We start from the raw sequence: 113,483 nt of genomic DNA on the forward strand, positions 1-113,483 counted from the left end.
TGGGCTGGTGCTATTTCGACCACGAGGTCGAGGGCCTGTGCAATCTTCCGATGGTGGTCGACACATACGGAATGCAGGCGGTCATCAGCCCTGCGGACCCTGCCTGGGATCTCCCCAAGTTCCTGCACACCCTTCACAACCAGAACTGGATCGACAGCGTCTGCACCCCGCTGGAGGCGGAGCGTCGAGTGGGCGAGATCGCCGAGTTCCTGGGTGTCGAGCCCGAGCGATGGAGCGCGAACGGCTTCGGTGAGGGCGGGGACTACGGATTCACCGGTATCCGCCCCGACTTCCGCATCTGACACCCCTCGGCAACTGATCTCGCTGGCCACGTAACGGCCTGTCGCCCGGTCGCCGGGCAACCTGACCGACCCCTGAACGCCGGAGCCTTACGAGGGCCTCCCTGGGCTCCGGCGTTCGAACTGATGTACGAGAGGAACTCCATGACCAGGGACAAGACCTTCTGCAAGGTGCCGAACTGGGCGCAATATGCACTGCTGAAGTCGATGGGCAACCCGTTCTTGCGGAACGGCATAGCCGGTGCACAGGCGGACGGCGGGGTGTTGCTGATTCAGATGGTCTGGCGAGAGCAGCGCCAGAAGGCGGTTGTCGTGCAGCGCCCGTTCCGGGATGTCCAGGAGGCGTACGACTCGGCCGCCGGAGACCTGCCGCCCCGGGAGCACATCTGCTACTTCGTGCTGGCCACGGCTGCGGCCTTGTCGCGGGCTGAGGACGCGGGGGTCTGCTACATGCGCTGCTGGTCCATCGGCGACGACACCGCTGGCGCCATCCTCCGCGTGCCCGTCTCGCTCTGGACGGAGACGGCCGATGCCTGACGCGAACCTGGTGCACGAGGTGGAGGATCCGCCCGAGACGGGCGGCATCGCACGGATCGTGGAGATCGACGGCGAGCCCTGGTGGCTGCTGCGGGACATCGTGAAGCTCCGTGGCTTCCCCACCAGGATCACCAACGACGTCGACCTGTTGAGCCGCATCCCCGAGAGCGAGATTGAGCGGGTCTGGGTCGTCCGGTGGGGGAGCAATCAGCGGCCGAGCCGAGCGTGGGTTGTGTCGGCTGCTGGTGCCTCCACCGCGCATGACGTTCTGGCCGCCCGCAAGGTCATCACCCGTCGCCGTCGCACCGGAACGCCGTCCCCGGCGTGGCGAGCGGCTGGCTCGCCCCCGATCACCAACACCCCTGAGACAGATGAGGAGTCGACCGATGTCTAGGACTGCACGACCGCTCGGACCGATCCTTGAGAAGGACATGACCCGCTTCTGGGCCAAGGTGCTGCTGCCCGACGTGAATGGCTGCCTGCTGTGGGATGGGACCACCACAGACGGCTACGGTCGCTTCTCCCTCAACAGGTCGATGGTCTATGCGCACCGCGTGGCCTGGGAGTACCTGATCGGGCCGGTGCCTCTCGGCCTCGAACTGGACCATGTGTTCGCTCGTGGTTGCAGGTCGAAGCTCTGCGTGAACATCGAGCACCTGGAAGCCATCACGCACGCTGAGAACAACCGACGCGGATACACCGCGCGTCGCTGGCGAGCCGGGATCTGGGTCCGGACCGTGCTGGACGACGACATGTCCGATTCGAGTGCATGAGCCCTACCTGCAACTTTCAACCAATTTTGCCAAAGTTGTTGTCTTTTCAACCATCTTGGAGGTTGAATTGATCTTGCAACCGAACGCCGAACCGAAGGAGCCCCACCATGAGCAACGCCGCGAAGAGCCTGGCCGAGCGCGCCGCCTCCGAGCCGACCGAGCTGCACAAGGCGTTCGCCGCCTGGATCGAGGAGAAGACAGGCATCAAGCCTGACCTCAAGACCGTGCAGATCGCCTGCTCGATGCGGATGGACTTCCAGCGGTCCGAGGAGAACCAGTCCTCGCTGGCCCAGCGCAAGGCGGAGGCCGCCAACAAGAAGAAGCGTGCGGCTGCTGAGAAGAAGGCACGCCTGGAGGCCAAGCTCGCGTCCCTGAAGGCCGAGCTGGAGGCCACGGAGGACACCACCTCTGTGCCGGCCGAGACCAAGTCCACTCCGGCCAAGAAGGCCGTGGCCAAGTCCGCCGTCGCCACCGAGGACAAGCCGAAGCCGGTCCGCAAGCCCCGAGTCCGCAAGGCCGTGGCCGCCAAGGTCACGCCCGACGCCCCGGCCGACTTCGACGCGGACGACCTGGAGGAGCGCCCCGAGCCGGTGAAGCCCGCCCGCCGGACGCGTCGCCCGGCCGCCAAGCCCGCACAGGCCTGACCTACACAAACGGGCGGCCTGGAGTTCGCACCTCCAGGCCGCCCCGACCCCGAAGGATCAACTGTGAACCTCAACTGTACCGCTCACCAGCCGACCGCCGACATCTTCGACCCGCGCTGTGTCCGCTGTGGGGCGCGGCTGCTGGACCAGAACATCTCCCCGGCCGATCTGCTGGAGCGGCTGCGGGTCGTGGACCCCGAGACCAAGACCGAGCTCACTGGCCGCCAGCGCGGAACCTGGGTGGAGGTGCTGGAAGAGGGCGACCTGGCCCTCTTCGCGTATTGGGTCCGTCCGGCGTCCAACGTGGCCGGGTTCGAAGCGGTCGACCACCCGGCGGAGAACCCCACCGGAGAGGAGCTCTCCCGGGCGTTCCTCGTGGAGATGCTCAGCGCTCCGGCTGCCACCCCCGAGCCCCTGCCCGAGCCGTCCTGGGCCACGTCGCACCGGAAGCCCGCGCGGGCCTCTCGGCTGGCGCGTCTGTGGGCGTACCGACCTTCGGAGGACACCGCTCAGTTCCTCCCGCTCGCGGCCGGTCTCGTGGCCACGGAGGCCCTCGTCGTCGGCTGGCTCCTCGGCTGGTCCGGCGTCGTCTCCGTGTTCGGCGCGGTCTGGTCCCTCTTCAGCTAGTCCAACCCCGTTCGGCCCCCAGCCCGTTGCGGCTGGGGGCCTGTCCCACAGAAAGGCTCGACATGCAGGTCTACGTCACACAGCGCGGAGACGCCTACCACTCCCGGTCGGACTGCTCGCGCATCACCGGCCCGCAGAGGGCTGGAGCCTCACGCGGCTACGTCGTGCACCCGCCACGCGAGATGTCCCTCGCCGAGGCTCAGGCGTGGAAGCCCGTCAAGCCCTGCCCGCTCTGCTGGACGGTGGCCTAGCCATGGCGAACATCCAGCGCAAGAAGCGGGCCAACGGCTACGCCTATGAGGTCCGGTGGCGGGACCACGGCAAGGACCGCCAGATGACCTGCAAGACCGAGGCACAGGCCATCCGCGAGAAGGTGCGGATTGAGGACCTGTTGTCGGCCGGTCGGTCGACCTCGCACCTGGTGGAGCGCCGCACCGTGCGCGAGGTGTTCGAGGCGTGCATGGCGGCCGGTGAGGGGCACCTCAAGCCGCGCACTCTGGAGGGGCAGCGGTCCATCTACAAGAACCACATCGGTCCAGCACTCGGGAAGCGGCGCATCACCTCCGTCCGCGCCACGGACGTTGAGAAGTGGGTGGCGGCCCTGGCGAAGAAGCTGGGGCACGGCTCCGTCCGCAACGCCTATGTGGTGCTGAACAAGCTGTGCAAGTACGCAATCCGGCATGACTGGTTGGCCGTGAACCCGTGCACGGGCGTGGTGCTCCCGCAGGACCACAACGCCGTAGAGGACAAGCGCCAATTCCTCACGCCTGCACAGGTGGAGGCTCTCGCCGTGGCGATGGCCGAGCGTCGGGCGCACTACGGCTTGGTGGTCCGCATGGCGGCCTACACAGGGCTGCGCTCCGGCGAGCTCGCGGGCCTGCGCATCCGGGACGTCAACCTGTTCCGGAACACGGTGGAGGTGCGCCGTACGGTCCGCAGGGCGAAGGGCGGCGGATGGGTCGCGTCCTCGCCCAAGTCCAAGCGCAGCGTGCGTGAGGTGCCGCTCCTGCCCCGGCTCGCGGCCGAGCTGCGGGTGTACCTGGCCGAGCACCCCAACCGGCTGGACCCCGACGCGGCTCTGTGGCCCGGCAGCCGGAAGAAGTTCCAGTCCTCGGAGATCGACTGGGACGTGCCCTTCGACATCAACAACCTGATCAAGTCGCACTTCCGCAAGACCGTCCGGGCTGGAGTCGGTTCTGCCGGCATCTCCAGTGCAACCCGCTGGCACGACCTTCGCCACACCTACGCCTCGATCATGGCGGCTGCACCCGGCATCACCGTCTACGACGTGTCGAAGTGGATGGGCCACAGCTCCATCAGCACAACCGAGAAGGTCTACGTCCACCTGTTCCGCACGGACTACACCGACAAGATGTCGGCCGTCGGAGCGTTCCTCGACGGAGCCGGGCAGAACCTCGGCGCGGGCGGCTCCGTCACGGCCCTCCGTCTGAGCGCTGCCGAGAGGTAACCGGCTCTCCGGTGCCCGCGTCCGGCCGGGCCGAGATCTCTCGGCAAACGGGCGTACGGCGACGAACGCAGAACGACCCCCGAACCGGCTGCACGCCACGGCGTTCGGGGGTCGTTCTGTTGGACGTCTCGCAGGATGGATGTAGCCGTGGGGAACCGACCAAGGGCCACGGCATCCAACCTTGCGCCGAGGAACACGGCAACGAGACGTCCAAGCGGGTGGGGCGCGGCGGCCCGTGAGGTCTGTTCCGACCACCGCCACGCCCCGGTCTATGGGGTCAGCCCGCGAGGTACCTGGCCAGGAACGCGGCCACGGTCGGGTTGAGCTTCAGGTCCTTGGCGGCCTCGGCCCGCACGGGCTCGAACCACTCGCGGAAGTCGTCCGCATCCCTGACCTGTTCCGGCATGCCGAGCGCCTCGCGGAAGTCGTTCCGGTGCGCCTTCCAGGCCAGGTCGAGCGCCTGTTCCACGGCGTCGCAGATGTGGTTCTGGACCGACTCGCTGATGGCGGCGTTGATGCCGGACGCGATGGCGTCGAGTTCGTTGCTCATGTCGCTCCTCACGCGTTCAGGTCGGCCTGGACACCGGCGAGGGCGGCTCGCCACGCGGCGTCGTGCGGGTTGGTGACGTCGCCCGGACCGTAGTTGTCGGGGTAGGCGGCCTTGCCGTTCTTGACGCGGAGCGCGTTCAGCAGCTCCATGCCGACGGGCGTGTTGTTGAGGGCGGACTCCACGAGCGTTTCGAGCTCGGTCGTCTCCAGGGCTACAGCGGCCATGGTGGCCTCCTTCGGTGCAGGGATGAGGAGTTGTCAGGCGTCCTGGTCCGCGCCGTTGCCGAGATAGCGCTTGACGCTGGCGGCCGTCTTGTGCGCGGCGGCGGATGCGGTGCTGGGGGTGCGAGAGCCCGGCGTCTTGGTGCTCACGAGAACGCGGGCCACGTAGTCACCGGCGCGCTCGCCTTCCTTGCGCGGCACGACGTTGGTGGCGGCGGTCCGGTGGCCGCCGGTCATGCGGGCTCGCTGCGCCTCTCGGGGCGTCATGGGGGTGTCGTCCTCGTCGCTGTCGTCCTCGGCGGGCTCGAACAGCTCGGGGTCTTCCTCGGCGAGTTCGGCGATCTGCGGGGCGAGCGGCTCCGAGAGGTCCAGGAGACGCCACGCGCTCTGAGCGGTGGCCTGGTCCATCCCGGCCTTGACGAGGGCGGAGATCGCCTTGTTGACGTCGTTCTTGCGAATAGCCATTGTCGTGGCCTTCCCGTGTGGGTGTGGGTGCGCAATTGCGCGTGTCTGGTCTTCGTTGTTATCCAGTCCCCCACACGGGGCTTCTAGCACATACATCCAGCAGATGCATATGTGCGACTCGATTCGTGCATTTGCCGGGCTAGTCAGCCTTGGGCAACGTATCTGGAGTTGTTTTGCCAGACTATCCAGGGTGCCATTCGGCATTGACCCGTGTTGTCTATGGGGCTCCGCTTGCGCGGTCCTCGCCAGTCAGCGAGTGAATTGTGGAGCTAGTGGATTCGGCCAGAATCCTCGGTTCTGCGAGCTGGCTGCTGCGCAGATCCGGGATAACCCTACCCTGCCGCTCAGTCGTCCGAATCCACGAGGAATCGAGAAGCCGGATTCTGTGGTGTCCGGCGACGGCCCTTGAAGTTGGACACGTCCAGTTCGGATTCGTCGGCGATTTGGACTGCCTCGGGCTGGACCTCGTGGGGTGCGAATGTGTTGTCCGTGGCGAACTCGTCGGACAGGGGCGAGGCGTTGCTCCCGTCATGGATCCTCTTCCATGCCGCCTTTTCCTGGGCCCTCTTCTCCAGGAACTCCGGCGAGAATGGGCGGCGAGAACGGGGCGGCATCGGCGTGCCCTCGGCCTGTGCCTGCTCGATCGCGGCGATCTCCTCGCGCTGCTTGGTGGCATCGCCGCCGCGCTGCTCGATGATCCCCTGGATCAGCCGCATCGCTGTCGAACGTTCCGTGTACTTGTCGGAGGGCTCGACCTCGACCTTGAATGCCGTGGCGCTGTCCAGGCCGAGCAGCTTGGCAATGCGCTCCTGAATGCGGACTGCATTCGCGATGGCCTTGGGGTCGCCGGACTCGATGGGCTTCCGCAGCGCACGCAGGTACATGTGGAGCGAGTCGATCTGGCGAGCTCGATATTCGTCCGCCTTGGGGTGAACGCGCTCCTTGATGTACAGCTCCAGCCGCCGCTGAACCGTGGCGAGCGAGACGCCCATCTCCTCGGCAATCTGGCGGTAGCTGAGTCCAGACAGGCTGAGTTCGTACGCCTCCTGCGCCTGCTTTGCGAAATGTGCTGCTGGCTTTCTCTTCGGCATTGCGCCTCCTTTCGTCCCGTAAACGATACGGTGAAAGCGAGTCGCTCAATGTGTAGGACCGATTCAAGGGGAATAGCGGCTTACGCGGAGGTGAATCGCTCGGTGGGCGTCTGCCGAGAGCTTTTCGGGGCGTTGGGCCGAGGGGCCGGAGACAGGGCGGCGTGTCGGGAGAACTCAGAGAGAATCGGTTGCCGGGTCGGTCTCGGGGGCGGGGCGGCTGCGGCGGAGGGAGCGGCCGACAACGCGGCTGAGCGCCCAGCCCTGTGCGCAGGAGTCGAGCGGAGTGCACTCGTCGCAGGCTTGGGTGTGGTTGAACAGGAGCGCCATGGCCGCGTCTGGAGTGAGACGGGCTGGTGCGCAGTCTGGACATGCGTAGACCGGGAAGGCGGGGCCGGACTGGCGCTCGATGGCGTACAGCAGGACGGGGGTCTCGGTGAGGGTGTGGCAGTCCAGGCACATGCGACGTGGGTGCATGTAGGGCACTATAGACATGTGGTGGGCACTGCGGAACCCTACGTGTGTCCTTGCAGGTCAGGGGCTGTCTAGTGTGCAGACATGAGCGAGCCGGAAGACATCCAGAACCTCGACAGGCGCGGGCCTGAGCTGGTCTACGCGGCCGTGGCCGACGCGGTAGCCGGGCAGATCGCCCGGGGAGAGCTGCGCCCTGGTGACCGGATCCCTGGCGAGCTGGAGATGGCAGCCACATACGGTGTGGCGCGCATGACCGTGGCCCGTGCTGTGCGGGAGCTGCGGGAACGTGGCCTGGTCCAGACCGTGCGGGGCAAGGGCACATTCGTTCTCTAGACCCCGACTGGACCTCGTGACAGGGCCATGTCAAGGGGCATCGCGAGGGGATGGCCGACCCCCGCAAGCCTCTCACCTGCGCAAACGCCCCGTTGACCCGCGTTCTCGTCGTACGTGATGAACAGCGCCGTCTTCGCCCAGACCTCCGGCGCCGAGGTGAGCGCGTCGAGGACCTGGGCGATGTACCAGGCGCCGTAATTGGCGGGCCAGTTGGGGTGCTCGGTGAAGGCCTCGGGGGCGACGACCCAGGAGATCTGGGGCAGCTTGCCGCCCTTGACATCGGCCCGCAGCTGGTCGAAGTAGCCCTCGCCCTTGGTGTGGTCGGTGCCGGTGCGAGCCTTGTCGTACAGCGGGTCGCCGGGCTGGGCGTTCCGGTACTGGTTGAAGTACAGCAGTGAGTTGTCGCCGTAGTTGCCACGGTAGGCGTCGTTGATCCAGCCCCACGAACCGGCCGCGTCGAGGCCGTCGCCGATGTCCTGGTAGATCTTCCAGGAGACGCCCGCCTGCTCCAGACGCTCGGGGTACGTCGTCCAGCCGTAGCCGACCTCGTCGTTGCCGAGGACGGGGCCGCCGCCCTTGCCGTCGTTGCCGGTGTAACCCGTCCACATGTAGTAGCGGTTGGGGTCGGTCGAGCCGATGAATGAGCAGTGGTAGGCGTCGCAGACGGTGAAGGAGTCGGCGAGCGCGTAGTGGAACGGGATGTCCTCACGCGTCAGGTAGGCCATCGTCGTGGAGCCCTTGGACGGCACCCACTTGTCGTACTTGCCGTTGTCGAAGGCCGCGTGGCCGTCGTTCCAGCCGTGCGGGAGGTCCTGGACGAACGCCATGCCCAGGTCGTCGTGGTCCGGGTGGAACGGCAGGATCTCCTTGCCGGCGCCGTCCTTCTGGTGCCAGACCGACCGGCCGTTCGCCTGCTTGACGGGTCGCGGGTCCCCGAAGCCGCGAACACCGCGCAGCGTGCCGAAGTAGTGGTCGAAGGAGCGGTTCTCCTGCATCAGGACGACGATGTGCTCGACGTCCTCGATCGATCCCGTGCGGTGGTTCGCCGGGAGCGCCGCGGCGCGCTGGATGCTGTTGGACAGGGCGGTGAACGCCGTGGTGGCGCCCGCTACTTGGAGGAATCTGCGCCGATTGACTTCGGGCATGGGTGAGTCTGCCTCTCATCCAGGGGTGCGGATGGCCGGAACGTGACGGAAGGTGCGCGCAGCGAGTGTTCCAAGAGCACCAAACGTCAGGGAAGGGTCTGGTGACGCTCATGTGAAAGTCGCCGGTACGCGAGGTGTTCGGGGCGGTCCGGAAGCCGTACGGGCTCGTACAACGTGAACGCCCCCCAGGGTCGCCTGGCCCTGGAACAGCGCCGGAGGCTGGCCGAGACCCTGACGGACGCGGTGCTGGTGCCCGAGGTCGGTCAGTTCGCGCCGCCCGCGCGGGCCGGGTTGCGCGCTCCTCGAAGATTTCCGTGAGCCAGTCGAAGACGGTGCTCCCGCGTCCCGCGCGCACGTAGGTCACCAGAGGTTCGCCGGAACATCGGGGCCCCCTTCTGAACAGGCCCTTCACAGGGCCCCTTCCGTGAGGCGGAAGCCGTATTGCGCCCCCGTGACGCCCTTCCCGACGATGTCGGCAACGCAGACAGACGGGAGCCGCAACGATGCCGCACACGACCGCCTTCGCCCGGAACCAGTGGTACGTCGCCGCCTACAGCCATGAGGTGGGGCGCGAGGAGTTGCTGGGCCGCACGATCCTCGGTGAACCGCTCGTCTTCTACCGGACGGAGGAGGACGGGACGCCGGTCGCGCTCGCCGACCGGTGTGTGCACCGCCGGTACCCGCTGCACGAGAAGCCCAGCCGGCTCGACGGCGACCGGCTCGTGTGCGGGTACCACGGATTCACGTACGACACGAGCGGCACCTGTGTGTACGTGCCGGGCCAGAAACGTGTTCCCCGTACGGCGCGGGTCGCCTCCTACCCGATCGTCGAGCAGGACTCGCTGATCTGGGTGTGGATCGGCGACCCGGCGCTCGCCGACGCCGGCACGATCCCGCGGGCCAGGCACCTCGACTCCCCCGGCTGGGTCACCGTGCGCGGCATGGAGCCCATCGACGCCGACTACGGCCTCCTCGTCGACAACCTCCTCGACCTCTCCCACGAGACGTATCTGCACGGCGGTTACATCGGGACGCCCGAGGTCGCCGAGACGCCCATCACGACCGAGGTGGACGAGGGTGCGGGGATCGTCAGGGTGAGCCGGCACATGGACGACGCCGAGTGCCCGCCGTTCTACGCCAGGTCGACCGGGATATCGGGGCGGATCACGCGCTGGCAGGACATCGAGTACCACACGCCCTGTCTGTATCTGCTGCACAGCCGGGTCGCGCCGGTCGGTGTGGTGCCCGAGGCGGACGGCAGCGACCCGGGCGGCTTCCACACCGAGGTCACCTACGCCATCACCCCGTCCGAGGACGGCAAGGTGTACGACTTCTGGGCCGTCTCGCGGGACTGGGCGACGGACGACGCCGAGGTCACCGAGTTCCTGCGGAGCAACAACCACACCGTCGTCATGCAGGACGTCGACGCGCTCAACCTGCTTCAGCGGACGCTCGGTTCGGAGCGGACGGGGTACCAGGAACTCAGCATCAACATCGACACCGGCGGCCTCGCCGCCCGCCGTATCCTCGCCCGTCTGGTCGAGGAGGGCGACAAGCCGGTGGAGAAGGCCCTGTGAGCAGCGGACCCACCGGGGAGATCTACCGCATCGACTGGCTGCCGGGCACCGACGTCCTGCACGGCACCTGTCACTGCGGCCGCGAGCACACCGCGCAGGACCCGATCGAGATGTGGGAGTGGATGCTCGCCCACCCGCAGGGACACGAGCCACGAGGGAACCGTTCATGAACGAGGTGTACGAGGCCGAACTCGTCGTCAGCGACCGGGCGTTCGCCGCCGACGGGGTAATCGCCCTCACCCTGTCCCACCCGCTCGGCGAGCCGCTCCCGGTCTGGGAGCCCGGCGCCCATGTCGACGTCGTGCTCGGTCCCGGCCTGGAGCGCCAGTACTCCCTGTGCGGGGACCCCTCCGACCGCACCGCCTGGCGGATAGCCGTGCTGCGCGAGCCGGACGGGCGCGGCGGATCGGCCCTGGTGCACGAGCAGTTGGGGCAGGGCGACAAGGTGCGGGTGCGCGGGCCCCGCAACCATTTCGCCCTCAGGCCCGCCGCCCGCTATCGCTTCATCGCGGGCGGCATCGGCATCACGCCGATCCTGCCGATGCTGGCGGCGGCGGAGGCGGCGGGTGCGGAGTGGACCCTGCTCTACGGCGGCCGGACGCGGCGATCCATGGCGTTCACGGAGGAGTTGAGCCGTTACGGCGATCGCGTCACCGTCGCTCCGCAGGACGAGACCGGTCTGCTGGACCTGCCCTCGGTGCTCGACGCCGTTCCCGAGGGCACGTTGGTCTACTGCTGCGGTCCCGGGCCGCTGCTCGACGCGGTGGAGGCCCGCTGCCCGGCCGGCTGCCTGCACATGGAGCGGTTCACGCCCAAGGAGCAACAGGGCGGCAAGAACACGGAGTTCGAGGTGGAGCTGGCGCGGAGCGGTGCGACCGTGACCGTGCCGGCCGATGTCTCGGTGCTCGACGCCGTGCGCGCCGCCGGTGTGGAGGTGCTGTTCTCCTGCACCGAGGGCACCTGCGGAACCTGTGAGACCGACGTCCTGGACGGCACCCCGGACCACCGGGACTCGGTGCTCACCGACGAGGAGCAGGAGGCCGGGGAGACGATGATGATCTGTGTGTCCCGGTGCCGGGGGCGCCGGCTGGTCCTCGACCTGTAGCCGCGGCCCCCGTGGCCATCCGCAGGTCCGCCTCGATCCCGGCGACCGTGTCCAGGAGATGCGGCAGCAGGTCGCGGCGGACGGAGGCCACGGTGTTGCGGCTGGCGTGCACCGGGATGTTCACGGCCGCCACCACCTCGCCGTCCCGGTCGCGCACCGGGGCGGCGACCGAACGCAGCCCCTCCTCCAGCTCCTGGTCGACGACGGCGTATCCCTGGCCCCGCACCCGGTCGAGTTCGGCGCGCAGCAGTTCGGCGGAGACGATCGTGCGCGGGGTCAGCGCGCGCAGGTCGGCACGGGAGAGCGCCAACTCACGTTGCTCCTCCGCGAGATGGGCGAGAATCACCCGGCCCACCGATGTCACGTGGGCGGGGAAGCGGGTGCCGACCGTGATCGCCGCCGTCATGATGCGGCGGGCGGGCACCCTGGCGACGTACACGATCTCGTCGCCGTCGAGGACGCACAGGGACGACGACTCCCGGGTGCGCTCGACCAGTCGCTCCAAGTGCGGTTCGGCGATCTGCGCCAGGGAGAAGCCGGCGAGATAGGAGTAGCCGAGTTCCAGGACGCGCGGGGTGAGCCGGAAGGTGCGGCCGTCGGCGTGGACGTATCCGAGGTCGGCCAGGGTGAGCAGGAAGCGGCGGGCCGCCGCGCGGGTCAGTGCGCAGGCCCGGGCGACCTCGCTGAGCGTCAGTTCCGGGTGGTCGGCGTCGAACGCGCGGATGACGGCGAGGCCGCGTTCGAGGGAGCGGACGAAATGAGGTGCTCGGGCGGCAGGCATCGTCGCCTCCAGAGGACGCGCGAGAGCGCCGGGCCGCGCGGGCCGGACACACTCGTCACCAAGTGTCAACAATATTGTCAGCCAAGGGGATTGACCCCGGCGGCCAAAGACTCTACTTTCGCGCAGTGCACCACTGTGCGCCATGCGCACAACCTGTCGGAACAACGAAGTCTGCACAGGAGGAGCCATGCGTCGTCTGCTCGCCGCCGTCGCGGTCGGAGCATTCCTGGTCACCGTGACGGCCTGTGGCTCGTCCGATGGCTCGGATTCGTCGGACAGTTCGTCGTCCGGCGGCACCACCAAGGTCAAGCTCGGGGTCATCCCGATCGTCGATGTCGCCCCGCTGTATCTGGGCCAGAAGAAGGGCTTCTTCAAGAAGCAGGGCCTGGAACTGGAGATGACGCTCGCGCAGGGCGGCGCGGCCATCGTGCCCGCCGTCGCCAGCGGTCAGTACCAGTTCGGCTTCTCCAACTCGACCTCGCTGATGGTCGCCCAGTCCAACAACGTGCCCGTGAAGGTCGTCACCAACGGCATCGCCTCAACGGGCGTGCAGGGCAAGGACTTCGGTGCACTGGTCGTCAAGGGCGACAGCTCGCTGAAGACGGCCGACCAGCTGGAGGGCAAGAAGGTCGCGATCAACACCCTGAAGAACATCAACGAGACGGCGGTGCGCGCGTCGGTGCGCAAGGCGGGCGGTGACCCGGACAAGGTCAAGTTCGTCGAGCTGGCCTTCGACCAGATGCCGGCGGCCCTCGACAGCGGGCAGATCGACGCCGCGATGGTGGTGGAGCCTGCGCTGGCCACGGTGAAGAGCCAGGGCGGCCGGGAGATCGCTTCGCCGCTGGTCGACGTCGCCCCGAACCTGACGGTGGCGATGTACTTCACCTCCACGTCGTACGAGACCCAACACCCGGACGTGGTCAAGAAGTTCAGGGCCGCCGCGGCCGAGTCGCTCGCCTATGCCGACGCCCACCCGGACGAGGCCCGCGAGATCGTCACCACGTACACGAAGATCCCGGCGGCCGTGCTGGCGAAGGTGACCCTGCCGGCCTGGCCCGCCGACCCCGACCGTGCCTCGCTCGACGCGCTGGCGAAGCTCGGCCAGGCGGACGGCCTCTTCAAGACCGCCCCCGACCTGGACAAGCTGCTGCCGTGAAGGGACTGAACCTCGCACTCGGCGCCGCCGGGCTCGCGGTCTTCCTCGCCCTGGGCGAGGTCGTGCCGCGGCTCGGCCTCGTCAAGGAGGCCTACTTCCCGCCCGCCAGCCGTATCGCCGACGCCCTGGCCGACGAGTTCACCGACGACGCCTTCTGGACCGCGCTCGGCGACACCCTCACCGGCTGGGCGCTCGGTCTGCTGATCGCCTCCGGCGCCGGCATCGTGGCGGGCATCCTCATCTCGGTGGTCCCGTATCTGCGGGAGGCGACGGCGTCCACGATCGAGTTCCTGCGCCCGATCCCGTCGGTGGCGCTGATCCCGCTCGCCGTGCTGCTGTACGGCACCGAACTCACCTCGGTGCTCATCCTCGTCGTGTACGCCTCGTTCTGGCAGGTGCTGGTCCAGGTCCTGTACGGCGTCCAGGACGTCGACCCGGTCGCCGAGGAGACGGCGCGGTCGTACGGTCTCGGCACCTGGGCCCGGGTCCGCCATGTGCTGTGGCCGACCGCGCTGCCGTACATCATGACCGGCGTGCGGCTCGCGGCGGCGGTGGCCCTGATCCTCGCCGTGACCGCCGAACTCGTCATCGGGGCACCAGGGTTGGGGCAGCGGATCGCGGTCGCGCAGAACTCCCAGGCGGTACCGGAGATGTACGCTCTCGTCGTGGTCACCGGCCTGCTGGGCCTGCTCATCAACGTGGGTGCCCGCGCGGTTGAGCGGCGGGCGCTGGCCTGGCACCAGTCGGTGCGCGGGGAGGTGGCGGTGTGAGGCGCGTCCTGCTGAGAGTCGTCTTCGTCCTCGCGCTGCCCGTACTCCTCGTCGCCGTCTGGTGGTTGGCGTCGGACGGCAGCACGGACGTGTTCTGGCCGCCCCTGCGCACCATCGTGCGGACCTTCCCGGACGTCTGGACGGCCGACCGCCTCAAGGACGACGTCCTGCCCAGCCTGCTGCGTCTGACGGCCGGTTACGCGTCCGCCGCCGTCGTCGGCATCGCGCTCGGCACGGTCATCGGCTCGTACCGGCGCGTGCGCGCGTTCTGCGAACCGGTCCTGGAGTTCCTGCGCGCGGTACCGCCACCCGTACTGGTCCCGGTCATCATGCTGTTCGCCGGCATCGGCGACACCATGAAGATCGCCGTGATCGCGAGCGGCTGCGTCTGGCCGATCCTCCTCAACACCGTGGAGGGCGTGCGCGCGGTGGACCCGGTGATGGCGGAGACGGCGAAGTCGTACGGCATCTCCGGCGTCGCCCGCCTCAAGGACGTGGTGCTGCGCTCGGCGAGCCCGCAGATCTTCGCGGGGCTCCGGCAGGCCCTGTCGATCGGCATCATCCTGATGGTCATCAGCGAGATGTTCGCCGCCAGCAACGGCATCGGCTTCACGGTGGTGCAGTTCCAGCGGAGTTTCGCGATCCCCGACATGTGGACCGGCATCCTCGTCCTCGGTCTGCTCGGCTTCCTTCTCTCCGTCGTCTTCCAGGTGGTCGAGCGACGGGTGCTCGGCTGGTACCACGGACTGCGGGCCTCGACCCGGCGGTCCCCGTGACCTTCACGAAAGGGCGGTCCATGCTTGACGTACGCGGCCTGAAGAAGGTCTACGAGGGGTCAGGGCGCCGGGTGGAGGCGGTCCGCGACCTCACCTTCACCGTCGAGGCGGGCGAACTCGTCTGTCTCGTCGGCCCGTCGGGCTGCGGCAAGACGACCCTGCTGAAGTGCATGGGCGGCCTTCTCGCCCCGACGGCGGGCGAGGTGCGGCTGGCCGGGGAGAAGGTGAGCGGGCCGCCGCCCGGGATGGCGTTCGTCTTCCAGGAGTACGGACGCAGCCTGTTCCCCTGGATGCGGGTCGGCGACAACGTCGAACTCCCGCTGAAACAGAAGGGCTTGAGCAAGGCGCGACGCCGGGAGCTGGTCTCCGACGCGCTGGAGTCGGTCGGTCTCGCGGACGCCGCCGGGGCGTACCCCTGGCAGCTCTCGGGCGGCATGCAGCAGCGGGTCGCGATCGCCCGCGCGCTCGCGTACGAACCCCAGGTCCTGCTGATGGACGAGCCGTTCGCGGCCGTGGACGCCCAGACCCGGGCCGATCTGGAGGATCTCGTCCGGGGACTGTGGCGGGAGCGCGGAATCACGATTCTCTTCGTCACTCATGACATCGACGAGGCCGTGTACCTGGGCCAGCGGGTGATCGTGCTGTCCGCCTCCCCCACCGTCGTGCGGGAGCAGCTCAAGGTCGATCTGCCGGACGAGCGCGACCAGTTGCACACCCGGGTGGCCCCGCGCTTCGCCGAGCTGCGGACCCATGTGTACGAGCAGATCCAGTCGGCGAAGCGCGGAAGGACCGATGCCGCTCCCCCTGGGAAGTCGCTCACTTGACCCTCAGACCCGGCTGCCCGTCGCCGTGTCCGCCGACAGCCGCTGCGCCACGTAGATCGGGATCACCGACAGCAGCACCAGCACCGCCGCCACCACGTTGACCACCGGCGCCTGTTGCGGCCGGGTCATGTTGTTGAAGATCCAGATCGGCAGGGTCTCGACGCCCGGTCCCGCGGTGAACGTGGTCACCACGATCTCGTCGAAGGAGAGCGCGAAGGCGAGCAGTCCGCCGGCGAACAGTGCCGAGCGCACCAGCGGGAAGGTGACGTCGGCGAAGGCGCGGAAGGTGTTCGCGCCGAGGTCCATCGCCGCCTCCTCGAACGAGCCGGAGGTGCGGCGCAACCGGGCGACGACGTTGTTGAAGACGACGACGATGCAGAAGGTGGCGTGCCCGACGACCACGGTGAACAGTCCGAGCCCGACCCCCAGCGGCTCAAGTACCGTGCTGAAGGCCGAGTTGAGCGCGATGCCGGTGACGATGCCGGGCAGGGCGATCGGCAGGACGACCACGAACGAGATCGCGTTCCGGCCGAAGAACCGGTGCCGGGCGACAGCGAAGGCGATCAGCGTGCCCAGCGCCAGGGCGACGGGGTTGGCGCCGAGCCCCGCCTTCACGGACGTCCAAAGAGCTTCTCGGGCACCGGAGTTGTCCCAGGCCACCGACCACCAGTGCACGGTGAGTCCGGACGGCGGCCAGCTCGCGCTCCGGTCGGGGTTCAGGGAGTTGACGAGGACGAGCAGCAGCGGCACGTAGATCACCACGAAGCCGAACCCGGCGGCGACACGCAGGGCGATCCGCGCGGAGCGGGACAGTTGCACGGGGGCTCCTCTACAGACTGCTCAGGGCGCCCGTGCGCCGCATCGCCAGCAGGTACAGCACGATGACGACGACGGGGACCGTGCCGAGGGCGGCGGCCATGGGCAGGTTGAGTTCGATGTTGGAGTAGACGAGGTTGCCGATGAGCTGGGTCTTGCCGCCGACGATCTGCACGGTGATGTAGTCACCGAGGCTGAGGGAGAACGTGAAGACCGATCCCGCCGCCACCGACGGCAGTACCATCGGCAGCACGACCGACCGGAAGGTCCGCCAGCCCCGCGCTCCCAAGTCGGCTGAGGCGTCGAGGAGGTTGGCGGGCAGCTGCTCCAGCGCGGTGTGGATCGGCAGGATCATGTACGGCAGCCAGAGGTACGTCAGGGTGAGCACCGTGGCGGGCAGTCCGTACCCCGGTCCGCTCAGCCCGAACGGCTTCAGCATCCAGTCGGCGAGCCCGCCCTCGGAGAGGATGAGCCGCCAGGCGTACACCTTGACCAGGTAACTCGCCCACAGCGGGGTGAGGATGGCGACGACGAGCAAGGGCCGCCACCGGGGCTTGGCGACCCGGGCGGTGTAGAAGGCGAGCGGGAAGGCGATCACCGCGCACAGGACGGTGACGGCCAGGGCGACACCGATGCTCCGCAGGATCACCTGCCGGAACACCGGGACGGTGAACAGCTCATGGAAGTTGTCGGTCGACCAGACCTTCACGACCTCCGAGGTGAAGGAGTTCGTCGTCCAGAACGCGGAGACGAACAGCACGCTCAGCGAGCCGAGATAGAGCACCGCCAGCCACAGCAGCGGGGCGGTCAGCAGGAGTGTCAGCCGGAGGCGGGGGCGCCGGTGCAGCGCCCCCGCGGTCCGTGTGATCAGGGCCATGCGTCAGCCCTTGATCTCGGTCCAGGCCTGGACCCACTTCGCGTACGGCACGCACGTGACGTCGGTGCGGCCGTCGAGGCACTGCTCGATGGGCGTGTTCCAGAAGGCGATGTTCTTCCAGTAGCTCTCGTCGGCCGCGTGGTAGGTCGTGCAGAAGTTCTTGTCGCTGGTCAGGGCGCAGGCCTTGGAGTTGGCCGGTGCCTCGCCGAAGTACTCGGCGACCTGGGCGTTGACCTTCGGGGAGACGATCCAGTCCAGCCATTTGTAGGCGCAGTTGGGGTGCTTGGCCTTGGCGGACACCATCCAGGTGTCGGACCAGCCGGTGGAACCCTCCTTGGGCACGAAGGCCTTGACCTTGGCGCCCTCGTCGGTGGTGAGGTTGGCGATGACCTGCCAGGTGGTGCCGACGACGGAGTCACCGCTCTTGAAGGCGGAGATCTCCTTGAGGTAGTCGCTCCAGTACTCGCCGATGTCGGCGTTCTGCTGCTTGAGCAGGTCCACGGCGGCGTCGAACTGCTTCTGGTCCAGGGCGTACGGGTCCTTGATGCCGAGGTCGGGCTTGGTCGCCTTCAGATACAGGGCGGCGTCGGCGATGTAGATGGGCGAGTCGTACGCCGTGACGTGGCCCTTGTACTGGGCGGCGTCGTCGAAGACGGCGGACCAGGAGGTGGGTGCGGGCGTGACCTTCTCGGTGTTGTACATCAGCAGGTTGGCGCCGCGGCCGTGCGGGATGCCGTACATCTGCCCGTCGACGGAGTTCCAGTTGCCGTCCTTCAACCCGCTGTAGATGTCCTGGTAGTTGGGGACGAGGGCGGTGTTGACGGGGGCCGCGTCGCCGGAGGCGATGAGGCGCAGGGAGGCGTCGCCCGAGGCGGAGACGGCGTCGTACTCCCCCGTCTTCATCAGTTTGACCATCTCGTCGGAGCTGGCGGCGGTCTTGGAGTTGACCTGGCAGCCGGTCTGCTTCTCGAAGTCGCTGACCCAATCGACCTTGGGGTCGTTGGAGCCGTCCTCGACATAGCCCGCCCAGGCGATGAGGTTGACCTGGCCCTCGGTCTTGCCGAGTTTCGAAGGGGCCTTCAGGTCAGGGGGATTGAGGCCGGTGGCCGAGGAGCCGGTGCCGTCGTCGGAGGATCCGCAGGCGGTGGCGGCGAGGAGCAGTGCGGCGACGGCTGCCGCCGTCTTGAGGGTAGAGCGCACGACGTACTCCATAGGTGAGGGGACGAGCGGGGACGGTCAGTCGGGGACGGGCACGGCCACGGCGTGCCGTCGGTGCCATCGCAGGCGGACCCGGGTGCCGCGGTAGGCGGCGACGTCCTCGGAGGAGGTCTCCAGGTTCTGCTGGAGGGCGGTGAGCCGGCCGCCGGCGTCGAGGTCGACGAGGAAACGGGTCGCGTCCCCGAGGTAGACGACCTCGGCGACGGTACCGACGGCGGTGGAGTGCTCGGGCCGGTCGGCCTCGGCGGACTCCTTGAGGACGCGGATCTTCTCCGGGCGGATGCTGTAGGTGCCGGGGGCGCCGACGATGCGGTGGGCGGACTCGCCCTGAAGGAGGTTGGAGGTGCCGACGAAGGACGCCACGAACGGGGTCGCTGGGCGTTCGTAGACCTCGGCGGGGGTGCCGACCTGTTCGATGCGGCCCTGGTGGAAGACGGCGATGCGGTCGCTCATCGTCAGGGCCTCCTCCTGGTCGTGGGTGACGAAGACGAAGGTGATGCCGACCTCGCGCTGGAGCGCCTTGAGCTCGACCTGCATCTGCTCGCGCAGCTTGAGGTCGAGGGCGCCGAGGGGTTCGTCGAGCAGCAGGACGCGGGGGCGGCCGACGAGGGCGCGGGCGAGGGCGACGCGCTGTCGCTGGCCGCCGGAGAGCTGGGAGGGGCGCCGCTTGCCGAACCCCTCCAGGCGTACCTCCGTCAGCGCCTTGCGGGCTCGCACCAGCCGCTCCGGCTTGGGCACCTTGCGGACCTTGAGCGCGTAGGCGACGTTCTGCTCGACGGTCATGTGCGGGAACAGGGCGTAGTCCTGGAAGACGGTGTGCACGTCCCGCTCGAAGGGGGCGAGCCCGGTGACCTCCTGTCCGGCCAGCTCGATCCGGCCGCCGCTCGGGGCCTCGAACCCGGCGATCATGCGCAGGACGGTGGTCTTGCCGGAGCCGGAGGGGCCGAGCATCGAGAAGAACTCGCCGTCCCGGATCTCCAGATCGACCCCGGCCACGGCGGTCGTCTCCCCGAACGACTTCCGCAGGCCCTGTAGCCGGATCGCCATTCCCTCCATGGGCGGGAACCTTCCTGGTGCTCTCATGCGTTGACCTATTGACCGGAAACATATGAAGTCATAGTTCAAAGCTCAAGGCCCCCTTAGGGTAAAGCTTGAGTCAATGAGCAAGGTGGTGGCCGTGAAGCAGACGCAGATGACCGGCGGCGCCCGGAAAGCCGTCTTCGCCCCGGTCGACAGCCGGGCGCGGGTCGACGCCGTGGTGCGCCGGATCGGCGACGCCATCGAGCTCGGCCTGCTCGCCGACGGCGAGCAACTCCCTGGTGAGACCGAACTGGCAGGCCAGCTCGGTGTCTCCACGGTGACCCTGCGGGAGGCCCTCATGGCCCTGCGCCAGCAGGGTCTGGTCACCACCCGCCGGGGCCGCGGCGGCGGCTCCTTCGTCGCCCTCCCCGAAGCCCCCGGCGAGGAGCGCCTCAGAGTCCGGCTGCGCGGCTGGAGCACCGAGGAACTCCGCGACCTCGGCGACCACTGGGCGGCCCTGTCGGGCACGGCGGCCCGCCTCGCCGCCGACCGCACGGAACCCGAGGACCTGATCCAACTCCGCCGTACGGCCGAGGAGTTGACGCGGGCAGCCGACGCGGCGGCACGCAGCCGGATGTACGGCCGCTTCCACGTCGAACTCGCGGCGGCGTCGCAGTCGGCCCGCCTCACCCGGGAACAGGTGGCGCTCCAGACCGAAGTGGGGGCGCTGCTCTGCCTTGTGCTCGGCGACGACGAATATCGTGAAGAGGTCTCCGATCGACTCCGATTCGTCATCTCGGCCGTGCAGGATGGGGCCCACGAATTGGCCAGGGAACAGGCCGAGCGGTGCGTCCGGGAGTCGACGTCGCGGCTGATCGCCCTGCGTCTGACGCTGTAGCCGCACCGCTCGCGAGGTCCCCGTCCGCTGGAGGGCAGCCATGAGCCTCGCGACGGCAACGCGCGACAGGGCACCGGAGGAATCGGTCGCGGCCCGCGTCCGCTCGACGCTGGAGGCCGTGTTCGACGCGGTCGCCGCGACCCGCGCCGACACCGCGGCCCTGCTGGCCCGGGTGGCCGCCACGGGCCGCCGCCCGGCCACCGTGGACCTCGCGGCCCTGCGCCCCGGCCTGCACGGCCGGCTCGCCCGCGACGAGTTGGTGTCCGGCGTCGGCTTCGTGGCCGCGCCGGGCCTGCTGAGCGATGTACCGGCGTGGCTGGAGTGGTGGCAGACGGGCTCCGACGGAGACGTACGACCGCTGCTCCTCGACCTGGACCCCGAGCACTCGGCATACGCCGACTACACGCACTGGGACTGGTTCGCGCTGCCCCGCGACACCGGGGAGCGGGCGGTGGCGGGCCCGTACGTGGACTATCTCTGCTCGGACGAGTACAGCCTCACCCTGTCCGCACCGGTGCTGGTCGAGGGCCGGTTCGCCGGGGTGGCCGCCGCGGACGTGTATCTACGGCACTTCGAGACGGCCGTGATGCCGATGCTCCGCCGGCTGCCGGGCCCCGCGCGGCTGGTGAACGCCCGGGGCCGGGTGGCGGCGTCCACCGACCCGCACCATCTGGTCGGCTCGCTCGGCAAGGGCCCGGATTTCGCGCGGGTCCTGACGACCGGCCGGCCGGAACAGGCCGCCGGGGTGCGGCTGGTGCCGTGCGCCGGGGTGCCGCTGGTGCTGGTCAGCGCGGCACGGGGATGACCGGGTCCGCCCGCAATGCCGAGGAGGTCACTACTCTGCTGCGGGAACCACCCTCAGATGCGCGGTCGACCGGCGCGTCCCACGCGCGCGTGCCGGGGCGCGGCGGGCCTCGCGCAGGACCAGGGTCAGCCGGGTGTAGCCGAGTTCCCGGAGGGTGTCGGGCGTCTCGTCGACGACCCGGCACTCGGTGGCGCCCCAGCGCGGATCGGGGTGCAGCAGCGGCCGGACGGCCCCGTCGTGCGCGCAGGCACGTTCGCCGACGACCCTGATCCAGTGCGGCAGGCCGTGCCGGTAGGCGGCGTCCATGATCGGGTCCTGGGCGATGTCGCGGCGGATCGCCTGGAGTCCGTGGTCGTGGCCGTCCCGCTCCACCGCGGCGGCGAAGTGGGCCAGCATCGGCAGGCACCAGCTGGACTCGTGCTCACCGAGCACGGATCCGGCGTCCGGGTGGAAGAGCACGAATCTCAGGAAGTTGTCGTCCGGCATCGCGGTCGGATGCGGACCCACTCCGCCGAAAAGTGACGCGAAAGCAGCGTTCGACAGGACGACGTCCCATCGCCGGTCGAGGACGACCGAGGGGAAGGGAACCGCTTCCAGAAGGGTGGCGTAGTCCTGGAGATACGCCTGGGCCTCGGGACTCTCGGGGACGGGCCGCGGCTGCGGCCGCTGCCCTCCTGCCTGTTGTGCCATCGGGAGGTCACCCCTCTTGCCTATGCGGCCACGCGCGTGGCGCCCTGATCCTGCTGCCCTGACGCGAGCGGTGTCAACTATCGTGGCATTTCGTGCCTGTTGACGGCTGAAATTGGCCACAGTTGTGGCGAGACCTGGATGTGCGTTCGAACAACGGCTACTCTCCCCGGAGTTCACGGCAACCGCTTGTGTTGAGCTGCTTGTGAGAAGCCTGTGAGAGACGTAGGAGATCTGTCGGTGGCGGATGGCTTCGCGAGTCCGGGTGCCCCGGTGACGGCTGCGCTGTCGGCCGTCGTCGCTCGCGTCACCGCGCTCGCCGACCGGCTGGGCGTGCCGCACGCCGAGGTCTTCCACACCGGCCGTCTGTCGGTGGCCTGCGGCGTCCCCGAGTCCGTGGTCAAGGCCCTGCTGAGCGGCCGTCCGGCGGGCGAACCGGACATCCAGGCGCGTTTCCTCCAGCGCCTGGACCTGCTGCGCCGCACCCGGCTGAAGCCCAACGGGCGCAAGTACACCCAGCAGGAGATCGCCGACGGCGCCGCCATGTCCCGTCAGCAGGCGGGCGCCCTCATCAACGGCGACCGGCGTCCCACCATGGAGCACTGCGACGCCATCCAGCGCTTCTTCCGCGTCCACGCCGGTTTCCTCACGGCCGAGGACCCCGAGGCCCTGGCCGGCGCCCTTCAGCGCACCGAGCAGGATCTCCTGCAAAAACTGGCGGACCGCGAGAAGGAGGCGTCATCCACGGCGGGTGACCCACTGGAGCAGCTTCTCCAGGACCATGGCGTCCGCGGAATCGCCTGGCGGGCCGCGCAGCTGCCCACCGACCAGCACCGCGACAAGGTCGCCGAATGGCTGGACATGCTTCTGGAGAGCGTCAAACGGCCCGAGTCGTGAGCCGGGGGTTAACTGTGGGCATCGGTAGGGACATGCGCCGCCTGTGCGGCGAGCTGGTCGCGGAGCTGCCCTTCCCGGCGCCCGCCGCACATCCCACGGAGCTGTACACGGCGCTCTGCGACGCCATGAGCCGCCGTCGCGGCCGCCCGGTCCACTTCCGTACGGCCGCCTTCCCGGTCGGCACCGCGAGCGGTCTGTGGCTGGACATGGCCGACCAGGACCTGGTCGTGGTCGAGGAACGCACCGCTCCCAGCCATCAGTTGGTCATCCTCGGCCACGAGCTCTGGCACATGCAGGCCGGCCACAGCACCCATCATGTCGAGGGCGCCGCCGTGGCGGCCCGGATGCTCAGCGACGACGCGGACCTGAGGGCGGCCGTCCTCAAGGTCGCCGCCCGCAGCCGCTTCGACCAGGCCGACGAGAAGGAGGCCGAGCGCTTCGGCCTCCTCCTGGCCAGCAAGTGCCGTACCTGGCTGGACGGTTCCTCGGTGCGGGGTCCGGTGCAGCGGGACCGTCTGGCGGGCCGGATCGAGGCGTCGCTGGGCTATCTGGGCCCGCAGAGCTGAGCACACCTCACGTGGCGCTGCGTTCGCTCGCCTCCCGCAACTCCCGCCCCACGGCCCGCTCACGCAGGCCTCCCGGCCGCCCCTCCCGCAGCAGTTGCCGCCAGTGCTCCCGGCTCCAGTCCGCAGGCGCCGTGCCGCGAGTGAACTCCTCCACCAGCGCCACGAACCGTCCCGGGTCGGCGTGGAACGGGAAGTGCCCGGCGCCTTCGAAGATCTCCAACCGGCTCCCCGGCATGGCCTCGTGCGCCCCGAACGCGTGCCGCACCGGCACCACACTGTCCCGGTCGCCCCACAGCAGCATGGTCGGCATGCCCTGGGTGAGATAGCACCGGTCCAGCATCGTCACGACCTGCCCGCGCCAGTCCACCACGGCCCGCAGGGTCCGGATGAACGCGTTCCTGGACGTGTCGTCGGGCAACGCGTCGACGAGATGCAGCAGATCGGGCGCGTCCTGCCCGAGATCCGTGTCGAGGGCCTTCATCAGCCGTACGGCGAGCCCCACTTGGAGCCGGGCCCCGGGCAGCCGCAGCGCGGACAGCATCAGATGGGCGCCGGGCAGCGAGACCAGCCGCAGCACGGGATTGACCTCGCGCCCCACACCGCCCGCGCTGACCAGGATCAGCCGCTCGGTCCGCTCGGGGAACTGGTAGGCGAACTGCATCGCCACGCCCCCGCCGAGCGAGTGCCCCACCAGGGTCGCCGACTCGATGCCGAGGGTGGTGAGGAGATCCCGCACGCCGTTGGCGTAGGCGGCCACCGAGTAGTCGGCGCGGGGTTTGTCGGAGGCGCCGTGACCGAGCAGGTCGGGGGCGATGACGGTGTGCGTGCGCGCGAGGTCGGGGATCAGTTCGGCCCAGGTGGCCGAGGAGTCCCCGATGCCGTGGATGAGAACGAGGGCCGGCCCCTCGCCGGCCATCCGGAAGGCGCGCCGGTATCCGTGCACCATCCGGTACTGCAACTCGAGTTCGCCGTCACCCACCGGGCGCAGCCTCACGGTGCGCGCGGGGGGCCGATGCGGGACGTCGACCACGTACGTGCCTCCCGTTTCCCCAGCCGCCCGCCCCGCCCGTGTCCGGCCGGACAGGCGGCTGAAAGCCCTTCCACTCCAGCGTAGATCCCTGTTCCCACCGGCGGTTTCGATCAGGTTTCACCTCCGCTAAGCGGGCGAACGGACGTGTAGCGGGACCGGATTGTCAGTGCCGGTTGGCAAGCTGGAGTCGGGCCCTCACTGGCGGGGCCGACCGACGAGCCGACTTGGGGAGAGCCGACCGATGCCCACCGCCGTACTCACCGACCACGAGCGCACCGCCGTACAGGCCTACCTGCGGCTGCTGCACACCGTCAGGGCCGCGTTCGACGGTCCGCCGGACGGAAGGCGACCACCCGTCGTCCCGCCCTCCGTGCTCGCGGAGGCGGAGCAGGCGCTGGCAGACGCGGGTCTGGCGGGCAACGAGGAGGCCTTCTTCCGGCTGCTCCAGAACTGGTGCCCGCCGGGTCGGTAGCGAGCCGGTCGACGGGGCGACAAAGGCCCGGTCGACCGGTACCGGTCGTGCCGCACGCGCGCTCAGGTGTGCGGCACGACCACCGACGTGGCCACCAGCCCGTCCCGGGCCGTCCAGCGCCCTTCGAGGACATCACGCCGCCGGCCGCCCACGACCGGCCCCGGGACGAGCAGTTCGACGCGCAACCGGCCGCGCGAGGCCGCGCCGGGCTCGACGAGGATCTCGATGTCGGCCTCGGCGAAATCGAGCCAGCGGCCGGTGAGGGGGAACCACGCCTTGTACACGGACTCCTTGGCGCTGAACAGGAGCCGGTCCCAGTGGATGGCGGGGTGGGTCCCGGCGAGCCGGCGCAGCCTGGCCCGCTCCTCGGGCAGCGACACACTGGCGAGGACGCCGTCCGGGAGCGGTCCGTGCGGTTCGGCGTCGATACCGAGGGAGGCGAGGTCGGTGGAGCGGACGAGGGCGGCGGCGCAGTAGCCGTCGCAGTGGGTCATGCTGCCGGTGAGTCCGGCGGGCCACTGCGGGGCGCCGCGTTCGCCGGGCAGCACCGGCTGCGGGGGCACACCGAGCTTCTCCATCGCCCGCCGGGCGCACGCCCTGACGAGGGTGAACTCACGGCGGCGTTTGGCGACGGACCGCGCGACGAGGGCGGCCTCCTCGGGGTACAGCCTGATGTTCTCCGGCTCGCCCGGGCCGTAGGTCTCCACGGCCACCACCGGGTCCGGCAGCAGTTCCTCGATCACCGCGCGCCGACCTCCTCGGGCGCGATCACGCGCAGCCGCCCCGGTGGCTCCGCGCGCTTGCGCCACTCGCGCGGGTAGCCCACCGACACCTCCTCGAAGCGCACGCCGTCGTGCCAGGTGGTCCGCGGGATGTGCAGATGGCCGTAGACCATGGTCCGGACGCGGAAGCGGCGGTGCCAGTCGGCGGTCAGCGTGGTGCCGCACCACATGGCGAACTCGGGATGCCACAGGACGTCCGTGGGGTGCCGGTCCAGCGGGTAGTGGTTGACCAGGACGGTGGGCAGGTCGTCCGGCAGCGCTTCGAGCCGGCGCTCGGTGGCGGCGACCCGCGCGCGGCACCAGGCCTCGCGGGTGGGGTGGGGGTCGGGGTGCAGCAGGTACTCGTCGCTGCAGACGATGCCGGTGCCGTGCGCGTACTCCAGTCCCTGGTCCTTGGTCGTGCAGCCGGAGGGCAGGAAGGAGTAGTCGTACAGGAGGAAGAGCGGGGCGACGGCGACCGGGCCGCCAGGGCCCTCCCAGACCGGGTAGGGGTCCTCGGGGGTGGTGACGCCGATCTCGCGGCAGACCTCGACGAGGTGCTCATAGCGGGCGACTCCGCGCAGGGTGACGGGGTCGCTGGGGTGGGTCCACAGTTCGTGGTTGCCGGGGGCCCAGATCACCTTGCGGAAGCGGCTCGCGAGGGTTTCCAGCGCCCAGCGGACGGCATCGACGGTCTCCGCGACGTCACCGGCGACGAGCAGCCAGTCGTCGTCCGAGCCGGGGCGCATCTCCTCCACCAGGGCGCGGTTCTCGGGGTAGCCGATGTGCAGATCGCTGATCGCCAGCAGTTGTCCGGTGCCACCGGCCGTCGACGTCACTCTCGCCCCCTCCGCGCACCCGAACACGTCCACGACAGCATATTCAGGCGGCGCCGCGGAGAGTAGTTCAAGATCGAAAAATCCGTAACACGCACGTTGCACGCGAGGCCCTCGGCAGGCCGTATGATCGCCCCAACACCACCGCCATGAACTTCCCTTCTTACAGGGCGGTTTGGTGTCCCCTCTACCACCCTGGCCGGGCACGGCCTGCTTCGCCCTGCCCGAAAACCCCGAAAGGCGGCCTGCATGATCTCTCGCGTACGCGTCTGGCTCAACCGCACGTACGCGGAGAACGTGTTCTTCATGGATCAGCTGCGGAAGAATCCCAGCGATCGCGCCGTCGAGATCCATGCCACGCACGGCGACGCGGACTCCCCGGTACTGGCCGCCGCCGACACGGCGGATCTGGAGCCGGAGGGCCTGTCCCCGGCCGGGTACGTGGAGTACGCGCTCGACCAGTGCCAGCGCCGCGGCATCGACGTCTTCGTGCCCCGGCTGCACCAGTCGGCGATCGTGGCGCACCGGGCCGAGTTCGAGGCGGTCGGTACGGCGCTGCTGGCGCCGCCGCCGGAGGCCGTGGCCGTCTTCGAGGACAAGGTGATCGCCTACGAGGCCGTGCAGGCGATCGGGGTGCCCGTGCCGCCGTGGTTCCGGGTGCGGTCGGCGGACGAACTCGTCGCGGCGGTAGAGGAGTTGGAGGCGGGCGGCCACAAGGCGTGCTTCAAGCCGGCGTCCGGTGCGGGCGGGGTGGGCTTCCGTGTGATCACGCGCGCCCCCTTCTCACTCGCGCACCTCAACGGCTTCCCGAGCCCGTACGTCCCGCTGGATGTGGTCGTCGAGGCGCTGACCCAGGCCGAGGAGTCGGTGGACTGGCTGGTGATGCCGCGTCTTGAGCAGCCGGAGGTGTCGGTGGACTGCCTGACCGGGCCCGACAACCGCATCCGGCTGGCGGTGGGGCGGACGAAGAACGGGCGTCGGCGCGGGTTCACGCTGCACGAGCAGTGGCTGGAGCCGGCGCGGTTGATCGCCGAGGGTTTCGGGCTGCACTACCTCTCCAACATCCAGTTCCGGATGTTCGGCGACCGGCCCGTGCTCATGGATGTCAACACGCGTCCAGCTGGGGGCTTGCACCAGCTGTCGCTGTGCGGGGTCAACGCGCCCTGGGCGGCTGTGCAGTTGGCGCTGGGTGAGGACCCGGGGGAGATGGCTCCGCCGTTCCTGGGGCAGGACTACACGGTGGTGTCGGGGCTGCGGCCGTTGCGGGCGGTGTCGCTGCCGCAGCAGAGGTCTGTGGAGCCGTTGCCTGCGGTGCCGGCGCCTGTGATGGCTGAGCCGATTGCAACTGAGGCTGCGGCTTCTGTACTGCCCTTTTAGGGATCGTTGCCGCGTGCGGGTTGTGTGTGGTTGATCGCGCAGTTCCCCGCGCCCCTCAGGGACATCACCCTCACCGGTATGGACCAATTCTGTCGTTCATCTTGACAGCCGGATTGGTCCATACCAACTTTGTTGCGCACCCCCTGCACTCCCGAACACCCCCATTCCATCAGGGAGATCGCGTGCGCAACCCACTCAGCAACACAACGAGACGTCCCAGACGTCGGCTTCTCGCGCTGTTCGCCACCGCCGGGCTCGCGCTCGGCGGAGCTGTTGCTCTGCCCGGTACCGCTCAGGCGGCGAACATTCTGACCAATCCCGGCTTCGAGTCGGGCAGCGTCTCCCCCTGGTCCTGTACCGGGAACCTCGGCTCGGTCGTCTCCTCTCCCGTGCACGGGGGGCTCCAAGGCCCTTGCGGGGGCGGTGAGTTCGAGTGACAACGCCAAGTGCAGCCAGACCGTCGCCGTGAAGCCGAACACGGCGTACACGCTCAGCGGCTGGGTGCGCGGCAGCTACGTCTACCTCGGGGTGGACGGCGGCGCCTCCACCTGGACCACGTCCCCGTCGGCGTACGCCCAGCTCAGCGTCAGCTTCACCACCGGTGCCTCGCAGACCAGCGCCACCCTCTACACCCACGGCTGGTACGCGCAGGGCACGTACTACGCCGACGACATCAGCCTCGACGGGCCCGGTGGCAGTTCGGACACCCAGGCTCCGACGGCGCCCGCGAGCCTGCGCTCCACCGGGAAGACCTCGTCGAGCGTGTCGCTCGCGTGGAACGCCTCGACCGACAACGTCGGCGTCACCGCGTACGACATCTACAGCGGCTCCAACCAGGTGCTGAGTGTCTCCGGTACGACGGCCACCGTCAGCGGGCTCTCCGCCAGTACCGCCTACACCTTCACCGTGAAGGCCCGGGACGCGGCCGGGAACTCCTCGGCGGCTTCCAACTCGGTGAGCGTCACGACCGACGCGGGCGGCGGTGGCAGCACCGGCTTCAAGCAGGCCGCGCCCTATCTGTACGAGGGCTGGGGCGATCCGCCGAGCGTGTCGACCGTGATGAGCTCGACCGGCATCAAGTGGTTCACGATGGCGTTCATGCTGGACGGCGGCGGCTGCAACCCCATGTGGGACAGCGCCCGGCCGCTGACCGGCGGGGTCGACCAGACCGTCATCAACCAGATCCGCTCGGCGGGCGGGGATATCGTGCCCTCGTTCGGCGGCTGGCAGGGCAGCAAGCTCGGCGCCAACTGCTCCTCCGCCAGTGCGCTCGCCGCAGCGCTCCAGAAGGTGATCGACGCCTACTCGCTCAAGGCGATCGACATGGACATCGAGAACTCGGACGAGTTCGAGAACGAGGCCGTGCAGGCGAGGATCCTCACCGCACTGAAGACGGTCAAGGCCAACAACCCCGGCCTGAAGACCATCGTCACCTTCGGCACCTCGACCACCGGACCGACCTACTACGGCAACCGGCTGATCGAACAGGCCAAGTCCATCGGCGCCGACATCGACGTCTTCACCATCATGCCGTTCGACTTCGGCGGCGGCTCCGACATGTACGGCAACACCGTGAACGCGACGGAGGGCCTGAAGGCCAAGCTGAAGTCCACCTTCGGGTGGGACGACGCGACGGCCTACGCCCACATCGGCATCTCCGGCATGAACGGGCTCAGTGACCAGCAGGAACTGACGAGCCCCGCCATCTGGACGCAGATCCGCGACTGGGCGAACTCCCACCACATCGCCCGCCTCGCGTTCTGGTCGGTCAACCGCGACCGGCCGTGCGCGGGTGGCGGCGTGGTCAGCAACTGCTCCGGCATCAGCCAGAACAACTGGCAGTTCACCTCGATCACGGCCGGCTTCACCGGCTGACGCTCAACCGGACCGATACCCCCACGCCCGCGCCAACTCGGCCAGGCGTGGGGGTAGTTCGGTCTCCACGTTCGCCTGGCGCGCGGGCTGGATGCGGCCCGACCTGATGGTGCTGCTCCAGTCGCCGAGCTGGGGGCGGAAGGTGCCGTGGTCCTGGTCGCCGTAGTCGAGCATGGTGCTCTCCCAGGGGACACCGAGGTAGTCGCACAGACCGCGCGTGATCCGCTCGGGCTCGGCGGTCAGTTCCTCGTACGTCATCACATGGGCGTCCAGGGCCACGCGGGCCTCTTCCAGCTTCTCGGCGTAGTCGAGGACCTCGGCGCGGATCGCCGCGTGGTCGGGATCCGTACGGCGGTGGGTGAGCGAGGTGATCACCGCGCCCGGGTGGCGCAGCAGGACGATGAACTTCGCCTCGGGCCAACATCGGTGCAGCCGGGGCCAGATGAGGGCGTTTGCCGGGGTCTTGTCGACGATGACGTCCTTGCCGCTGCGGGCCAGCTCCAGGTGCAGGACCCGGTCCCACAGCACGTGTTCCAGTTCCTGCCGGTCCAGTTCGAGCGCCTTCATCGCCTCCGCGGTGAAGTCACGGCTCAACTCCACGTGCAGGGTGCGCAGATGCATCTCGTGCGGGGCGCGGATACGGCTGTGGCTGTTCAGCAGCACCCGCAGCAGGGTCGAGCCCGAGCGCACGGACGACAGCACGAACACCGGCGACTCCACGAGGCGCGGGGCGCACGGGGCGGTGTACCGGTCGGCGGCCGGCCTGGCCCGGGGTGTGGGTACGGCGTCCAGGTTCCGGCGCGGCGGGCTCACCGCCTCCTTCATCAGCCTCCCTCGACGCCTCAGTCCCTTGCCGATCGCTGACATGCGGGGGTCTCGCACGGGGCCACCTCTCTCTCGCGCCTCTGCGTTCCGCATCCCAGGGGTGGCGGGCGACGCGAAGGTGTCAGGCAGGGAAACGAAAGAGGTCACGGCGGGCCGAAAACCCGCCGTGACCTGGTCACTTACCGCTCTCTTAATTCTTGGTGGGAAACCCCCGAAGCCCGCCCTCAGAACCGTCCGGCGCCTCGGTACAGCTCCAGCTCCCCGTCCAGCTCCACCGCGAGCACCGTCGCGTAAGGGTCGAGGTCGGTCAGCGCGGGCGGGTCGATCCACAGCACGCCCACCGCGTCGTGCAGCCCGCCGACGACTCGATGGCCGAGCTCGGCCCCGGTACCGAGGACGGTGACCTTGCGGACCGGGGTGACGAGACCACGGACGCCGATCTCGGCGCGCGGGATGTCGAAGAGCGTGAGATAGAGCGTGCGGCGGTCGGCGGAGAGGGTGCTCGGGCCGTAGTGGTGACCGGCGGGCAGCCCACGCACCGTGCCGTACACGGCCTCGGAGTGCCGGGCGATCCACTCCCCCAGCCCTTCCAGGCGCTCCACCTGCGGCTGCGGGATGGTGCCGTCCTCCATGGGGCCGACGTCGAGCAGCAGATTGCCGCCGCCCCCGATGGTCTCGGTGAAGTAGCGGACCAGCTGAGTGAGTGACTTGTGGTGGTGGTCAGCGTGCTGGTAGCCCCACGAGTCGTTGATGGTGAGGCACAACTCCCAGGACCCGGTCGGGGGTTCGATGGGCGCGCCCTGCTCCGGGGTGGCGTAGTCGCCCTCGCTGAGCATGCGGGCGTTGAACACGACGTCCGGCACGTACGACCGTATGAGCGCCGCCAGTTCCGGGATGCGCCACTGTTCCTCGCTGCGGTCCCACTCGCCGTCGAACCACATCAGATCCGGGCGGTAGCGGGAGGCCAGTTCGCGGATCTGGCCGTCACGGTAGGCGAGGAACCTCTCCCACGCCGCCAGGTCCTCGTCCTTGGCCGCGCACTCGGAGTACGGGTTGTCCTCCAGCTCCGGCGGCCGGCCGGGCTTGCGGGTGGTGGCGTAGTCGGGGTGGTTCCAGTCGGAGTGGGAGTAGTAGAAGCCGACCTTGAGGTCCTTCTCCCGCAGGGCCTCGGCGTACGGGCCGAGATAGTCCCTGCCCAGGTTCAGCTCACCGAACTCCGTGTCCCACAGGGCCACTCCGTCATGGTGACGGGTCGTCAGCACCGCGTACCTGGCGCCCGCGCGGGCGAACAGGTCGGCCCACTCACGCGGGTCGTACCTGGCGCCGGTGAAGCGCTCCAGCTGGGACATGTACCGGTCGTGCGGGACGATGCCGTCGTAGAACGACCAGGACTCCTGGACGCCGTCGACGGCGTAGATGCCCCAGTGGACGAAGATCCCCAACTTGGCGTCGGTGAACCACGGTTGCATCGGCACGGGTCACCCCCTCCGGAGCCGCAGCGTCAGGATCTGGAAGGGCCGCAGCGCGACGGAGACGGCGCCGTCCGTGAGGTTCGCGGCCTCCAGGGGGCGCTCCAGCAGGTCGGTGACGTCGGCGCCGGTGAGCGGGAAACCGGTCCGCAGGACGCCCTGCGCACGGCCGCCCCGCGACTCGTACAGGCGCACCACCACGTCACCGGACCCGTCGTCGGCGAGCTTGACCGCCTCCACGGTGATGCCGTCGCCGTCGACCGAGACGACCGGGTCGGGCGCGCCCGCCGCATCCGCCACCCTGAGCGGCAGGTTGAGGGCGTACCCCTCGGCGACCGCGTCCTCGATGCTCGCGCCGGGCAGCAGCGCGTAGGTGAAGCGGTGCTTGCCCTGGTCGGCCTCCGGGTCCGGGATGCGCGGGGCGCGGACCAGGCTGAGGCTGACCTTGGTGGTCGTACCGCCGTCCTCGCGGACCGTGCGGGTGACGTCGTGGCCGTACGTCGAGTCGTTGATGACGGCGACGCCGTAGCCCGGCTCGCCGATGTGCACCCAGCGGTGGCCGGAGACCTCGAAGCGGGCCGCCTCCCAGCTGGTGTTGGTGTGGGTGGGGCGCTGGATGTGGCCGAACTGGATCTCGGCGGAGGAGTGCGCGGCGCGGACGTCCACCGGGAAGCCGGCCTTGAGGATCTTCTCGGCCTCGTGCCAGTCGATCTCGGTCTCGAAGTCGATGCGGGGGCTGCCGGCGCGCAGGGTGATGGTCTGGACGAGCTTCGAGCCCTTGCCGAAGTCGCGCGTGACGCGGACCGCACCGAGCAGCGGGTCGTCCGAGACGACCTCGACCGACGACGCCTCCAGCAGGTCCGTGTACCGGTTGCGGTAGTGCTTGTCGATGTCCCAGGCGTCCCAGTAGTTCGGGAGGTCGGTGTGCAGCCGGAGCAAGTTGCCCTGGTCCGCGAGGACTTCGCGCTGAGCACGCAGGTCGTACACGGAGGCGAGCGTGCCGTCCTGCGCGACCTCCACCCGCACGAGACCGTTGTCGAGGACCCGGCCCTCGACCGTCACCGGCCGGTCGGGCTCGGACGGCGTCGCGGCGGCGCTGCCGTTCGCGGGCACCGACACGTACGCCAGGGAACCCTCCGCCGTGCGGATCACCTCGGCGCGGTCGTACGGACTGGTGTTGAAGACCCGCGCACCGCCGCCGCCCAGCGCCGCGACCGCCTCCGCGGTCAGTGCCTCCAGCTCCTCGGCGACGCGGGCGTACTCGGCCTCCGCCTCGCGGTGCACCCAGGCGATCGAGGAGCCCGGCAGGATGTCGTGGAACTGGTGGAGCAGGACCGTCTTCCACAGGCGGTCGAGCTTGTCGTAGGGGTAGGCGTAGTCCGGCGCGTGCAGCGCGGCCGTCGTCGCCCACAACTCGGCCTCGCGCAGCTTGTGTTCGCTGCGGCGGTTGCCCTGCTTGGTGCGGGCCTGGGAGGTGTAGGTGGCGCGGTGGAGTTCGAGGTAGAGCTCGCCGTGCCAGACGGGGGCGTCCTCGTACTCGGCGCGGGCCTTGGCGAAGAACTCGTCGGGGTGCTCGACGACGACCTTGGGCGAGCCCTCCAGGTCCGCGAGCCTGCGCGCGCGTTCCATGATCTCGCGGGTGGGGCCGCCGCCGCCGTCGCCCCAGCCGAAGGGCGCGAGCGAGCGTGTTCCGGCGCCCTTCTCGGCGTAGTTGCGGACCGCGCGGTCCATCTCCTCGCCGCTGAAGCGGGCGTTGTAGGTGTCGACGGGCGGGAAATGGGTGAAGATGCGGGTGCCGTCGATGCCCTCCCACCAGAAGGTGTGGTGGGGGAACTTGTTGGTCTGGTTCCAGGAGATCTTCTGGGTGAGGAACCAGTCGTTGCCGGCGAGCTTGGCGAGCTGCGGGTAGGCGGCGTTGTAGCCGAAGGAGTCCGGCAGCCAGACGCCCTTGGTCTCGATGCCGAAGTGCTCGATGAAGAACCGCTTGCCGTGGACGAGCTGGCGGGCGATGGCCTCGCCGCCGGGCAGGTTGCCGTCGGACTCGACCCACATGCCGCCGACCGGCGCCCACTGGCCCTTCTTGACCGACTCCTGGATGCGGGCCCAGACGTGCGGGTAGTTGTCGCGGACCCACTCGTACTGCTGGGCCTGGGAGCAGGCGAAGATGAAGTCGTCGTACTCGTCGGCCAGGGCCGTCACGTTGGAGAAGGTGCGGGACGTCTTGCGCTTGGTCTCGCGGATGGGCCACAGCCAGGCGGAGTCGATGTGGGCGTGGCCGACGCCGGAGACCACGTGGGCGCTGGCGTGGGCGGGCTTGGCGAGGACGGGGGCGAGGATCTCGCGCACGGCCGCCGCGCTCCCGGAGATGTCGTCCAGGTCGAGGGCGTCCATGGCCCGGTCCAGGGCGTGCATGATCTCGTGGCGGCGTGGCTCGTGGTCGCCGAGGTGGGTCATGACGCCGAGCAGCACCTGGATGTCGAGGTCGAGGTGGAAGACCTCCTCGTCGAGGACGGCGATGTCGGCGCGCTGGAAGGTGTAGAGCGGCTTGTCGCCGGCCGTCAGCACATCGCCCAGCAGCGTGGGCTCGGAGAAGTTGTTCGCCAGGATGTCGGGGTTGGAGGCGGCCTCGACCAGGTAGTCGATCTGCTCGCCGCCGGTGGCCGGGTTGGCGATCGGGACGTACTGGTTGAGCGGGTTGACCGCCTTCAGGGGCCGGCCGTCGGACAGATGGACCAGGGCCTCGGCCTGGTTGCCGGGCCAGTCGCCGACGAAGCCCAGGTCGATGACCGCCTCCACGCGCCGCCCGGCGAACTCGGCGGGCACCTCGCCGCGCATCCGGAACCAGGTGGTCCCCCACGGCGGGCCCCACGGGGTGTTCATGGCGAAGGGCTCGTAGCGGGCGGCGGCGGCCTCCTCGAAGGAGACGGGCTCCCCGGGCGCCTGCCACGCCTCGACCTCGAAGGGGACGGTGGCCGCGTAGATCGCGGGCTTGATGCGCTGGGTGTGGAGGCGCTCTACGCGCTCCTCGATCCGTCGGCGTTCGTCGTGCATGGAGAGCTCCAGGGAGGAGGAAGAGAAGGGGTCGGCGGAGAAGGCGGGGGAAAGCGCTTACCAGCAGGTGTTCACCTAAGGTACGCCAGGCCCGGATGGACCTCGCGATAGCCCTCCACCAGTCGCCGGGCGACGTTCACGGAGTCGACGAGCGGGTGCAGCGCGAACGCCTTGACGGCCGTCGTGCGGGAGCCGGACTCGGCCGCGGCGAGCACCTCGCGCTCGACCGCCTTGACCGCGCAGACCAGGCCGGTGGCGTGGTCGGGCAGCGGGGCGACAGTGACGGGGTGGGCGCCGTTGGCGTCCACGAGGCACGGGACCTCGATCACGGCATCGTTGTCGAGCACGGACAGGGTGCTCCGGTTGCGGACGTTGAGGATCAGGGTGGTGCGCTCGTCGCGGGCGATGGCCCGCATCAGGGCGAGGGCGACCTTCTCGTAGCCGCCGGAGAGGTCGTCGGCGTCGCGCTCCCCGGCGCCGGCGGTCTCCCGGTTCTCGGACATGTAGGTGGCCTCGCGCTCGGCGCGCGTGCGGTCCCAGACGTCCAGTGCCTTCGCACCGGGGGCGCCGACCTCGTCGTAGAAGCGGGCCTGCTGGTCGTGGAGGAAGGCGCCGCGGGTCTTCTCGGCCTGCTGGTAGGCGCGGACGGCCTCGCGGTTGAAGTAGTAGTAGTGCAGGTACTCGTTGGGGATCGCGCCGAGGGACTGGAGCCAGTCGACGCCGAACAGCTTGCCCTCCTCGAAGGAGCCGAGGAGCTCGGGGTCGGCGAGCAGCCGCGGCAGCTCGTCCCGCCCCGCGACGCGCAGGCCGCGGACCCAGCCGAGGTGGTTGAGGCCGACGTAGTCGATCCAGGCCTCGCGCGGGTTCGCGCCGAGCACGCGCGCGATACGGCGGCCGAGGCCGACCGGTGAGTCGCAGATGCCGATGACGCGGTCGCCGAGGTGGCGGGACATGGCCTCGGTGACGAGACCGGCCGGGTTGGTGAAGTTGATGACCCAGGCGTCGGGGGCGAGGCGGGCCACCCGCCGGGCGATGTCGACGGCGACCGGGACGGTCCTGAGGCCGTAGGCGATACCGCCCGCGCCGACGGTCTCCTGACCGAGGACGCCCTCGGCGAGGGCCACCCGCTCGTCGTTCGCGCGGCCCTCCAGGCCGCCCACACGAATCGCGGAGAAGATGAAGTCGGCGCCGCGCAGGGCCTCGTCGAGGTCGGTGGTGGCGGTCACCACGGGGGCGTCCGGGACTGCCGCCGCCTGCTCGGCGAGGACCCGGGCCACCGCGGTGAGCCGGCCGGCGTCCAGGTCGTGCAGGACGACCTCGGTCACCCGGCCCTCGCCGCGGTCGCCCAGCAGCGCCCCGTACACGAGCGGCACCCGGAACCCGCCGCCGCCCAGAATCGTCAGCTTCACGCTTGAGCCTTTCCTGCCAGTGCCACCGCGACGCCCGCCTCCTCCAGGGAGGCCCGCGTCGCCGGGTCCACCGGCGCGTTCGTCACCACCACGTCCAGGTCCTCGGGACCGCAGACCTTCGCCATCCCCGTACCCGGGAACTTCGCCGTGTCGGCGAGCAGCACCACCTTGTCGCTCGCCTTGATCATGGCGCGCTTGACCGGCACCTCGACGACCGTCGTGTCCATCACCTGCCCGCCGGGGCGCACTCCACTGGTGCCGAGGAAGAGCCAGTCGGCGTGCAGCTGGCGCAGGTTGTCCTCGGTGAGGAAGCCGACCAGGGAGCGGTACTCGCGGCGGACCATGCCGCCGAGCAGGACCAGCTCGATGCCCTCGTCGTCGGCGAGCTCCTCGTAGACCACCAGGTTGCTGGTGATCACCGTGAGCCGGCGGCCGTGCAGCTGGCGGGCGAGGCGGTAGGCGGTGGTGCCGATGTCGAGCAGGACCGACTGGCCGTCCTTGACCATGGCCGCCGCATGAGCGGCTATCGCGTCCTTCTCGGCCACCCTGACCTCGGCGACCTCCGCGAAGGGCTGGTCGCCCTCCTCGGCGCGGGCGCCGCCGTGGACGCGGGTGAGCAGCCCGTCCTCCTCCAGTTTGACGAGGTCACGCCGGATGGTGGCGGGGCTCACACCGAGCTGCTCGGAGAGGTCGGTCACAGCCGCGGGGCCGCCCGAGCGCAGGGCCCGCAGGATGAGTTGATGTCGTCGTTCCGCCAGCATGCCGTGAACACTACTCGTCATCTTCAATCATTTCCATGCTCAGTTCTGCTCGGGTATTGACCAATCGTGCGGAGCGGCGCACGATTCCGGTCATCGAAATTGACGAGTTTTGACGAGAGGTGCCGAGTGTGGATGACGACAGGCCCGACGTACTCCTGACCGGGCTGCTCTTCTACGACCTCGTCCTCACGGGGCTCGGAAAGCCGCCGACGCCCGGCGAGGAGATCTGGACCGGCGGCATGGGCTGCGGCCCCGGCGGCATCGCGAACCTCGCGGTGGCGGCCTCCCGGTTCGGTCTGCGCACCTCCCTGGCCACGGTCTTCGGCGACGACTTCTACGGCGAGTACTGCCGGGACGTGCTGTGCGACCAGGAGGACATCGACCTCTCGCTCTCCCGCACCGCGGACGGCTGGCCCACCCCCGTCACCGTCTCGCTGGCCCAGGGCCACGACCGCGCCCTGGTCACCCACGGCTCCGAGCCCCCTTTCTCGCAGGACGTGCTGATGGGCGACCCGCCCGAGGCGCGCACCGCCCTCGTGCACCTGGAGGCCGAGCCCCGCGAGTGGATCTCCAAGGCCGCCGCGAACGGCACTCACGTCTACGCCGACGTCGGCTGGGACCCCACCCAGCAGTGGTCCACCGACCTCCTGGACCAGCTGAAGCTGTGCCACGCCTTCCTCCCGAACGAGTCCGAGGCGATGGCCTACACCCGCACCGACAGCGCGGTCGCGGCACTCGGCACGCTCTCCGAGCTGGTGCCGGTGGTCGTCGTCACGCGCGGCGGGGACGGAGCCGTCGCGGTGGACCAGACGACGGGCGAGTACGCCGACGTCCCGGCCCTCGACATCGATGTCCTGGACGCGACCGGCGCCGGTGACGTGTTCGGCGCGAGCTTCGTCGCCGCCTCGCTCGGCGGCTGGCCGCTGGAGGAGCGGCTGCGGTTCGCCGTCCTCGCCGCCGGGCTCTCCGTCCAGCGGCCCGGCGGCGCGCTGGCGGCCCCCGGCTGGTACGGCGTCGACCGCTGGTGGCGCTCCCTGACCGACCCCGACCTGAAGTCGGCGTACGGCTTCCTGGCGGACCGGCTCCCGGACGATCCCGGGCCGCCCGTCGCGTACGCCCCCGTGACCCCACCCGCACGGCAGACCTGACTCCCCGAAGCAGAACTCCCCCCACGCCCCTTCCCTGCGAAGTTTCGAAAAGATCCGAAAGGCGGTGGGAGCTGTGCGGCTCTCACGAAGAGGCCTGCTGCGTGCGGGCCTGGCCGGTACGGCCGCCACGGCGCTCGGCGGCCTGGCGTCCGGCTGTGCCGTTCCGACCGGCTCGACCGGCCGGAACATGGTCCTGTGGTACTGGAGCGGCGGTCTGAGCGACACCGTCGTGAAGAACGCCAAGGCCCGCTACGACAGCTCGGTCGACCTCCAGGCCATCCAGATCGGCGGCCAGTACCGCTCCAAGCTGATCACCACCATCACCGGCCGCGCCCACATCCCCGACATCGCGGGGCTCAAGGGCGAGGACATGGCCGCGTACCTCCCCAACGCGGACCAGTTCATCGATCTGCGGACACTGGGCGCGGAGAAGTACAAGGACCAGTACCTGTCCTGGAAGTGGGACCAGGGCATCGCCGACGACGGCACGATGGTCGGCTTCCCGATCGACTGCGGGCCGGTCGCGCACTACTACCAGTACGACGTCTTCCGGAAGGCCGGACTGCCGTACGAGCCCGACGACGTGACGGACGGTCTGAACACCTGGGAGAAGTTCTTCGACGCCGGCGTCCAGCTCGGCAAGCGGGTCCCGGGCGCCAAGCTCCTCACCGACGTCAACTCCGTCTTCGAGAACGTCGTCCAGCAGGGCGCGCAGCGGTACGTGGACAAGGACCGCCACTTCATCGGCGACCAGGACCATGTGCGCCGGGCGTGGGCGCTGGCGGTGGAGGCCAAGCAGCGGAAGATCGTCTCGGACCTGGTCAGCGGCACCCCGGACCAGCTGTCGGCGATCCAGGACGGCAAGCTGCCGAGCCAGCTCAACGCCTCCTGGGCCTCCTTCGACATCAAGAACGGTGTGCCGAAGACCAAGGGCAGATGGCGGGTGGCGCAGATGCCGGTGCGGCCCGCCAACAACGGCGGCTCGTTCCTGTCGATCACCAAGGCGTGCCGGGAGCCCGAGCAGGCGTTCCAGATCATCACCTGGCTCCTCGACGCGAGGAACCAGGCGCAGGGTTACGTCGACGCGGGTCTCTTCCCGTCCACGCCCGCCTCCTACGACCTGAAGCAGATGCGGGAGCCGGACGAGTTCTTCGGCGGCCAGGTCACCACCGACGTCTTCGGACCGGCCGCGCAGAAGATCGTGGTCGCCTACAACAGCCCGTTCGACATCGCGCTCGGGCAGCCCCTCAAGGACGAGATCAAGAACGTCGGCGTCCTCGGCAAGGATCCCAAGAAGGCCTGGAGTGACGCCATGAGCAAGTGCCGTCGCATCGCGAAGCACCTGGGGGTGAGCTACTGATGGCCGTCCTGGAGCAGACGCCGCCCGCGGTGGCGCAACCGTCGACGACCAAGCCCCAGTCGGGCTTTCGCAAGTACTGGCATCTCTACGCCGCCATCTCCCCCTTCTATCTGATCTTCCTCGGCTTCGGTCTCTTCCCGGTCGGCTTCTCCCTCTATCTGTCCTTCCACCGCTGGGACGGCCTCGGCTCGATGGAGTGGGCCGGGCTCTCGCAGTACCAGTACCTGCTGAGCGACAGCGACTTCTGGAACTCGATCGGCAACACGGTCATCATCTGGGCCCTGGCCACCTTCCCCATGATCTTCCTGGCGATGGCCACGGCCGTGATGCTCAACTCCGCGGTCCGCTTCAAGGGCCTGTACCGCGTCGCCTACTTCCTCCCCAACGTCACCTCGGTCGTCGCCATCGCGATCGTCTTCGGCTCGATCTTCTCCACCAACGCCGGCATGGTGAACGCCGTCCTGCACGCGGTCGGGATCGACCAGGTGGCGTGGCTGAACACGCCCTGGGGCATCAAGGTCACCATCGCCGCGCTGATGACCTGGCAGTGGACCGGCTACAACGCGATCATCTTCCTCGCCGGCCTCCAGACCATCCCGAGCGACCTCTACGAGGCCGCCCGCATGGACGGCGCCGGTCCGATCCAGACCTTCTTCCGGATCACGCTGCCCCTGCTGCGGCCGACCCTGCTCTTCGTCCTGGTCGTCTCGACGGTCACCGGCCTACAGAGCTTCTCCGAACCGCAGGTCCTGCTCCAGACCTCCTCCAACGACTCGACGTTCGCGGGCGGTCCGGGCCACTCCGGCCAGACGATGGTCCTCTACTTCTTCCAACAGACCTTCGACAACAACGACTTCGGGTACGGCGCCGCCGTGGCGTGGGGCATCTTCCTCGTCGTCGTCCTCTTCTCGATCATCAACTGGCGCCTCGTGCAGCGCCGCGGCGACTAGGAAGGGCCCACCATGGCATCCATCAAGGGGTCCCGCCGCAGAGGGATCGCGCTGCACCTCCCGCTGATCATCGGCACGATCATCTCGGCCTTCCCGTTCTACTGGGCCGTGATCATGTCGACGCACAGCTCGACGGAGATCTTCTCCTACCCGCCGAAGCTGCTGCCGGGCACGCACTTCCTGGAGAACGTCCGCCATCTCTTCGACGCCATCGACTTCTTCGGGTCGATGTGGAACTCGCTGCTGGTCGCGGTGTCGGTGACCTTCCTGGTCCTGCTCTTCGACTCGCTGGCCGCGTTCGTCTTCGCCAAGTTCGAGTTCCCCGGCAAGAACATGCTGTTCGGGCTGCTCATGATCATCTTCATGGTGCCGGCGCAGCTTTCGGTCATCCCGCAGTTCGTCATCATGGCGAAGATCGGCTGGATCGGCTCGATGACCGCGCTGATCGTGCCGGCCGCGGCCAACGCGTTCGGCATCTTCTGGATGCGCCAGTACATGAAGAGCGCCATCCACGACGAACTCCTCGACGCCTCCAAGCTGGACGGCGCGAACTTCCTGCGCCAGTACTGGCATGTGGCGCTGCCGGTGGTCCGCCCCGGTCTCGCCTTCCTCGGCATCTTCACCTTCATGGGCCAGTGGAACGACTTCGCCTGGCCCCTGATCGCCCTCACCAACCCCGACAACGTGACCTTGCAGGTCGCGCTGTCCCAGCTCAACGGCACCCACGGCACCACCGACTACGGCATCGTGATGACGGGCGCGCTGCTCGCCCTCATCCCGCTGCTGATCGTGTTCGCGGTCGGCGCCAAGCAGATCATCGGCGACCTCGCGAAGGGAGCCGTCCGCGGATGAACCGCGATCCGCTCGATCCGCTCATCGCCCTGCGCCCCTGGGAGACACCCGAGGTGACCTCCTGGGGGCGGCTCCCCATGAACGCCGTCGACCGGCGCTCCGGATCACTCCCCCAGGACGGCGACTGGCGTTTTCGGTTGCTGCCCGTTCCGGACGCGCCGGTCGGCGGTCCCTGGTCGTCGGCCCATGTCCCCGGCGTCTGGACGATGCAGGGCACGGACGACCTGCCGCAGTACCTGAACATCCGTATGCCGTTCGCGGAGTTCCCGCCGTCCGTCCCTTCGGCGAACCCGACGGGGGTGTACGAGCGCGAGATCGACGTCCCCGCCGACTGGACCGGACGCCGGATCGTCCTCCAGGTCGGCGCCGCCGAGAGCGTGCTCCTCGTCCATGTCGACGGGCGGCCGGTGGGCCTCTCCAAGGACTCCCACCTGGCGGCCGAGTTCGACCTGACGGGCCTCGTCGCCCCCGGCTCGTCCAGCACGCTGCGCCTCACGGTCGTCAAATGGTCGGACGCCTCGCACATCGAGGACCAGGACCAGTGGTGGCACGGCGGGATCACCCGCCCGGTGCTGCTGTACGCCACGGATCCGCTGCACCTCGCGGACGTGACCGTACGGGCCGCGTACAGCGGCGAACTGCGCGTCGACTGCCAGGTGCGGGACAGGGGCGGGGCGCTGCCCGAGGGGTGGTACGTCAGCGGGGACCTCGACGGACAGCCGTTGACGCGGGACACGGAGTTCGACCGCCTGAACACCGAGGACGAGCGCGTCTCCGACTTCCTCGGCGAGGCCCGGATGCGGGCCACCGTCCCCGACGTGCGCACCTGGAACGCCGAGACACCCGAGCTGTACGGCCTGACGGTCCGACTGCACCGCGCGGACGGCACGGTCGCCGACACGTCGTACCACCGGATCGGCTTCCGTGACGTCGAGATCGCCGGCCGGGACCTGCTGGTCAACGGCGAGCGGGTCTACATCCGGGGCGTCAACCGGCACGACTTCCATCCGCTGACCGGGCGGACGGTGTCGTACGACGACATGCGCGCGGATCTGATCCTGCTCAAGCGCTTCGGCTTCAACGCGATCCGCACCGCCCACTACCCCAACGACCCCGGTCTGTACGGCCTCGCCGACGAGCTCGGTTTCTACGTCGTCGACGAGGCGGACATCGAGTCGCACGACCACGCCCATGAGATCTCGGACGACCCGCGCTATCTGAACGCCTTCGTGGACCGCGTCTCACGCATGGTGCTGCGCGACAAGAACCACCCCTCGGTGATCGTCTGGTCCCTCGGCAACGAGTCCGACTACGGGGCCAACCACGACGCCGCGGCCGGCTGGGTGCGCCGGCACGATCCGACGCGGCCGATCCAGTACGAGGGCGCCGCCAAACTGGGCTGGGCGGATCCGGGGGTGGCCTCCGACATCGCCTGTCCGATGTACGCGCCGCTGGAGGACTGCGTCGCGCACGCGCTCTCCGGCGAGCAGACCAAGCCGCTCATCCAGTGCGAGTACTCGCACGCCATGGGCAACAGCAACGGCACGCTGGCCGACCATTGGGCCGCCATCGAGTCCACCCCGGGTCTTCAGGGCGGGTTCATCTGGGAGTTCTGGGACCACGGCATCCTTCAGCGCGTGAGCGACGGAAGACCGGTCGGGCGTGGGGGCGCCGGGCTCTATGACAACGGTGTCGCCGCGCCCGGGTACCGCTGGGCGTACGGCGGTGACTTCGGCGAACGCCTACATGACGGGGCGTTCATCGCCGACGGCGTGGTGTTCCCGGACCGCACGCCCAAGCCGGTGATGTACGAACACCGGGAGATCGCGGCGCCGGTCCGGATCGAGGCCTACCGGCACGAGGGCATCATCCTCGGCAACCATCAGCATTTCCGGGGCCTGGACTGGCTGTCCGGTGAATGGGAGCTGTCCCTGGCCGACGGCCGGGTCCTGACCGCGCCGGCCGAGCTGCCTGACCTGCGGCCGGGTGAGACGGCGGCCGTGCCTCTCCCCTTCGGGCTGCCGGTGGACGGCGGGGAGGCGTGGCTGACGCTGCGGGTGACGACCGCGCGGGAGGAGGCGTGGGCGCCTCGGGGGACGGTGGTGTGTGTACCGCAGGTGCGGTTGCGTGAGGCTGCGGTGGCTGTGCTGGAGAACCGTTCCGGCGCGGTGGCCGTGGATTCGGAAAACCGTTCCGGCGCGGTGGCCGTGGATTCCGATGGCCTGCTTGTCCACCCCCTCCTCGCCGCCGCTCCCGCGCTCTCCCTGTGGCGGGCGCCCACCGACAACGACGAGCTGGGGGGCATGGCACTGCGTTGGCGGGCCTGGGGGCTGGACGCCCTGGTCCGCAAGGTCGTCGACGTGCGCCGGGACAGGGAGCAGGTCACCGTGCTGGCCGAGTACGCCGCCGAGGTGGGTGTCGTACGGCATGTGCAGGTGTTCACGCCCGTCGAGGGCGGGGTGCGGATCGAGGAGTCGGCCGAACTGCCGGACGCGCTCGCCGATGTGGCGCGGGTGGGCTCGGTGTTCGAGACGGTGCCCGGCCTCGACCTGATGGAGTGGTACGGGCCCGGGCCCTGGGAGTCGTATCCGGACCGTTCCGGCGGGGCTCCCGTGGGCCACCACTCGGTGCCGGTGGACGAGCTGTTCACCCCCTACTTGCGTCCGCAGGAGAGCGGCGGCCGACACGGCGTACGGCACTTCAGGCTGTCGGCGCCGGACGGGACCGGGCTCGCGGTCGCGCTCGACGAGCCGCGTCAGGTCTCCGTGACCCGCTACCGGGCCGAGGACCTCACCTCCGTCACCCACCACGACCAACTGGTCCCGCGTCCCGGGTGCGTGGTGCACATCGACGCGGCCCACCGGGGTCTCGGCACGGCGTCGTGCGGCCCCGACACGTTCCCTTCCTATCTCATCGCACCGGGTGTCCACCGCTGGAGCTGGACCCTGCGCGTTCTCTGAACTCCCCTGGTTTTCACCCCTTTTACGGAGCACACGTGTGCACTTCGCATGAGCACGGGACCGAGCATGCCCAGGCGGGCGCCGGACGACGCGGTTTCCTCCGGGCGACGGCCCTGCTGGGCGCGGCGGCCACGGCCGGGGTCGCGCTGCCGACCGTGGCCGAGGCCGCCCCCGCGTCACGCCGGCGCCCGGACACCGACAGCCGTCGCTTCACCCTCGCCGTCATGCCCGACACCCAGTACCTCTTCGACGGGCCGAGCATCGACAAGGCGCCGGTCGAGGCCTCGCTGCGCTATCTGCTGGAGCACGGCAAGGACGAGAACATCGTCTTCCTGTCCCACCTCGGGGACCTGACCCAGAACGGGGCCCCGGCCGAAGTCGCCGCGATCAGCGAGGCGTTCAAGGTGCTCGACCGGCGCGAGGTCGGCTACAGCGTCCTCGCCGGCAACCACGACGTGAAGTCGTCGACGACCGACCAGCGCGGGGCGACGCCCTATCTGGACGCGTTCGGCCCTGACCGGTTCAAGGGGAAGTCCACGTTCGGCGGGGCCTCCGCCGACGGCTACAACACCTTCCACCTCTTCCGGGCCGCGGGCCGGGAGTGGCTGGTCCTCGCACTGGACTGGCGGCTGTCGGACCAGGGTTACGCGTGGGCGAAGGACGTGCTGGCCGCCCACCCGAATACGCCGGTCATCCTCACCACGCACGAGCTGGTCGTCGAGGACGACACCCTGTCCGCGTACGGGCAGCAGCTGTGGGACCGGCTGGTGGCGGACCACGACCAGATCTTCCTCACCCTCAACGGCCACTACTGGCCCGCCGCCCGCGCAACGCGCGAGAACGCGGCCGGACATGACGTCCACCTCCATCTGACGAACTACCAGAACCGCTATTTCGGCGGGGCCGCGATGATCCGGCTCTACCGCTTCGACCTGGACCGGAACGTGATCGACGTCGAGACGGTCTCGCCGTGGATCCTGGGCCGGGCCGGGAAGGGGCTCAACGAGCTGGAGCGGCAGGAGATCGAACTCAGCGGTGACGCCGACCGGTTCACGGTGGACATCGACTTCGCCGACCGGTTCTCCGGCTTCGCGCCGGTGCCCGCCCGTCCGGCCCGCCCCGTGTCGCGAATGCTGATCCCGGGCACGGTGGCGTACTGGCGGTTCGACAGGGCGGTCGGCGACAAGGTGCGTGACCTGTCCGGCCGCGGCAACGACCTCGGTCTCGTGACCGTGGGCGGCGGCACGCTCGGCTGGTCGTCCGACCACCATCCCGACCAACCCGGCCACGGCAGCCTGGAGTTCCAGGGCTACAAGTCGCCGCTGAAGGGCGCGTATCTGCGCACGGTCGACGGCGCCCCGCTCAACTCGGCGACGTTCAAGGCCGGTTACACCATCGAGGCCTTCTATCGCCTCCCCGCCGACTGGGACCCCGACCACCATGCCTGGTCCGGCATCGTCAGCCGTACCGGCACGGGCGGCGCCGCCGGCCAGACCGCCGACGACCCCGACGAGCCGCTGGCCACGCTGTCCCTCTCCAACGACCGTGAGCCGCAGTGGGCGATGCGCCCGCTGAACCAGGAGGGCATCGCGACCAACTGGGGCCAGGAGACGCCGCTGGAGACCTGGTGGCACCTCGCGATCGTCAACGACGGCCGGCACACCACCCTCTACGTCGAGGGCTGCCCGGTCGTCCGCAACCCCAAGGCGACGTCGACCGGCATCGCCTCCGTCGGACTGCCGTGGCTGCTGGGCGGCTACGAGTACGGCGGGAAGATCGACCAGATCCTGCACGGACGCCTCGGCGACGTCCGCATCGTCGAACGGGCGCTGCCCGTCACGTCCTTCATGAACCACTGACCTGTCGAGGATCGTCATGACCGAACAGCAGCTGCCCTCCTGGGCCGACCCCTCCGTCTCCCCCGCCGACCTCGACCCGCAGGGCCTGTCGAGGCGTGGGCTCCTGCGCGGCGCCGGCCTGTTCGGCGCCGCCTTCGCCCTCGGCGGGGCGGCCGTGCCCGCCATGGCCGCCGAACAGCGTCTCGGCGGCGACGACCCGCGGCTCGCCTACCTCGTCGGCGACCACCACATCCACTCCGTCTACAGCCACGACGCCAAGTACACGTTCTCCCAGCAGGCCAAGGCCGCCGCCAAGTACGGCCTGGACTGGATGGTGTTCAACGAGCACTCCAACTTCGGACACGCCTCCTACGGCGCGAAGCTGGAGCACGAGGAGATCCTCAAGGCCCGCGCGGAGAACCCGCGCCAGCTGATCTTCCAGGGCCTGGAGTGGTACATCCCGGCCGCCGAGCACTGCACCGTCTTCGCCGCGCCCGGCCCCCACGAGACCGACCTGCTCACCCAGTTCGAGCTCGCCTACGACGGCAAGCTGCTCGGCTACACCGAGGGCGCGGCCGGCGCGACCGACACCGACCGCAACGAGGCGCATGCCGTCAAGGCCATCAAGTGGCTGGCGGAACAACGCCGTTCGGGCTATGTCGACGACGTCCTCGTCATCGCCAACCACCCCCTCCGCCTGGGCATCGACTCCCCGCACGAGATGCGCAACTGGCGGGACGCGGCCCCCGAGATCATGATCGGCATGGAGGGCGCACCGGGCGCCCAGGGCGCGGCGCTCCCCGGCTGGCGCGGGGCGACGTCCATCCGCGGGGAGTACGAGAACAAGCCGTCGGCGCAGTCCTGGGCGGGCTATCCGGCCGAGGCGTATGTGACGTACGGCGGCTTCGACTGGGCGACGGCGACCGTCGGCGGTCTGTGGGACGCGATGCTGGCCGAGGGCAGACTGTTCTCGATCACCACCAACTCCGACAACCACCGGACCGTCTTCGACACCTGGAAGAACGGCGACTGGCCGGCCGGCCAGAACTTCGACAACACCGGCAGGCTGCCCGACCCGGTGAACACCGACACCCCGCAGCCGGGCAGCGACTTCTGGCCGGGCGAGTTCAGCCGCACGCACGTCGGCGTCTCCCGCTACGGCTACCGCGCGGTGATGGCGGGTCTGCGCGCGGGCCGCGTCTGGCTGGACCACGGGCATCTGCTCGACGGCCTCGACGTCCGCCTGAAGCGGGACTGCGACGCGGGCCGGGGAGTCACGCTCGGCGGCCGGCTGCGCGTCCGCAAGGGCGAGAAGATCACCCTGTACGTGACGGTCACGACCGCGTCGCGGCCCAACCCCCAGGGAATTCTGCCGGAGTTGGCGCACGTGGACGTGATCCGGGGTGCGGTGCGCGGCCCGGTGACCGAGCGTGACTCCTGGCGGGCCCCCGACACGAGGGTCGTCCGGACGACGGACGTGAGCGGCCGGAAGGGGACGTACACCCTGCGCATCCCGCTGACCGCCGGGGACGAGTCCTTCTACGTCCGGCTGCGCGGCAGCGACGGCAACCGCCATGGTGCCGGCTACCTCGGCGCGTCCGTCGACCCCAACGGGCCGATCCCGCACACGCCCGGCGACGGTGACCCGTGGGCGGACACGTGGTTCTATTCGAACCCCGTCTTCGTCGACGTGACGGGTTCCTGAGGGAGCGTCGCCTCACGGTCGGCGCCGACGACGACGCGGGCGGCGGCGGGCTCGGCGCGGAGATGATTCCGCCGGGCGGGTGCGCGGTCGCCACCGCCGTGTCCTCGTACCGGCAGGTCACCGGCTGATGGGAGCGGGGTACGGTGGCCGCGTGACCACGGAAGAGTCGCTGCGGCCCCAGTCCCTCATGCTCACGTTCCTGGGCGACCAGGTGCTCGGGCGTGACGTCTGCGTGTACTCGGGCAGCGTCATCGACGTGTTCGCCCGCGTCGGCGTCGGCGAACAGGCGACGCGCTCGACACTGACCCGCATGGTGAACCGCGGCCTGCTGCGCCGGCAGCGCGAGGGCCGCCGCATGTACTTCGGTCTGACCGAGCACTCGGCGGCGGTCCTGCGGGACGGCGAACGCCGTATCTGGCAGACGGGCGCCGTGAACCGCCACTGGGACGGCACCTGGACCCTCCTCGGCTTCTCCCTCCCCGAGTCCTGGCAGCGCCAACGCCACGACCTGCGCTCCAAACTCACCTGGAGCGGCTTCGGCCCCCTGTTCAGCGGCCTGTGGATCGCCCCCGGCGAGGTCGACGTCGCCGAACTGGTCGCCGAGCTCGGCCTGTCCGCCCATGTGAAGGTCTTCCGCGCGCACGCCGACACCGGCATGGACATCGGCGCGATGATCGAGGAGACCTGGGAGCTGGCCGAACTCGCAGACCGCTACGAGGCGTTCGTACGCCGCTGGCAGCCCTGGGAGACGCGGGCACCGGAAGCCGACGAGGCCCTGGCCCAACGCCTCCTCCTCCAGGCCGAGTGGCTCCGGGTCATCCGGCGCGATCCCCGACTGCCGGTGAAGCATCTGCCGGACGACTGGCCGGCGGAGCAGGCGGAGAAGACGTTCCGCCGAGTACACGAACGGCTGACACCGCTGGCCAAGGAGGCGGCGGGACGCCTTCTGGACCTGGTGGCGGTGCGCGGCGGCACGGACGACGCGGGCTGACACGGTCCGTCACACGAGCTGCGGCTCCAGGTATCGCGCGCGCCGCTCAGGCCGTCCGGGGTGCCGTGTTCCACGACGACGCTCTCGCCGACCTCGACGATGCGCCGGGCCAGGTGCGGTACGGCCTTCTGGTAGTCGCGCCGGAACGCGTGGACCTTGGCCGGTCCGCACAGCCCGAACGTACGGTAACGGTCCCCGAGTTCGGGATGCACGCGGCTATGCGTAGAACCGCGAAAGGCTCTGCAACACCGCAGCCGGCTTCCCCCCGCCCTCGATCTCGATGACCCCGTCGACGGCGATCTGCACCCCGCCCGCGACGTCCTCGACATCCGTCAGCTTCCCCACCAGCCGGATTCGGGAGCCGACCTTCACCGGGGAGGGGAAACGGACCTTGTTGAGGCCGTAGTTGACCTTGGTCGTGACGCCCTGGACGTCCAGGAGTTCGGTGAACAGGGGGATGAAGAGCGAGAGGGTCAGGTAGCCGTGGGCTATCGGGGCGCCGAAGGGGCCCTCGGCGGCGCGTGCCGGGTCGACGTGGATCCACTGGTGGTCGCCCGTGGCGTCGGCGAAGGTGTTGATGCGGTCCTGGGTGACCTCGATCCACTCACTGGTGCCGAGGTCGCTTCCGGCGAGCTTCTTGAGTTCGTCGAGGCCGTTGACGGTGATGCTCATGGGGTTCCTTAGCTGTTGCCGTAGCGGGTACGGACGCGGGACTTGAGGAGTTTTCCGGAGGCGGTGCGCGGCAACTCGGCCGCGAGGACCACCGACTTGGGGATCTTGTACTTGGCGAGGCGGCCGGCCAGGGACGCCAGTACCGCGTCGGGGTCGAGGGTGGCGCCCTCGCGGGGGACGACGACCGCGCGTGGTACCTCGCCCCACTTGTCGTCGGGTACGCCGATGACCGCGCACTCGACGATGTCGGGGTGGGTGAGGAGCAGGTCCTCGATCTCGGCGGGGTAGATGTTCTCGCCGCCCGAGATGATCATGTCCTTGATGCGGTCGACGACGAAGACATAGCCGTCCTCGTCGACGCGGGCGGCGTCCCCGCTGCGGAACCAGCCGTCCGTGAAGGAGGCGGCCGTCTCTTCCGGCAACCCCCAGTAGCCGGGCATGACATGGGGGCCGCGGACGGCGATCTCGCCGGTCTCGCCGATGTCGACCGGCGCCATGTCCGGCCGTACGACCCGTACATCGCTGAAGAAGTGCGGTACGCCCGCCGAACCGGCCTTGGTGACCGCGTGTTCGGCGTCCAGGAAGAGCGTGCCGGGGGAGGCTTCCGTCATGCCGTAGCCCTGGAGGAAGGTCAGGTCCCGCTCTTGGTAGGCCGCGATCATCGCGGTCGGGACCGGTGAGCCGCCGCAGGTGAGGATGCGCAGGGAGGAGAGGTCCGCGTCCGGCCAGCGCGGGTGGCGGGCGATCTGTTCGAACATCGTCGGGACGCCGAACATGAAGGTGATGCGGTGGCGTTCGATGAGGTCGAAGGTGGTCTGCGGGTCGAAGGCCTCCACCAGGACGCAGGTGCCGCCCTTCAGCAGGACCGGCAGGGTCAGCATGTTCAGGCCCGCCGTGTGGAACAACGGGGCCGAGACCAGGGCGCGTTCGTCGGCGATCAGGTCGGTGTCGACGAGGACGTTGAGCGCGTTCCAGGTCAGGTTGGCGTGGGTGAGCATCGCGCCCTTGGGGCGGCCGGTCGTGCCCGAGGTGTACATGATGATGCAGGTGTCGTCGGGGGCGACCGGTTCGTCGATCGGCTCGTCCGTGGCCGCTTTCGCCAGTTCCTCCTCGTACACGGCGCCCACCTCGACGTACGCCCGCACGTCCGTGTCGCCCGGCAGGCCGGCGACCAGGCCCGCGTACTGGGGGCCGTAGACGAGTGCCTTGGTGCCGGAGTCGGTGAGCTGGTAGGCGATCTCCGGTCCCGCGAGGCGGATGTTGAGGGGGACGAAGACCGCGCCGAGGGTGCCCGCCGCGAACAATGTCTCCAGGTAGGAGGGGTGGTTGGGGCCGAGGTAGGCGATCCGGTCGCCGCGTCGGACGCCCCGGGCGCGCAGTGCGTGGGCGAGGCGGGTGGTGCGTTCGTGCAGTTGCGCGTACGTCCATGCCGTGTCGCCGTGCACCAGTGCGGTGCGGTGCGGGGTCTTGCGGGCCCGGCGTGCGGGCCATGACCCCAGTCCCTCGTTGCGCATCTACGGCCCCTTATGGCTTGGTCAGCCCGAGCAGACGGGCGGCGTTCTCCTTGAGGATCTTCGGCCTGACCTCGTCCTTGATCGGCAGCTTCGCGAAGTCGGCGAGCCAGCGGTCGGGGGTGAGGACGGGGAAGTCGGAACCGAAGAGCACCTTGTCCTTGAGCAGGGTGTTCGCGTACTGGACGAGTTGCGGCGGGAAGTACTTCGGGGACCAGCCGGAGAGGTCGATGTGGACGCCCGGCTTGTGCGTGGCGACCGCCAGGGCCTCGTCCTGCCAGGGGAAGGACGGATGGGCCAGGATGATCTTCAGATGGGGGAAGTCGGCGGCCACGTCGTCCACGTGGAGGGGGTTCGAGTACTTCAACCTGATCCCCCCGCCACCCGGGACCCCGGCGCCGATGCCCGTCTGACCCGTGTGGAACAGGGCGATCGTGCCGGTCTCCTCGATGACCTCGTACAGGTCGTACGCCACGGAGCGGTCGTTGGGGAAGAAGCCCTGGATGCTGGGGTGGAACTTGAAGCCCTTCACCCCGTACTCCTCGACCAGACGACGGGCCTGCCTGACGCCCGCCCTGCCGCGGAAGGGGTCGATGGAGGCGAAGGGGATGAGGACGTCGGAGTTGGCCGCGGCGGCTTCCGCGACCTCCTCGTTGGGGACCGGCGCTGTGCCGGTCGCGGACTCGGCGTCCACCGTGAAGATCACGGCGGCCATCTTCCGCTCGCGGTAGTAGGCGGCCGTCTCCTCCAGTGTCGGCTTCCGCTTGCCCTCGACCTTGAAGTAGGCGGAGGAGGCGTCGTGCAGGTCGTCGTCGAGGGAGGAGTGGCCCTTGGACGACACCTCCGCATGGGTGTGTACGTCGATGGCGACCAGCTCGCTGATGTCCATCACGCCTCCGGAAGCTTCGGCGCCGGGATGCCGACCGTCTGGAGCTCGGCGCCGACCGACGTGGGGAACGCGTCGGCCAGGGTGTCCGGGGTCCAGCCGCCGTCGGCGTACGCCGCCTTGATCTCCTGCGGATGCGACCAGAGTGCCACCTTGTCGCCGCCGATGCCGATGGCCTGGCCCGTGATGGAGCGGGCGGCCTCGGAGGCGAGGAAGGGGACGAGGGCCGCGCAGTCCTCGGGGGTGCCGAAGCCCTCGCCCTTGCGGAGGAAGTCCGGGAGCGGCTCGCCGTTCCTCATGGCCTCGATGTACGGGGCGAAGGCGGGGATCGTCTCGGTCATCGCGGTCGCGGCGACCGGCACGATCGCGTTGACGGTGATGTTCGCGCGGCCCAGCTCCATGGACCAGGTACGGGCGAAGGCGGCGATGCCGGCCTTGGCGGCGGCGTAGTTGGTCTGGCCGAAGTTGCCGCGCTGACCGGCCGGGGAGCCGACCAGGATCAGGGAGCCGCCCTCACCCTGCTCACGCATCCGCACCGCGGCGGCGCGGGCGCAGGTGAAGGTGCCCTTGAGGTGGGTGGTGATCACCGCGTCGAAGTCGTCGTCGGTCATCTTCCACAGCACCTTGTCGCGCAGGATGCCGGCGTTGGTGACCAGGATGTCGAGCCGCCCGAACTCCGCGACGGCTCGGTCGACCAGCCGTTGCGCGGCCTCGCTCGTCCCGACCGGGACGACCTCGGCGACGGCCGTGCCGCCGGCCTCGGTGAGGGACTTCACGGCCTGCTCGGCGACGGCCTCGTCGATGTCGTTGACGACCACGGAGGCGCCGTGGGCGGCGAGGGCGTGCGCATAGGCGAGGCCGAGGCCCCGGCCGCTGCCGGTGACGACGGCGACCTTGCCGGAGAGATCGATGGTGGGCACGGGTGAGGTCCCTTCACGAACTGATGCGGGGGACGCGCCGTCGAGACGCGTCGCTGCGACTTCGAGATCGAAGCTAAGAGCAATAATTGTTGACGTCAATAGTTGTTGGCGACCGACGGGTGCGTCATGCTGGAATCTGCCTGCCGTACCGCGACCCAGGGAGCCCGCCATCACACGCCAGCACGCCACCCCGAAGCCCATCGACGCGGACGAGCCGTGGATGCGCGGGCTGCACGCGGACACCGGCTACCTGCTCTACCGCCTGGGGCTGCGCTCCGGCCAGCTCTTCAACACGTTCCTCCAGGAGTCCGGGCTGCGGCTGCGCCACTACGCGGTGCTGCGCTATCTCGCCGGTTCCGCGGGCGCCCTCCAGCGGGAGCTGAGCACCCGGCTCGGCTACGACCCGAGCGCGATCGTCGGCCTGGTCGACGACCTGGAGAAACTCGGCCTCACCGAGCGCCGCCCCTCGCCCGACGACCGGCGCAGCAAGATCGTCGTCCTGACCGAGAAGGGCCTCGCCTTCCTCCGCGACACCGACGAGGCGGGGCGGCGGGTGACCAACGACCTGCTGGAACCGCTCGACGCCGGCGAGCGCGACGCGCTGCACGCACTGCTGCTGAGGATCGCCGACCAGCCATGACCGGCCAGTCGAGAGTCCGCTCACCCGGCGCCGCCACCGCGACCGACCGGCTGCTGTCCGTGCTCGGCGCGTTCGACCACGGGCACCCGGCCCTGAGCCTGACCGACATCAGCCGGCGGGCGGGCCTGAGCCTGACCACCGCGCACCGGCTGGTGGGCGCGCTCACCGAGTGGGGCGCCCTGGAGCGGGACGACTCCGGCGTCTATCACGTCGGGCTACGGCTGTGGGAGGTCGCGGCCCTCGCCCCGCGCGGTCTCGCCCTGCGGCAGATCGCGCTGCCGTACCTGGAGGACCTGTACGAAGCGACGCACGAGAACGTGCAGTTGGCGGTACGGGACGGCACCGAGGTCGTGTACATCGAGTGGCTGTCGGGGCGTTCGTCGGTCGGCGTGCACATCAGGGTCGGCGCCCGCTGGCCGCTGCACGCCACCGGCGTCGGGCTGGCGCTGCTGGCCCACGACACCCCGGACGCCCAGGAGCGCTACTGCGCGGGCCCCCTCGCCGCCTTCACCCCGTACACGATCACGGATCCGGCCCGGCTGCGCCGGGTCCTGGCCGAGACCCGGCGCACGGGGGTCGCGGTGAGCGACCGTCAGGTCACCGACGACGCCCTGTCGGTGGCCGCCCCCGTACGCGGACGGGGCGGCGCGGTGAGGGCCGCGGTGTCGATCGTGGTGCCCCAAGTCGACGCCCAGGTACCGGTGTTGATACCGGCGGTGCGGGTCGCCGCGCGCGGGATATCGCGGGCGCTCGGGTGGCGTCCGGAGAAGTAGAGGGATCCCGTACGGCACCCGTGCGACGCTCTGGCAGCCGGCGTACGACTTCCACCGCGGTGAAGGGGAGCCGTGAGGTTACGGAACCGTGAGTGAGCACCCGGATATCCCTCGCACCGGCGAGGCATCGCCCCCGAGCCCCTCGCGATACTGGGACGGCCCCTGCCCCGAGGAGCCGTCGATGTCCGCTCAGTTCTGGTTCGCGCCGCTGGTCGCGCGGCTGCGTACGGCGAATCCCTACGTCGTCGACACCGCGCTCGCCGCGCTCGTGCTGTTCGCCGCCTCGCTCCAGTGGATCTTCCCCGACGAGGGGGACGACCGGCTGACCTGGCAGGGCTGGCTGCTCGGCGCGGCGACCGCGGTCCCGCTGGTGTGGCGGCACCGCGCGCCGTTCGCGATGGCGTGCGCGGTGTCGGTGGCCACTCCCGCGCAGGCGCTGTACCACGCGCCGCCGCCGGACCTGATGTACGGCGGGTTCGTGGTCCTCTCCACCATGGCCGCCCGGGGCCTGCCGTGGCAGCGGCGCTTCATGCTGGTCGGCTGGGCGATCGGCGTCTCGCTCGTCATGCTGCACAAGGAGAGCCCGGAACCCTTCGAGTTCGCCTTCCAGCTGATGAGCGTGGCCTGCGCCTACGCGTTCGGTGTGCTGGCCCGCGTCCAGCGCGCCTACACCGCCGAACTGGAGGACCGGGCCCGGAGGTTGGAACGGGAGCGGGCCGCGGACACGGCGCGGGCGACGGCACAGGAGCGCGCCCGGATCGCCCGGGACATGCACGACATCCTGGCCCACGCGGTGAGCCTGATGGTGGTGCAGGCCGAGGCCGGGCCGGTCGTCGTCCGCAGCGATCCGGCGCGCGCGGAAGCCGCGTTCGAGGCGATCGCGGGGGCGGGACGGGACGCGATGGCGCAGCTGCGGCGCATCCTCGGCGTCCTCAAGGAGGAGCAGCGCAACGGGACTTCACCGCAGCCCGGCATCAGAGCCCTGCCCGCACTGGTCCGCCAGGTCGGTGAATCCACGGGCCTGCGAGTGGAGTTGAGCACCACGGGCGAGCCTCTCCCCCTCCCGCCGGACACCGACATCGCGGCCTACCGGGTGACCCAGGAGGCGCTCACCAACACGGTCAAGCACGCGTACGCTTCCTCCGCGACCGTCCAACTCGACTGGACGGAGGAGGGGTTGACGCTGACGGTGACGGACGACGGAGGCGGGCCCACGACGCCGGGCGGCGGGCACGGACTGATCGGCATCCGGGAGCGGGCCGCGGCCTGTGGTGGTGACGCGCACACCGGGCGCGGTCCGGACGGCGGTTTCCGGGTCGTCGTACGCCTTCCGGCCGGTGACCGGCAGGCGGCGCGGGGGTGAGCATCCGGGTGGTCGTCGCGGACGACCAGGAACTCGTCCGCAGCGGCTTCAGCATGATCCTGGAGGCGCAGGCGGACATCGAGGTCGTCGCCGAGGCCGGGGACGGCGCGGAGGCGGTCGCCGCGGTGCGGCGGCACACGCCGGACGTGCTGCTCCTCGACATCCGTATGCCGGTGATGGACGGCCTGGAGGCGGCCCGCCGGGTGTGCGGACAGTCCGCGTGCAAGGTCGTCATGCTGACCACGTTCGACCTGGACGAGTACGTCTACGAGGCCCTGTACGCGGGCGCCAGCGGCTTTCTGCTCAAGGACGTGCGCCGGGACGACCTGGTGCACGCCGTGCGGGTCGTCGCCGCCGGGGACTCGCTGCTCGCGCCCGCCGTGACCCGGCGGCTGGTCGCGGACATCGTGCGCCGCCGCCGGGAGGAGGCCACGGCGCAGGTCACCCCGGACCGGCTGGACGTCCTGACGGCCCGCGAGGTGGAGACGCTGCGGATGCTGGCGCGGGGGCTGTCGAACGCGGAGATCGCCACGACGCTGTTCGTGAGCGAGCACACCGTGAAGACCCATGTCAGCAATGTGCTGGGCAAGTTGGGGCTGCGGGACCGGGTGCAGGCGGTGATCTGCGCCTATGAGACGGGTCTGGTGGTGCCGGGGGCGTCCGGCGAGAACGACGGACCGTGATCACGACCGGTTCGCCGCGCGCGGTCAGCAAGTCGCCTCCCCCGCGCGAGTGAGCCGCCGCCCTCTTCTCCCCCGTACGACGGAGCCCCGGAAACCGCTCCCTCCGGCGATCCGGTACCACCGCCTTCCCCGCGAGCCTGAGGGCATGTCAACCGACGCCTCGCCGGGAGGGACCGTGCTCTCCACACTCGCCCGGACGGCCACACGCCGTCCGCTCACCGTCATCGCCCTGTGGGTGCTCTTCCTGCTGCTCGGCTTCGGGCTCGGCACGGGCGTGTTCGGACGTCTGTCGGACAACGTGCCCGAGGTGCCGGGCACCGAGTCGGAGGCGGCCGCGGAGTATCTCGACCGGGCCGACCCGTCCGGCGACTCGATCACCGCCGTCGTCGAGGGCACCGCCGTCACCGACCCCACACTGCGGGCCCAGGTCGAGCAGGCGGTCGCCGACGTACGCGGGATCGCCGGCGTGGCCGCCGTACCGGACCCGTACACGACGCCCGGTCTGACCGCCGAGGACGGGCGGGCGCTCCTCATCCCCGTGGCGCTGAAGGGCGGTCTCGGCGACGATGCCGAGGAACGGGCCGTCGACGACGCGGCCGACCGGATCAAGGAGATCGACGCGCCCGAAGTCCATGTCAGCGGCGGCCCGTTGCTGGGGCTCCAGATCGGCGAGAAGGCCCAGGAGGACGTGCGGAACGCGGAGTTGATCTCCCTGCCCGTGGTCCTCGCCCTGCTCCTCGTCGTCTTCGGCGGGCTGCGCTCGGCCGCGCTGCCCCTCGTCATCGCGGTGAGCGGCATCGCGGGCGCGTTCCTGGCGCTGTTCCTGTTCAGCTCGGTCACCGACATCTCCGTGTACGCGATCCAGGTGACCACGATGCTGGGCCTCGGACTGGCCGTGGACTACGCCCTGTTGATGCTGGTCCGCTTCCGGGAGGAGCGCCGGACCACCGAGGACGTGGTGGAGGCCGTGCACCGAACGGTCGCCGCGGCCGGGCGGACCGTGCTGTTCTCCGGGCTCACGGTGGCGGTCAGTCTGACCGGGCTGCTGGTCTTCCCGAGCGTCTTCCTGCGCAGCATGGGCCTGGCCGTGGCCGCCGTGGTCGTCGTCGACATGCTCGCCGCGGTCACGCTGCTGCCCGCGCTGCTCACCGTCTTCGGCCGGAGGATCCCGCCCGCGAAGGACCGGCCGGAGAGCGAGGAGGGCCGGGTCTTCGCCCGTCTGGCCCGCTTCTGCGCGCGCAACCGCATCGCCGTCCTGGCGGTGATCGTCCCGGCCCTGCTGGTGCTCGCCCTGCCCGTCACCGGCATGCGGATCAACCTCGGCGACGCCCAGCAGCTGCCGTCGAGCACCGAGGCACGGCAGTTGTACGACACCGTCGGCGCCCACTTCCCGCCGGGCACCGGTGTGGCCACGGTCACCGTCGTCCTCAGGCCCGGCACCGACGCGGCGACCGCCGACCGGATCCGCGCCCTGTCACCGCGCGCCGAGTCCCGGGACCTGCCGAACGGCACCACGGTCGTGGAGCTGCCGCCGTCCGGCAGTGTGGACGGGGACGCGGCCACCGGCCTGGTGGAGCGGGTCCGTGAGCTGCGCGGAACAGCGCCGGTCGAGGTGACCGGCCCGGCCGCCCGGCTCGTCGACTTCCGGGCGATGCTCGCCGACCGGGCGCCCTGGTCCGCGCTGACCGTGCTGGCCGGCATCTTCGTCCTGCTCTTCGCCTTCACCGGCTCGGTCCTGATCCCGCTGCGCACCATCGCGACGACCCTGCTCAGCCTCGGTGCCGCGCTCGGCGCGGTGGTGTGGGTGTTCCAGGACGGTCACCTGTCCGGGCTGCTGGGCGCCGAGGGCCTCGGGTCGCTGAGCCTGACGGCACCGCCGCTGATCATCGCCATCGCGTTCGGTCTGGCGATGGACTACGAGCTGTTCATCCTGGCCCGGATGCGGGAGGCCCGGCGGGCCGGCGGGGACGACCAGGAGGCCGTCGTGACCGGCCTGCGCCGCTCGGGCCGGGTGGTGACCTGCGCCGCGCTGCTCCTCGCGGTCGTCTTCGGCGCCTTCATGACGGGCGGCTTCTCCCCCATCCTCCAGATCGGGCTCGGGCTCACCCTCGCCGTGCTGATCGACGCCACCGTCGTCCGCATGCTGCTCGTCCCGGCGACGATGGCGCTGCTCGGGCGGCGCGCCTGGTGGGCGCCGAGGCCGCTGCGGCGGGTGCACGACCGGTTCGGGCTGAGCGAGGAGGCGCCGGCCGCGCCCCGGGTGCCGACGAACGTCTGACAGCGGTGCACGGGGCCCGGCTTTCACGCCGGGTCCCGTTTCCCTTGGGGCGGCTAGAGTTTTCGTCATGGGTGGGGACACGGGGGAACGGCCCACGCGGCCGTGCAAATGGTGCGGTGCGCCGGTCGAGCAGCCGCGCGGCCGGTGGCGGCGGCGGAGTTTTTGCAGCAAGTCCCACCGGCGCAGGAACCGGGTGATGGACGCCGTGTTCGAGTTCCTGGACTTCTGGTAGCGGCCTGCCCCGCGCGGGTCCTCACCGGAATCTCAGGGAGCGGCACGGTGATTCAAAGGATCACCACATCTGCGCGACGCAGGATGCCCACGCAAAGGCGGATATCTCAGGAAGGCCTGCCGTGGGCGTCTCGCACATATCGAACCGGTCCGACCAACCGTCGCAGAGGTGGTCGCGGCGCGGAGTGCTCACCGTGCTCGGCGTCGTCCCCGCCGCGGTGCTCACCGGGTGCAGCGGGTCGGCCGACGCCACGGAGGACACCGCGGCGACGGCATCGGCGAAGTCCGCCGCGACGAAGAAGCCGGTCGTCGCGGTCAGCCCCGCCGACGGCAGCAGGAAGGCCGCGTTCACCAGCCCTGTCGAGGTCACCGTGACCGACGGCACCCTCGCGTCCGTCGAGGTCAGCGGCAACGACGGCTCGACGCTGGAGGGCTCCTTCGACGAGGCGAGGACCACCTGGACGTCGAAGGAGAACCCGTACTCGGGGACGAAGTACACGGTGACCGCGAAGGCCGAGGGCGCCGACGCGGAGACCGCGACCTTCACCACCAGGTCACCCGGCGAGACCTTCGTCGGCTACTTCACCCCCGAGGCCGGTTCCACGTCCGGTGTCGGCATGCCGGTCTCGATCAACTTCACGCACGCCGTGGCCGACAAGGCCGCCGTCGAGAAGGCCATCACGGTGACCGCCGAACCGGCCGTCGAGGTGGTCGGCCACTGGTTCAGCGACACCCGCCTCGACTTCCGGCCCGAGACGTACTGGGCGGCCGGCACGACCATCACCCTCGGCCTGCGGCTCAAGGACGTGGAGGGCACGGACGGTGTCTACGGCGTCCAGTCCAAGGACGTCACCTTCCACATCGGCCGCGCGCAGATCAGCACCGTCGACCTGTCCGCCAAGGAGATGGTGGTCAAGCGGGACGGAGCGACGTACGCCACCTATCCCGTCTCCGGCGGCGACGCCGACCACACCACCTGGTCCGGGATCATGGTGATCAGCGAGCGGTTCAAGGAGACCCGGATGGAGTCCTCGACCGTCGGGCTCGGCGACGAGTACGACATCTCCGACGTCCCGCACGCCCAGCGCCTGACCACCTCCGGCACCTTCATCCACGGCAACTACTGGGCGTCCACCTCGGTGTTCGGCAGCCAGAACACCAGCCACGGCTGTGTCGGTCTGCACGACGCGAAGGGCGCGAACGACAGCTCGGTGCCGGGCTACCGGTTCTACAAGAGCTCGATGCTCGGCGATGTCGTCATCGTCAAGAACTCCGATGAGGAGACGGTCGATCCGGCGAACGGGCTCAACGGGTGGAACCTGTCGTGGGAGGACTGGAAGGCGGGCAGCGCGGTTTAGGACGTATGCGCCGTTCATGAGCTGAACTTGCCTGGAGCGAAAGGACTTTCCTTGCTTTAACTCTTGACGGCCTCTCTGCCGGAGAGCACATTGGGCCCACTTTGAGAGCGCTCTCAAAGGTTCTCAAAAGGTACCCGCGCACTCATCTCCGTACCCGAGAGGCACCCCCATGAGCGAATCCTCCGGCATACCCAGACGGCGACGGGCCCTTGTCGCCGTCCTCGCCACCCTCGGCCTGGCGGCGGCCGTGGCCTCGGCCGCGACCCTCCCCGCGAACGCCTCCGCGCCCACGCCCCCCTCGGGCTGGACGCAGGTGTTCCTCGACGACTTCAACGGTTCCGCCGGAACCGGCGTCAACACCTCCAACTGGCAGTACGCGACCGGCACTTCCTATCCCGGCGGCCCCGCCAACTGGGGCACCGGGGAGGTCGAGACGATGACGTCGAGCACCAGCAACGTCGCGCTCGACGGCAACGGCAATCTGCGCATCACCCCGCTGCGCGACTCCGCCGGCAAGTGGACGTCGGGCCGCATCGAGACCAACCGCACCGACTTCCAGCCCCCCTCCGGCGGAAAGCTGCGTGTCGAGGCGCGCATCCAGATGCCGAACGTCACCGGCACGGCGGCCGAGGGCTACTGGCCCGCCTTCTGGATGCTGGGCGCGCCCTACCGCGGCAATTACCAGAACTGGCCGAGCGTCGGCGAGCTGGACATCATGGAGAACGTCCAGGGCATGAACCGCGTGTGGGCCACCATGCACTGCGGCACCAACCCGGGCGGCCCGTGCAACGAGACGACGGGCATCGGCAACAACGTCGCCTGTCCGGGCTCGACCTGTCAGTCGGCCTTCCACACCTACACCATGGAGTGGGACCGCTCGGTGAGCCCCGAGACGATCCGGTTCCTGGTCGACGGCACCCAGTTCCACTCGGTCAACGCGAGCCAGATGGACGCGACGACCTGGGCCAACGCCACCAACCACGGCTTCTTCGTCATCCTGAACGTGGCGATGGGCGGCGCCTTCCCGGACGCGTTCGGCGGCGGCCTGGACAGCGGCACGCAGTCCGGTGTGCCGATGACCGTGGACTACGTCCAGGTGCTGTCGGCCAGTGGGAGCGGTACCACGCCGCCGCCCTCGGGCAGCCGGGACGCCTACAGCGCCATCCAGGCCGAGTCCTACAACAGCCAGTCGGGCACGATCACCGAGACCACCACCGACACCGGTGGCGGCCAGAACATCGGCGCGCTGGCCAACGGCGACTGGGCGCTCTTCCAGAACGTCAACTTCGGTTCCACCGCCGCCACTCAGTTCGTCGCCCGGGTGGCGAGCGGTGCCGGCGGCGGGGTCAGCGGCCTGGTCGAGGTACGTCTCGACAGCCGCTCCAACGCCCCCATCGGCAGCTTCGCCCTCGCCAACACCGGGGGCTGGCAGTCCTGGCGGACGGTACCGGCGAACATCTCGTCGGTGACGGGCACGCACGACGTGTATCTGACGTTCACGAGCGGCCAGCCGGCGGACTTCGTGAACGTGAACTGGTTCGACTTCGGGCACTGACGTCTCCGCGTCCGTGAGGGGTACCGCGCCCGCGGGCCCCTCACGGACGGACACACGGCCGGCCGCACCCGACCCCGGCCGACGACCCGGCGCGGCGCCCCGCACGCCGTGGCCGTGCCGGGCTCAGCGCAGTTCCGCGCGGAACGCCACCGGGGTCTGCCCCGCGTGGAGTTGGAAGAACTTCGAGAAGTTCGCCGCGTCCGCGAACCCCACCGCCGCCCCCACCCGCCCGATGGGCAGGTCGGTATGGGCCAGCAGGCGCTTCGCCTCCAGGACCACCCGCTTGTCGATGAACCCCTTCGGCGTCTCCCCCGTCGCGGCGCGCACCGCGCGGACGAGCGTCCGGCGGGAGTAGCCGAGGGCGTCGGCGTACGCGCTGACGCTGTGGTTCGTGGCGAAGCCCCGCTCCACCGCGTCCCGGAACAGGGTGAAGGTCGTGTCCGACTGCCCCCGCGCCGCCTCCTGCGAGCTGGCCGCGAGATGGGCGAGGCGGAGCAGGAACGCCGTGAGGGAGTGGCGCAGGACGGCCGTGTGCAGGCTCAGGGGGAGGGTCGCCGTGTCCTTGTACTCGCGGCGGAGCTGCGCGAGGGACGCCCCCAGTCCGGCCAACTGCGCCGCGTCGGGGTGCAGCAGCGGCGGCAGGTCGTAGCGGTACAGGCCGGTCGCCTCGACCGTCGCGCGGGGCAGGAAGCCCGGTTGCATGGTCAGGACCGTTCCGCGGTACCCGCTGAACTTCGAGAAGCGGTGGACCTGACCGGGGCGGATCCACAGCACGTCGCCGGCGTACGCCTCGTACTCGGCGAAGTCGATCATGTGGCGGACGGGGCCCTTGTCGAAGAGCATCACGACATGGAAGTCGATGCGGTGGACGCGGTGCAGCGGGGCGTCGGCGTGCCAGGTGCGGTGCGGGCCCATCGGACCGACCTGCATGCCGACGCCGCCCTCGCTCAGTTCGACCGGAAAGGGGAACGTTCTGATGCCGTCACCGTCCCCGCCTTGGGGTGTTCTGTCCGCCATGTCCTTCTCACGCCGCCCGATCAAGCCGTCCCGTGTCCCACTTTCACCACAGGCTGACACACCTCGACCTTCCCTCGTAAAAGTCTGACTTTTAGAGTCGAACGCGTCTCACCAGGAACGATGCACGAATCCATGAACTCTTGAAGAGGACTGGTCACAGATGAGCACGCAGACACCGGGCGGCGCGGACGGCTTCGCATGGACCGAACTCGACCGGCGTGCCGTCGACACCGCCCGCCTGCTGGCGGCGGACGCCGTGCAGAAGGTCGGGAACGGGCACCCGGGGACGGCCATGAGCCTCGCCCCCGCCGCGTACACGATCTTTCAGAAGCTGATGCGGCACGACCCCGCGGACCCGGAGTGGACCGGACGCGACCGCTTCGTCCTGTCCCCGGGCCACACCTCCCTCACGCTCTACACACAGCTGTTCCTCGCCGGGTACGAGCTGGAGCTCGATGACCTGAAGGCGTTCCGCACCCAGGGCTCCAAGACGCCCGGTCACCCCGAGTACGGGCACACCGCGGGGGTCGAGACCACGACGGGTCCCCTCGGGCAGGGCGTCGCCAACGCCGTCGGGATGGCCATGGCCGCCCGTTACGAGCGCGGCCTCTTCGACCCCGACACCGCGCAGGGCGAGTCCCCGTTCGACCACACCATCTGGGCCATCGTCTCCGACGGCGACCTGGAGGAGGGCGTCTCCGCCGAGGCCTCCTCCCTCGCCGGGCACCAGAAGCTCGGCAACCTGGTCTTCCTCTACGACGACAACCACATCTCCATCGAGGGCGACACCGCGACCGCCTTCTCCGAGGACGTCCTCAAGCGGTACGAGGCCTACGGCTGGCACACCCAGCGCGTCGAGCCCACCGGCGACGGCGACATCGACGTACCGACCCTGTACGCGGCGCTGAAGGCCGCGCGGGACGAGACCGAGCGGCCCTCCATCATCGCGATGCGCACGATCATCGCCTGGCCCGCCCCCAACGCCCAGAACACCGAGGCCTCGCACGGCTCGGCGCTCGGCGCGGACGAGATCGCGGCCACCAAGCGGGTGCTGGGCTTCGACCCGGAGCGGTCCTTCGAGGTCGCCGACGAGGTGCTCGCGCACAGCCGCCGCGCCCTCGACCGCGGCGCCGAGGCGCACGCCGCCTGGGACAAGCGGATCGCCGAGTGGCGCGCGGACCAGCCCGAGCGGGCCGCGCTCTTCGACCGGGTCGTCGCCGGTCAGCTCCCCGAGGGCTGGGAGGACGCGCTGCCCGTCTTCGAGGAGGGCAGGTCCGTCGCCACCCGCGCCGCCTCCGGCAAGGTCCTCCAGTCGCTGGGCGCGGTGCTCCCCGAGCTGTGGGGCGGCTCCGCCGACCTGGCCGGCTCGAACAACACCACCATCGACAAGACCTCCTCCTTCCTGCCGAAGGGCAACCCGCTCCCCGAAGCGGACCCCTACGGCCGTACGGTTCACTTCGGCATCCGCGAATTCTCGATGGCGGCCGAGATGAACGGCATCGCCCTGCACGGCAACACCCGCATCTACGGCGGCACCTTCCTGGTGTTCTCCGACTACATGCGCAACGCCGTCCGCATGGCGGCGCTCATGCAGCTGCCCGTCACCTACGTCTGGACCCATGACTCCATCGGGCTCGGCGAGGACGGCCCCACCCACCAGCCGGTCGAGCACCTCGCCTCGCTCCGCGCCATCCCGGGCCTGAACGTCGTCCGGCCCGCCGACGCCAACGAGACCGCGATCGCCTGGGCTGAGATCCTCCGGCGGCACAGCACCAAGCCCGCCCCGCACGGCCTCGCCCTCACCCGGCAGGGCGTGCCGACGTACGCCCCCAACCCGGACACGGCGAAGGGCGGTTACGTCCTGGCCGAGTCCTCCAAGGACGTCCCGGACGTCGTCCTCATCGCCACCGGCTCCGAGGTGCAGCTCGCCGTGGCCGCACGCGAGCAGCTGGAGGCCGAGGGGATCGGCGCCCGGGTGGTGTCGATGCCGTCCGTGGAGTGGTTCGAGGAGCAGTCGCGCGAGTACCGGGACAGCGTCCTTCCGCCGTCCGTGCGAGCCCGCGTCGCAATCGAGGCCGGGATCGGCCTGACGTGGTACCGGTTCACAGGTGACGCAGGACGCATCGTCTCTCTCGAACACTTCGGCGCCTCCGCCGATGCCCAGACCCTTTTCGCCGAGTACGGCTTCACCGCCGAGCACGTCGCCGCCGCCGCCAGGGAATCCCTCGCCGCCGCGCGTGGTTGATCCGACCGCCAGAAAGAAGATGATCACTGTGACCGAAGCAACCGCGACCGCGGGAGCACTCAAGCGCCTGTCCGACGAGGGCGTCTCCATCTGGCTGGACGACCTGTCGCGCAAGCGGATCGAGTCCGGGAACCTCGCCGCACTCGTCGAGAACAAGAACGTCGTCGGCGTCACCACCAACCCCTCCATCTTCCAGGCCGCCATCGGCTCCGGTGAGGGGTACGAGGAGCAGCTCACCGACCTCGCCGTGCGCGGCGTGACGGTCGACGAGGCCGTACGGATGATGACGACCGCCGACGTGCGCGCCGCCGCCGACGTGCTGCGCGGCGTGTACGACGCGACCGACGGCCGGGACGGCCGGGTCTCCATCGAGGTCGACCCCCGTCTGGCCCACGAGACGGCCGCCACCATCGCCGAGGCCAAGCAGCTGGCCTGGCTGGTGAACCGCCCCAACGTCATGATCAAGATCCCGGCGACGAAGGCCGGTCTCCCGGCGATCACCGAGGTCATCGGCCTCGGGATCAGCGTCAACGTCACGCTGATCTTCTCGCTGGAGCGTTACCGCGAGGTCATGGACGCCTACCTCGCCGGCCTGGAGAAGGCCGCCGCGAAGGGCCTCGACCTCTCCAGGATCCACTCCGTGGCCTCCTTCTTCGTCTCCCGCGTCGACGCCGAGATCGACAAGCGCCTGACGGTCCTCGGCTCGGAGACGGCCCTCGCCCTCAAGGGCAAGGCCGCCCTCGCCAACGCGCGGCTCGCCTACGAGGCGTACGAAGAGGTCTTCGCCGGCGAGCGCTGGACCGCCCTCACCGGTGCCCGCGCCAACAAGCAGCGTCCGCTGTGGGCCTCGACCGGCGTGAAGGACCCGGCGTACAAGGACACCCTGTACGTGGACGAGCTGGTCGCGCCCGGCACGGTCAACACCATGCCGGAGGCGACGCTGAACGCCACCGCCGACCACGGCGGGATCACCGGTGACACCGTCACCGGCGGCTACGCCCAGGCGCGCGCCGACCTGGCCGCCGTAGAGGCTCTGGGGATCTCCTACGACGAGGTCGTGCAGCAGCTGGAGGACGAGGGCGTCGCCAAGTTCGAGGTGGCCTGGAACGACCTGCTGGCCACCGTCTCGAAGTCGCTGGACAGCAAGGGGGGCGACGCGGAATGACCGAGAATCCCGCCATCGACGAGGTCTCGCAGGCCTTGGATCCCGACTGGGACAACCCCCTGCGCGACCCCCGCGACCGACGCCTCCCCCGCATCGCCGGTCCCTCCGGGCTCGTCATCTTCGGTGTCACCGGTGACCTGTCCCGCAAGAAGCTGATGCCGGCCGTGTACGACCTGGCCAACCGCGGCATGCTGCCGCCGGGCTTCTCGCTCGTCGGGTTCGCCCGGCGGGACTGGGAGGACCAGGACTTCGCGCAGGTCGTGCACGACTCGGTGCGCGAGCACGCGCGGACGGAGTTCCGCGAGGAGGTCTGGCAGCAGCTCGCCGAGGGCATGCGGTTCATCCCGGGCGACTTCGACGACGACCAGGCGTTCAAGCAACTGGCCGAGGCCGTCGAGGAGTTGGACGCCTCCCGGGGCACCAGCGGCAACTACGCCTTCTACCTCTCGGTACCGCCGAAGTTCTTCCCGAAGGTCGTCCAGCAGCTCAAGAAGCACGGGCTGGCGGACGCTCCGGAGGGTTCCTGGCGGCGCGCGGTCATCGAGAAGCCGTTCGGGCACGACCTCGCGAGCGCGCGCGAGCTGAACGCGCTCGTGCACGACGTGTTCGACCCGGAGCAGGTGTTCCGCATCGACCACTACCTCGGCAAGGAGACCGTCCAGAACATCCTGGCGCTCCGCTTCGCCAACCAGATGTACGAGCCCATCTGGAACCGGTCGTACGTCGACCACGTACAGATCACCATGGCGGAGGACATCGGCATCGGCGGTCGCGCCGGGTACTACGACGGCATCGGCGCCGCCCGTGACGTGATCCAGAACCACCTTCTCCAGCTGATGGCGCTCACCGCCATGGAGGAGCCGATCGCCTTCGACGCGGACGCGCTGCTCACCGAGAAGCTGAAGGTGCTGAAGTCGGTGCGGCTGCCGAAGGAGCTCGGCAAGCACACCGTGCGCGGGCAGTACGCGACCGGATGGCAGGGCGGCGCCAAGGTGGCCGGCTATCTGGAGGAGGACGGCATCGACCCCAAGTCGAAGACCGACACCTTCGCGGCCATCAAGCTGGAGATCGACAACCGGCGCTGGGCGGGCATCCCCTTCTATCTGCGCACCGGCAAGCGGCTCGGCCGCCGCGTCACCGAGATCGCGGTCGTCTTCAAGCGCGCCCCGCACTCCCCGTTCGACTCCACGGCCACCGAGGAGCTCGGGCAGAACGCCATCGTGATCCGCGTCCAGCCGGACGAGGGCATGACCGTGCGGTTCGGGTCGAAGGTGCCGGGCACCTCGATGGAGATCCGGGACGTGTCGATGGACTTCGCCTACGGCGAGTCGTTCACGGAGTCCTCGCCCGAGGCGTACGAGCGGCTCATCCTGGACGTCCTCCTCGGCGACGCCAACCTGTTCCCCCGCCACCAGGAAGTGGAAGAGTCCTGGAAGATCCTCGACCCGATCGAGGCGTACTGGGCACGGCACGGCAAGCCCGCGCAGTACGCGTCCGGCAGCTGGGGACCCAAGGAAGCCGACGAGATGCTCGCACGAGACGGACGGAGCTGGCGCAGGCCATGAAGATCGACCTGACCGACACCACGGCAAGCAAGATCAACAAGGCGCTGGTACAGGGGCGCCGCGCCATCGGCACCCCGGCCGTGGGCATGGTCCTGACGATGGTGATCGTCACGGACGAGGAGAACGCCTACGACTCGATCAAGGCGGCCGAGGAGGCCTCGCACGAGCACCCCTCGCGCACCCTGGTCGTCATCAAGCGGCACGCCCGCACCCCGCGCGACCGCCAGGCCTCCAGGCTGGACGCCGAGGTCCGGGTGGGCGCCGACGCCGGCACCGGCGAGACGGTGGTGCTGCGCACCTACGGCGAGGTGTCCGACCACGCCGACTCGGTCGTCCTGCCGCTGCTGCTGCCGGACGCGCCGGTCGTCGTGTGGTGGCCGGTGGACGCGCCGCAGAACCCGGCGAAGGACCCGCTGGGCGCGCTGGCCCAGCGCCGGATCACCGATCTGTACGCGGTGGAGAACCCCCTCGACGTCTTGGAGACCCGGGTCCGCTCCTACGCGCCCGGCGACACCGACCTCGCCTGGACCCGGCTCACCCCGTGGCGCTCCATGCTGGCCGCGGCCCTGGACCAGGCCCGCGCCAAGATCGTCTCGGGGGCGGTGGAGGCCGAGGCCGACAACCCGGCCGCCGAGCTGCTCGCGCGCTGGCTGGAGGCGCGGCTGAAGGTGAAGATCGACCGGATCGTCACCGCGGGCCCTGTCGTCACGGCCGTGCGCCTGGGCACCGCCGACGGCGAGGTCGTCATCGACCGCCCCGAGGGCCCGCTGGCCACGCTGTCCCTGCCGGGCCAGCCCCCGCGCACCCTTGCGCTCAAGGTCCGCACCACCTCCGAACTCATCGCCGAGGAGCTCAGGCGCCTCGACGCGGACGAGATGTACGCCGTCGCCCTGCGGGGCGAGGGCCGCGCCAAGGAGACCCCCGCCCATGTCTGACTCACCCCTGTTGACCCGTCGCCCCGAGTGGACGGCTCTGGAGGACCACCGCGCCGAAGGGCTCACGCAGCTGCGGGAGTTGTTCGCGGACGACCCCGGGCGCGCCGAGCGGTACGTCGTGCGCGTGGGCGATCTGCGCATCGACTACTCCAAGCACCTGATCACCGACGAGACGCTGGCCCTGCTCCAGGAACTGGCCACCGCCACCGGTGTGTTCGGCCTGCGGGACGCCATGTTCCGCGGCGAGAAGATCAACCTCACCGAGGGCCGGGCGGTCCTGCACACCGCGCTGCGTGCGGCGCGGGACGCGGTGGTCGAGGTCGACGGGGAGAACGTCGTCCCGCAGGTGCACGCCGTCCTCGACAAGATGAGCGCCTTCGCCGACCGGGTGCGCTCGGGCGAGTGGACCGGCCACACCGGCAAGCGCATCAGGAACGTCGTCAACATCGGCATCGGCGGCTCCGACCTCGGTCCGGCGATGGCCTACGAGGTGCTGCGGCCGTACACGGCACGGGATCTGACGCTCCGTTTCGTGTCGAACGTGGACGGCGCCGATCTGCACGAGGCCACCCGTGACCTGGACCCGGCGGAGACGCTGTTCATCGTCGCGTCCAAGACCTTCACCACGATCGAGACGATCACCAACGCCACCTCGGCCCGGTCCTGGCTCCTGGAGGGCCTGGGCGGTGACGACAAGGCGGTCGCCAAGCACTTCGTGGCGCTGTCGACCAACGCCGGCAAGGTCACCGAGTTCGGGATCGACCCGGACAACATGTTCGAGTTCTGGGACTGGGTCGGCGGCCGCTACTCCTTCGACTCGGCGATCGGCCTCTCCCTGATGATCGCCATCGGCCCGGACCGCTTCCGCGAGATGCTCGACGGCTTCCGCATCGTCGACGAGCACTTCCGCACCGCCCCCGCCGAGGCCAACGCCCCGCTGCTTCTTGGCCTGTTGGGCATCTGGTACGGCAACTTCCTCGGCGCCCAGTCGCACGCGGTGCTGCCGTACAGCCACTATCTGTCCAAGTTCACCGCCTACCTCCAGCAGCTGGACATGGAGTCCAACGGCAAGTCGGTGCAGCGCGACGGCCGCCCCGTGGACTGGCAGACCGGACCCGTGGTGTGGGGCACGCCCGGCACCAACGGGCAGCACGCGTACTACCAGTTGATCCACCAGGGCACGAAGGTGATCCCGGCGGACTTCATCGGCTTCGCGCGTCCCGTCGGCGAGCTGAGCGACGAACTCAAGGCGCAGCACGACCTGTTGATGGCCAACTTCTTCGCCCAGACGCAGGCGTTGGCCTTCGGCAAGACCCCGGACGAGGTGCGGGGCGAGGGGGTGCCGGAGGAGCTGGTCGTCCACAAGACGTTCAAGGGCAACCACCCGACGACGACGATCCTCGCCCGTGAGCTGACGCCGTCCGTGCTCGGCCAGTTGATCGCGCTGTACGAGCACAAGGTGTTCGTGCAGGGCGCCGTCTGGAACATCGACTCCTTCGACCAGTGGGGCGTCGAACTGGGCAAGGTGCTCGCCAAGCGGGTCGAACCCGCGCTGACCGAGGGCGCCGACGTCCCCGGTCTCGATGCCTCGACCGCCGCCTTGGTGGCGGCTTACCGTGAACTGAAGGAAGTGCACTGAAATGCAGCTCGGACTCATCGGCCTCGGCAAGATGGGCGGCAACATGCGCGAGCGGATCCGCCGCGCGGGCCACACCGTCATCGGCTACGACCGCAACCCCGAGGTCTCGGACGTGGCGAGCCTCGCCGAACTGGTCGACAAGCTCGAAGGCCCCCGCGTGGTCTGGGTGATGGTCCCGGCCGGCGGCCCGACCCAGTCGGTCGTCGACGAGCTCGGCGACCTCCTCTCCCCCGGTGACACGGTCGTCGACGGCGGCAACTCCCGCTGGACGGACGACGAGAAGCACGCGGCGGAGCTGGCCGACAAGGGCATCGGCTTCGTCGACGCGGGCGTCTCCGGCGGCGTCTGGGGTCTGAAGAACGGCTACGCGCTCATGGTCGGCGGCGACGCCGAGCACGTGGCGAAGGTGCAGCCGGTCTTCGACGCCCTCAAGCCCGAGGGCGACTTCGGCTTCGTCCACGCCGGCAAGGTGGGCGCCGGGCACTTCGCGAAGATGGTCCACAACGGCATCGAGTACGCGATGATGCAGGCCTACGCCGAGGGCTGGGAGCTCCTGGAGAAGGTCGACTCCGTCACCGACGTGCGCGAGGTCTTCCGGTCCTGGCAGGAGGGCACGGTCATCCGTTCCTGGCTGCTCGACCTGGCCGTCAACGCCCTGGACGACGACGAGCACCTGGACAAGCTGCGCGGCTACGCGGAGGACTCCGGCGAGGGCCGCTGGACCGTCGAGGCGGCCATCGACAACGCCGTGCCGCTGCCCGCGATCACGGCCTCCCTGTTCGCGCGGTTCGCGTCCCGTCAGGACGACTCCCCGCAGATGAAGATGATCGCGGCGCTGCGCAACCAGTTCGGTGGCCACGCGGTCGAGTCGAAGTAGGCGCACCGTGGGGGATCTCCTGCTGGTCCGCCACGGGGAGACGGAGTGGAGCGTGTCGGGCCAGCACACCAGCTGGACCGACCTGCCCCTCACCACCCATGGTGAGGAACAGGCCAAGGCGCTCGCTCCGCTCCTGTCCGGGCGGACCTTCTCGCTCGCGCTGACCAGCCCGCTGGGCCGCGCGATACGCACCGCCGAACTCGCGGGCGTCACCGGGGCGTTGCCCTACGACGACCTGCACGAATGGGACTACGGCGGCTACGAGGGCGTCACCACCGTCGACATCCACCGCACCCGCCCCGACTGGTACCTGTGGACGGACGGCGTGCCGCCCGGCCCCGAGGGCCACCCGGGCGAGTCACCGGCCGAGGTCGGGGCCCGCGCCGACCGGGTGCTGGCCCGCGTGGACACGGCCCTCCCGCAGGGGGACGTGATCCTCGTGGCGCACGCCCACTTCCTGCGGGTCCTCACGGCCCGCCGACTGGGCCTGGCTCCGGCGGACGGACGTCTGTTCCAGCTGGCGACCGGCACGGTGAGCCGGCTGTCCACGGAGCACGACCGTCCCGTGATCGCCGAGTGGAACACCCGCGTCTGAGGCTCACGGCCCGGGCCACCGCACATCACCACGACCCCGGTGGGGTGAGAGAGTTGATGCGGTGGCCCGGGTGAACGGGCGTACCCGGAGCGGTTAGAGTCCCGCGTGATGGACCTCAATGATCTGACGCCGGCCGAGCTGCGGGTGTGGGAGGCGTACCCGACGGGGGCGGCCGTGGACTTCCGCGGCGATGCCGAACAGGCCGTCCGGGCCTCCGTGTTGCGGGCGCTGATGCTCAACGGGCCCCGCCAGGACGGGGAGATACCCGGGCTGAAGGTGGCGGGCGCCAGGATCACCGGGGTGCTCGACATGCAGTACGGGGACGTCGCGACCTATGTGCGGCTGAGCCAGTGCCGGTTCGACGAGGTGCCGCGCCTGTACGGCTGCCGGTTCCGGCAGCTCAATCTGAGCGGGTCCGAACTGCCGGGGCTGGACGCGGCGACGCTGCGGGTGGAGGGCGTGCTGCGCCTGACGGGCTGCCGGTTCGCGGGGGCGGTGACGCTGGGTGGGGCCCAGGTCGCCGGGGCGCTGTTCATGGACCGAGCGGAGTTCGGCGTACCCGAGGGCAGCGCGGAGCCCGCACTGCGGCTCAACCACGCCGGTATCGGGGAGGACCTGGTGGCACCGGGGGTACGGGTCCGCGGGCGGATGGTGATCAACGACGCCTCCGTCGTCGCGTCCGTCAACCTCGACGACGCCCGGCTGGAGAACCCCGGCGGCACCGCCCTCGACGCCGAGACCCTGTCCGTCGGCACCGACCTCCACGCCATGCGCCTCACCGCCCTCGGCCGCGTCGACCTTCGGGGCGCCCGTGTGCCCGGCCAGCTCAACCTGGCGTACGCCCGCCTGGCCAACCCTGACGGCGTGGCCCTGCGGGCCAGCAGCGCGGTGGTCGGCGAGCTGTGGCTGCGTGCGGCCGAGCCCGTCGAGGGGACGGTCAATCTGCGCCGAGCCCAGATCGAACTCCTCCACGTGGCCCCGGAGACCCTTCCCTCCGAAGTCCGTCTGGACGGTCTGACGTACGGCTCGCTGGCCCCGCACGTGACCGCCGAGCGACGGCTCCCGCTCCTGGAGCGCGACCCGGACGGCTATGTCCCCTACGCCTACGAGCAGTTGACCGCCTCGTACCGCAGGGTCGGGGACGACTACGCGGCCCGCCTCGTCCAACTCGCCAAGCAGCGCCGCCTGCGCACCACCCGCGCCTGGCACGGTCGCCTCTGGGGCTACCTCCAGGACGTCACCGTCGGCTACGGCTTCCGCCCCCTGCGCGCCCTCGCCTGGCTACTCTCCCTCCTCGCCGTCGGCTCGATCGCGTACGCCCTGCACGAGCCGCCGCCGCTCAAGGCGTCCGAACACCCCGATTTCAACCCGGTGTTCTTCACTCTCGACCTGCTTCTGCCGGTGATCAGCTTCGGCCAGGACGGCGCCTTCGCCCCGAAGGGCGGGTACCAGGCGCTCTCCTACGCTCTGATCATCACGGGCTGGATCCTCACCACCACCGTGATCACCGGTATCACCCGCACCGTCAGCCGCCAGTGACGGCGTGCTGCGCGGCGAGGCGCACCGGCGCGTTCTGGGCGCCGTACCCGCGATAGCCGCCGTCCCGCTGGACGAGTTCGAAGAAGACGCGGCCGACCGTGCGGGTGTAGCAGTGCCGGAACTCGCCGTACGTGTCCCGGTCGTAGAGGATGCCGAGCTCGCGGTACGTCTCCAGCTCGCCGTCCGCGAACTCGAACCGGGCGGCCAGGTCGTCGTAGTAGTTCGCCGGGATCGGCAGCACGCGGCCGCCCGCCTCCCGGAAGCGACGGACCGCCGTCACCACGTCGTCCGTCGCCAGCGCGATGTGCTGGGCGTGCACGGTGTCGTCGGTCGGCGCCGCGCCCACGGACAGCGCGATCCGTACGCTGCCGTCGGCGTTGGTCACCGCGCGGCTGCGCATCAGCCCGTACGGGTCGGCGACGTCCACGCTCTCCTGTGCGTGCAGCCCGAGCACACTGCGGTGGAAGAGCGCCGCCTCGTCGAACTGATGCCAGGGCTGGGCCAGGGCGAGGTGGTCGATCCGTCGTACGCCACCGCCACCGGCACCGGCACCGGCACCGGTCTCATGCGGCACGTCCTCGAAGTCCGCCCGCCAGTTGGGCAGTTCGGGGCGGTCCGTCGCACAGAAGAACAGCTCCGTGCCGTCCGGCGCCGCCACCGCGTCCAGCGGAGCGTCCTGCGCCGCTCGCCTCCGCGGCAGCACCGGCGCGAGCAGCGCCTCCGCCCGCAGGGCCGCTCCCACCGGGTCCGGTGACTCCAGGCCGATCGCGGCGAGGCCGGTCCCGTCCCGGCGCCCGGCCGGCCCCGTGTTGACCAGCAGCCGCGCCTCGCCCTGCTCCCACAGATCGACCGGCTTGCTGCGGTGCCGTGCGGTACGCGCGAAGCCGAGCGCCCCGAGCAGCGCGGCGACCGGTTCGGCGTCCGGGGTGAGCAGTTCGGCGAAGGCCACGCCGGTGGGAACGACCGGCTCGGGCGGGGTGGTCACCCCGACCGTCTCCTGCAACAGCAGCAACGAACGGTGGGCGTCCACCGCCGTGGCGCCCGCCTCGGCCTGCCGGTAGACGTCGTTGAAGACCTCCAGCGACAAGGGCCCGGCGTACCCCGTGCGCAGGACGCTGCGGACCAGGTCCGCGACGTCGAAGCCGCCCTGGCCCGGGAAGCAGCGGTAGTGGCGGCTCCACTGAAGGACGTCCATCGCGAGCAGCGGGGCGTCCGCCAGCTGAAGGAAGAAGATCTTCTCGCCGGGGATGTCCTCGATGCCCTTGGGGTCGCTGCCGCGGGACAGGATGTGGAAGCTGTCCAGACAGGTGCCGAGCGCGGGGTGGTCCGCCGCCTCGACGATGTTCCAGGCGTGGTCGTAGGTGCTGACGTGCCGGCCCCAGGCCAGTGCCTCGTAGGCGACGCGCATGCCGAACTCCTCGGCCAGCGCGGCCAGTTCGCGCAGCTGCTCGGCGGCCAGCGCATCGTCGTCCACGGCCAGCGGGTGGACGCTGGAGCAGACGAGGACCGTGTCGGCGCCGAGCCGGCCCATCAGCTCGAACTTGTGCCGGGCCCGGCGCAGGTTCGCGGCGAACACCTCGCCCGGTACCGCCTCCATGTCCCGCATCGGCTGGTAGAGGTCGACGGTGAGCCCCAGGTCGGCGCAGCGTGCCCGGACCTCCTCCGGGGTGAGGGGGCTGGCAAGGAGGTCGTTCTCGAAGATCTCCACTCCGTCGAAGCCGGCCCGGGAGGCGGCCGTGAGCTTCTCGGTGAGGGAGCCGCTGAGGGAGACGGTGGCGATGGACGTACGCACGGTGGTACCTCTCTCTACTTCGGTGCGCTGACGGCACCCGCCAGTTCCCCGATGTCGGCGAGCATGCGCGCCGCGTCGGGTTCCCGGCCGGTGAAGAGACGGAAGGCGTCCACGGCCTGGAAGGCGGCCATTCCGCCGCCGTCCAGGATGGCGCAGCCGATCGCCCGGGCCGTGCGGAGCAGCTCCGTCTCCAGCGGGCGGTAGACCACCTCGGCCACCCAGAGCCCCGGGTGGAGGAGCTGGGCCGGGAAGGGCAGACCGGGGTGGGCGGCCATGCCGGTGGGGGTGGCGTGGACGATGCCGTCGGCGTCCGCGAGGAGGTCCGGCAGCCGGTCGGGGGTGGCGTGGGCGGCCCGGCCCGCGCCGAAGTGGCGGTTCAGGGAGGCGGCGAGGTCCGCAGCCCGGTCGGCCAGCGCGTCGACGACGGTGACCCGCTCGGCGCCGAGGGTGAGCGTGGCATGCGCGACGGCCGCCCCCGCCCCGCCCGCGCCGAGCTGGACGACCCGCTCCAGCGGTACGTCGGGAAGGCCGCGGGCGAAGGAGGCGGCGAAGCCGGTGACGTCGGTGTTGTGGCCGACGGCCCGGCCGTCCTCGAAGACGACGGTGTTGACCGCGCCGAGCGCCTCGGCCTGCGCGGACAGCGCGTCGAGGTGCTCGATGACCAGCTGCTTGCACGGGTGGGTGATGTTGAGCCCGTCGAAGCCCAGGTCGCGGGCGGACCGCACCAGGTCGCCGACCGCCTCCGGCGGGACACCGAGGACGTCGATGTCGATGAGCCGGTACACATAACGCAGGCCCTGACGGTCGGCCTCCCGCTCGTGCAGTGCCGGGCTGAGGGAGGGGCCGATGCCCGCGCCGATCAGTCCGACGAGATACGAGTCCTTGGCCACGCGGACCTCCTGAGCGGCTCACAATGTACGAACTAGTGAGTTAGTCATAACACCGAGAGCCTCCGCTTGGGAAGCCCTCGCCCGTCGCACGGGACCGGCTGCCTTCTAGAATCTGCGGCACGCGGCCCCACAGCCCCGCCCTACGCCCGAAGGAACCCGATGACCAGCGTCGAAGAACCGGCACGACCCAACGGGCGCATCCGTGACGCCGCGCGCACCAAGGCCGAGATCCTCGACGTGGCCACGCACGAGTTCGCCCGGGTCGGCTTCGCCGGCGCCCGCGTCGACGACATCGCGGCCCTCACCAGCACCACGAAGCGGATGATCTACTACTACTTCGGCGGCAAGGAACAGCTCTTCACGGCCGTCCTGGAGCGGGCGTACGGAGTGATCCGCGAGGCCGAGCAGGGGCTCGACGTCGAGCATCTGGACCCGGTCGCGGCCATCCGGCGCCTGGCGGAGCTGACCTTCGACCACCATGAGGCGCACCCGGACTTCATCCGCCTGGTGAGCATCGAGAACATCCACGAGGCCGAGCACATCGCCGCCTCCGAGGAACTCGGCAGGATCGGCTCGCCGGCCCTGGACGTGATCCGCCGGATCCTGGCCTCGGGGCAGGAGTCGGGGCTGTTCACGGCCGACGTGGACGCCGTCGACCTGCACGCGATGATCAGCTCGTTCTGCTTCTTCCGGGTCGCCAACCGGCACACCTTCGGCGCCCTCTTCGGCCGCGATCTGGTCGACCCCGCCCAGCGGGACCACTACCGGAACATGCTGGGCGACATGGTGATCGCGTATCTGACGGCGGACCGCGCCGGCGACTGAGTTCGGCGGACCCAACCTCTTGACAGCGGGGAAACGCGCGCGCAACATCCCTACCCACCGGGACTAACTATCCAGTGGGTTAATTAGCCGGGGTTCACGAGACCCGGCCCCTCTCCCTCCCCGCCGCTCACTCCGCTTACGTTGGAGTTCCCCAAAGGAGCCGCCGTGTCCGTCCCCTCCCCCGCCACCGCGCCACCCGGCCAGCCGAAGAAGGCCGCCACCGCCGCCTGGATCGGCAGCGCGCTGGAGTACTACGACTTCTTCATCTACGGGTCCGCGGCGGCGCTGATCTTCCCCAAGGTCTTCTTCGACGAGTCCGACCCGGCCACCGCGACCCTGCTGTCCCTGGCCACGTTCGGTGTCGCGTACGCCGCCCGTCCCGTCGGCGCGCTCTTCCTCGGCCACTTCGGCGACAAGGTCGGCCGCAAGAAGATCATGGTCTTCACGCTGATCCTGATGGGCCTGTCGACCTTCCTCATCGGCTGTCTGCCCACCCGCGCCCAGGTCGGCTCCCTCGCGCCGGTCCTGCTGGTGCTGTGCCGTGTCCTCCAGGGCATCTCGGCCGCCGGTGAGCAGGCCAGCGCCAACTCCATGACGCTGGAGCACGCGCCGCCGCATCGGCGCGGCTTCTTCACCAGCTTCACCCTCAGCGGCACCCAGGGCGGTCAGCTGCTGGCCACGCTGGCGTTCATCCCGATCGCCGCGCTGCCCGAGGACCAGCTGCTCTCCTGGGGCTGGCGGATCCCGTTCTTCCTGAGCATCGCCGTCGCGATCGTCGGCTACGTCATCCGCCGCAAGCTCCAGGAGACCCCGGCCTTCGAGCAGCAGACGGCGACCGAGGGCGTCGTCAAGATGCCGCTGGCGATCCTGCTGCGCCACCACTGGGCGGACGTCCTGCGGGTCATCGCGGGTGCGCTCATCGCCTCGGTCTCGACGATCTTCACGGTCTGGGCGCTGGCGTACGCGACGAGCGACTCGGTCGGCATGAGCCGCTCCTCCATGCTGTGGGTGGGCGCGCTGGCGAACGTGGTGGCGCTGGCCGCGATCCCGCTGTGGGCCACGCTGTCGGACCGCATCGGCCGCCGCCCCGTCTATCTGATCGGCGCGGTGGGCAGCGCGATCACGATGTTCCTCTACCTCTGGGCGATCTCCACGGGCAACTACCCGCTGATCCTGCTGCTCGGCATCATCGCCTTCGGTGTCGTCTACAGCGCCGCGAACGGTGTGTGGCCGTCGTTCTACGGCGAGATGTTCTCGACCCGCGTCCGGCTGTCCGGCATGGCCATCGGTACGCAGATCGGCTTCGCCGTGGCCGGTTTCGCGGTGACCTTCGCCGCGCAGATCGCCGGCTCCGACGGCGACGACTGGTCCTCGGTGGCCCTGTTCACCGCCGCCCTGTGCATCCCGCCGGTCATCGCCGCCCTGTCGGCCCGCGAGACCCACAAGGTCCCGACGGAACTGCTCGGCGAGCGCACCGCGGAGACGGCGCGGGAGCGGGCCACCGTGACGGCCTGATCCGCGCGAGGAACACCGGGTCCCCGGACGCCACCAAGGCTCCGGGGACCCGGTGTTCGTTCGCGGGAACACTCAGGTGTTGGACCAGGCCCGCTCGCACAGCACGAGCCGGTAGCCGTCCGGGTCCTCGACCGTGACGCCCCAGCGGTTCCAGTACGGGTTCGGCGAGGAGACCCGCTTGCCGCCGTGCTGTTCGAGCCGGGTGACCAGATCCTCGGGGACGGGCCCGTCGACGTAGATCACCAGGAGGTCCTCCTCCGTGGGCCGGGGTTCGACGGGGTCAGCGGTTTCGTGGACCAGCTCCAGGTGCCAGTCGGCGTCCGGCCAGCCGAGCATGAGGAGGTCGTGCTCGCCGGGCTCGGTACCGCCCTCGGCACGCCAGACGACGGCGAGGCCGAGCCCGCCCGCCCAGAAGCGCTCGGCCGCCACCAGGTCACGGGACGGACGGGCGACACGGATGTGGCTGCGGCCGTTGACGGGCATCGTGACCTCTTTCTCCGCTGCGGTGGGACCATCGGCAGCCTAGGCGCGGGCGGCATGCCGGACCATCGGTCCTACGTCCTGCGCCGAGGGGAGTAGGACCTCTTGGGCGCCGCCCCGTTGACAGGGGACGCCCGCGGCAAGACCATCGGCCGGTACGAGCTGTGCCGAACACCGCTGACCAGGCCCTCTCCGCACTTCGGTGGTGGGGCGGACGGCCCCCGTGCGTACCGGCCGATTTCAGGGGCGGCCGGTGCGCACGGTGCGGCGGTTGTCTATCGTGGCCCGATCACACGAGCGGGCGGCGAGAGGCGGGCGGGGGCGTGGCGGGGGCCGGGTGGATACGGGTGCCGGTCGGCGACGACGCGGCCCGCTGGGCGACCCGGGGGCGCGTCGAGCGGGTGCTCCTCGTCGTCCACAACGTCACCGCGGCGACCCGGCTCCTGGACGTACTGCCCCTGTTCCACGACGACTTGAGGGTGCAGCTGCTGGTGACGTGCCCGGGGTCGTCCGCGTTCGAGGCGGGCGTGACGGAGTTGCTCGCCGAGGTCGGTGTGCCCGTGGTGCCGTGGGAGCAGGCGATCGACACTCCGGTCGCACTCGTGCTCTCGGCGAGCTTCGGCGGTCAACTCCGTTCAGTTTCCGGTGTATTGGCCGTGTTGTCACACGGTGTCGGATACACTAAAAGGCTGGCGACACCCGACACCCGACGGCAGGCGGCTGGGACGCGGGGTCGGAACCGGTCTTCGGGATGTCACGGGAATGGCTGCTCGACGAGGACGGGAAACCGATCGCGGACGCCCTCGTGCTCTCCCACCCCGAGCAGTACGACCGACTCCGCCGCGTCTGCCCGGAAGCCACGCCCACGGCCGTCGTCGCGGGCGACCCCTGCTGGGACCGCATGCTGGCGGCCCGCCCCTACCGTGACCGCTTCCGCCGGGCCCTCGGCGTGCGCGAGGGGCAGCGGCTGATCGTCCTGAGCTCCACCTGGAACCCCGAGTCCCTGTTCGGCGACGGGGGCGGCGGCGCCGACGTCCTGCCCTCGCTGCTGCCGCGCCTGACCTCGGAGTTCCCGGCCGACGAGTACCGTCTCGCGGCCGTGCTGCATCCCAACGTCTGGCACGGTCACGGCCCCGGCCAGATCCGCGCCTGGCTCGACCGCGCCCGCCGCGCCGGTCTGGCCCTGATCGACCCCCTGCACGGCTGGCGCCAGGCCCTCGTCGCCGCCGACGCGGTGATCGGCGACCACGGCTCGGTGACCTACTACGCCGCCGCCCTCGGCACCCCGGTCCTGCTGGGCGCGGCCCCGCTCGCCGGCCTCGACCCCGAGGCCCCCGTCCACGAGTTCGTCAGGACGGCGCCCCGCCTGGACGTCACCCGGCCACTGCGCACTCAGGTCGACACCCTGATCGCCGAACCCGCCGTGAGACGCTCCGAGTTCATCAGCTCGGTACCCGGCGAGGCGGCACCTCGCCTGCGGCGCCTCTTCTACGACCTGATCGGCGTCCCCGAACCCGACTGGGCCGCCCGCCTCGAACCTCTTCCCCTGCCGCCGCACGAACCGGCGGCCCCCACCGTGCCCCTCCTCGCGCTGACCCGTCTCCTCGGCCCCGACGAGGTCCGGGTCACCCGGTACGCGGGCCCGCACCCCGCGTCACGGACCGACGCGGAGGCGCATCTCGCCGTACCGGAGGACACCCGGGAGACCGATCAACTCCCCCTGGCCGACGTGGTGTTCCGGTACGCCGCGGCCGATGATCCCCGCTTCGGCTCCCCCGCCGGCTGGACGGCGGAGGTGCTCGACCGGTATCCGCACTGCGCGCTCGCGGCGTATGTCACCGGCCCCGGTTCCTGTGTGGTGCGGGCGCGCGCGGGAGGCGTGTTCCGGCTGGAGACCGGGGCGGACCCGGCGGCAGCGGCCTCCGCGCTGCACGCGTGGCTGGCCGCGGGCAGGGCGCCCGCGGAGTTGGCCGCGGTCCGCACGGGAACGAACCTGAGCCCGGTGACGGTCACTCGGGCGTGACGCACCGCTCCCGCAGCACCCGCAGCCGGGCCACGTGGTACTCGGCGTGTTCCCGGGCGAGCGCCGCCAGCGCCTCGTCGATCAGTGGCAGCGCGGCGGCGGTGCTGCCGTCGTCGAGGTGGGTCTCGGCGAGGTCGGTGAGGGTGCGGGCGGTGTTGTAGGCCTCGCCCGTGTCGCGGAAGAAGCGCAGGGCGAGACCGAGGCGCTCGGCCGCCTCCTCCCGGCGCCCGAGGCCACGCAGGGCGCGTCCGCGGTGGCGTTCCAACAGGGCGCGGGCGCGCGGGAGATCGGCGGCGCCCTCGTCGTCGGGGCCGATGCCGTCGAGGATGCGGCAGGCCTCGTCGAAGCGGTCGTACGCCTCCTGGAAACGCCACTGCCGCAGCCTCAGCAGGCCGAGGAACTCGACGGCCGAGGCGTGGCCGCATATGTGGCCGGCGGCCCGTTCGGCGCGGGCGGCGGCCAGCGTCTCGGGCTCGGCCTCGTCCCAGCGCCGCAACTCGGTGAGAGTGTGCGCGAGTTGGGCGTGCAGGGCGCCCGCGACGCGGGTGTCGGGGAAGTGCTCGTCGGCGGTGCGGGCGCCGGTGCGCAGCGCGGGCAGCAGCATCTCGTGGTGGCCCGCCTTGAGTTGGAGGGGCCACAGCGCCTGGCAGAGCAGGACGACGGTGTCCTGGTCGCGGAACTCCTCGGCCGCGCGCACGGCCTGGACGAGGTTCGGGGCCTCGGCGACGAGGCCGGCGACGGCCGCGCCACGGTCCGGAAAGGTGACGGGCGAGTCGGCCAAGGGGGCGCGCCAGCTCTCCGGCAGCGCCGCCCGGGCCGCGCCCACCGCCAGGTCGCGGTAGCCCTCGACCGTCCTGGCGACGGCGGCCGAGCAGCCCGCCACTCCGTCGACGGCGGCGGCGGTGCGTTCGGCGTGGGCGCGGACGGCGGGCCGGTAGCGGTGACGGCCGCTGTCGGTGCGGTCGAGGAGGAGGGCGTCGGTGAGTTCGTCCAGGAGTCCGGCCGCCTCGGTCGGGTCGATGCCGGCGGCGCGGGCGGCCGCCGGTGCGTCGAGGGCGGGCCAGTCACGGAGACCGGCGAGGCGGTAGAGACGGGCCGCGGCGGGCGTGAGCAGCCGGTACGAGTCCTCGGCGGCGGTCTGGACGGGGTCGCTCTCCGACGTCGCGCCGGCCTGCGTCTCGGCCAGTCGCGGTGCCGCCGCCCGCAGCGCGTACGGCGAGCCCGCGCATCGCTCCAGCACCGTCGGCAGGGCCGTGCGGGCCTGGGCGAGGGCCGGTTTGCCGACCAGGTCGGTGAGCAGCCGTACGGCGTCCCGGCGCTCCAGCGGGCCGACCGGGACACGCAGGGCGTCCAGGCCGACGAGGGGCTGCCGGGTCACGACGATCGTGAACACGTCCGGCGCCGAGGTCAGCAGGGGCTGCACCTGTGCGGCGGACCGGGCGTGGTCGAGCACGACGAGCAGCCGCCGGTCGGCGAGGCAGCGCCGGAACAGGTCGGCGCGGTCGGCGACGGCCGGGGGTATCTCCCCGTCCGGCACGCCGAGACCGCGCAGCAGTGTGCCGAGGACCGCCTCGGGCGCGAGGGCGCGCAGGTCGGCGTAGAGCTGGCCGTCGGGGAAGCGGGCGGTCTGCCGCCAGCCCCAGTGCACGGCGAGGGCGCTGGTGCCGATGCCCTCGGGACCGTGCAGCAGGGCCCGGCGGGGGCGTCCGGCGAAGGCGCGGGACGCCTCCTTGTCGAGGAGTTTCAGGGCCTGGCGGCGGTCGGTGAAGAAGTGCGGCGCGGTGGGCAGAGTGGGGCGACGGTCGCGTGAACCGGTGCCGGGTGCGCGGACGCCGCGTGCGAACTGCGCCCAGGCCTGGGCGAGTTGCGGGTCGCCGTGCACCCGCTCGTGCACCAGCCGTGCCACGTCGTCGAGTTGACCGGGTGTCGTCGGGGCGGGCACCTCGCGTCCGGCGATGCGCCGGACCAGGCCGCCGGCCGACTCCCAGGCCCACTTGCCCGCTTCGTTCGCCATGCCCGATCCGACGGCTCCGAGCACCGCGCCGATGGCACCCAGCGAGATCGGATCCAGCATGCCGTGCACTCCCCCGTCGGTCGACGTCCGCAGTGGATCAACCCTAGCGTCAGAGCCGTGAGATGACTGGTCATCAGCCGGACCGCCCTTGAACCTGACACCGGTGTCAAGGCGGACCCTCCCCGCATGACGACCACTACGACACATCCCGGGAACACCACCCGCTCCCTCCCCCTCCCCGCCCTCCTCGCGCTCGCCACCGCCGTCTTCGTCACCAGCCTCACCGAGACGCTCCCGGCGGGCCTGCTGCCCGCGATGAGCGCGGATCTCGGGGTGAGCGAGTCGGCGGCCGGACAGGCGGTGACCGTGTACGCGGCCGGTACGGCGCTCACCGCGATTCCGCTGTCCGCGGCGACGGCGGCCTGGCGGCGCAAGCGGCTGCTGCTCGCGGCGATGGCGGGCTTCGCCGTGGCCAACACGGTCACGGCCGTCTCGGGGCACTACGCCCTCACCATGGCGGCCCGGTTCGTCGCCGGTGTGGCCGCCGGGCTCGCCTGGGCGCTGCTCGCCGGTTACGCGCGGCGGCTCGTGCCCGGCCCGATGCAGGGCCGGGCGGTCGCCGTCGTGATGACCGGTGTGCCGGTGGCGCTGTCGGTCGGGGTGCCCGCGGGCGCGTACCTCGGCGGGGCGCTGGGCTGGCGGTGGGCGTTCGCGCTGATGACCGCGGTCGCCGTGGTGCTGCTGGGCTGGATCGCGCTGGGGGTGCCGGACCGGCCGGGCCAGGAGCGCGCCGGCCGGGTGCCGATGGCACGGGTGCTGTCGGTGCCCGGGGTGGTACCGGTCCTGTTCGTCACGCTGGTCTTCGTGCTGGCGCACACAGTGCTCTACGCGTACATCGCCACGTTCCTCGACGCGTTCGGCCTCGGCGACTCGACCGACCTGGTGCTGCTGGTGTTCGGCGGCGCCTCGCTGCTGAGCATCTGGATCGTGGGCGCGTTCATCGACCGGCGGCTGCGGGCCCTGACGGTCGCGAGCACGGTGCTGGTGGGCGCGGCGGCGGCGCTGCTGGCGGTGTTCGCCGACAGCCCGGCGCTGGTGTATGTCGCCGCCTCCTTGTGGGGGCTCGGCTGGGGTGGTGCGCCGACCCTGTTGCAGACCGCGGTGGCCGACGCGGGCGGCGAACAGGCCGACGCCGCCCAGGCCATGCTCGTCACCCTGTGGAACGCGGCGATGGCGGGCGGCGGCGCGGTCGGCGGCCTCCTGCTCGGTCTGTTCGGCGCGACCGCGTTCCCGTGGAGCGTACTGGCGCTGCTGGTGCCGGTGGTCGCCGTGGTGGCGGGGGCGCGCACGCACGGCTTTCCGGTCCTGCGGGCCGGAGCGTGACGGGTCGTAGGCGACTCGGCGCCGGTGGCATGGGCAACACGGACGTGGGCGCGATCGCCCGGGCCGGGACGGACACCTGCACCGACTTCACCGCCTTCGACGACCTGGCCGTCACCACCCGCCTCGGCCCCGTCGTCGCGGTCTCGCCCGAGGACGGCTCGACGGCGTGGATGCTCCCGGCCGACGGCCGGGTCCAGGGGTCCACCGACCCGGCCGTCCACGACACGACGCTGTACGCCGTGGACGGCGACGGCACGCGATGAGGTCGACCGAGCGGGCTCCCCTGAGGACCGCCCGCCGAGCCGTGGCCACACGCCTGCCCTCCGGCCGCGGCACCCGCCTGTACATGGCCGGAGGGGACGGGCTCATGGCCCTCGACCTCCCGGACCAGGGCCTGTCCGGCGTATCAGGTCACAGGGAAGCAGCGGTGCCTCATCAACGCCGCAGGCCGGCGTGCCGGCCCCCGCGTCTGCGACATGATCCGCCGGACAGGCCCTGGCGGCGGTCAGCCCCTGTTGGCCGCCTCGGGGATGCCGTAGGCCCGCTCCACCCTCAGCCGCAGCACCAGTCGCCGGTCACGGACCATCGCGGCCCGGTAGTCGGCCCAGTCGGGGTGTTCGCCCTGGACGTCACGGTAGAGGCGGATGAGCTCCTCCACGGTGTCGTCGTACGGGTCCTTCGCCACCGGTGTGAGCTCGGCCGTGCCCTCGGCGACCGTGTAGGCCCGCCGGTCGGGGCTGGTGACGTGGTACGAGGCCCGTGGATCGCGGCGCAGATTGCGGGTCTTGGCACGGTCGTCGGTGATCGACACCCGGATGACGCCCTCGTCCGGGTAGTAGGCGTGGCTGACGTTCGACAGCTGGGGCCGGCCGTCCCGCTTGAGGGTGATCAGCACCCCGCCGTGTCCGGTGCCGAGCAACTGGAGCAGCGCGTTCTGAGTCATGCACGGATCAACCCCGCCACCCCCCGCCCCCATTCCGGGTAGACAGTGTCTACGTCTCCTTGGTAGACACTGTCTATGCATGAATCCGAGACCGGGCTGCGGGCCCGGCTGGTCGACGTCGGAGTGGAGCTGGTGGCCCGGGAGGGCGTGCAAGCCCTGACCCTGCGGGAGATCGCCCGCCGGGCAGGCGTCTCGCACGGGGCGCCGCGCCGGTATTTCCCGACCCACCTGGAGCTGCTGTCGGCCATCGCTCGCCGCGGCTTCGGCGAGCTGGCCGAGCGCGCGGTGACGGCCGTCGGTGACGGCACGGCGAGGCCGCGCGCCCAGCTCACCGAACTCGCCGGCGCCTACCTGGCGTTCGCGCTGGAGAACCCCGGCATGTACGAGCTGATGTTCCGTCACGACCTGCTGGAGAGCGGCCATCTGGGCCTACGGGACACCAGCCTTCCGCTCTTCGGACGCCTGGTGGAGCTGGTCGGCCGGGTCCGTCCCGATGTGGACGCCCGGTCGGTCGCGGGCGCGTTGTGGGCGAATCTGCACGGGATCGCCCAGCTGTGGGGCTGGGGCAGCCTCCAACTGGCCACCGGCGCCGACGACTTCGTACCCCTGCTGCGGTCGGCCCTCGACGCGCACCTCGGTGAGGAGGGCGAGTGAAACCGGGGCTCGCGCTCGCGAGCAGCGTGGTCGGAGCCGTGATCGTCGCCCTGGACGGCACCGTCCTCACCATCGCCCAGCCCACCCTGCAAAGGGACTTGGGGGCGTCCTTCGCGCAGGTCCAGTGGACCAGCACCGGATATCTCATCGCCGTGGCCGGGCTGTTGGTGTTCGCCGGGCGGCTCGGCGACCGGTACGGGCATCGGCGGCTCTACGCGATCGGCATGCTCGGGTTCGGGGCGGCTTCGGCGGGTATCGGGCTGGCGCCGGGGATCGGGTGGGTGGTCGGACTGCGGGTCGTGCAGGGAGTGTTCGGGGCGCTGCTGCAACCCGCCACCCTCGGCATGCTGCGGGCCGCGTACCCGCCGGACCGGCTGCGGACGCCGATCGCGGTGCGGACCGCCGCCATCGGGGTGTCGGCCGCGGTGGGGCCGCTGGTGGGCGGGGTGCTGGTGGCCGGGCCGGGCTGGCGGGCGGTGTTCTTCCTCAACGTCGTACCGGCGCTGGTGTTCGGGCTGCTCGCCCTGGCCGGCCGGGAGCCGGTGCGGGCGGCGCCGGTGCGGCTGGACGTGCCGGGTGCCGTGCTGCTGGCGGTGACCCTGGGGTGCCTGGTCCATGCGCTGGTCTCTCTGCGGTGGCTGGCGCTGGCCGCCTCCGTGGTCGCCGGTGCGGCCTTCCTGCGCCATGAACGCCGTACCGCGAGCCCGCTTCTCCCGCGGGCCGTCGCCGGACCGGCGCTCGGTGTCCTGGTCGCCGCGTCGGCCGCGTTGTCGGGCACCTTGTTCGTGAGCACGTACACCCTCCAGTACACGCTCGGCCTCGACCCGCTCCAAAGCGCCCTGCGGTGCCTGCCGTTGGCCGTGCTGATGGTGGGCGCGGCGCCGCTGTGCGCGGTCCTGCTGCGCCGGGTGGGGGCCCGGCGTACGGCGGTGACCGCGATGGCGGTCCTCGCGGCGGGGGTTCTGACGCTGGACAGAGCTGCCGGCACGTTGGCGCTGTGCGCCGGATTCGCCCTGCTGGGCGCCGGGTTCGGCACCGTGATGGTGGCCGCCACCCATGTCGTCGTACGGCACAGTCCCGTCGAGTCGGCCGGGGTGGCGGGCGGGCTCCAGCAGACGGCGATGAACGTCGGGCCGGCGTTGGGAGTGGCCGTCGCGACCCTGCTCATGGGCCACGGGGCGTTGGTGGTGCTCGCCGTCGTGGCGGTGGCCGGGGCGGCGGCGAGCGGAGTGCTGCCGGGGCGTCCGGTGTCCGCCACTTCCGCCGATCATGGCCGGGCGCAGGGCCGTTCACCGGTTGCTGAGCGACGATGAGGTCTGAGGGCGCTGCGGCTGGGTATGCCGGACCGCACCTCGAACGAACGTATTCGGAGGAGAGCGATGGCACAGCTGCGGCAAGAGGTGGACCCGGGCGAGGTCGGGCTGGACGCGAAGGCGCTGGACCGCCTCGACCAGCACGTCGCCCACTACGTCGACGAGGGGCGCCTGCCGGGCTTCCTCGTGGCCGTCGCCCGCGGCGGCCGGGTCGCGCACCTCACCGCGCACGGCCGGCGCGACCTGGCGGCCGGGCTGCCCGTCACGCCCGACACCCTGTGGCGGATCTACTCCATGACCAAGCCGGTCACCTCGGTCGCCGCGCTGCTCCTGATGGAGGAGGGGAAGCTGTCGCTGGACGATCCGGTGGCCCGGTATGTACCCGCCTTCGCCGACATGCGGGTCCACGAGAGCGGCTCCGGCGCCGACGTCAGGACCCGCCCCGCCGCACAGCCCGTGCTCATCCGGCATCTGATGACCCACACCGCCGGTCTGACCTTCGCCTCCTACCGCTCCCACCCGGTCGACGCCCTCTACCGCGAGGCCGACCTGGAGTCGTCCGTGGTGCCGGGCTCGACGCTGGCCGAGACGGTCGACGTGTACGCGAGTCTGCCGCTCCAGTTCGAGCCGGGCACGCAGTGGAACTACTCCGTCGCCACCAATGTGCTGGGCCGGGTCATCGAGGTGGTGTCCGGGCAGCCGCTGGACGCGTTCTTCGCCCAGCGGATCTTCGGGCCGCTCGGGATGCCCGACGCCGGATTCCACGTGAGCGACGAACAGGCGGGCAGACTCGCCGAGTTGTACGGGGACACCGAGGACGGCCGCATCGAGCCGATCGCCGGTCTGCCGCTGTTCGGGCGCCCCCGGTTCCTGTCCGGCAGCGGCGGCATGGTGGCGTCCGCGTACGACTACCACCGGTTCATGGAGCTGCTGCGGTGTCGCGGCGAACTCGACGGCGTCCGTCTGCTGTCCCCCGCCACGGTGGACCTGATGACCTCGAACCAGCTGCCGGGCGGCGCCGATCTGCGCGCCTTCGGCAGCCGTCCCGCACATGACGAGCCCGGCAACGACGGGCTCGGCTTCGGCCTCGGTGTCTCCGTGGTGATCGACCCGGAGCGTACGAAGGCCCCGACGAGCCTGGGCATGTTCGGCTGGAGCGGGGTGGCGACGACGACGTTCTGGGTCGACCCGCGCCGTGATCTGACGGTGCAGTTCATGACGCAGGTCCGGCCCAAGGGCTCGCACGCGCTCTACCCCGAGCTGAAGCGGCTGGTGCACGAGGCCGTGACGAATTGATCAGGAATCCACCCGCAGCGTGAAGTCGACCCCTTCCAGGGCGAGTTCACGCAGCCACTGCTCCGACCGTGCCGCCGTCTCGGCGGCGCGGTTCAGGCCGGGCGGCAGGGAGCCGTCGAGGATGTGGCGGACGCCGAGGGCGAGGGTGCGGGAGACACAGCGGGCCATCGCGCTCTCCTCCTCGCCCCCCGTCAGGTCGAGCAGATAGCTGCCCGACCACGCCTGTCCCGAGGGACCGGCCACGTCCAGCGACACGGCGAGGACGACCCGGTCCCGGTCGGCGTCCGTCGTGGGGTAAGCGGCGGCCAGCTCCTGGGCCAGGGCGGCGATCCGGGCGTCGTCCCCCGCCTTGAGCTCCTCGAACACGGCGCCCCAGGCCTCCAGCCAGCCCTCCAGGCGCAGGGTGCCCCGCACGAAGGTCTGCGGCTTCCAGGCGGGCGGCATGCCGTACTGCTCGACGAAGGGCACGCTGTCCCGGTTCGGGTAGACCTCGAAGGTCTCGCCGTCCACGAGGTGCGGCCGGGTCGCCTCCCAGGGCCGCGCGGCGGTGGTCTCGGCCCCGTCCCTGAGGTAACGGGCGGGCGAGCGCAGGGCGTTGAGGACGCCGAGGGGCGCCCAGCTGAAGCGGTACCTGAAGTCGTTCGGCACCGCGGGGATGCCGCCGCAGTACGAGGTGAGGCGGTACGAGGCCGCCGTGCCGTCGCCGATCGCCTCCCGGCCGCGGGCGACGAGGCTGTGCGCGAAGAGGTGGTCGATGCCCGGGTCGAGGCCCGCCTCGGTGAGGACGACCAGCCCGGCCGCGGCAGCCTCGGGGACCTGTTCGAGGACCGCGTCCGACACATAGCTGGAGCAGGCGAAGTGGGCGCGCGAGGCGACGCAGACCGCGAGGATCCCGGCGTGTTCGGGCGCGGGCAGCATCGACACGACGACGTCCCCGGGCGCCAGGGCCGCCGTCAGCCTGTCCAGGGTGTAGGCGCGGGGCTCGGCGCGTCCGGCCAGGCCCAGCCGGTCGAGGGCCTCGGCCGCGCGTTCCTCGGTGCGGTGCCAGACGCGCACCCGGCCGGCGCTCTCGCACAGTTTCGCCAGTCCGCTGCCCGTGGACAGGCCGGTGCCGATCCAGTGGACGGTGCCGCTCGCGGGAACCAGGTCGACCAGGTCAGACATGCGGCAACTCCCCTTCCTCGATGCCGTGTTCCCGGCATGCCTGATGGAAACGGTCCAGCGCGCGCCCCCAGGTGCCGCCGGCCTCGAAGCCGAGGAGCAGGGGCAGCAGCGAGGCGGAGAAGTCCTCGCTGGCCTCCTTCGGCAGCAGCGACGGCAGGTTGTCGATGGCGATCAGGTCGAGCGGGGGCTCCTTGCGCAGCCGTCGTACCGGGTCGGTCCACTCGGTGGTGCGGTCGTAGACCGGCAGGACGTTGAGCGGCGAGCCGACGTCGCAGGTGACGTCGGAGAGGGTGCGCAGCCGGCGGGCGGGGTCGTCCAGGTCCTCCTCGCGGAGGAAGGGCGGGATCGGGGTGGTGGCGAGGACGCAGTTGACCATCAGGTCGTGGGCCAGGAGGGCCGGGCGGTCCAGGTCCCGGGTCTCGTCCAGGTCCCAGCAGGTGGGCTCGGCACCGGCCGCCCGCAGGGCCACGCCGGCGCCGCGTCCGCTGCGGCCCAGGGCACCGATCACCAGCGCGGTGAAGTCCGCGTCCCCGGCGGCGGGTCGGAGGGTCTCGTCCAGCTCCTCCTTGGAGGTGGGCGCGAGCGGCGCGGTGAGGCGGCCCCGGTGCTGGAGCACGGCGAGGGCGGCGCCCAGATATCCGGCCCAGTACCCGAAGGCGGCGAGGCGGCGCCCGGTGTCGTCGACCAGGTACTCCAGGTCGAGGAGCTCTCCTCCCCCGGCGGTGAACCGGCGCAGCAGCTCCGCGGCGCCCGGCTGCCCCTTGTAGGCGTGCCCGAAGAAGATGTGCCGGTGCGTCAACCGGCCCGGTGAGTCCGGGAGTTCCTTGAGGCCCAGGATCACGGCCGCCGCCGGCGCCGACTCCCACGACCTCGCGGGCGCGACCCGGGCGCCGACCGCCTCGTACTCCTCGACCGGGAAGATCCGCTGCGGGGACTCCTCGACGGTCAACGTCACCCCGCTCTCGACGAGCCGCCGGGCGTCGGACGGCACGATCGGGGTGCGTCGCTCGGTGGGACGGACCTCGTGGCGCAGCCACAGATGGAGCTCGGTCATACGCGGTTGGCCTCCGGGCGCGGGGCGTCGGCCGCGAACCGGCCGGCGTTCAACGGGCTGACGTCCACGAAGGGTACGCGGCCCAGGACCAGGTCACGGACCACCTCGCCGACGGCCGGGCCCTGGAGGAAACCGTGGCCGGAGAAGCCGGTGGCGTACAGGAAGCGGGAGACCGAAGTGGCCTCCCCGATCAGCGCGTTGTGGTCCGGGGTGATCTCGTACAGGCCCGCCCAGCCGCCGGTGCGGCGCAGGTCCAGGAGGGCCGGGGCGCGGTGTTCCATGGCGGCGGCCAGCCGGGGGATCCACCGGTCGTGGGTGTCGGTGGCGAAGCCGGGGCGTTCGTCGGGGTCGGACATGCCGAGGAGGAGGCCGGGGCCCTCGCGGTGGAAGTAGAGGGTGGTGCTGAAGTCGATGGTCATGGGCAGGCCCGGCGGCAGGCCCGGGACCGGTTCGGTGACGGCGATCTGGCGGCGCAGTGGCTCCACCGGAAGGTCGACGCCGGCCATCCGGCCGACGGCCCGTGACCAGGGTCCGGCCGCGCAGATCACCGTGCCGGTGGCGATCCGGCCGAGGGTCGTGGACACGGCGGTGATCCGGTCGCCGTGGAGCTCGATGCCGGTGACCTCGGTGCGGCGCAGGACACGGGCGCCGAGGGCACGGGCCGCGGAGGCGTAGCCGTGGACCACTGCCTCGGGGGTGCAGTGGCCGTCGTCGGGCGAGTAGGCGGCGGCGAGGAGGCCCTCGGTACGGATCAGCGGGGAGAGCCTGCGGGCCTCCTTCGGGGTGAGCATGCGGCTGGGCACGCCGAGCGCGTTCTGTAGCCGTACGCCCGCCTCGAAGGTGGCTACGTCCTCGGGGGTCGACAGCAGGAAGAGGTAGCCGACGCGGTGCAGTCCGATGTCGTACCCGATCTCCTCCCGGAACCGGCCGAACGCGGCCAGACTGCGCGCCCCGAGCTGCACGTTGAGCTCGTCGGAGAACTGGGCCCGCACCCCGCCCGCCGCCTTCGAGGTGGAACCGGAGGCCAGTTCGTCCCGCTCGACCAGTACGACGTCGCGGACACCGGCGGCGGCGAGGTGGTAGGCGATGCTCGTGCCCATCACCCCGCCGCCGATCACGACGGCTTGTGCCTGCATCCTCACGGGCGAGCCTCCCAGGGGCGACGGGATCGGTCGGTCCCCTCTTCCTGTCCGGACTCCGGTCCCCGTAATCAGGAGAGGTGGGCCACCGCGTCCAGGTGCGGAAGATGGTGGTCGAGGCGCTCCCGCTTGGTGCGCAGGTAGGTGATGTTGCTCTCGCACGGCTGGATCAGCAGCGGCACCGTCTCGGTGACCTCGATGCCGTGCCGTACCAGCGCCTCGCGCTTGTCGGGGTTGTTGGACATCAGCCGGACGCTGTTCACACCGAGGTCGTGCAGCATGCCGGCGGCGACGCCGTAGTCGCGGGCGTCCACCGGCAGGCCGAGGGCGAGGTTGGCCTCGACGGTGTCCAGGCCCTCCGCCTGTAGGGCCATGGCGCGCAGCTTGGCGAGCAGTCCGATGCCGCGGCCCTCGTGGCCCCTCAAGTAGACGACGATGCCGCTGCCTTCGGCGACGACGGCCCGCAGCGCCGAGTCGAGCTGCTCGCCGCACTCGCAGTGCCGGGAGCCGAAGGCGTCACCGGTGAGGCACTCGGAGTGCAGCCGCACGAGGACGTCGTCCGTGCCGATCTCGCCGTGTACGAGCGCCACTTGTTCGTCGCCGCGGTCGTGGTCGAGATAGCCGACCGCGCGGAATTTCCCGTACACGGTGGGCAGCGGGGCATTCACTATGCGTTCCACGCCGGTGCGCTGCGGGGACTTCTTGCCGAGGACACCAATTTTGTCTGTCATGATTCTCGAGTTCCTAAGCAGAGACGAAAGGCCGTGAAAGAATGAGTGATTCGCAAGCGCGGTCGGCGGCATACGGTCCGTTGCCGGCGGACACCACGGAAGACGTACGGACGCGGGGCGCGAATGTCTCACGACAGGTCGCGGTGCTGCCTGTGGGGAGCTTCGAACAGCACGGCCCGTACCTGCCGTTGGCGACCGACACCCTCGTCGCCTGTGCCATCGCCCGGGAGATCGCCGCGGCGTACCCGGTGCACCTCCTTCCGCCGGTGACGATCTCCTGCTCGCACGAGCACGCGGCCTGGGCGGGGACCGTCAGCATCTCCTCGGTGACCCTTCACTCGGTGATACGGGACATAGCGGCTTCGCTCCGCCGTTCGGGGGTGGAGGCCCTCGTCGTGGTCAACGGACACGGCGGAAACTACGTACTGGGCAACGTCGTTCAGGAATCCTCCTCCCGCGGAGAGCGCATGGCACTGTTCCCGACCGCGGAGGACTGGGAGTCGGCGCGCGAGCGGGCGGGGGTGGTCACGTCGCTGCTCACCGACATGCACGCGGGGGAAATCGAGACCTCCATCCTTCTGCACGCTCATCCCGAATTCGTCCGACCCGGCTATGAGACCTCCGATTTCGTCGCGGACGACCGTCGGCATCTGCTCACCCTCGGTATGTCCGCCTATACCGACTCGGGTGTCATCGGCCGTCCCTCGCTGGGTTCGGCGGAAAAGGGCAAAGCACTGCTGGAGAGCCTGGCGAATTCGTTCGGGCCGTATGTGGCGCTGCTCACCTCCGACGAGGATTCCTCGGGCTCCGGTGATTCGGTGCGCGGGTAACGGGCGAGCAGGACGAACACCCCCGGCAGGCTGGCCACGAGGCTGAGCACCCCGTACACGACGGCGACGGCCAGCCCGCTGCTCGCCCCGAGGCCGGCCGCGCCGAACGCCCAGGCGGTGACGCCCTCACGGGGCCCCCAGCCGCCGACGTTGAGCGGCAGCCCCATCGCGACCAGCGCGAGCACGGCAATGGGAAGCAGTTCGGCGACGGAGGCGGCGGACCCCGCGACGCGGGCGGCGAGCACGAACATCCCGACGTGCCCGGCGAGGACGACGAGGGACGACAGGGCGACCCCGGGCCCGTTCCGCCGCGAGAGCAGCCCTGCGCGGACCTCGTTCAGCGCCCGGCCGCACCGCACCGGCGCCCGGTTCATCCGCAGAGCGAGTACGACGGCCAGCGCACCCACCAGGGCGAACAGCAGCACCGGCGCGAGATCACGGGCCTGGTTCAGCACCGGCGACGGCATGGTCAGCAGCACGCCGGCGCCGACGACCGCCAACGCGAGCTGCCCCGCGACCCGTTCGAGGACGACGGCCCGCACACAGCGCCCGAGGTCCCGGGTGCTCTGCCCGTGCCGTACCGCCCGGTGGACGTCGCCGAGCACACCGCCGGGGAGCGCCGCGTTGAGGAAGAGGGCACGGTAGTAGGCGGCGACGGCGGGCCCGAGCGGCAGCCGGATCTTCAGGCCCCGGGCCACCAACTGCCAGCGCCAGGCGCTGAACACGGTCGTGACGACACCGATCCCGAGCGAGGCGACCAGGGACCCGCCGTCGATCCGCCGCAGCCCGTCCAGGAACACCCCGGTACCGAGCCGCCACAGCAGCACGGCGAGGATCAGGACACCGACGACACTGCCCACGTGGGTGCGTACGGCGGGCGACTTGAGACGGGCCAGGGCGGTACGCCACCGGGGGGTGCGGGGGGTAGCGGCTTCTGGGCCGGCGGCGGCTTCCGGGCGGACAGCGGCGACGATCACGCCGATACGGGAGCCGGAGACGGCGACGTCCGGTGGGGGGACGGCCTTGACAGGCGGGACGAGGACGAGGCCGGCGGTGTGGGGAGTGGTACCGGTGGGGACGTGCGCCTCGGCAGCCTCCGCCGCCTCCGCAGAAACGTCCCTTCCTGTCACCTCCACCGGCCGGGTCCGCGCCCGCGCCCCGGCACGCCGCCCTTCGCGCTCGCCCGAAGGCCTGCGCACCACATACGCCCGTACCGTCTCCACGCTCATGCCGCCCCGCCCGTCGGCCGGGACAGCGCCAGCAGGTCGGTGTGGTGGACGAGGACGGTCAACTCGCCCGCCTCGCACGCCTCCAGCCGGTCGCGGAGATAGCGGTCGGCCGGCTCCTTCAGCTCCGGGCGCTGCTCCACGGCCGCGCCCACCCAGCCGCGCAGCCACTGCGCGGTGAGCGCGGCCTCGCCGGGGCCGAGCCGCCAGGGGCTGGGGTTCAGCCGTACCGTCGCGCCGCGTTCGGAGAAGGCCTCGCAGGCCGCGGTGACCGAGTCCGGGCCGAGGAGCCCGGAGCGTCGCTGGTGGGTGTTGAACGCCTCCATGATCTCCGCGTCCATCGGGTGGGACGGGGTGAGGTCGACGCGGCCGGCCACCGACAGGGTGAGCAGCGCCGGGCAGCCGGCCCCGGTGCAGGCCTCGGCGAGGGTGTCGATCTCCTCGCGGGTGAGGACGTCGAGGAGCGCGGAGGCGGTCACCAGGGAGGCGCCGGAGAGGGAGTCCGAGGTGAGCCGGGCGACATCGCCGCGGCGCGTCTCGACCGTGACCCGGCTGCCGTCGGCGGCGACGCGCGGGGAGGCCACGGCGGCGAAGTGCAGGAGATAGGGGTCGCGGTCGTGCAGGATCCAGTGCTGGGGGCCGTCGAGACGCGGGGCGAGCCAGCGGCCCATCGAGCCGGTACCGCAGCCCAGGTCGTGGATGACCAGACCGGCCTTGCCGGGCAGGTTCGCCAGCCGGATCCGCAGCGGGTCCAGCAGATCGTGCGCCCGCGCGGAGGCGTCGGCCGGCTCGCGCAGCTCCAGCCACTCGGGCGCGTACCGCGGCTGCTCCTCGGGCCCGTCCTCACGCAGCCGCACGGTGGGGCGCTCTCCCGGGCGTACGGCGGCGGGGCCCGCGCCGGGGATCACGGAGTCCGCGGAGGGGTCGGAAGCCGGGGACATCGGGGGCATGAGAGCCACCTCCGCACTCGCGCCTGTCGGGGGCAAGGGGGACACGGCCGCATTTCCGCCCACCGCAGCCAAGGGGGACACCGGCGCATTTCCGCCCACCGCAGGCACGGGAGACACCGCCGCACTTGCGCCCACCGCAGGCACGGCAGACACCACCGCACTTCCACCCACCGCAGGCACGGCAGACACCGCCGCACTTGCGCCCACCGCAGGCACGGCAGACACCACCGCACTTCCACCCACCGCAGGCACGGCAGACACCACCGCACTTCCGCCCACCGCAGGCTGGGAGGACACGTCCGCCCTCGCCCCCGCCGCCGGCAGGGAGGACACGTCCGCGTCGGTGCCCGTCGCCGCGGCCCGCGGCCCCGGCTGGGCCGGGATCCTGCCGCCGCGCTCCGTGGTAGCCGTCTTCCTCATGCCGCCCTCCTGGGTTCGTTCGGCAGTCGGCCCAGTACTCCGGCCAGGCTGCGGGCCGTGGTCGCCCAGCCGTCCAGGGCGGCCCGTCGGCCCCGGGCAGCGGCCTTCAGCCGGCGTCGTACGTCCGCCTCGTTGAACCAGCCGCGCAGTTCCGCGGCGAGGGCGGCGGGGTCCTCCGGCGGGACGAGGATGCCGGGCACTCCCCCGTCGGGGGCGCGTCCGACCGCCTCGGGGAGGCCGCCGACGTCGGTCGCGAGGACCGGGATGCCGCGGGCGAGGGCCTCGGTGACCGCCATGCCGTAGGTCTCGGCGTAGGAGGTGAGGACCATCAGGTCGGCGGCGGCGTAGCTGGCGTCCAGCTGGGCGCCGGCCTGCGGTCCCGCCAGTTCCAGCCGGTGCTCCAGGCCGTACTTGGCGATCAGGGACCGGAGTTGGCCGACGTACTCGGGGTCCTGGCCGAGGCCGCCGACGCAGACGCAGCTCCACGGCAGGTCCCGTACCGTCGCGAGCGCCTCGACCAGCCGGTGCTGGCCCTTGCGGGGCGTCACCGCGGCGACGCACAACAGGCGGGAGACGCCGTCGGTTCCGGAGGCGAGCGGGGCGATGTCGGCGCCGGGGGCGGCGACATGGACGCGGTCGGGGGCCAGGCCGTGGTGGGAGACGAGGCGGCGGACCGCCCAGTCGCTGGTGGCGATGACCGCGGGCACGGCACGCAGTACGGCACGCTCCTTGGCGTCCAGCTCGGCGGCCACCAAGGGATCCAGGCCGGTCTCGTCGCCGAGCGGAAGGTGGACGAGGACGGCGAGCCGCAGGCGTTCCGCCTCGGGGACGACGATCTCGGGGACACCGCAGGCGACCAGCCCGTCCAGCAGGACGACCGTGTCGTCCGGGAACTCCCTCAGGGTGCGGGCGAGTTCGGCGCGGGCGGCGGCACCCGGGCGGGGCCACTCGCCGTCCACGGCGTGCTTGTGGACCTGCCAGCCGAAGCCGGGCAGGTCCAGACTCACCCGCCGGTCATAGGCGTTGCCGCCGCTGGGGGTCGCCGGGTCGTCGACACCGCCCGGCAGGACGAAGTGCACGGAGCGCAGGGACATGGGGATGATGTCGGCGTTCTTGAGGGCGGAGTGCTGCACGGGAACGTAACCGAGCGACGGTGTCGCGGTCTTCTCCAGGGTCACGTCGGTCACAGCGCACGCTCGTAACTCGCCCATGCGACATGCGACTCGTGGAGCGTGACGCCGATGGCGGCGATACCCCGGGCCCCTTCGCCGAGCGCGCCCTTCTCGATGCGCTCGGCGAGCCGGTCGGCGATGACCTTGGCGAGGAACTCCGTCGAGGTGTTGATCCCGGCGAAGTCGGGCTCGTTGTCGAGGTTTCGGTAGTTCAGCTCGGCGACGACGGCGCCGAGCTCCTGGGTGGCCAGTCCGATGTCGACGACGATGTTGTCGTCGTCCAGCTGTTCCCGGCGGAAGGTGGCGTCCACGAGGAACGTCGCTCCGTGCAGGCGCTGTGCGGGTCCGAAGACCTCGCCGCGGAAGCTGTGGGCGATCATGATGTGATCGCGGACGGTGACACTGAACAACGGACGACCCTCCAGGTGCGGCGCGTCTGATCCCTTCGGCCTGATCGCCGCCGGGATGCCGTGTAGTACGGCTCTTCGCTTCCCCGTGTTCAGCCCTCTCTCACTCTTTTCTCAGGTCAGGCGCTCTTGTCGTACCTGACGCGGTGACAAAGGGCCGGAATCTCCCCCGCCGCGAGTTTCGGCATCACAACCGGCAACTCCTCGAACACGCTTTCCCCCGTGATGAGCGCGTCGAGTGACGGGTCGGCGAGCAGTTCGAGGGCGAGGGCGAGCCGGTCGGCGTAGGTGCGGCTGGCGCGGCGGGCCGGAGAGACGGTGCCGACCTGGCTGGAGCGGATGACGAGGCGACGCGAGTGGAAGGCCTCGCCGAGCGGGAGGCTGACCTGCCGGTCGCCGTACCAGCTCAGTTCGAGGACGGTGCCCTCGGCGGTGAGGAGTTCGAGCGCGCGGGTCAGCCCCTGCTCGGTGGCGCTGGCGTGCACGACGAGGTCGCACTCCCCGAGCGCGTCCGCCGGCAGCGCGAAGTCGACGCCGAGCGCCTCCGCGGTCCTGGCCCGGGCGGGATCGGCGTCGACCAACTGGACCCTGACGCCCGGGAAGCGGGCGAGCAGCGCGGCCACCGAGCAGCCGACCATCCCGCCGCCGACGACCGCGATCCGGTCACCGACCAAGGGCGCCGCGTCCCAGAGGGCGTTGACGGCGGTCTCCAGGGTGCCGGCGAGGACGGCCCGCTCGGCGGGCACGGAGTCCGGTACGACGGTGACGGCGGCGGCCGGAACGACGTACCGCGTCTGGTGCGGATAGAGGCAGAAGACCGTGCGCCCCACCAGCTCGGCCGGGCCCTCCTCCACCTCCCCGACACTGAGGTAGCCGTACTTCACGGGGGCGGGGAACTCACCCTCCTGGAAGGGTGCGCGCATGGCCGCGTGCTGGCTGGCGGGGACGCCGCCGCGGAAGACCAGGGTCTCGGTGCCGCGGCTGACGCCGGACCACAGGGCGCGCACCAGCACCTCGTCCTCGGCGGGGGCCGGAAGGGTGATCTCCCGTATCTCGCCGTCACCCGGGCTGTTGAGCCAGAACGCCCTCGCGGTGCGGTTCATCGGCATCCTCCTGAACGATCGGGAAGCAGTTCACGTACCGAGGTGTGCACAGGTCGCGCACAGTACGCGGCGTTGATCGACTCTGTCACACGGCCGGAGGATGTTCGGTGGCCCTGAACAACACGTACGAGGCAAGGCTGGTCCAGCAGGAGACCGCTGTCGGAGCGGGTGTCCAGATCCTGTTGCTGGCTCTGCTCGGCACCGCGATCGGCATGGGTCCGGCGGGCTGGCTGACCGGCCTCGCCTTCGCCGTGGCCACATGGGCGGTGCTCTCCCGGGCCCTGCACCGCACCCAGCCCCGCTCCTTCGGCCCGGCCAACCGGGTGACCCTCGGCCGCTCCATCCTGGTCGGCGGGGTGACCGCCCTGGTCGCCGACTCCTTCCAGAGCTCCCCGCCGGTCACGCTGTTCGTGGGCCTCACCGCGGTGGCCCTGATCCTGGACGGCGTGGACGGCAAGGTGGCCCGCCGCACCGGCACCTCGACCCCGCTCGGCGCGCGCTTCGACATGGAGGTCGACGCGTTCCTGATCCTGGTGCTCAGTGTCTACGTCTCGATGTCGCTGGGCCCGTGGGTCCTTCTCATCGGCGCCATGCGCTACGCCTTCGTGGCCGCCGCCCGTGTCTGGACCTGGCTCAACGCCCCGCTCCCGCCGAGCACCGCCCGCAAGACGGTCGCCGCGCTCCAGGGTGTGTTCCTGCTGCTCGCCGCGTCGGGGCTGCTGTCGTACGCCCTGGAGTTCGCGGTCGTGGCGACGGCGCTGGGGACGCTGGTGTGGTCGTTCGGACGGGATGTGCTGTGGCTGTCGCGGACCTCCCGGATCGAGGCGGTCGTGCGGGCGGACATGCGCGAGCTCGTCGCCGGATGAAGAGGGGCCGGCGCGAAAGCGGCCCGGCCGCCCCGCCCGAGCGCTACGCCCGGCGCGGCAGCGACCCGATCGCCGCGACCGGTACGGCGGCCAGGACCAGCCACACGACGGCCGCGGGCAGCCCGGTGTCGAGGAGGGTGCCCGTCGCCGAGCTGCCGATCAGGACGATGAGGCCGGACACCGAGGACAGCGCCCCGGTGTAGAGGCCGAGCCGGCCGTCCTCGGCGAGATCGGGGACCCAGGCGCGGGCGACGGGGGCGACGAGCATCTGGCCCAGGGTGAGCAGGACGACGAAACCGGCCGCGGGCAGCAGCCCGGCCGTACCCGTCCGGTCGGCGGGGCGGGCCAGGGCCACCACGGCGAACCCGGCGGAGATCAGCAGCAGTCCGGCCACCATCGAGCGACGCGGCTCCAGCCGGTCGCCCACCCAGCGGGTGACGGGCAGCTGGGCGGTCACCACCAGCAGCGACGACAGCGCGAACAGCCAGGCCAGAGGCGCCTGCGAACCGGTGGCCCGCTCCACCTCCGCCGGGAGGGCGAGATAGAGCTGGTTGTAGGCGAGGAGACAGGCGCCGTACGCGCAGCACAGCGCGAGGAAGCGCCGGTTGCGCAGCAACGGCCTCACGCCGCCCTTGAGTTGGACGCCTGTTCGGCCGGGGATGTGCTGGGGCAGCAGCCAGGCGTGCCCGGCGAGCACCAGGACGAAGACGCCGGCGCCCGCCAGGCACACGGTCCGGAAGTCCACCGACAGCAGCAACGCGCCGAGCAACGGCCCGGTGAACGCGCCCGCTTGGCCCGCCACCGTGAACAGCGCGAGGACGCGGGTGCGCGAGATGCCGGTGGCTTCCTCGTGGACCACCGCCTGCCGGGCGACCTCGGACTCGACCGCGGGTGAGAACAGCGCGGCGGCGAACCCGATCAGCAGGACGGCACCGATGACCGCCCAGGTGTCCGTCGCGTACCCGAGCCAGGCGAACCCGGCGATCCGCAGCGCGCAGCCGGCCAGGACGACGGGCCGGATGCCGTACCGGTCGGCCAGCGCCCCGCCCACCACGAACAGCCCCTGCTGGCTGAAGGTCCGCAGCCCCAGCACGAACCCGACCAGCCAGCCCGCCATGCCCACCGCCTGCCCGAGGTGCTCGGCGAGGAAGGGCAGCACGGCGAAGAAGCCGATGTTGAAGGCGAGTTGGGTGAGGATCAGCAGGCGCAGGAGAGGTGAGAGGCGGGCGGTGCGGTCCGGTGCCTTGCGGACACCGATCGACAGGCCGCTCATCGGGCTCCCGCCAGTGCCTTCGATTCCTTTGTACGAGGCTGCTGTTCAGGTACCGCCACCGGCCTGCGCGGCCTCCGCCGAGGCACCCGTACGCCACCCGCCGCGGTCACTGCCAGCGCGCCCAGCAGGGCGAGGGCCGCGGCCGGGGCGAGGACGGCCCAGGGGGCCCGCTCGGCGTAGGGCTGGTTCTCGGCGAGGAGCAGGCCCCACTCCGGGGCGGGCGGCTGGGCGCCCAGGCCGAGGAAGGCGAGCGAGGCGAGGGCGAGGGCGATGCCGGGGAGCCGCAGCAGGGCGTGGCGGGTGACGGCCGGCAGGACGGCGGGCAGGAGTTCGTGCCGCAGGAGATACCAGCGTCCGGCGCCCAGGCCGCGGGTGGCGGTGATGTGGAGGGCGGCGCGTTCCTGGCGCAGCAGTGCGCAGGTGTGGGCGGCCAGGGGTGCCCAGGCGACGGCGCCGACGGCGAGGGCGGGGGTGGCGGTTCCGCCGCCGACGACGGCGGTGACGAGGAGGGCGACGAGGACCGGGGGCAGGGCGACGATCGTGTCCACGAGGGGGCCTGACACGCGGGGCAGCAGGCCCAGCAGTACGCCGGTCAGCAGCGCGGCGGCGCTGATCGTGAGGGCGAGCAGCAGGGTGTCGAGGGCGCCGTGGCCGACGCGGGCCAGGACGTCCCGGCCGAGTCCGTCGGTGCCGAACGGGTGCTGGAGGGAGGGGGGTTGGAGGCGCTCGCCGGTGTCGAGGGCGAGCGGGTCGCGGGGCAGGCCGAGGGCGATGACGAGCGTGAGGAGCCCGCCGTACGCGAAGGGCTGCACGGTGCGGGCCGGGGGTTTCGGGCCATGCAGGGACGGCAGGGCGCCGTCGCGCAGGGCGGGGCCGATGAGGAGGCGGGTGGCGAGGGCGGCGAGGCCCGCCGCGGCCGCCGCGAGCAGGACGAGGGCGAGGGTGCCGGCCTGGAGGACGGGGAGGTCCTGGGCGAGGGCCGCCTGGAGGGTGGTGCGGCCGAGGCCGGGGATGTCGAAGATCTGCTCCACGGCGACCGCGCCACCTGTCAGGCCGACCGCGAACAGGCCGGTGTTGGGCAGGAGTCCGGGCAGACAGCGGCGGACGGCTTGGCGGGCGATGCCGCGGCCGGGCACTCCGCGGGCGGCGGCGGCCAGCGCCCAGGGTTCGGCGAAAGCGCCGGGCAGCAGGTCGTCGAGGAGCCGGCCGAGCACCGCGCCCGCGGGCAGGCCGAGGGCGAGGGCGGGCAGGATCGTCCACCGCGGCCCGTACCAGCCGAGGGCGGGCAGCCAGTGGAGTTGGACGCCTACGACGGTGGCGAGCACGGACGCGGTGAGGAACTCGGGCAGCGCGGCCAGGACCGCGGAGCCGCTGCCACCGGCACGGCGTCCGCCGAGCCGCCGGTGGGCGCCCAGCCACAGCGTGCGCGCACAGATCAGCGCGGTGGTGACGGCGGCGACCAGGAGGGCCACCGCCATCAGCAGCAGCGAGGCGCCCAGTGCCTGGAGCACGGCGGGGGTGACCGCGTCGCCGGAGATCCACGACCGTCCCGCGTCGCCGCGCCACAGCCCGCCCAGCCACTCTCCGAGGAGGCGGAACGGGCCGTCGTCCAGGCCGAGTTCGTCGCGGATGTCGGCGAGCACCGCGGGGTCGGGATCGCGTTCGGCCGAGCGTGCCTTGAGCACGGTCAGCGCCGGGTCGGTGCGGGTCAGCCAGGGCAGCAGGCCGATCGCGCACACCAGGGCGGCGGCGATCCCGGCCCGCCACAGCAGCGCGGCCGTTCGGTTCCGCATGCGTCAGCGCCGGGTGCCGATACCGACGAGCGTGCGCTCGTACGGGTCGAGGAGCGCGCCGCGCACGCCGGTGCCGACGCCGGTGATGATCTGCTGGTGGACCAGGGGGACGACGGCGTCGGTGCCCAGGATCCGCGCCTCTGCGGCCATGGCCGCGTCCTGCCGTTCGCCGGTGCCGGCGAGGCCCTCGGCCTTGGCGACGGCCTTGTCGACGTTCTTGTCGCAGAGTTGGGCGATGTTGTAGCCGCCGTCGCAGGAGTAGTCACTGGCCAGGACGGAGACGGGGTCGCCGGTGTCGACGAGGGTGTTGCGGGCGAGGACGAACGCGTCGAACTTCCCGTCCAGCGCGTCGGTTTCGAGCCGTGAGTACTCGCGCACCTCCAGATCGACCTTGAATCCCGCCTTCTCCAGTTGCTGCTTCAACACCTGGGCGACCTCGGGGAGTTCGGGCCGGTTGTCGTAGGTGGCGAGGGTGATCGTGGTCCCGTCTGCGTCGGTGGCCGGTGCGCGTCCGCTCGGCGCGGTCCGCTTGCCCTCGGCCCAGGTGACGGCGGGCCCGTAGATGCCGGTGCCGGCGTCCGCGTATCCCTCGTAGACGTCCTTGGCGAACACCGAGGTGTCGACGGCCCGGCGGGCGGCGGCCCTGAGACCGGCGTCCTTGAAGGGCCCCGACCCGGTGTTGAGCAGCAGGCTGGTGGTACGGGTCGTGGCGGTCGCCTTGCGCAGGCCCTTGTCGAGGGTGGCGGCCTGGGCGACGGGTATCGCCTCGGCGAGGTCGACCTGGCCGGTGCGCAGGGCGTTGGCGCGGGCGGTGCCGTCGGCGACGAACTTGACGTCGATCCCGGCGGCCTGGGCCCGGCCGCCCCAGTAGTCGGTGAAGCGGTCGAGGGTGGCGGCGGTGGCGCCCATGACCTTGGTGAGTTCGAAGGGTCCGGTGGCATGGCCGACCGGGTCGACGCCGTCCTCTTCGGCGTAGGCCTTCGCGGAGAGGACGGCGAGGTTCGGGCTGGACAGGCGCAGCGGCAGGACGGGGTCGGGGTCCTTCGTGGTGACCCGTACGCCCGTGCTTCCCTCGGTCTTCGCGGTGAGGGTGACGCCGGCGAGGGCGGCCGGGGCGGGCCGGGCCTCGGTGGCATGGGTGAGGGAGGCGGCGACGGCGGCCGGGGTGACCTCGGTGCCGTCCTGGAAGGTGGCCTCGCGCAGGGTGAAGAGCCAGGTGCGGTCGTTCTCGCGCCGCCAGGACGAGGCGAGCGCGGGGGCCGCGGCGCCGTTGGCGTCGAGGGCGGTCAGGCCCTCGGTGACGCCGAGGCGGCTGAGGATGGTGGCGTCGGCGCCGTACGGCGAGAGGTTCTCGGCGGGCGGGAAGGCGAGGGCGGCCCGCAGCCGGGAGCCGTTGTCCGTGTCGTCGGCCGAGCCGTCGGCCCCCTCGGAGGCGAAGCAGCCGCTCAGGACCGGGGTGAGCAGGAACGCGCAGAGCAGTCGGAGGCGGCGCATCGGCCGGTCACCGTCCCATCGGAAGTTCGAAGTGCAGGACGCCGTTGCCGCCGTCCGGGTCGTCGCGCTCGTCGTGCACGAGCTTGCCGAGCGACCGCCAGAACGCCTCGGCGCCGGGGACGGACGGATCGGTGTGCAGATATACGGCGCGGTAGGCGCCGTCGGCGGCGGCGAACGCCAGCAGTTCGGCGACCAGGCGCCGGGCGAGGCCGCGTCGGCGGTGCTCGGGGCGGACGTAGACCCGGCGCACCTGGGCGGTTTCCCCGGAGGGGTAGCGCTCGGCGACATGGCGGGGGTTCGGCGGGTGGGCCGGGCCGCGGGCGTCGAGGGCGCCGGTGGCGACGACCTCGCCGCCGTCCGGGTCGATCGCGACGAGGAGGGTGTGCCGCGCCGGGGCCAGATAGGCGGCGGCCGGGTCGATGATGTCGCCGTGCCAGCGGGGCACGTACCCGGTGCCGAAGTCGCGGTAGACGGTGTCGAGCATCACGGCCCGCACACCGTCCAGGTCGTCCGGGCCCGCGGCCCTGATGCTGTAGTCATGCACTTGCACATCATATGCATTAGCGGCAGAGCATGATCACGGGGTGATTTGACTGTGGTCGGGAGCACCCTCACAACTTACCGACATGACATCCATTTTCAAAAACGCGTGGCGCCGTCGCCGGAGTTCGCTATCTGGGCCCGGATGGAACCGTCGGTGATCTCGCTGTCCGCGGCCAGCAGCATCGCCTTGCTGAGGATCAGCGAGAGGCGGTCGTCCTCGAACGGCAGGAAGATCCTGGCGCGGATCCCGGCGCGGGACGGGACGATGCACAGGTAGGAGTCGTCGGGGTCCATCAGGATGTTGGCCGAGCCGAGGTGGATGCGGTACGTGCGCAGGTCGCCCCGGACGACGAGGAAGCGGTCGTGCAGGGTGCAGCGGTCGGCGATCTTCAGCCGCGGCAGGATGCGGGTGAGCGCGTCACGGCGGGCCTCGGCGGTCTCCGTGAGGTCGGCGAAACCGGCGCGCTCCCAGTAGGCGCGGGCCGGGCCCTGTTCGGTCCAGTCGGGGTCCGCGGCGATCGAGGTGACGCCGACGAAGAGGTCGACGTCGCGCATGGCCTCGCTGAAGACCAGCGAGGGCACCTCGGCCAGCGGCGCTTCCCGCCATCGGCCGTCCACCCGCCGGTCGAACCGGACCCGGTCCGTCGAGGCGACCGGGTCGTCGTCCGCCCAGTCCACGAAGGCATGGGAGAAGCGGGCCCGCCAACCGCCCGCGACCAGCGTCCGCGTCGCCTCGTCCCCGTCGCCGCCGTCCCACGGGCCCAGCAGGCGGCTCGTCCAGCCCCGCGCCCGGAACAGCCCGCGCATCCTGCGGTAGTGGACGAGGTGCGCGGCGAAACGGTTGGAGTGCAGGCGGGTCTCCTCCTCGGCCGGGGTGAGCCGGTAGATCTCCCGGAACGCCTGCTTGAACGGCTGGCGGAGCTCCCCGTCCACCAGCCGGTCCCGCCAGGCCCGTACGGTCTCGGCGTCGGCGCGGATCGGGTGCCACAGGCGGACGGAGGCGTCGTCGGGGGCGTCGGGGAGGTTCTCCGTCGCCGGCAGGAACGGCCGCCACGCACCGGGTGCCGTCTCGATCTCCCAGATCAGTCTGCCCACGACCGGCCGGGCGAGCGGGTGTTCGGCCAGTTCCGTGCGCCACCGGCCGAAGCGGTGGACGGTGTCGACCGGCAGACCGCCCTCCAGGGCCCGTGCCAGCGTGGCCAGTTGGATGTCCACGCGCTTGACCAGGTCCCGCAGCTCCTTCACCAGGTCCCCGTGGTCGCGGCGGACCGGTGCCGGGACACCACGCACCGGACGGCCGTCCTTCTCCCACGTCAGCCCGGCGGTCTCGGTGACCGTGACCACGGCCGTGCAGCCCTCGCCGGCCGGCCTGCGCAGGACACCCTCGTCGTCGAAGCCCAGCCTCGGCAGGCGCAGGGCCACCTGCGTGCGCTGGGCCAGCGCCGCCTCCACCTTCTTCAGCAGCTTGTCGAGCTGTTTGGGCACGCCCGCGTGCCGGGTGACCGAACGGGCGGTGCGGATCGCGGTGACCGCCTCCGGGGTGGGGAACTCCTTGGCCGCGCGGACCAGTTCGTACAGGAGCGCCTGCGACGGCACCGTCCTCGCCGCCGTCGGCGCGACCGCGACACCGGGCAGCAGTCGCTCGTACACGTCCGGAAGCCAGTCCTCGTCCCGCAGCAGTGCCACCCGCGCGGCCTGGCCGAGCACGGCGACCTCCCGGGCCGTGAACGCCTTGTCGGCGCGGTACGGGAGCTCGCCGGACCGGATCCCGTCGGCCCGGTCGGCCGCCGCTTCCAGCGCGCGCCGGGTGAAGTCGACGTAGGGCGGAAGGTCGGCCAGCTTCTGCCACACCTGTGGGGTGGACTCCGGCTCCTGGTAGGTGTTGACCAGGTCCAGTTCCGTCATCACCGTCCGCTCGGCCGGGGTGAGCCCGGTGAGGACGTCGAGCTCCGCCATGGCGATGGATCCCTCTCCGAGACGGTCCGCGACCGCGCGCAGTGTCGCCTCGTCCGCGAGAGTGGCGACCAGGAACAGCGAGTACGGGTGCGCCACACCCTGCTTCTCCAGCAGACTCTCCGTCAGGGCCCGTGCGGGCCCGGACAGGTCGGGCCAGTCGCCCGTGCAGCGCACCAGCGCCGCCACGCCCGGCACCAGGCTGACCCCGAACTCGCTGTGCCGGCTCTGCGCGACGAGCGCCTCGAACAGCCGGCGGCAGGCGTCGGGCGTGACGCGCGGTCGCCGTTCGTCCGCCGCGTTCCGAACCGCCAGGGCCGCCCGCCAGGTCGCGGGCGGGACCATGGCATGGTGCACCCGGTGGGCGTCCGGAAGCAGCTCACCGAGCTGCTCGTCGGTGAGCCCCGCCAGGTCGGCGGACCGGACGTCCAGCTCGAAGGCGGCATCGGTCAACGCCCGCGCCAAGTCGTCGTAGAGCATGCCCCGGATCATGGCAGGCAGCACTGACAACGGCCCCGCCCTCAGCCGTGCAGGAAGGCCTCCACGGTCCGCGCGAAGCTCCCCGCGTCGTCCAGCCATGGAAAGTGCGCCGCCCCGGCCTGGACCACCAGCTCCGCCTCCCCGAACAGCCTGGCGTACTCCGCCATCGCCCGTGGCGGCCCCGCCACGTCCGTCTCCCCCGCCAGTACGAGCACGGCCCCCGCGAACCGGGCCAGGGCCGCCCGCGTGGCCCCCGGGTCGAAGGCGCCCTCCGAGCCGTACGCGCCCGCCGCCTCGTCGTTGCGCTGCTCGGCCTCGGCGGCCCGCACGGCCCGCGCCTGCGCGTCCCAGCGCGCGAACCAGAACGGGGCGATGGCCTGCCAGTCGTCGCCCGTCGCGCGCCCCTCCGTCACCGCCTCCAGAGCCGAGTACGCCGGGCCGAACCACTCCTCGTCCCGGCGCGACCGCGCAGTGCGCAGCCGGTCCTCGGCGGTGATGTCGATACCGACCGCGTACACACTCGGCGTGACCAGGACCAGGCGCGCGACCCGGTCGGGGTGGCGGGCCGTGTAGAGGGCCGCGAGGTTCGCGCCGGCGCTGTGCGCGAGCAGGTCCACACGCTCCAGGCCCCGTTCCTTCCGCAGCGCCTCGACGTCGTCCACGAGTCGGTCGCAGCGGTACGACGCCGGGTCCGTCGGTGTCGCCGAGTCGCCCGTGCCTCGCAGGTCCAGTCGGATCAGGGTGCGGTGGGCGGTGAGGCCGCCCAGGTCGCCGAGGTACGCGGAAGCCTGCATGGGGCCGCCGGGAAGGCAGACCAGGGGCGGGCCGTCGCCGGTGGCGTGGTAGGCGAGGGCGGTTCCGTCGGGTGCGCTGAAGGTGGGCATGGCGTGAGCCTTTCAGCGGCTCTCACCTGCGGCAACGCAATAAGCGGCGCCGGGCGACCCTCCCAGTCAGGGTCCCGGGGCGCGGCCACGAACCACCCTAGGACCCCGGTGACCAGGTACTTCCGGCCCCGTCCGCTCCCCTATGCCGCGTGCCGCTCCCGCCCCCGGTGAGCCCGGATGATCTCCGCGTAGCGGTGCCCGGAGCCCTTGATCGTGCGGGTTTGGGTGCGGTAGTCGACGTGGACGAGCCCGAAGCGCTTGTCGTAGCCGTAGGCCCACTCGAAGTTGTCGAGCAGCGACCAGGCGAAATACCCCGCCAGCGGGGCGCCCTTGCGGGCGGCGGAGGCGCAGGCGGCGAGGTGCCGGGTCAGGTAGTCCTGCCGCTCGGGGTCGTCGACCGTGCCGTCGGGGCGTACGACGTCCGGGTAGGCGGAGCCGTTCTCGGTGACGTACAGCCGCTGTGCCCCGTACTCCTCGGTGAGGCGGAGGAGCAGGGTCTCGATGCCGCTCGCGTCGATCTCCCAGTCCATGCCGGTGCGGGGTACGCCGACACGGCGGACGGAACGGACGTGCGGGGCCGGGCCGCTGGGGTCGTCGGCGACGGTCTGCGGGAAGTAGTAGTTCAGGCCGAGCCAGTCGAGCGGGGCGGCGATGGTCTCCAGGTCGCCCGGCTTCAAGGGGAGTTCGACGCCGTACACCTCCTCCATGTCCGCCGGGAAGCCGCGGCCGTGGATCGGGTCCAGCCACCAGCGGTTGGTGTGGCCGTCCATACGGCGGGCGGCCCGCAGGTCCTCCGGGCGGTCGGTGGCGGGGTGCACCGTGGAGAGGTTGTTGACGATGCCGATCTGGGCGCCGGGGGCTGCCGCGCGGATGGCCTGTACGGCGAGGCCGTGGCCGAGGAGCAGATGGCAGGAGGCCCGGACCGCCGCCGTGAGGTCCGTCCAGCCGGGGGCCATCGTGCCTTCCAGGTGGCCGATCCACGCCGAGCACAGGGGCTCGTTGAGGGTGGTCCAGTGGTGCACCCGGTCACCCAGCCGCTCGGCCACGACCGAGGCGTACGCGGCGAAGTGCTCGGCGGTGTCCCGGGCCGGCCAGCCGCCGCGGTCCTGGAGGGCCTGGGGCAGGTCCCAGTGGTAGAGGGTGACGGACGGGGTGATGCCGGCCGCCAGCAGGCCGTCGATCAACTCGTCGTAGAAGGCGAGGCCCTTGGGGTTGACCGGGCCGTCGCCGCCGGGCACCACCCGCGGCCAGGCGATGGACAACCGGTAGGCGTCGGCGCCGAGTTGGCGCATCAGGCCGATGTCCTCGCGCCAGCGGTGGTAATGGTCGCAGGCGATGTCGCCGGTGTCGCCGCCCGCCACCTTTCCCGGGGTGTGCGAGAAGGTGTCCCAGATCGACGGCGCACGGCCGTCCTCGGCCACGGCTCCCTCGATCTGGTACGCGGCTGTGGCCGTGCCCCACAGGAAGTCGTGCGGGAGTGCGGCGAGATCGATGGTCACGTAAGTCCTTTCAGGAGTGGTCACTTGACGGCGCCCGCCGTCAGACCGGCGACGAGATAACGCTGGAGGAGCAGGAAGCCGGCCACCACCGGGACGCTCACGACCAGCGAGGCCGCCATGATCTGGTTCCAGTAGACGTCGTAGAGCGTGGAGTAGCCCTGGAGGCCGACGGCGAGGGTGCGGGTGGTGTCGTTGGTCATCACCGACGCGAACAGCACCTCGCCCCAGGCAGTCATGAACGCGTAGACGGTGACGGCGACGATCCCGGGGATCGCGGCGGGCACCACGACCCGGAAGAGCGCGCCGAGCGGGCCGCAGCCGTCCACCAGTGCCGCCTCGTCCAGGTCGCGCGGCACCGAGTCGAAGTACCCGATGAGCATCCAGATGGAGAACGGGAGGGAGAAGGTGAGGTACGTCAGGATCAGCCCGCCGCGCGAGCCGAACAGGGCGATGCCGGTGGCGTTGCCGATGTTGACGTAGATCAGGAACAGCGGGAGCAGGAAGAGGATGCCGGGGAACATCTGCGTCGACAGGACGGTGACCGTGAAGACGCGCTTGCCGCGGAAGTCGTAGCGGCTCACGGCGTAGGCCGAGAAGACGGCGATCACCACCGAGCAGACGGCTGCCGCGCTCGCCACGATCAGGGAGTTCACGAAGTACCGGGCGAGCGGGACCGTCGACCAGATGTCGATGTACGGCTGGAACGTCAACTCGCTCGGAATCCAGTGGAACTTGCCGGTGACGTCCGCGAGCGGCTTCAGCGAGCTGGAGATCATCACGTACACCGGCAGCAGGACGAAGCCGGCCAGCAGGGTGAGGAAGACACGCCGGGTCCACAGGAAGGACCGCGGGGGCGCCATCGGGGAGGACCGTGGTGGGGCCATCGGGGAGCTAGGCACGCGACGCCCTCCGTCCGCGTGAGGTGAGGGCGAGGTACACGCCCGTCACGAGAAGCAGGAACAGCAGCAGGAGCACGGACATGGCGGAGCCGGTGCCGAAGTTCCAGGTGACGAAGGAGGCTTGGTAGATGTGGACCGAGATGAGGTCCGCGGCCTCCGGCGCCGACTTGCCGAACAGCACGTACGGCGTGTTGAAGTCGTTGAACGTCCACAGGAACAGCACCAGGATCAGCACCTGGTTGACGGCGCTCAGCGACGGCAGGGTGATGCGGCGGATCTGCTGCCACATCCCGGCCCCGTCGAGGGCCGCCGCCTCGTACAACTCCCGTGGGATGTTCTGGAGTCCGGCCATGACGATGAGGAAGGCGAACGGCCAGCCCTTCCACACGGACACGACGAGCAGGGCGATGAAGCTGTTGTCGCCGATCAGCCAGAAGGACGGTTTGTCGGTGAGGCCGAGCTGGTCGTGCAGGACGTGGTTCACCAGGCCGTTGTCGTGCTGGAACATGAACACCCAGGTGATGACGGCCGCGTAGACCGGCAGGGCGTACGGCACCAGGAACAGGGCGCGCAGCAGGCCCCGGCCGCGGAAGGTGTCCTGCATGCAGATCGCGGCGGTCGTGCCGATCAGCCAGCACAGGCCGACCGACAGCAGAGTGAAGGCGATCGTGACGAAGAAGGAGTGCAGCAGGGCCTCGCCGACGGGGGCGTCGAAGTCCACCGACACACGGAAGTTGTCGAGGCCGGCCCAGGGGGCGGCGCCCCAGTCGCGGATGTAGAACTGCGTGAGTTCCTTGAAGCTCATCACGATGCCGATGACCATCGGCACGAGATGGACGAGGAGTTCGAGGATCAGGGCGGGCAGGAGGAGCAGATAGGGCAGTCCGACGCGGCGGATCCGGCCGGCGGCGCGGCGGCGCGGGCCACGCGCCGCCGTCTCACCCGACTCCCCCTTGTTCACCGGGAGTTCGACAGTGCTGGTCATCCGGGTCACGCCGCCGGCATCTGCGCCTGGGCCTTCTCCAGGGCCGCCTTCACCGACTCGGTGGTCACCGCGCGGCCGGCGGCCGCGTCGGCGAACAGGCCCTTGATGGCCGTACCGACCGCCGTCTCGAACTGGGACTCGTCGGCGACCTGCGGGGCCGCGACCGCGCTGGTGGCGAGGGTGTTCTTGAGGACACCGTTGGCGGCGGTGTTGAACGCCGCGTCGGACTGGGCGTCCTTCACCGGCGGGATGGAGCTGTAGGCGGTGTTGAGGATCTTCTGTTCGGCGTCGCTCGTCATGAACTTCACGAACTTCTTGGCGCCGTCGAGGTTGTCGGAGTTCTTGAAGACGGCCATGTTGATGCCCATCACCATCGAGTTGACGCCGGTGCCGGTGCCGGGGGTGCCGGACTGCACGGGCACCGGGGCGATACCGAAGGAGTCCTCGCTCATGCCCTGGGACTTGAGGTTCGCGGACGCCGACTGCCACAGCAGCATCGCCGTCTTGCCCTTGGCGAAGTCGCTCACCGACTGGTTCTGCGCGTACTCGGCGTTGCCCGGTGCGATGACCTTGTTCTTGGCCATCAGGTCGACGAACTCCTTGACGCCGGCGACCGCCCCGTCGTTGGTGAAGTCGGGTTTGCCGTCGGCGGTGAAGAAGTCGCCGCCGTGCTGCTTGGCGAAGACGACCGCGTGGTGGATGTTCTCCGAGGGGTTCGCGCCCTCCACGCCGAGGGCCCACTTGCCGCCCTTGGACAGCTTCTTGCCGTCCTCGACGAACTCGGCCCAGGTGGCGGGAGGTTGGGCGATGCCCGCGTCGGCGAACATCTTCTTGTTGTAGTAGAGCGCGTACGCCATCGAGTACAGCGGTACCGCGGCCGGGTCCTTGCCCTCGGCGCCCGTGGAGCCGAGCGCGGAGTCGACGAAGCGGTCCTTGCCGCCGATCGCCTCGAAGTTCTTCGCGTCCCACGGCAGCAGCGCACCGGTGGCCTGGAGGGAGGCGCTCCAGGTGTTGCCGATGTTGAGGACGTCGGGGCCCTGGCCCGACGTCGCCGCCGTGAGAATACGGTTGAGCAGGTCCGACCAGGGCACCACCTCCACCTTCACCTCGATGCCGGTCTGCTTCTTGAACTTGTCGAGTTCCGGCTGGAGGACCTTCTTGTCGATCTCGACGCTCGCCCCCTGGTTGGAGGCCCAGTAGGTGAGCGTCTTCGGCGAGTCGTTGGACCCGCCCTCGGTCGACGAACCGCCTCCGCAGGCCGAAGCGGCCAGGGCGAGAGACATGGTGACGGCGCCTACGGCCGCGGCTCGGATGCTGCGCATGGCTCCTGGTGTCCCTTCAGGGAATGGACTCACGGCTTAATTTAGGACGTGAGTTAAACGGCCCGCGTTCGGCGCGTCAAGGGTTTGAACAGCACTTGTTGAACTCGGCGGCACCTCTTGACGTCCGCGTTTGAACACTGAAGCATCCCTCGGCGAGAGAGCGCTCCCAACCCTTTTGTCGTTCACTTCCCGAACAAGGAGCCGCCCATGAGTTCGCCCTCGCTCAGCCGGAGAACCGTCCTCGGCGCCGCGGTCCCCACGGCCCTCGCACTGTCCGCGACCCCGTCCTGGGGCCGCCCGAACGCCCTCCCCGGAGGCGGTGACCTCGGCCCGAACGTCCTGGTCCTCGACCCGAACACCCCGGACATCCAGGCCAAGCTGGACGCGGTGTTCGCCCGGCAGGAGTCGGCCCAGTTCGGCACCGGCCGCTACGCACTGCTCTTCAAGCCCGGCACCTACCACGGGCTCAACGCCCAACTCGGCTTCTACACCTCGATCGCGGGCCTGGGCCTCTCCCCCGACGACACGACCATCAACGGGGACGTGACGGTCGACGCGGGCTGGTTCGGCGGCAACGCCACGCAGAACTTCTGGCGTTCGGCCGAGAACCTCGCGCTGGTCCCGGCGAACGGCACCAACCGCTGGGCGGTCGCC

At 70.8% G+C, this 113,483-nt stretch carries 105 protein-coding genes and 3 pseudogenes (2 of these 108 cut by a window edge); 58 read left to right on the forward strand and 50 right to left on the reverse strand.

The window, feature by feature from the left end; genetic code table 11:
- The 8 genes from OG866_RS06995 to OG866_RS07030 all read left to right on the forward strand — a co-directional run.
- Positions 1–302 carry the 3' portion of a hypothetical protein gene (locus OG866_RS06995; protein WP_329332559.1) on the forward strand. The gene continues 148 nt to the left of window position 1, outside the view, so the window shows 302 of its 450 coding nt (coding positions 149–450); its start codon lies off the left edge, out of view; it ends in the stop codon at positions 300–302.
- 141 nt (positions 303–443) lie between these two features.
- Positions 444–836, forward strand: a complete 393-nt coding sequence (locus tag OG866_RS07000) for a hypothetical protein (RefSeq protein ID WP_329332560.1) — start codon at positions 444–446, stop codon at positions 834–836.
- On the forward strand, positions 829–1,230 hold the full coding sequence (locus OG866_RS07005) for a hypothetical protein (RefSeq protein WP_329332561.1): 402 nt from the start codon (positions 829–831) through the stop codon (positions 1,228–1,230). The genes OG866_RS07000 and OG866_RS07005 overlap by 8 nt, the downstream gene beginning before the upstream one ends.
- A gap of 37 nt (positions 1,231–1,267) precedes the next feature.
- Positions 1,268–1,609: an HNH endonuclease signature motif containing protein gene (locus OG866_RS07010; RefSeq protein ID WP_329332562.1), complete on the forward strand. Its 342-nt coding sequence runs from the start codon at positions 1,268–1,270 to the stop codon at positions 1,607–1,609.
- A 107-nt stretch (positions 1,610–1,716) separates the two neighbouring features.
- The gene (locus OG866_RS07015) at positions 1,717–2,253 is read left to right on the forward strand and encodes a hypothetical protein (protein ID WP_329332563.1); all 537 of its coding nucleotides are present in this window, start codon (positions 1,717–1,719) and stop codon (positions 2,251–2,253) included.
- A gap of 63 nt (positions 2,254–2,316) precedes the next feature.
- A complete protein-coding gene (locus OG866_RS07020) occupies positions 2,317–2,880 on the forward strand; it encodes a hypothetical protein (protein ID WP_329332564.1) in 564 nt (187 codons plus the stop codon).
- Positions 2,881–2,942: 62 nt separating this feature from the next.
- Positions 2,943–3,131 carry a hypothetical protein gene (locus OG866_RS07025; RefSeq protein ID WP_329332565.1) on the forward strand — a complete coding sequence of 63 codons (189 nt, stop codon included), beginning with the start codon at positions 2,943–2,945 and terminating at the stop codon, positions 3,129–3,131.
- Positions 3,132–3,133: 2 nt separating this feature from the next.
- Entirely contained in the window at positions 3,134–4,348 is a 1,215-nt protein-coding gene (locus OG866_RS07030) for a tyrosine-type recombinase/integrase (RefSeq protein WP_329332566.1), read from the forward strand.
- Between the two features lie 277 nt (positions 4,349–4,625).
- Here the strand turns inward: OG866_RS07030 and OG866_RS07035 are convergent, their stop codons facing one another.
- The 5 genes from OG866_RS07035 to OG866_RS07055 all read right to left on the reverse strand — a co-directional run bounded on the left by OG866_RS07035 (position 4,626) and on the right by OG866_RS07055 (position 7,149).
- Positions 4,626–4,898, reverse strand: a complete 273-nt coding sequence (locus OG866_RS07035) for a hypothetical protein (RefSeq protein ID WP_329332567.1) — start codon at positions 4,896–4,898, stop codon at positions 4,626–4,628.
- Positions 4,899–4,906: 8 nt separating this feature from the next.
- A complete protein-coding gene (locus tag OG866_RS07040; RefSeq protein WP_329332568.1) occupies positions 4,907–5,122 on the reverse strand; it encodes a hypothetical protein in 216 nt (71 codons plus the stop codon).
- Between the two features lie 33 nt (positions 5,123–5,155).
- The gene (locus OG866_RS07045; protein ID WP_329332569.1) at positions 5,156–5,584 is read right to left on the reverse strand and encodes a hypothetical protein; all 429 of its coding nucleotides are present in this window, start codon (positions 5,582–5,584) and stop codon (positions 5,156–5,158) included.
- A 344-nt stretch (positions 5,585–5,928) separates the two neighbouring features.
- Complete coding sequence (locus OG866_RS07050; protein WP_329332570.1) at positions 5,929–6,675, reverse strand: sigma-70 region 4 domain-containing protein; 747 nt, start codon at positions 6,673–6,675, stop codon at positions 5,929–5,931.
- Between the two features lie 174 nt (positions 6,676–6,849).
- Entirely contained in the window at positions 6,850–7,149 is a 300-nt protein-coding gene (locus OG866_RS07055) for a hypothetical protein (protein WP_329332571.1), read from the reverse strand.
- An 81-nt stretch (positions 7,150–7,230) separates the two neighbouring features.
- Here OG866_RS07055 and OG866_RS07060 point away from each other — a divergent pair, with 81 nt between their 5' ends.
- Positions 7,231–7,479 (forward strand): GntR family transcriptional regulator, encoded by a 249-nt coding sequence (locus OG866_RS07060; protein WP_329332572.1) that lies wholly within the window; start codon positions 7,231–7,233, stop codon positions 7,477–7,479.
- A gap of 95 nt (positions 7,480–7,574) precedes the next feature.
- Here the strand turns inward: OG866_RS07060 and OG866_RS07065 are convergent.
- Positions 7,575–8,624 (reverse strand): annotated as a pseudogene (locus tag OG866_RS07065) (alkaline phosphatase family protein); the annotation flags it as partial.
- Between the two features lie 174 nt (positions 8,625–8,798).
- On the opposite strand from OG866_RS07065, the gene OG866_RS07070 reads away from it, so the two are divergent.
- The 4 genes from OG866_RS07070 (at position 8,799) to OG866_RS07085 (ending at position 11,306) form a co-directional block, all read left to right on the forward strand.
- Entirely contained in the window at positions 8,799–8,942 is a 144-nt protein-coding gene (locus OG866_RS07070) for a hypothetical protein (protein WP_329332573.1), read from the forward strand.
- Between the two features lie 185 nt (positions 8,943–9,127).
- A complete protein-coding gene (locus OG866_RS07075; protein ID WP_329332574.1) occupies positions 9,128–10,201 on the forward strand; it encodes an aromatic ring-hydroxylating dioxygenase subunit alpha in 1,074 nt (357 codons plus the stop codon).
- On the forward strand, positions 10,198–10,371 hold the full coding sequence (locus tag OG866_RS07080; RefSeq protein ID WP_329332575.1) for a hypothetical protein: 174 nt from the start codon (positions 10,198–10,200) through the stop codon (positions 10,369–10,371). Before OG866_RS07075 ends, OG866_RS07080 begins: the two co-directional genes overlap by 4 nt.
- The gene (locus OG866_RS07085; RefSeq protein WP_329332576.1) at positions 10,368–11,306 is read left to right on the forward strand and encodes a PDR/VanB family oxidoreductase; all 939 of its coding nucleotides are present in this window, start codon (positions 10,368–10,370) and stop codon (positions 11,304–11,306) included. Before OG866_RS07080 ends, OG866_RS07085 begins: the two co-directional genes overlap by 4 nt.
- On the opposite strand, the gene OG866_RS07090 is transcribed toward OG866_RS07085, so the two are convergent.
- Entirely contained in the window at positions 11,221–12,087 is an 867-nt protein-coding gene (locus OG866_RS07090) for an IclR family transcriptional regulator domain-containing protein (protein WP_329332577.1), read from the reverse strand. The two genes, OG866_RS07085 and OG866_RS07090, sit on opposite strands and share 86 nt — an antisense overlap.
- A 187-nt stretch (positions 12,088–12,274) precedes the next feature.
- On the opposite strand from OG866_RS07090, the gene OG866_RS07095 reads away from it, so the two are divergent.
- From OG866_RS07095 to OG866_RS07110, 4 genes are read left to right on the forward strand one after another with little or no spacing between them, the layout of a single operon-like run.
- The gene (locus OG866_RS07095) at positions 12,275–13,243 is read left to right on the forward strand and encodes an ABC transporter substrate-binding protein (RefSeq protein WP_329332578.1); all 969 of its coding nucleotides are present in this window, start codon (positions 12,275–12,277) and stop codon (positions 13,241–13,243) included.
- Complete coding sequence (locus OG866_RS07100) at positions 13,240–14,013, forward strand: ABC transporter permease (RefSeq protein WP_329332579.1); 774 nt, start codon at positions 13,240–13,242, stop codon at positions 14,011–14,013. Before OG866_RS07095 ends, OG866_RS07100 begins: the two co-directional genes overlap by 4 nt.
- The gene (locus OG866_RS07105) at positions 14,010–14,789 is read left to right on the forward strand and encodes an ABC transporter permease (protein WP_329332580.1); all 780 of its coding nucleotides are present in this window, start codon (positions 14,010–14,012) and stop codon (positions 14,787–14,789) included. Before OG866_RS07100 ends, OG866_RS07105 begins: the two co-directional genes overlap by 4 nt.
- Positions 14,790–14,809: 20 nt before the next feature.
- Entirely contained in the window at positions 14,810–15,613 is an 804-nt protein-coding gene (locus tag OG866_RS07110; RefSeq protein ID WP_329332581.1) for an ABC transporter ATP-binding protein, read from the forward strand.
- A gap of 3 nt (positions 15,614–15,616) precedes the next feature.
- Here the strand turns inward: OG866_RS07110 and OG866_RS07115 are convergent, their stop codons facing one another.
- The 4 genes from OG866_RS07115 to OG866_RS07130 are packed head-to-tail and all read right to left on the reverse strand — an operon-like array spanning position 15,617 to position 19,580.
- On the reverse strand, positions 15,617–16,432 hold the full coding sequence (locus tag OG866_RS07115) for an ABC transporter permease (RefSeq protein WP_329332582.1): 816 nt from the start codon (positions 16,430–16,432) through the stop codon (positions 15,617–15,619).
- Between the two features lie 10 nt (positions 16,433–16,442).
- Entirely contained in the window at positions 16,443–17,306 is an 864-nt protein-coding gene (locus OG866_RS07120) for an ABC transporter permease (RefSeq protein WP_329332583.1), read from the reverse strand.
- Between the two features lie 3 nt (positions 17,307–17,309).
- Positions 17,310–18,518: an ABC transporter substrate-binding protein gene (locus OG866_RS07125; protein WP_329332584.1), complete on the reverse strand. Its 1,209-nt coding sequence runs from the start codon at positions 18,516–18,518 to the stop codon at positions 17,310–17,312.
- Positions 18,519–18,542: 24 nt separating this feature from the next.
- Positions 18,543–19,580 (reverse strand): ABC transporter ATP-binding protein, encoded by a 1,038-nt coding sequence (locus tag OG866_RS07130; protein ID WP_329332585.1) that lies wholly within the window; start codon positions 19,578–19,580, stop codon positions 18,543–18,545.
- A gap of 103 nt (positions 19,581–19,683) precedes the next feature.
- Between OG866_RS07130 and OG866_RS07135 the strand changes: the two genes are divergently transcribed.
- Together OG866_RS07135 and OG866_RS07140 are read left to right on the forward strand one after the other, a co-directional pair.
- Positions 19,684–20,442: a FadR/GntR family transcriptional regulator gene (locus OG866_RS07135; RefSeq protein ID WP_443063501.1), complete on the forward strand. Its 759-nt coding sequence runs from the start codon at positions 19,684–19,686 to the stop codon at positions 20,440–20,442.
- A 40-nt stretch (positions 20,443–20,482) separates the two neighbouring features.
- A complete protein-coding gene (locus OG866_RS07140) occupies positions 20,483–21,247 on the forward strand; it encodes a cache domain-containing protein (RefSeq protein ID WP_329332587.1) in 765 nt (254 codons plus the stop codon).
- Positions 21,248–21,277: 30 nt separating this feature from the next.
- Here the strand turns inward: OG866_RS07140 and OG866_RS07145 are convergent, their stop codons facing one another.
- Positions 21,278–21,937, reverse strand: a complete 660-nt coding sequence (locus tag OG866_RS07145; RefSeq protein ID WP_329332588.1) for an MmyB family transcriptional regulator — start codon at positions 21,935–21,937, stop codon at positions 21,278–21,280.
- Positions 21,938–22,174: 237 nt separating this feature from the next.
- Between OG866_RS07145 and OG866_RS07150 the strand changes: the two genes are divergently transcribed.
- Positions 22,175–22,831 carry a helix-turn-helix domain-containing protein gene (locus tag OG866_RS07150; protein ID WP_329332589.1) on the forward strand — a complete coding sequence of 219 codons (657 nt, stop codon included), beginning with the start codon at positions 22,175–22,177 and terminating at the stop codon, positions 22,829–22,831.
- Positions 22,832–22,863: 32 nt separating this feature from the next.
- The gene (locus OG866_RS07155; RefSeq protein WP_329343968.1) at positions 22,864–23,397 is read left to right on the forward strand and encodes a toxin-antitoxin system, toxin component; all 534 of its coding nucleotides are present in this window, start codon (positions 22,864–22,866) and stop codon (positions 23,395–23,397) included.
- Between the two features lie 7 nt (positions 23,398–23,404).
- Here the strand turns inward: OG866_RS07155 and OG866_RS07160 are convergent, their stop codons facing one another.
- Complete coding sequence (locus tag OG866_RS07160; protein WP_329332590.1) at positions 23,405–24,427, reverse strand: alpha/beta fold hydrolase; 1,023 nt, start codon at positions 24,425–24,427, stop codon at positions 23,405–23,407.
- Positions 24,428–24,668: 241 nt separating this feature from the next.
- Here OG866_RS07160 and OG866_RS07165 point away from each other — a divergent pair, with 241 nt between their 5' ends.
- Complete coding sequence (locus OG866_RS07165; protein ID WP_329332591.1) at positions 24,669–24,899, forward strand: hypothetical protein; 231 nt, start codon at positions 24,669–24,671, stop codon at positions 24,897–24,899.
- 62 nt (positions 24,900–24,961) lie between these two features.
- On the opposite strand, the gene OG866_RS07170 is transcribed toward OG866_RS07165, so the two are convergent.
- Both OG866_RS07170 and OG866_RS07175 read right to left on the reverse strand, forming a co-directional pair.
- Positions 24,962–25,642 carry a 4'-phosphopantetheinyl transferase family protein gene (locus OG866_RS07170; RefSeq protein WP_329332592.1) on the reverse strand — a complete coding sequence of 227 codons (681 nt, stop codon included), beginning with the start codon at positions 25,640–25,642 and terminating at the stop codon, positions 24,962–24,964.
- Positions 25,639–26,499, reverse strand: a complete 861-nt coding sequence (locus OG866_RS07175; protein ID WP_329332593.1) for a metallophosphoesterase family protein — start codon at positions 26,497–26,499, stop codon at positions 25,639–25,641. Before OG866_RS07175 ends, OG866_RS07170 begins: the two co-directional genes overlap by 4 nt.
- Before the next feature lie 246 nt (positions 26,500–26,745).
- On the opposite strand from OG866_RS07175, the gene OG866_RS07180 reads away from it, so the two are divergent.
- On the forward strand, positions 26,746–27,873 hold the full coding sequence (locus OG866_RS07180) for an ATP-grasp domain-containing protein (RefSeq protein WP_329332594.1): 1,128 nt from the start codon (positions 26,746–26,748) through the stop codon (positions 27,871–27,873).
- 182 nt (positions 27,874–28,055) lie between these two features.
- Positions 28,056–29,748 (forward strand): annotated as a pseudogene (locus tag OG866_RS07185) (carbohydrate binding domain-containing protein).
- Positions 29,749–29,751: 3 nt separating this feature from the next.
- Here the strand turns inward: OG866_RS07185 and OG866_RS07190 are convergent.
- The 5 genes from OG866_RS07190 to OG866_RS07210 all read right to left on the reverse strand — a co-directional run bounded on the left by OG866_RS07190 (position 29,752) and on the right by OG866_RS07210 (position 37,263).
- Complete coding sequence (locus OG866_RS07190) at positions 29,752–30,573, reverse strand: sulfotransferase family protein (protein WP_329332595.1); 822 nt, start codon at positions 30,571–30,573, stop codon at positions 29,752–29,754.
- A 224-nt stretch (positions 30,574–30,797) separates the two neighbouring features.
- Positions 30,798–32,048, reverse strand: coding sequence for an alpha-L-fucosidase (locus OG866_RS07195; protein WP_329332596.1), 1,251 nt, complete (start codon positions 32,046–32,048; stop codon positions 30,798–30,800).
- A 3-nt stretch (positions 32,049–32,051) separates the two neighbouring features.
- Positions 32,052–35,093 carry an alpha-mannosidase gene (locus OG866_RS07200; protein WP_329332597.1) on the reverse strand — a complete coding sequence of 1,014 codons (3,042 nt, stop codon included), beginning with the start codon at positions 35,091–35,093 and terminating at the stop codon, positions 32,052–32,054.
- Between the two features lie 71 nt (positions 35,094–35,164).
- Positions 35,165–36,502, reverse strand: coding sequence for a 6-phospho-beta-glucosidase (locus OG866_RS07205; protein WP_329332598.1), 1,338 nt, complete (start codon positions 36,500–36,502; stop codon positions 35,165–35,167).
- Entirely contained in the window at positions 36,499–37,263 is a 765-nt protein-coding gene (locus OG866_RS07210; protein ID WP_329343970.1) for a DeoR/GlpR family DNA-binding transcription regulator, read from the reverse strand. The genes OG866_RS07205 and OG866_RS07210 overlap by 4 nt, the downstream gene beginning before the upstream one ends.
- 128 nt (positions 37,264–37,391) lie before the next feature.
- Here OG866_RS07210 and OG866_RS07215 point away from each other — a divergent pair, with 128 nt between their 5' ends.
- From OG866_RS07215 to OG866_RS07250, 8 genes are all read left to right on the forward strand, one after another.
- Positions 37,392–38,411, forward strand: coding sequence for a carbohydrate kinase family protein (locus OG866_RS07215; RefSeq protein ID WP_329332599.1), 1,020 nt, complete (start codon positions 37,392–37,394; stop codon positions 38,409–38,411).
- Positions 38,412–38,484: 73 nt separating this feature from the next.
- On the forward strand, positions 38,485–39,771 hold the full coding sequence (locus tag OG866_RS07220; protein ID WP_329332600.1) for an extracellular solute-binding protein: 1,287 nt from the start codon (positions 38,485–38,487) through the stop codon (positions 39,769–39,771).
- Positions 39,771–40,721: a carbohydrate ABC transporter permease gene (locus OG866_RS07225; RefSeq protein ID WP_329332601.1), complete on the forward strand. Its 951-nt coding sequence runs from the start codon at positions 39,771–39,773 to the stop codon at positions 40,719–40,721. The genes OG866_RS07220 and OG866_RS07225 overlap by 1 nt, the downstream gene beginning before the upstream one ends.
- A gap of 12 nt (positions 40,722–40,733) precedes the next feature.
- Positions 40,734–41,573: a carbohydrate ABC transporter permease gene (locus OG866_RS07230; protein WP_329332602.1), complete on the forward strand. Its 840-nt coding sequence runs from the start codon at positions 40,734–40,736 to the stop codon at positions 41,571–41,573.
- Positions 41,570–44,533: a glycoside hydrolase family 2 TIM barrel-domain containing protein gene (locus OG866_RS07235; RefSeq protein ID WP_329332603.1), complete on the forward strand. Its 2,964-nt coding sequence runs from the start codon at positions 41,570–41,572 to the stop codon at positions 44,531–44,533. Before OG866_RS07230 ends, OG866_RS07235 begins: the two co-directional genes overlap by 4 nt.
- 35 nt (positions 44,534–44,568) lie before the next feature.
- Positions 44,569–46,392 carry a LamG-like jellyroll fold domain-containing protein gene (locus OG866_RS07240; RefSeq protein ID WP_329332604.1) on the forward strand — a complete coding sequence of 608 codons (1,824 nt, stop codon included), beginning with the start codon at positions 44,569–44,571 and terminating at the stop codon, positions 46,390–46,392.
- Between the two features lie 16 nt (positions 46,393–46,408).
- On the forward strand, positions 46,409–48,076 hold the full coding sequence (locus tag OG866_RS07245; protein ID WP_329332605.1) for a histidinol-phosphatase: 1,668 nt from the start codon (positions 46,409–46,411) through the stop codon (positions 48,074–48,076).
- A 151-nt stretch (positions 48,077–48,227) separates the two neighbouring features.
- A complete protein-coding gene (locus tag OG866_RS07250; RefSeq protein WP_329332606.1) occupies positions 48,228–49,067 on the forward strand; it encodes a PaaX family transcriptional regulator in 840 nt (279 codons plus the stop codon).
- 216 nt (positions 49,068–49,283) lie between these two features.
- Here the strand turns inward: OG866_RS07250 and OG866_RS07255 are convergent, their stop codons facing one another.
- From OG866_RS07255 to OG866_RS07270, 4 genes are read right to left on the reverse strand one after another with little or no spacing between them, the layout of a single operon-like run.
- The gene (locus tag OG866_RS07255) at positions 49,284–49,739 is read right to left on the reverse strand and encodes a MaoC family dehydratase (protein WP_329332607.1); all 456 of its coding nucleotides are present in this window, start codon (positions 49,737–49,739) and stop codon (positions 49,284–49,286) included.
- Positions 49,740–49,747: 8 nt separating this feature from the next.
- A complete protein-coding gene (locus OG866_RS07260; RefSeq protein ID WP_329332608.1) occupies positions 49,748–51,253 on the reverse strand; it encodes an acyl-CoA synthetase in 1,506 nt (501 codons plus the stop codon).
- A 10-nt stretch (positions 51,254–51,263) separates the two neighbouring features.
- Positions 51,264–52,139, reverse strand: coding sequence for an amidohydrolase family protein (locus OG866_RS07265; RefSeq protein ID WP_329332609.1), 876 nt, complete (start codon positions 52,137–52,139; stop codon positions 51,264–51,266).
- The gene (locus tag OG866_RS07270) at positions 52,139–53,056 is read right to left on the reverse strand and encodes an SDR family NAD(P)-dependent oxidoreductase (RefSeq protein ID WP_329332610.1); all 918 of its coding nucleotides are present in this window, start codon (positions 53,054–53,056) and stop codon (positions 52,139–52,141) included. The genes OG866_RS07265 and OG866_RS07270 overlap by 1 nt, the downstream gene beginning before the upstream one ends.
- A gap of 220 nt (positions 53,057–53,276) precedes the next feature.
- Here OG866_RS07270 and OG866_RS07275 point away from each other — a divergent pair, with 220 nt between their 5' ends.
- The 7 genes from OG866_RS07275 (at position 53,277) to OG866_RS07305 (ending at position 61,937) form a co-directional block, all read left to right on the forward strand.
- Entirely contained in the window at positions 53,277–53,696 is a 420-nt protein-coding gene (locus OG866_RS07275) for a MarR family winged helix-turn-helix transcriptional regulator (protein WP_329332611.1), read from the forward strand.
- Entirely contained in the window at positions 53,693–54,469 is a 777-nt protein-coding gene (locus OG866_RS07280; protein ID WP_329332612.1) for an IclR family transcriptional regulator, read from the forward strand. The genes OG866_RS07275 and OG866_RS07280 overlap by 4 nt, the downstream gene beginning before the upstream one ends.
- Positions 54,470–54,650: 181 nt before the next feature.
- Entirely contained in the window at positions 54,651–55,832 is a 1,182-nt protein-coding gene (locus tag OG866_RS07285; RefSeq protein WP_329332613.1) for a sensor histidine kinase, read from the forward strand.
- Complete coding sequence (locus tag OG866_RS07290; RefSeq protein WP_329332614.1) at positions 55,829–56,515, forward strand: response regulator transcription factor; 687 nt, start codon at positions 55,829–55,831, stop codon at positions 56,513–56,515. The genes OG866_RS07285 and OG866_RS07290 overlap by 4 nt, the downstream gene beginning before the upstream one ends.
- Before the next feature lie 175 nt (positions 56,516–56,690).
- Positions 56,691–58,793: an MMPL family transporter gene (locus tag OG866_RS07295; RefSeq protein WP_329332615.1), complete on the forward strand. Its 2,103-nt coding sequence runs from the start codon at positions 56,691–56,693 to the stop codon at positions 58,791–58,793.
- A gap of 353 nt (positions 58,794–59,146) precedes the next feature.
- A complete protein-coding gene (locus OG866_RS07300) occupies positions 59,147–60,382 on the forward strand; it encodes a L,D-transpeptidase (protein WP_329332616.1) in 1,236 nt (411 codons plus the stop codon).
- Between the two features lie 169 nt (positions 60,383–60,551).
- Entirely contained in the window at positions 60,552–61,937 is a 1,386-nt protein-coding gene (locus OG866_RS07305) for a glycoside hydrolase family 16 protein (protein WP_329332617.1), read from the forward strand.
- A gap of 123 nt (positions 61,938–62,060) precedes the next feature.
- Here OG866_RS07305 and OG866_RS07310 read toward each other — a convergent pair whose 3' ends face one another.
- Positions 62,061–62,954, reverse strand: a complete 894-nt coding sequence (locus OG866_RS07310; protein ID WP_329332618.1) for a helix-turn-helix domain-containing protein — start codon at positions 62,952–62,954, stop codon at positions 62,061–62,063.
- Positions 62,955–63,114: 160 nt separating this feature from the next.
- Between OG866_RS07310 and tkt the strand changes: the two genes are divergently transcribed.
- The 8 genes from tkt (at position 63,115) to OG866_RS07350 (ending at position 73,514) form a co-directional block, all read left to right on the forward strand.
- A complete protein-coding gene (gene tkt / locus OG866_RS07315; RefSeq protein WP_329332619.1) occupies positions 63,115–65,199 on the forward strand; it encodes a transketolase in 2,085 nt (694 codons plus the stop codon).
- 19 nt (positions 65,200–65,218) lie between these two features.
- On the forward strand, positions 65,219–66,364 hold the full coding sequence (gene tal / locus OG866_RS07320; protein ID WP_329332620.1) for a transaldolase: 1,146 nt from the start codon (positions 65,219–65,221) through the stop codon (positions 66,362–66,364).
- Positions 66,361–67,929 (forward strand): glucose-6-phosphate dehydrogenase, encoded by a 1,569-nt coding sequence (zwf, locus tag OG866_RS07325; RefSeq protein WP_329332621.1) that lies wholly within the window; start codon positions 66,361–66,363, stop codon positions 67,927–67,929. The genes tal and zwf overlap by 4 nt, the downstream gene beginning before the upstream one ends.
- Complete coding sequence (gene opcA / locus OG866_RS07330) at positions 67,926–68,864, forward strand: glucose-6-phosphate dehydrogenase assembly protein OpcA (RefSeq protein ID WP_329332622.1); 939 nt, start codon at positions 67,926–67,928, stop codon at positions 68,862–68,864. The genes zwf and opcA overlap by 4 nt, the downstream gene beginning before the upstream one ends.
- Positions 68,857–70,503 (forward strand): glucose-6-phosphate isomerase, encoded by a 1,647-nt coding sequence (pgi, locus tag OG866_RS07335; protein ID WP_329332623.1) that lies wholly within the window; start codon positions 68,857–68,859, stop codon positions 70,501–70,503. Before opcA ends, pgi begins: the two co-directional genes overlap by 8 nt.
- Before the next feature lies 1 nt (position 70,504).
- Complete coding sequence (gene gnd / locus OG866_RS07340; RefSeq protein WP_329332624.1) at positions 70,505–71,380, forward strand: phosphogluconate dehydrogenase (NAD(+)-dependent, decarboxylating); 876 nt, start codon at positions 70,505–70,507, stop codon at positions 71,378–71,380.
- 7 nt (positions 71,381–71,387) lie between these two features.
- Complete coding sequence (locus OG866_RS07345) at positions 71,388–71,975, forward strand: histidine phosphatase family protein (protein WP_329332625.1); 588 nt, start codon at positions 71,388–71,390, stop codon at positions 71,973–71,975.
- Between the two features lie 108 nt (positions 71,976–72,083).
- Positions 72,084–73,514, forward strand: coding sequence for a membrane-associated oxidoreductase (locus OG866_RS07350; RefSeq protein ID WP_329332626.1), 1,431 nt, complete (start codon positions 72,084–72,086; stop codon positions 73,512–73,514).
- Here the strand turns inward: OG866_RS07350 and OG866_RS07355 are convergent.
- Positions 73,501–75,306, reverse strand: a complete 1,806-nt coding sequence (locus tag OG866_RS07355) for a bifunctional sugar phosphate isomerase/epimerase/4-hydroxyphenylpyruvate dioxygenase family protein (RefSeq protein WP_329332627.1) — start codon at positions 75,304–75,306, stop codon at positions 73,501–73,503. The genes OG866_RS07350 and OG866_RS07355 overlap by 14 nt on opposite strands.
- Before the next feature lie 14 nt (positions 75,307–75,320).
- A complete protein-coding gene (locus OG866_RS07360; RefSeq protein ID WP_329332628.1) occupies positions 75,321–76,196 on the reverse strand; it encodes a shikimate dehydrogenase in 876 nt (291 codons plus the stop codon).
- A gap of 159 nt (positions 76,197–76,355) precedes the next feature.
- On the opposite strand from OG866_RS07360, the gene OG866_RS07365 reads away from it, so the two are divergent.
- Positions 76,356–77,021: a TetR/AcrR family transcriptional regulator gene (locus OG866_RS07365; protein ID WP_329332629.1), complete on the forward strand. Its 666-nt coding sequence runs from the start codon at positions 76,356–76,358 to the stop codon at positions 77,019–77,021.
- Between the two features lie 165 nt (positions 77,022–77,186).
- Positions 77,187–78,536, forward strand: a complete 1,350-nt coding sequence (locus OG866_RS07370; RefSeq protein ID WP_329332630.1) for an MFS transporter — start codon at positions 77,187–77,189, stop codon at positions 78,534–78,536.
- Between the two features lie 72 nt (positions 78,537–78,608).
- Here the strand turns inward: OG866_RS07370 and OG866_RS07375 are convergent, their stop codons facing one another.
- Positions 78,609–79,019 (reverse strand): VOC family protein, encoded by a 411-nt coding sequence (locus OG866_RS07375; protein WP_329332631.1) that lies wholly within the window; start codon positions 79,017–79,019, stop codon positions 78,609–78,611.
- A 286-nt stretch (positions 79,020–79,305) separates the two neighbouring features.
- Complete coding sequence (locus OG866_RS07380; RefSeq protein WP_329332632.1) at positions 79,306–79,605, reverse strand: hypothetical protein; 300 nt, start codon at positions 79,603–79,605, stop codon at positions 79,306–79,308.
- Between the two features lie 162 nt (positions 79,606–79,767).
- Here OG866_RS07380 and OG866_RS07385 point away from each other — a divergent pair, with 162 nt between their 5' ends.
- A complete protein-coding gene (locus tag OG866_RS07385; RefSeq protein ID WP_329332633.1) occupies positions 79,768–81,039 on the forward strand; it encodes a hypothetical protein in 1,272 nt (423 codons plus the stop codon).
- On the opposite strand, the gene OG866_RS07390 is transcribed toward OG866_RS07385, so the two are convergent.
- Positions 81,026–83,113 carry a tetratricopeptide repeat protein gene (locus OG866_RS07390; protein ID WP_329332634.1) on the reverse strand — a complete coding sequence of 696 codons (2,088 nt, stop codon included), beginning with the start codon at positions 83,111–83,113 and terminating at the stop codon, positions 81,026–81,028. The two genes, OG866_RS07385 and OG866_RS07390, sit on opposite strands and share 14 nt — an antisense overlap.
- A gap of 126 nt (positions 83,114–83,239) precedes the next feature.
- Here OG866_RS07390 and OG866_RS07395 point away from each other — a divergent pair, with 126 nt between their 5' ends.
- Both OG866_RS07395 and OG866_RS07400 read left to right on the forward strand, forming a co-directional pair.
- On the forward strand, positions 83,240–84,436 hold the full coding sequence (locus OG866_RS07395) for an MFS transporter (protein ID WP_329332635.1): 1,197 nt from the start codon (positions 83,240–83,242) through the stop codon (positions 84,434–84,436).
- Between the two features lie 29 nt (positions 84,437–84,465).
- On the forward strand, positions 84,466–84,699 hold the full coding sequence (locus tag OG866_RS07400) for a hypothetical protein (protein ID WP_329332636.1): 234 nt from the start codon (positions 84,466–84,468) through the stop codon (positions 84,697–84,699).
- Between the two features lie 242 nt (positions 84,700–84,941).
- On the opposite strand, the gene OG866_RS07405 is transcribed toward OG866_RS07400, so the two are convergent.
- Positions 84,942–85,379 carry a PPOX class F420-dependent oxidoreductase gene (locus tag OG866_RS07405; protein WP_329332637.1) on the reverse strand — a complete coding sequence of 146 codons (438 nt, stop codon included), beginning with the start codon at positions 85,377–85,379 and terminating at the stop codon, positions 84,942–84,944.
- Between the two features lie 75 nt (positions 85,380–85,454).
- On the opposite strand from OG866_RS07405, the gene OG866_RS07410 reads away from it, so the two are divergent.
- From OG866_RS07410 to OG866_RS07420, 3 genes are all read left to right on the forward strand, one after another.
- A complete protein-coding gene (locus OG866_RS07410) occupies positions 85,455–86,033 on the forward strand; it encodes a TetR/AcrR family transcriptional regulator (protein WP_329332638.1) in 579 nt (192 codons plus the stop codon).
- Entirely contained in the window at positions 86,030–87,346 is a 1,317-nt protein-coding gene (locus OG866_RS07415; RefSeq protein ID WP_329332639.1) for an MFS transporter, read from the forward strand. Before OG866_RS07410 ends, OG866_RS07415 begins: the two co-directional genes overlap by 4 nt.
- A gap of 66 nt (positions 87,347–87,412) precedes the next feature.
- The gene (locus tag OG866_RS07420) at positions 87,413–88,642 is read left to right on the forward strand and encodes a serine hydrolase domain-containing protein (protein WP_329332640.1); all 1,230 of its coding nucleotides are present in this window, start codon (positions 87,413–87,415) and stop codon (positions 88,640–88,642) included.
- On the opposite strand, the gene OG866_RS07425 is transcribed toward OG866_RS07420, so the two are convergent.
- The 4 genes from OG866_RS07425 to ribA all read right to left on the reverse strand — a co-directional run bounded on the left by OG866_RS07425 (position 88,643) and on the right by ribA (position 92,730).
- The gene (locus OG866_RS07425; protein WP_329343972.1) at positions 88,643–89,797 is read right to left on the reverse strand and encodes a saccharopine dehydrogenase family protein; all 1,155 of its coding nucleotides are present in this window, start codon (positions 89,795–89,797) and stop codon (positions 88,643–88,645) included.
- Between the two features lies 1 nt (position 89,798).
- Complete coding sequence (locus OG866_RS07430) at positions 89,799–90,860, reverse strand: saccharopine dehydrogenase (protein WP_329332641.1); 1,062 nt, start codon at positions 90,858–90,860, stop codon at positions 89,799–89,801.
- Positions 90,857–91,996: an NAD(P)/FAD-dependent oxidoreductase gene (locus OG866_RS07435; protein ID WP_329343974.1), complete on the reverse strand. Its 1,140-nt coding sequence runs from the start codon at positions 91,994–91,996 to the stop codon at positions 90,857–90,859. The genes OG866_RS07430 and OG866_RS07435 overlap by 4 nt, the downstream gene beginning before the upstream one ends.
- A gap of 74 nt (positions 91,997–92,070) precedes the next feature.
- The gene (gene ribA / locus OG866_RS07440; RefSeq protein ID WP_329332642.1) at positions 92,071–92,730 is read right to left on the reverse strand and encodes a GTP cyclohydrolase II; all 660 of its coding nucleotides are present in this window, start codon (positions 92,728–92,730) and stop codon (positions 92,071–92,073) included.
- A gap of 41 nt (positions 92,731–92,771) precedes the next feature.
- On the opposite strand from ribA, the gene OG866_RS07445 reads away from it, so the two are divergent.
- Complete coding sequence (locus OG866_RS07445) at positions 92,772–93,560, forward strand: creatininase family protein (protein WP_329332643.1); 789 nt, start codon at positions 92,772–92,774, stop codon at positions 93,558–93,560.
- A 32-nt stretch (positions 93,561–93,592) separates the two neighbouring features.
- Here OG866_RS07445 and OG866_RS07450 read toward each other — a convergent pair.
- From OG866_RS07450 to OG866_RS07470, 5 genes and pseudogenes are all read right to left on the reverse strand, one after another.
- Positions 93,593–94,789, reverse strand: a pseudogene (locus OG866_RS07450) (lysylphosphatidylglycerol synthase transmembrane domain-containing protein); the annotation flags it as partial.
- On the reverse strand, positions 94,786–95,736 hold the full coding sequence (locus OG866_RS07455) for a class I SAM-dependent methyltransferase (protein ID WP_329332644.1): 951 nt from the start codon (positions 95,734–95,736) through the stop codon (positions 94,786–94,788). The gene OG866_RS07455 and the pseudogene OG866_RS07450, both read right to left, overlap by 4 nt.
- A 416-nt stretch (positions 95,737–96,152) precedes the next feature.
- Positions 96,153–97,367, reverse strand: coding sequence for a glycosyltransferase family 4 protein (locus OG866_RS07460; protein ID WP_443063502.1), 1,215 nt, complete (start codon positions 97,365–97,367; stop codon positions 96,153–96,155).
- Entirely contained in the window at positions 97,340–97,738 is a 399-nt protein-coding gene (locus tag OG866_RS07465; protein ID WP_079309409.1) for a 6-pyruvoyl trahydropterin synthase family protein, read from the reverse strand. Before OG866_RS07465 ends, OG866_RS07460 begins: the two co-directional genes overlap by 28 nt.
- A 116-nt stretch (positions 97,739–97,854) precedes the next feature.
- Positions 97,855–98,838, reverse strand: coding sequence for a zinc-dependent alcohol dehydrogenase (locus OG866_RS07470; protein WP_329332646.1), 984 nt, complete (start codon positions 98,836–98,838; stop codon positions 97,855–97,857).
- Between the two features lie 107 nt (positions 98,839–98,945).
- Between OG866_RS07470 and OG866_RS07475 the strand changes: the two genes are divergently transcribed.
- A complete protein-coding gene (locus OG866_RS07475) occupies positions 98,946–99,704 on the forward strand; it encodes a CDP-alcohol phosphatidyltransferase family protein (protein WP_329332647.1) in 759 nt (252 codons plus the stop codon).
- 43 nt (positions 99,705–99,747) lie between these two features.
- Here the strand turns inward: OG866_RS07475 and OG866_RS07480 are convergent, their stop codons facing one another.
- The 10 genes from OG866_RS07480 to OG866_RS07525 all read right to left on the reverse strand — a co-directional run bounded on the left by OG866_RS07480 (position 99,748) and on the right by OG866_RS07525 (position 112,829).
- Positions 99,748–100,977 (reverse strand): MDR family MFS transporter, encoded by a 1,230-nt coding sequence (locus tag OG866_RS07480; RefSeq protein WP_329332648.1) that lies wholly within the window; start codon positions 100,975–100,977, stop codon positions 99,748–99,750.
- Positions 100,974–102,770 carry an ABC transporter permease subunit gene (locus OG866_RS07485; protein WP_329332649.1) on the reverse strand — a complete coding sequence of 599 codons (1,797 nt, stop codon included), beginning with the start codon at positions 102,768–102,770 and terminating at the stop codon, positions 100,974–100,976. Before OG866_RS07485 ends, OG866_RS07480 begins: the two co-directional genes overlap by 4 nt.
- Positions 102,771–102,773: 3 nt before the next feature.
- Complete coding sequence (locus tag OG866_RS07490; RefSeq protein ID WP_329332650.1) at positions 102,774–104,264, reverse strand: ABC transporter substrate-binding protein; 1,491 nt, start codon at positions 104,262–104,264, stop codon at positions 102,774–102,776.
- 7 nt (positions 104,265–104,271) lie between these two features.
- Positions 104,272–104,808, reverse strand: coding sequence for a GNAT family N-acetyltransferase (locus OG866_RS07495; protein ID WP_329332651.1), 537 nt, complete (start codon positions 104,806–104,808; stop codon positions 104,272–104,274).
- A gap of 95 nt (positions 104,809–104,903) precedes the next feature.
- The gene (locus OG866_RS07500; protein ID WP_329332652.1) at positions 104,904–107,240 is read right to left on the reverse strand and encodes a DUF4132 domain-containing protein; all 2,337 of its coding nucleotides are present in this window, start codon (positions 107,238–107,240) and stop codon (positions 104,904–104,906) included.
- Between the two features lie 41 nt (positions 107,241–107,281).
- Complete coding sequence (locus tag OG866_RS07505; RefSeq protein ID WP_329332653.1) at positions 107,282–108,124, reverse strand: alpha/beta fold hydrolase; 843 nt, start codon at positions 108,122–108,124, stop codon at positions 107,282–107,284.
- Positions 108,125–108,264: 140 nt separating this feature from the next.
- Entirely contained in the window at positions 108,265–109,623 is a 1,359-nt protein-coding gene (locus tag OG866_RS07510) for a GH1 family beta-glucosidase (RefSeq protein ID WP_329332654.1), read from the reverse strand.
- Positions 109,624–109,643: 20 nt separating this feature from the next.
- Entirely contained in the window at positions 109,644–110,483 is an 840-nt protein-coding gene (locus OG866_RS07515) for a carbohydrate ABC transporter permease (RefSeq protein ID WP_329332655.1), read from the reverse strand.
- Positions 110,484–110,514: 31 nt separating this feature from the next.
- Positions 110,515–111,507, reverse strand: a complete 993-nt coding sequence (locus tag OG866_RS07520) for a carbohydrate ABC transporter permease (RefSeq protein WP_329332656.1) — start codon at positions 111,505–111,507, stop codon at positions 110,515–110,517.
- A gap of 5 nt (positions 111,508–111,512) precedes the next feature.
- On the reverse strand, positions 111,513–112,829 hold the full coding sequence (locus OG866_RS07525; protein WP_329332657.1) for an ABC transporter substrate-binding protein: 1,317 nt from the start codon (positions 112,827–112,829) through the stop codon (positions 111,513–111,515).
- A 207-nt stretch (positions 112,830–113,036) separates the two neighbouring features.
- Between OG866_RS07525 and OG866_RS07530 the strand changes: the two genes are divergently transcribed.
- On the forward strand, positions 113,037–113,483 hold the 5' end (the start) of the coding sequence (locus OG866_RS07530) for a coagulation factor 5/8 type domain-containing protein (protein WP_329332658.1). 1,299 nt of this gene lie beyond the right edge of the window; 447 of the gene's 1,746 nt are visible here — the first part of the coding sequence; the start codon lies at positions 113,037–113,039; the stop codon falls past the right edge of the window.

The organism is Streptomyces sp. NBC_00663 (assembly GCF_036226885.1).
Classification (GTDB): Bacteria; Actinomycetota; Actinomycetes; order Streptomycetales; family Streptomycetaceae; genus Streptomyces.

What these genes read in the sequence shown, in the direction of transcription:
- OG866_RS07000 (WP_329332560.1), top strand. Translation starts at nt 444, where the DNA reads ATGACCAGGGACAAGACCTTCTGCAAGGTGCCGAACTGGGCGCAATAT.
- OG866_RS07005 (WP_329332561.1), top strand. Translation starts at nt 829, where the DNA reads ATGCCTGACGCGAACCTGGTGCACGAGGTGGAGGATCCGCCCGAGACG.
- OG866_RS07010 (WP_329332562.1), top strand. Translation starts at nt 1,268, where the DNA reads ATGACCCGCTTCTGGGCCAAGGTGCTGCTGCCCGACGTGAATGGCTGC.
- OG866_RS07015 (WP_329332563.1), top strand. Translation starts at nt 1,717, where the DNA reads ATGAGCAACGCCGCGAAGAGCCTGGCCGAGCGCGCCGCCTCCGAGCCG.
- OG866_RS07025 (WP_329332565.1), top strand. Translation starts at nt 2,943, where the DNA reads ATGCAGGTCTACGTCACACAGCGCGGAGACGCCTACCACTCCCGGTCG.
- OG866_RS07030 (WP_329332566.1), top strand. Translation starts at nt 3,134, where the DNA reads ATGGCGAACATCCAGCGCAAGAAGCGGGCCAACGGCTACGCCTATGAG.
- OG866_RS07035 (WP_329332567.1), bottom strand. Translation starts at nt 4,898, where the DNA reads ATGAGCAACGAACTCGACGCCATCGCGTCCGGCATCAACGCCGCCATC.
- OG866_RS07040 (WP_329332568.1), bottom strand. Translation starts at nt 5,122, where the DNA reads ATGGCCGCTGTAGCCCTGGAGACGACCGAGCTCGAAACGCTCGTGGAG.
- OG866_RS07045 (WP_329332569.1), bottom strand. Translation starts at nt 5,584, where the DNA reads ATGGCTATTCGCAAGAACGACGTCAACAAGGCGATCTCCGCCCTCGTC.
- OG866_RS07050 (WP_329332570.1), bottom strand. Translation starts at nt 6,675, where the DNA reads ATGCCGAAGAGAAAGCCAGCAGCACATTTCGCAAAGCAGGCGCAGGAG.
- OG866_RS07055 (WP_329332571.1), bottom strand. Translation starts at nt 7,149, where the DNA reads ATGCACCCACGTCGCATGTGCCTGGACTGCCACACCCTCACCGAGACC.
- OG866_RS07060 (WP_329332572.1), top strand. Translation starts at nt 7,231, where the DNA reads ATGAGCGAGCCGGAAGACATCCAGAACCTCGACAGGCGCGGGCCTGAG.
- OG866_RS07075 (WP_329332574.1), top strand. Translation starts at nt 9,128, where the DNA reads ATGCCGCACACGACCGCCTTCGCCCGGAACCAGTGGTACGTCGCCGCC.
- OG866_RS07085 (WP_329332576.1), top strand. Translation starts at nt 10,368, where the DNA reads ATGAACGAGGTGTACGAGGCCGAACTCGTCGTCAGCGACCGGGCGTTC.
- OG866_RS07090 (WP_329332577.1), bottom strand. Translation starts at nt 12,087, where the DNA reads ATGCCTGCCGCCCGAGCACCTCATTTCGTCCGCTCCCTCGAACGCGGC.
- OG866_RS07095 (WP_329332578.1), top strand. Translation starts at nt 12,275, where the DNA reads ATGCGTCGTCTGCTCGCCGCCGTCGCGGTCGGAGCATTCCTGGTCACC.
- OG866_RS07110 (WP_329332581.1), top strand. Translation starts at nt 14,810, where the DNA reads ATGCTTGACGTACGCGGCCTGAAGAAGGTCTACGAGGGGTCAGGGCGC.
- OG866_RS07120 (WP_329332583.1), bottom strand. Translation starts at nt 17,306, where the DNA reads ATGGCCCTGATCACACGGACCGCGGGGGCGCTGCACCGGCGCCCCCGC.
- OG866_RS07125 (WP_329332584.1), bottom strand. Translation starts at nt 18,518, where the DNA reads ATGGAGTACGTCGTGCGCTCTACCCTCAAGACGGCGGCAGCCGTCGCC.
- OG866_RS07130 (WP_329332585.1), bottom strand. Translation starts at nt 19,580, where the DNA reads ATGGAGGGAATGGCGATCCGGCTACAGGGCCTGCGGAAGTCGTTCGGG.
- OG866_RS07135 (WP_443063501.1), top strand. Translation starts at nt 19,684, where the DNA reads ATGAGCAAGGTGGTGGCCGTGAAGCAGACGCAGATGACCGGCGGCGCC.
- OG866_RS07140 (WP_329332587.1), top strand. Translation starts at nt 20,483, where the DNA reads ATGAGCCTCGCGACGGCAACGCGCGACAGGGCACCGGAGGAATCGGTC.
- OG866_RS07145 (WP_329332588.1), bottom strand. Translation starts at nt 21,937, where the DNA reads ATGGCACAACAGGCAGGAGGGCAGCGGCCGCAGCCGCGGCCCGTCCCC.
- OG866_RS07155 (WP_329343968.1), top strand. Translation starts at nt 22,864, where the DNA reads ATGCGCCGCCTGTGCGGCGAGCTGGTCGCGGAGCTGCCCTTCCCGGCG.
- OG866_RS07165 (WP_329332591.1), top strand. Translation starts at nt 24,669, where the DNA reads ATGCCCACCGCCGTACTCACCGACCACGAGCGCACCGCCGTACAGGCC.
- OG866_RS07180 (WP_329332594.1), top strand. Translation starts at nt 26,746, where the DNA reads ATGATCTCTCGCGTACGCGTCTGGCTCAACCGCACGTACGCGGAGAAC.
- OG866_RS07190 (WP_329332595.1), bottom strand. Translation starts at nt 30,573, where the DNA reads ATGAAGGAGGCGGTGAGCCCGCCGCGCCGGAACCTGGACGCCGTACCC.
- OG866_RS07200 (WP_329332597.1), bottom strand. Translation starts at nt 35,093, where the DNA reads ATGCACGACGAACGCCGACGGATCGAGGAGCGCGTAGAGCGCCTCCAC.
- OG866_RS07210 (WP_329343970.1), bottom strand. Translation starts at nt 37,263, where the DNA reads ATGCTGGCGGAACGACGACATCAACTCATCCTGCGGGCCCTGCGCTCG.
- OG866_RS07225 (WP_329332601.1), top strand. Translation starts at nt 39,771, where the DNA reads ATGGCCGTCCTGGAGCAGACGCCGCCCGCGGTGGCGCAACCGTCGACG.
- OG866_RS07230 (WP_329332602.1), top strand. Translation starts at nt 40,734, where the DNA reads ATGGCATCCATCAAGGGGTCCCGCCGCAGAGGGATCGCGCTGCACCTC.
- OG866_RS07235 (WP_329332603.1), top strand. Translation starts at nt 41,570, where the DNA reads ATGAACCGCGATCCGCTCGATCCGCTCATCGCCCTGCGCCCCTGGGAG.
- OG866_RS07245 (WP_329332605.1), top strand. Translation starts at nt 46,409, where the DNA reads ATGACCGAACAGCAGCTGCCCTCCTGGGCCGACCCCTCCGTCTCCCCC.
- OG866_RS07255 (WP_329332607.1), bottom strand. Translation starts at nt 49,739, where the DNA reads ATGAGCATCACCGTCAACGGCCTCGACGAACTCAAGAAGCTCGCCGGA.
- OG866_RS07260 (WP_329332608.1), bottom strand. Translation starts at nt 51,253, where the DNA reads ATGCGCAACGAGGGACTGGGGTCATGGCCCGCACGCCGGGCCCGCAAG.
- OG866_RS07265 (WP_329332609.1), bottom strand. Translation starts at nt 52,139, where the DNA reads ATGGACATCAGCGAGCTGGTCGCCATCGACGTACACACCCATGCGGAG.
- OG866_RS07275 (WP_329332611.1), top strand. Translation starts at nt 53,277, where the DNA reads ATGCGCGGGCTGCACGCGGACACCGGCTACCTGCTCTACCGCCTGGGG.
- OG866_RS07280 (WP_329332612.1), top strand. Translation starts at nt 53,693, where the DNA reads ATGACCGGCCAGTCGAGAGTCCGCTCACCCGGCGCCGCCACCGCGACC.
- OG866_RS07285 (WP_329332613.1), top strand. Translation starts at nt 54,651, where the DNA reads ATGTCCGCTCAGTTCTGGTTCGCGCCGCTGGTCGCGCGGCTGCGTACG.
- OG866_RS07305 (WP_329332617.1), top strand. Translation starts at nt 60,552, where the DNA reads ATGAGCGAATCCTCCGGCATACCCAGACGGCGACGGGCCCTTGTCGCC.
- OG866_RS07310 (WP_329332618.1), bottom strand. Translation starts at nt 62,954, where the DNA reads ATGGCGGACAGAACACCCCAAGGCGGGGACGGTGACGGCATCAGAACG.
- tkt (WP_329332619.1), top strand. Translation starts at nt 63,115, where the DNA reads ATGAGCACGCAGACACCGGGCGGCGCGGACGGCTTCGCATGGACCGAA.
- tal (WP_329332620.1), top strand. Translation starts at nt 65,219, where the DNA reads ATGATCACTGTGACCGAAGCAACCGCGACCGCGGGAGCACTCAAGCGC.
- zwf (WP_329332621.1), top strand. Translation starts at nt 66,361, where the DNA reads ATGACCGAGAATCCCGCCATCGACGAGGTCTCGCAGGCCTTGGATCCC.
- opcA (WP_329332622.1), top strand. Translation starts at nt 67,926, where the DNA reads ATGAAGATCGACCTGACCGACACCACGGCAAGCAAGATCAACAAGGCG.
- pgi (WP_329332623.1), top strand. Translation starts at nt 68,857, where the DNA reads ATGTCTGACTCACCCCTGTTGACCCGTCGCCCCGAGTGGACGGCTCTG.
- gnd (WP_329332624.1), top strand. Translation starts at nt 70,505, where the DNA reads ATGCAGCTCGGACTCATCGGCCTCGGCAAGATGGGCGGCAACATGCGC.
- OG866_RS07350 (WP_329332626.1), top strand. Translation starts at nt 72,084, where the DNA reads ATGGACCTCAATGATCTGACGCCGGCCGAGCTGCGGGTGTGGGAGGCG.
- OG866_RS07365 (WP_329332629.1), top strand. Translation starts at nt 76,356, where the DNA reads ATGACCAGCGTCGAAGAACCGGCACGACCCAACGGGCGCATCCGTGAC.
- OG866_RS07375 (WP_329332631.1), bottom strand. Translation starts at nt 79,019, where the DNA reads ATGCCCGTCAACGGCCGCAGCCACATCCGTGTCGCCCGTCCGTCCCGT.
- OG866_RS07385 (WP_329332633.1), top strand. Translation starts at nt 79,768, where the DNA reads ATGTCACGGGAATGGCTGCTCGACGAGGACGGGAAACCGATCGCGGAC.
- OG866_RS07390 (WP_329332634.1), bottom strand. Translation starts at nt 83,113, where the DNA reads ATGCTGGATCCGATCTCGCTGGGTGCCATCGGCGCGGTGCTCGGAGCC.
- OG866_RS07395 (WP_329332635.1), top strand. Translation starts at nt 83,240, where the DNA reads ATGACGACCACTACGACACATCCCGGGAACACCACCCGCTCCCTCCCC.
- OG866_RS07400 (WP_329332636.1), top strand. Translation starts at nt 84,466, where the DNA reads ATGGGCAACACGGACGTGGGCGCGATCGCCCGGGCCGGGACGGACACC.
- OG866_RS07405 (WP_329332637.1), bottom strand. Translation starts at nt 85,379, where the DNA reads ATGACTCAGAACGCGCTGCTCCAGTTGCTCGGCACCGGACACGGCGGG.
- OG866_RS07410 (WP_329332638.1), top strand. Translation starts at nt 85,455, where the DNA reads ATGCATGAATCCGAGACCGGGCTGCGGGCCCGGCTGGTCGACGTCGGA.
- OG866_RS07420 (WP_329332640.1), top strand. Translation starts at nt 87,413, where the DNA reads ATGGCACAGCTGCGGCAAGAGGTGGACCCGGGCGAGGTCGGGCTGGAC.
- OG866_RS07430 (WP_329332641.1), bottom strand. Translation starts at nt 90,860, where the DNA reads ATGACCGAGCTCCATCTGTGGCTGCGCCACGAGGTCCGTCCCACCGAG.
- OG866_RS07435 (WP_329343974.1), bottom strand. Translation starts at nt 91,996, where the DNA reads ATGCAGGCACAAGCCGTCGTGATCGGCGGCGGGGTGATGGGCACGAGC.
- ribA (WP_329332642.1), bottom strand. Translation starts at nt 92,730, where the DNA reads ATGACAGACAAAATTGGTGTCCTCGGCAAGAAGTCCCCGCAGCGCACC.
- OG866_RS07445 (WP_329332643.1), top strand. Translation starts at nt 92,772, where the DNA reads ATGAGTGATTCGCAAGCGCGGTCGGCGGCATACGGTCCGTTGCCGGCG.
- OG866_RS07455 (WP_329332644.1), bottom strand. Translation starts at nt 95,736, where the DNA reads ATGCCCCCGATGTCCCCGGCTTCCGACCCCTCCGCGGACTCCGTGATC.
- OG866_RS07460 (WP_443063502.1), bottom strand. Translation starts at nt 97,367, where the DNA reads ATGGGCGAGTTACGAGCGTGCGCTGTGACCGACGTGACCCTGGAGAAG.
- OG866_RS07470 (WP_329332646.1), bottom strand. Translation starts at nt 98,838, where the DNA reads ATGAACCGCACCGCGAGGGCGTTCTGGCTCAACAGCCCGGGTGACGGC.
- OG866_RS07480 (WP_329332648.1), bottom strand. Translation starts at nt 100,977, where the DNA reads ATGAGCGGCCTGTCGATCGGTGTCCGCAAGGCACCGGACCGCACCGCC.
- OG866_RS07485 (WP_329332649.1), bottom strand. Translation starts at nt 102,770, where the DNA reads ATGCGGAACCGAACGGCCGCGCTGCTGTGGCGGGCCGGGATCGCCGCC.
- OG866_RS07490 (WP_329332650.1), bottom strand. Translation starts at nt 104,264, where the DNA reads ATGCGCCGCCTCCGACTGCTCTGCGCGTTCCTGCTCACCCCGGTCCTG.
- OG866_RS07500 (WP_329332652.1), bottom strand. Translation starts at nt 107,240, where the DNA reads ATGCTCTACGACGACTTGGCGCGGGCGTTGACCGATGCCGCCTTCGAG.
- OG866_RS07505 (WP_329332653.1), bottom strand. Translation starts at nt 108,124, where the DNA reads ATGCCCACCTTCAGCGCACCCGACGGAACCGCCCTCGCCTACCACGCC.
- OG866_RS07515 (WP_329332655.1), bottom strand. Translation starts at nt 110,483, where the DNA reads ATGGCGCCCCCGCGGTCCTTCCTGTGGACCCGGCGTGTCTTCCTCACC.
- OG866_RS07520 (WP_329332656.1), bottom strand. Translation starts at nt 111,507, where the DNA reads ATGACCAGCACTGTCGAACTCCCGGTGAACAAGGGGGAGTCGGGTGAG.
- OG866_RS07525 (WP_329332657.1), bottom strand. Translation starts at nt 112,829, where the DNA reads ATGCGCAGCATCCGAGCCGCGGCCGTAGGCGCCGTCACCATGTCTCTC.